The sequence below is a fragment of the Halorussus litoreus genome, from assembly GCF_003382685.1.
GTDB lineage: Archaea > Halobacteriota > Halobacteria > Halobacteriales > Haladaptataceae > Halorussus > Halorussus litoreus.
Genome location: NZ_QLVG01000031.1, coordinates 1 through 97080, shown reverse-complemented (window position 1 = coordinate 97080; position 97080 = coordinate 1). Strand labels below are relative to the sequence as shown.

General features: G+C 65.8%; 99 protein-coding genes and 2 pseudogenes. 64 read left to right on the top strand and 37 right to left on the bottom strand.

From position 1 onward, the window contains the following. Together DPQ64_RS11485 and DPQ64_RS11480 are read left to right on the top strand one after the other, a co-directional pair. The coding region (locus DPQ64_RS11485; RefSeq protein ID WP_368276074.1) for a S8 family serine peptidase at window positions 1–1243 on the top strand (1243 nt) is incomplete at its 5' end. Window positions 1244–1320: 77 nt separating this feature from the next. Then, the gene (locus tag DPQ64_RS11480) at window positions 1321–1935 is read left to right on the top strand and encodes an ArsR/SmtB family transcription factor (protein ID WP_115864487.1); all 615 of its coding nucleotides are present in this window, start codon (window positions 1321–1323) and stop codon (window positions 1933–1935) included. A gap of 36 nt (window positions 1936–1971) precedes the next feature. Here the strand turns inward: DPQ64_RS11480 and DPQ64_RS11475 are convergent, their stop codons facing one another. Further along, window positions 1972–3450: a DUF7827 domain-containing protein gene (locus tag DPQ64_RS11475; protein WP_115864486.1), complete on the bottom strand. Its 1479-nt coding sequence runs from the start codon at window positions 3448–3450 to the stop codon at window positions 1972–1974. A 290-nt stretch (window positions 3451–3740) separates the two neighbouring features. On the opposite strand from DPQ64_RS11475, the gene DPQ64_RS11470 reads away from it, so the two are divergent. Beyond that, window positions 3741–4583: a polyprenyl synthetase family protein gene (locus DPQ64_RS11470; protein WP_115864485.1), complete on the top strand. Its 843-nt coding sequence runs from the start codon at window positions 3741–3743 to the stop codon at window positions 4581–4583. Window positions 4584–4618: 35 nt separating this feature from the next. Here DPQ64_RS11470 and DPQ64_RS11465 read toward each other — a convergent pair whose 3' ends face one another. Next, a complete protein-coding gene (locus tag DPQ64_RS11465; protein ID WP_115864484.1) occupies window positions 4619–5728 on the bottom strand; it encodes a DUF373 family protein in 1110 nt (369 codons plus the stop codon). Between the two features lie 479 nt (window positions 5729–6207). Here DPQ64_RS11465 and DPQ64_RS11460 point away from each other — a divergent pair, with 479 nt between their 5' ends. Continuing rightward, window positions 6208–7200, top strand: coding sequence for a radical SAM protein (locus DPQ64_RS11460; RefSeq protein WP_115864483.1), 993 nt, complete (start codon window positions 6208–6210; stop codon window positions 7198–7200). A gap of 503 nt (window positions 7201–7703) precedes the next feature. Then, a complete protein-coding gene (locus DPQ64_RS18805; protein ID WP_157971679.1) occupies window positions 7704–8426 on the top strand; it encodes a hypothetical protein in 723 nt (240 codons plus the stop codon). Between the two features lie 85 nt (window positions 8427–8511). On the opposite strand, the gene prf1 is transcribed toward DPQ64_RS18805, so the two are convergent. From prf1 to DPQ64_RS11445, 3 genes are all read right to left on the bottom strand, one after another. Beyond that, entirely contained in the window at window positions 8512–9753 is a 1242-nt protein-coding gene (prf1, locus tag DPQ64_RS11455) for a peptide chain release factor aRF-1 (protein WP_115864482.1), read from the bottom strand. 149 nt (window positions 9754–9902) lie between these two features. Then, a complete protein-coding gene (locus tag DPQ64_RS11450; protein WP_157971678.1) occupies window positions 9903–10367 on the bottom strand; it encodes a pyridoxamine 5'-phosphate oxidase family protein in 465 nt (154 codons plus the stop codon). A gap of 195 nt (window positions 10368–10562) precedes the next feature. Next, complete coding sequence (locus tag DPQ64_RS11445; protein ID WP_157971677.1) at window positions 10563–12290, bottom strand: methyl-accepting chemotaxis protein; 1728 nt, start codon at window positions 12288–12290, stop codon at window positions 10563–10565. 323 nt (window positions 12291–12613) lie between these two features. Between DPQ64_RS11445 and minD the strand changes: the two genes are divergently transcribed. Further along, window positions 12614–14227: a cell division ATPase MinD gene (gene minD / locus DPQ64_RS11440; RefSeq protein WP_198662102.1), complete on the top strand. Its 1614-nt coding sequence runs from the start codon at window positions 12614–12616 to the stop codon at window positions 14225–14227. Between the two features lie 56 nt (window positions 14228–14283). Beyond that, window positions 14284–14418: a hypothetical protein gene (locus tag DPQ64_RS19805; protein ID WP_269814483.1), complete on the top strand. Its 135-nt coding sequence runs from the start codon at window positions 14284–14286 to the stop codon at window positions 14416–14418. 29 nt (window positions 14419–14447) lie between these two features. Here the strand turns inward: DPQ64_RS19805 and argS are convergent, their stop codons facing one another. Further along, a complete protein-coding gene (argS, locus tag DPQ64_RS11435; protein WP_115864478.1) occupies window positions 14448–16268 on the bottom strand; it encodes an arginine--tRNA ligase in 1821 nt (606 codons plus the stop codon). A gap of 220 nt (window positions 16269–16488) precedes the next feature. After that, window positions 16489–17763, bottom strand: coding sequence for an outer membrane protein assembly factor BamB family protein (locus DPQ64_RS11430; protein ID WP_115864477.1), 1275 nt, complete (start codon window positions 17761–17763; stop codon window positions 16489–16491). Between the two features lie 474 nt (window positions 17764–18237). Between DPQ64_RS11430 and DPQ64_RS18800 the strand changes: the two genes are divergently transcribed. From DPQ64_RS18800 to twy1, 4 genes are all read left to right on the top strand, one after another. Then, window positions 18238–18393, top strand: coding sequence for a hypothetical protein (locus DPQ64_RS18800; RefSeq protein ID WP_157971676.1), 156 nt, complete (start codon window positions 18238–18240; stop codon window positions 18391–18393). Between the two features lie 226 nt (window positions 18394–18619). Then, on the top strand, window positions 18620–18775 hold the full coding sequence (locus DPQ64_RS18795) for a hypothetical protein (protein ID WP_157971675.1): 156 nt from the start codon (window positions 18620–18622) through the stop codon (window positions 18773–18775). Window positions 18776–18908: 133 nt separating this feature from the next. Beyond that, entirely contained in the window at window positions 18909–22211 is a 3303-nt protein-coding gene (gene lanM / locus DPQ64_RS11425; protein ID WP_115864476.1) for a type 2 lanthipeptide synthetase LanM, read from the top strand. A 92-nt stretch (window positions 22212–22303) separates the two neighbouring features. After that, the gene (twy1, locus tag DPQ64_RS11420) at window positions 22304–23281 is read left to right on the top strand and encodes a 4-demethylwyosine synthase TYW1 (protein ID WP_115864475.1); all 978 of its coding nucleotides are present in this window, start codon (window positions 22304–22306) and stop codon (window positions 23279–23281) included. Window positions 23282–23320: 39 nt separating this feature from the next. On the opposite strand, the gene DPQ64_RS11415 is transcribed toward twy1, so the two are convergent. After that, window positions 23321–23767, bottom strand: a complete 447-nt coding sequence (locus DPQ64_RS11415; RefSeq protein WP_115864474.1) for a helix-turn-helix domain-containing protein — start codon at window positions 23765–23767, stop codon at window positions 23321–23323. A gap of 258 nt (window positions 23768–24025) precedes the next feature. Here DPQ64_RS11415 and DPQ64_RS11410 point away from each other — a divergent pair, with 258 nt between their 5' ends. From DPQ64_RS11410 to DPQ64_RS11395, 4 genes are all read left to right on the top strand, one after another. Next, window positions 24026–24649 carry a hypothetical protein gene (locus DPQ64_RS11410; RefSeq protein ID WP_115864473.1) on the top strand — a complete coding sequence of 208 codons (624 nt, stop codon included), beginning with the start codon at window positions 24026–24028 and terminating at the stop codon, window positions 24647–24649. Window positions 24650–24726: 77 nt separating this feature from the next. Then, entirely contained in the window at window positions 24727–25434 is a 708-nt protein-coding gene (locus DPQ64_RS11405; RefSeq protein ID WP_115864472.1) for a DUF120 domain-containing protein, read from the top strand. Further along, on the top strand, window positions 25431–26087 hold the full coding sequence (ribB, locus tag DPQ64_RS11400; RefSeq protein ID WP_115864471.1) for a 3,4-dihydroxy-2-butanone-4-phosphate synthase: 657 nt from the start codon (window positions 25431–25433) through the stop codon (window positions 26085–26087). The genes DPQ64_RS11405 and ribB overlap by 4 nt, the downstream gene beginning before the upstream one ends. Before the next feature lie 80 nt (window positions 26088–26167). Next, on the top strand, window positions 26168–27100 hold the full coding sequence (locus tag DPQ64_RS11395; protein WP_115864470.1) for a branched-chain amino acid transaminase: 933 nt from the start codon (window positions 26168–26170) through the stop codon (window positions 27098–27100). 100 nt (window positions 27101–27200) lie between these two features. On the opposite strand, the gene DPQ64_RS11390 is transcribed toward DPQ64_RS11395, so the two are convergent. From DPQ64_RS11390 to DPQ64_RS11380, 3 genes are all read right to left on the bottom strand, one after another. Beyond that, window positions 27201–27431, bottom strand: coding sequence for a hypothetical protein (locus tag DPQ64_RS11390; RefSeq protein WP_115864469.1), 231 nt, complete (start codon window positions 27429–27431; stop codon window positions 27201–27203). Window positions 27432–27503: 72 nt separating this feature from the next. Further along, complete coding sequence (locus DPQ64_RS11385; RefSeq protein WP_115864468.1) at window positions 27504–28115, bottom strand: DUF502 domain-containing protein; 612 nt, start codon at window positions 28113–28115, stop codon at window positions 27504–27506. Window positions 28116–28513: 398 nt separating this feature from the next. Continuing rightward, on the bottom strand, window positions 28514–29350 hold the full coding sequence (locus tag DPQ64_RS11380; RefSeq protein ID WP_115864467.1) for a proline dehydrogenase family protein: 837 nt from the start codon (window positions 29348–29350) through the stop codon (window positions 28514–28516). A 131-nt stretch (window positions 29351–29481) separates the two neighbouring features. Here DPQ64_RS11380 and DPQ64_RS11375 point away from each other — a divergent pair, with 131 nt between their 5' ends. Then, entirely contained in the window at window positions 29482–30027 is a 546-nt protein-coding gene (locus DPQ64_RS11375) for a CDP-2,3-bis-(O-geranylgeranyl)-sn-glycerol synthase (protein WP_115864466.1), read from the top strand. Window positions 30028–30317: 290 nt separating this feature from the next. Here DPQ64_RS11375 and DPQ64_RS11370 read toward each other — a convergent pair whose 3' ends face one another. Next, the gene (locus tag DPQ64_RS11370; protein WP_115864465.1) at window positions 30318–30722 is read right to left on the bottom strand and encodes a DoxX family protein; all 405 of its coding nucleotides are present in this window, start codon (window positions 30720–30722) and stop codon (window positions 30318–30320) included. 154 nt (window positions 30723–30876) lie between these two features. Between DPQ64_RS11370 and DPQ64_RS11365 the strand changes: the two genes are divergently transcribed. The 3 genes from DPQ64_RS11365 to DPQ64_RS11355 all read left to right on the top strand — a co-directional run bounded on the left by DPQ64_RS11365 (window position 30877) and on the right by DPQ64_RS11355 (window position 32853). Further along, the gene (locus tag DPQ64_RS11365) at window positions 30877–31275 is read left to right on the top strand and encodes a winged helix-turn-helix transcriptional regulator (protein ID WP_115864464.1); all 399 of its coding nucleotides are present in this window, start codon (window positions 30877–30879) and stop codon (window positions 31273–31275) included. Window positions 31276–31350: 75 nt separating this feature from the next. Beyond that, on the top strand, window positions 31351–31914 hold the full coding sequence (pyrE, locus tag DPQ64_RS11360) for an orotate phosphoribosyltransferase (RefSeq protein WP_115864463.1): 564 nt from the start codon (window positions 31351–31353) through the stop codon (window positions 31912–31914). Between the two features lie 222 nt (window positions 31915–32136). Further along, complete coding sequence (locus DPQ64_RS11355) at window positions 32137–32853, top strand: phosphoribosyltransferase family protein (RefSeq protein ID WP_115864462.1); 717 nt, start codon at window positions 32137–32139, stop codon at window positions 32851–32853. 40 nt (window positions 32854–32893) lie between these two features. Here the strand turns inward: DPQ64_RS11355 and DPQ64_RS11350 are convergent, their stop codons facing one another. Further along, window positions 32894–33154 (bottom strand): hypothetical protein, encoded by a 261-nt coding sequence (locus tag DPQ64_RS11350; RefSeq protein ID WP_115864461.1) that lies wholly within the window; start codon window positions 33152–33154, stop codon window positions 32894–32896. Between the two features lie 261 nt (window positions 33155–33415). Between DPQ64_RS11350 and DPQ64_RS11345 the strand changes: the two genes are divergently transcribed. The 4 genes from DPQ64_RS11345 (at window position 33416) to DPQ64_RS11330 (ending at window position 37286) form a co-directional block, all read left to right on the top strand. Beyond that, on the top strand, window positions 33416–34888 hold the full coding sequence (locus tag DPQ64_RS11345; RefSeq protein WP_115864460.1) for an NCS2 family permease: 1473 nt from the start codon (window positions 33416–33418) through the stop codon (window positions 34886–34888). A 119-nt stretch (window positions 34889–35007) separates the two neighbouring features. Next, a complete protein-coding gene (locus DPQ64_RS11340; protein ID WP_115864459.1) occupies window positions 35008–35301 on the top strand; it encodes a hypothetical protein in 294 nt (97 codons plus the stop codon). 74 nt (window positions 35302–35375) lie between these two features. Beyond that, window positions 35376–36776 (top strand): arylsulfotransferase family protein, encoded by a 1401-nt coding sequence (locus DPQ64_RS11335; protein WP_368276072.1) that lies wholly within the window; start codon window positions 35376–35378, stop codon window positions 36774–36776. Window positions 36777–37028: 252 nt separating this feature from the next. Then, the gene (locus tag DPQ64_RS11330) at window positions 37029–37286 is read left to right on the top strand and encodes a glutathione S-transferase N-terminal domain-containing protein (protein WP_115864458.1); all 258 of its coding nucleotides are present in this window, start codon (window positions 37029–37031) and stop codon (window positions 37284–37286) included. Window positions 37287–37308: 22 nt separating this feature from the next. Here the strand turns inward: DPQ64_RS11330 and DPQ64_RS11325 are convergent, their stop codons facing one another. Next, window positions 37309–37497, bottom strand: a complete 189-nt coding sequence (locus DPQ64_RS11325) for a hypothetical protein (RefSeq protein ID WP_115864457.1) — start codon at window positions 37495–37497, stop codon at window positions 37309–37311. Window positions 37498–37818: 321 nt separating this feature from the next. Here DPQ64_RS11325 and DPQ64_RS11320 point away from each other — a divergent pair, with 321 nt between their 5' ends. Beyond that, window positions 37819–38703, top strand: a complete 885-nt coding sequence (locus DPQ64_RS11320; RefSeq protein WP_157971674.1) for a cupredoxin domain-containing protein — start codon at window positions 37819–37821, stop codon at window positions 38701–38703. 115 nt (window positions 38704–38818) lie between these two features. Here the strand turns inward: DPQ64_RS11320 and DPQ64_RS11315 are convergent, their stop codons facing one another. The 3 genes from DPQ64_RS11315 to DPQ64_RS11305 form a co-directional block, all read right to left on the bottom strand. Further along, window positions 38819–40546: an outer membrane protein assembly factor BamB family protein gene (locus tag DPQ64_RS11315; RefSeq protein ID WP_115864455.1), complete on the bottom strand. Its 1728-nt coding sequence runs from the start codon at window positions 40544–40546 to the stop codon at window positions 38819–38821. 4 nt (window positions 40547–40550) lie between these two features. Next, window positions 40551–41486 carry a twin-arginine translocation signal domain-containing protein gene (locus DPQ64_RS11310; protein WP_115864454.1) on the bottom strand — a complete coding sequence of 312 codons (936 nt, stop codon included), beginning with the start codon at window positions 41484–41486 and terminating at the stop codon, window positions 40551–40553. A 214-nt stretch (window positions 41487–41700) separates the two neighbouring features. Further along, window positions 41701–42660, bottom strand: coding sequence for a transcriptional regulator (locus tag DPQ64_RS11305; protein WP_115864453.1), 960 nt, complete (start codon window positions 42658–42660; stop codon window positions 41701–41703). A gap of 150 nt (window positions 42661–42810) precedes the next feature. Between DPQ64_RS11305 and DPQ64_RS11300 the strand changes: the two genes are divergently transcribed. After that, window positions 42811–44136 (top strand): tRNA(Ile)(2)-agmatinylcytidine synthase, encoded by a 1326-nt coding sequence (locus tag DPQ64_RS11300; protein ID WP_115864452.1) that lies wholly within the window; start codon window positions 42811–42813, stop codon window positions 44134–44136. Window positions 44137–44359: 223 nt separating this feature from the next. Here the strand turns inward: DPQ64_RS11300 and DPQ64_RS11295 are convergent, their stop codons facing one another. The 5 genes from DPQ64_RS11295 to DPQ64_RS11275 all read right to left on the bottom strand — a co-directional run bounded on the left by DPQ64_RS11295 (window position 44360) and on the right by DPQ64_RS11275 (window position 50337). Then, window positions 44360–44890 (bottom strand): NUDIX hydrolase, encoded by a 531-nt coding sequence (locus DPQ64_RS11295; RefSeq protein ID WP_115864451.1) that lies wholly within the window; start codon window positions 44888–44890, stop codon window positions 44360–44362. Between the two features lie 19 nt (window positions 44891–44909). Further along, complete coding sequence (locus DPQ64_RS11290; RefSeq protein ID WP_115864450.1) at window positions 44910–46055, bottom strand: pyridoxal-phosphate dependent enzyme; 1146 nt, start codon at window positions 46053–46055, stop codon at window positions 44910–44912. Between the two features lie 3 nt (window positions 46056–46058). After that, complete coding sequence (locus DPQ64_RS11285) at window positions 46059–47015, bottom strand: succinylglutamate desuccinylase/aspartoacylase family protein (RefSeq protein WP_115864449.1); 957 nt, start codon at window positions 47013–47015, stop codon at window positions 46059–46061. A gap of 163 nt (window positions 47016–47178) precedes the next feature. Next, entirely contained in the window at window positions 47179–47850 is a 672-nt protein-coding gene (locus DPQ64_RS11280; protein ID WP_115864448.1) for a DUF7504 family protein, read from the bottom strand. Window positions 47851–48303: 453 nt separating this feature from the next. Continuing rightward, window positions 48304–50337, bottom strand: coding sequence for a hypothetical protein (locus tag DPQ64_RS11275; RefSeq protein ID WP_115864447.1), 2034 nt, complete (start codon window positions 50335–50337; stop codon window positions 48304–48306). A 128-nt stretch (window positions 50338–50465) separates the two neighbouring features. Here DPQ64_RS11275 and DPQ64_RS11270 point away from each other — a divergent pair, with 128 nt between their 5' ends. The 3 genes from DPQ64_RS11270 (at window position 50466) to DPQ64_RS18790 (ending at window position 53063) form a co-directional block, all read left to right on the top strand. Further along, the gene (locus tag DPQ64_RS11270) at window positions 50466–51797 is read left to right on the top strand and encodes an MFS transporter (protein ID WP_115864446.1); all 1332 of its coding nucleotides are present in this window, start codon (window positions 50466–50468) and stop codon (window positions 51795–51797) included. Between the two features lie 172 nt (window positions 51798–51969). Continuing rightward, window positions 51970–52548 carry a hypothetical protein gene (locus DPQ64_RS11265; protein WP_157971673.1) on the top strand — a complete coding sequence of 193 codons (579 nt, stop codon included), beginning with the start codon at window positions 51970–51972 and terminating at the stop codon, window positions 52546–52548. A gap of 119 nt (window positions 52549–52667) precedes the next feature. Beyond that, on the top strand, window positions 52668–53063 hold the full coding sequence (locus DPQ64_RS18790; RefSeq protein WP_157971672.1) for a hypothetical protein: 396 nt from the start codon (window positions 52668–52670) through the stop codon (window positions 53061–53063). A 583-nt stretch (window positions 53064–53646) separates the two neighbouring features. Here the strand turns inward: DPQ64_RS18790 and DPQ64_RS11255 are convergent. Beyond that, window positions 53647–53868 (bottom strand): DUF7569 family protein, encoded by a 222-nt coding sequence (locus tag DPQ64_RS11255; RefSeq protein ID WP_115864443.1) that lies wholly within the window; start codon window positions 53866–53868, stop codon window positions 53647–53649. Window positions 53869–54209: 341 nt separating this feature from the next. Here DPQ64_RS11255 and DPQ64_RS11250 point away from each other — a divergent pair, with 341 nt between their 5' ends. Continuing rightward, window positions 54210–54896 (top strand): DUF7504 family protein, encoded by a 687-nt coding sequence (locus DPQ64_RS11250; RefSeq protein ID WP_115864442.1) that lies wholly within the window; start codon window positions 54210–54212, stop codon window positions 54894–54896. A 184-nt stretch (window positions 54897–55080) separates the two neighbouring features. After that, window positions 55081–55944 carry a universal stress protein gene (locus tag DPQ64_RS11245; protein WP_115864441.1) on the top strand — a complete coding sequence of 288 codons (864 nt, stop codon included), beginning with the start codon at window positions 55081–55083 and terminating at the stop codon, window positions 55942–55944. A gap of 71 nt (window positions 55945–56015) precedes the next feature. On the opposite strand, the gene upp is transcribed toward DPQ64_RS11245, so the two are convergent. Together upp and DPQ64_RS11235 are read right to left on the bottom strand one after the other, a co-directional pair. Continuing rightward, window positions 56016–56693 (bottom strand): uracil phosphoribosyltransferase, encoded by a 678-nt coding sequence (upp, locus tag DPQ64_RS11240; protein WP_115864440.1) that lies wholly within the window; start codon window positions 56691–56693, stop codon window positions 56016–56018. Between the two features lie 30 nt (window positions 56694–56723). Beyond that, window positions 56724–57266: a hypothetical protein gene (locus DPQ64_RS11235; protein WP_115864439.1), complete on the bottom strand. Its 543-nt coding sequence runs from the start codon at window positions 57264–57266 to the stop codon at window positions 56724–56726. A gap of 204 nt (window positions 57267–57470) precedes the next feature. Here DPQ64_RS11235 and DPQ64_RS11230 point away from each other — a divergent pair, with 204 nt between their 5' ends. Then, window positions 57471–58157: a DUF5828 family protein gene (locus DPQ64_RS11230; protein WP_115864438.1), complete on the top strand. Its 687-nt coding sequence runs from the start codon at window positions 57471–57473 to the stop codon at window positions 58155–58157. Window positions 58158–58251: 94 nt separating this feature from the next. Beyond that, window positions 58252–59439 carry an inorganic phosphate transporter gene (locus DPQ64_RS11225; RefSeq protein ID WP_115864437.1) on the top strand — a complete coding sequence of 396 codons (1188 nt, stop codon included), beginning with the start codon at window positions 58252–58254 and terminating at the stop codon, window positions 59437–59439. A 253-nt stretch (window positions 59440–59692) separates the two neighbouring features. Here DPQ64_RS11225 and DPQ64_RS11220 read toward each other — a convergent pair whose 3' ends face one another. After that, entirely contained in the window at window positions 59693–61096 is a 1404-nt protein-coding gene (locus tag DPQ64_RS11220) for a hemolysin family protein (protein ID WP_115864436.1), read from the bottom strand. 131 nt (window positions 61097–61227) lie between these two features. On the opposite strand from DPQ64_RS11220, the gene DPQ64_RS11215 reads away from it, so the two are divergent. The 4 genes from DPQ64_RS11215 (at window position 61228) to DPQ64_RS11200 (ending at window position 63165) form a co-directional block, all read left to right on the top strand. After that, complete coding sequence (locus tag DPQ64_RS11215) at window positions 61228–61545, top strand: glutathione S-transferase N-terminal domain-containing protein (RefSeq protein WP_115864435.1); 318 nt, start codon at window positions 61228–61230, stop codon at window positions 61543–61545. Next, window positions 61545–62066, top strand: a complete 522-nt coding sequence (locus DPQ64_RS11210; protein WP_115864434.1) for a redoxin domain-containing protein — start codon at window positions 61545–61547, stop codon at window positions 62064–62066. The genes DPQ64_RS11215 and DPQ64_RS11210 overlap by 1 nt, the downstream gene beginning before the upstream one ends. After that, window positions 62063–62662, top strand: a complete 600-nt coding sequence (locus DPQ64_RS11205) for an L-threonylcarbamoyladenylate synthase (RefSeq protein ID WP_115864433.1) — start codon at window positions 62063–62065, stop codon at window positions 62660–62662. Before DPQ64_RS11210 ends, DPQ64_RS11205 begins: the two co-directional genes overlap by 4 nt. A 188-nt stretch (window positions 62663–62850) precedes the next feature. Next, window positions 62851–63165 (top strand): HalOD1 output domain-containing protein, encoded by a 315-nt coding sequence (locus tag DPQ64_RS11200; RefSeq protein WP_115864432.1) that lies wholly within the window; start codon window positions 62851–62853, stop codon window positions 63163–63165. Between the two features lie 85 nt (window positions 63166–63250). Here DPQ64_RS11200 and DPQ64_RS11195 read toward each other — a convergent pair whose 3' ends face one another. Both DPQ64_RS11195 and DPQ64_RS11190 read right to left on the bottom strand, forming a co-directional pair. Beyond that, window positions 63251–63919 carry a CRISPR-associated protein Cas4 gene (locus tag DPQ64_RS11195; RefSeq protein ID WP_115864431.1) on the bottom strand — a complete coding sequence of 223 codons (669 nt, stop codon included), beginning with the start codon at window positions 63917–63919 and terminating at the stop codon, window positions 63251–63253. Window positions 63920–64158: 239 nt separating this feature from the next. Next, window positions 64159–64761 carry a conditioned medium-induced protein 4 gene (locus tag DPQ64_RS11190; protein WP_115864430.1) on the bottom strand — a complete coding sequence of 201 codons (603 nt, stop codon included), beginning with the start codon at window positions 64759–64761 and terminating at the stop codon, window positions 64159–64161. A 120-nt stretch (window positions 64762–64881) separates the two neighbouring features. Here DPQ64_RS11190 and DPQ64_RS11185 point away from each other — a divergent pair, with 120 nt between their 5' ends. From DPQ64_RS11185 to DPQ64_RS18785, 5 genes are all read left to right on the top strand, one after another. After that, window positions 64882–65463: a biotin transporter BioY gene (locus tag DPQ64_RS11185; protein WP_115864429.1), complete on the top strand. Its 582-nt coding sequence runs from the start codon at window positions 64882–64884 to the stop codon at window positions 65461–65463. Window positions 65464–65500: 37 nt separating this feature from the next. Beyond that, window positions 65501–66205: an energy-coupling factor ABC transporter ATP-binding protein gene (locus DPQ64_RS11180; RefSeq protein WP_115864428.1), complete on the top strand. Its 705-nt coding sequence runs from the start codon at window positions 65501–65503 to the stop codon at window positions 66203–66205. A gap of 22 nt (window positions 66206–66227) precedes the next feature. Continuing rightward, window positions 66228–66935 (top strand): energy-coupling factor transporter transmembrane component T family protein, encoded by a 708-nt coding sequence (locus DPQ64_RS11175; protein ID WP_115864427.1) that lies wholly within the window; start codon window positions 66228–66230, stop codon window positions 66933–66935. Window positions 66936–67048: 113 nt separating this feature from the next. Further along, a complete protein-coding gene (locus DPQ64_RS11170; protein WP_115864426.1) occupies window positions 67049–69175 on the top strand; it encodes a (Fe-S)-binding protein in 2127 nt (708 codons plus the stop codon). 34 nt (window positions 69176–69209) lie between these two features. Next, a complete protein-coding gene (locus tag DPQ64_RS18785) occupies window positions 69210–69368 on the top strand; it encodes a hypothetical protein (protein WP_157971671.1) in 159 nt (52 codons plus the stop codon). A 229-nt stretch (window positions 69369–69597) separates the two neighbouring features. Here DPQ64_RS18785 and DPQ64_RS11165 read toward each other — a convergent pair whose 3' ends face one another. Next, on the bottom strand, window positions 69598–70329 hold the full coding sequence (locus DPQ64_RS11165) for a DedA family protein (RefSeq protein WP_115864425.1): 732 nt from the start codon (window positions 70327–70329) through the stop codon (window positions 69598–69600). A gap of 202 nt (window positions 70330–70531) precedes the next feature. On the opposite strand from DPQ64_RS11165, the gene hemB reads away from it, so the two are divergent. The 11 genes and pseudogenes from hemB to DPQ64_RS11115 all read left to right on the top strand — a co-directional run bounded on the left by hemB (window position 70532) and on the right by DPQ64_RS11115 (window position 79702). After that, window positions 70532–71524 (top strand): porphobilinogen synthase, encoded by a 993-nt coding sequence (gene hemB, locus DPQ64_RS11160; protein ID WP_115864424.1) that lies wholly within the window; start codon window positions 70532–70534, stop codon window positions 71522–71524. A gap of 52 nt (window positions 71525–71576) precedes the next feature. Beyond that, a pseudogene (locus DPQ64_RS11155) lies at window positions 71577–71953 on the top strand (hypothetical protein); the annotation flags it as partial. Beyond that, the gene (locus tag DPQ64_RS19255) at window positions 71930–72073 is read left to right on the top strand and encodes a P-II family nitrogen regulator (RefSeq protein ID WP_368276075.1); all 144 of its coding nucleotides are present in this window, start codon (window positions 71930–71932) and stop codon (window positions 72071–72073) included. The pseudogene DPQ64_RS11155 and the gene DPQ64_RS19255, both read left to right, overlap by 24 nt. Window positions 72074–72136: 63 nt before the next feature. Further along, the gene (locus tag DPQ64_RS11150; RefSeq protein WP_115864423.1) at window positions 72137–72556 is read left to right on the top strand and encodes a DUF5518 domain-containing protein; all 420 of its coding nucleotides are present in this window, start codon (window positions 72137–72139) and stop codon (window positions 72554–72556) included. 249 nt (window positions 72557–72805) lie between these two features. After that, window positions 72806–74146, top strand: a complete 1341-nt coding sequence (gene hemL / locus DPQ64_RS11145) for a glutamate-1-semialdehyde 2,1-aminomutase (RefSeq protein ID WP_115864422.1) — start codon at window positions 72806–72808, stop codon at window positions 74144–74146. 141 nt (window positions 74147–74287) lie between these two features. Beyond that, entirely contained in the window at window positions 74288–74710 is a 423-nt protein-coding gene (locus tag DPQ64_RS11140) for a hypothetical protein (protein WP_198662100.1), read from the top strand. Next, on the top strand, window positions 74711–75271 hold the full coding sequence (locus DPQ64_RS11135) for a hypothetical protein (protein ID WP_115864421.1): 561 nt from the start codon (window positions 74711–74713) through the stop codon (window positions 75269–75271). Window positions 75272–75368: 97 nt separating this feature from the next. Further along, window positions 75369–75827, top strand: coding sequence for a hypothetical protein (locus tag DPQ64_RS11130; protein WP_115864420.1), 459 nt, complete (start codon window positions 75369–75371; stop codon window positions 75825–75827). Between the two features lie 98 nt (window positions 75828–75925). Then, complete coding sequence (gene hemC, locus DPQ64_RS11125; RefSeq protein ID WP_115864419.1) at window positions 75926–77086, top strand: hydroxymethylbilane synthase; 1161 nt, start codon at window positions 75926–75928, stop codon at window positions 77084–77086. Then, window positions 77079–77837: a uroporphyrinogen-III synthase gene (locus DPQ64_RS11120; RefSeq protein WP_115864418.1), complete on the top strand. Its 759-nt coding sequence runs from the start codon at window positions 77079–77081 to the stop codon at window positions 77835–77837. The genes hemC and DPQ64_RS11120 overlap by 8 nt, the downstream gene beginning before the upstream one ends. A gap of 353 nt (window positions 77838–78190) precedes the next feature. Further along, window positions 78191–79702, top strand: coding sequence for a single-stranded-DNA-specific exonuclease RecJ (locus DPQ64_RS11115; protein ID WP_115864417.1), 1512 nt, complete (start codon window positions 78191–78193; stop codon window positions 79700–79702). Window positions 79703–80007: 305 nt separating this feature from the next. Here DPQ64_RS11115 and DPQ64_RS11110 read toward each other — a convergent pair whose 3' ends face one another. The 4 genes from DPQ64_RS11110 to DPQ64_RS11095 all read right to left on the bottom strand — a co-directional run bounded on the left by DPQ64_RS11110 (window position 80008) and on the right by DPQ64_RS11095 (window position 83278). Beyond that, on the bottom strand, window positions 80008–81474 hold the full coding sequence (locus tag DPQ64_RS11110; RefSeq protein WP_115864416.1) for an amidohydrolase family protein: 1467 nt from the start codon (window positions 81472–81474) through the stop codon (window positions 80008–80010). Between the two features lie 6 nt (window positions 81475–81480). Next, entirely contained in the window at window positions 81481–81894 is a 414-nt protein-coding gene (locus tag DPQ64_RS11105) for a SpoIIAA family protein (RefSeq protein ID WP_115864415.1), read from the bottom strand. A gap of 65 nt (window positions 81895–81959) precedes the next feature. After that, entirely contained in the window at window positions 81960–82334 is a 375-nt protein-coding gene (locus DPQ64_RS11100) for a SpoIIAA family protein (RefSeq protein ID WP_115864414.1), read from the bottom strand. 2 nt (window positions 82335–82336) lie between these two features. After that, entirely contained in the window at window positions 82337–83278 is a 942-nt protein-coding gene (locus DPQ64_RS11095; protein WP_115864413.1) for a cation diffusion facilitator family transporter, read from the bottom strand. A 603-nt stretch (window positions 83279–83881) separates the two neighbouring features. Between DPQ64_RS11095 and DPQ64_RS11090 the strand changes: the two genes are divergently transcribed. Together DPQ64_RS11090 and DPQ64_RS11085 are read left to right on the top strand one after the other, a co-directional pair. Further along, the gene (locus DPQ64_RS11090; RefSeq protein WP_115864412.1) at window positions 83882–84337 is read left to right on the top strand and encodes a pyridoxamine 5'-phosphate oxidase family protein; all 456 of its coding nucleotides are present in this window, start codon (window positions 83882–83884) and stop codon (window positions 84335–84337) included. Between the two features lie 123 nt (window positions 84338–84460). After that, a complete protein-coding gene (locus DPQ64_RS11085) occupies window positions 84461–84781 on the top strand; it encodes a DUF5783 family protein (RefSeq protein ID WP_115864411.1) in 321 nt (106 codons plus the stop codon). A gap of 418 nt (window positions 84782–85199) precedes the next feature. Here DPQ64_RS11085 and DPQ64_RS19930 read toward each other — a convergent pair whose 3' ends face one another. Beyond that, a complete protein-coding gene (locus DPQ64_RS19930) occupies window positions 85200–85526 on the bottom strand; it encodes a HalOD1 output domain-containing protein (protein WP_115864410.1) in 327 nt (108 codons plus the stop codon). A gap of 260 nt (window positions 85527–85786) precedes the next feature. On the opposite strand from DPQ64_RS19930, the gene DPQ64_RS11075 reads away from it, so the two are divergent. The 5 genes from DPQ64_RS11075 (at window position 85787) to DPQ64_RS11050 (ending at window position 90380) form a co-directional block, all read left to right on the top strand. Beyond that, on the top strand, window positions 85787–86245 hold the full coding sequence (locus tag DPQ64_RS11075) for a DUF7575 domain-containing protein (protein ID WP_115864409.1): 459 nt from the start codon (window positions 85787–85789) through the stop codon (window positions 86243–86245). Continuing rightward, entirely contained in the window at window positions 86242–86850 is a 609-nt protein-coding gene (locus DPQ64_RS11070; RefSeq protein ID WP_115864408.1) for a TetR/AcrR family transcriptional regulator, read from the top strand. Before DPQ64_RS11075 ends, DPQ64_RS11070 begins: the two co-directional genes overlap by 4 nt. A 267-nt stretch (window positions 86851–87117) precedes the next feature. Continuing rightward, on the top strand, window positions 87118–88617 hold the full coding sequence (locus tag DPQ64_RS11060) for an MATE family efflux transporter (RefSeq protein WP_115864407.1): 1500 nt from the start codon (window positions 87118–87120) through the stop codon (window positions 88615–88617). A 5-nt stretch (window positions 88618–88622) separates the two neighbouring features. Further along, window positions 88623–89456: an isoprenoid biosynthesis enzyme family protein gene (locus tag DPQ64_RS11055; RefSeq protein WP_115864406.1), complete on the top strand. Its 834-nt coding sequence runs from the start codon at window positions 88623–88625 to the stop codon at window positions 89454–89456. Window positions 89457–89645: 189 nt separating this feature from the next. After that, on the top strand, window positions 89646–90380 hold the full coding sequence (locus DPQ64_RS11050) for a CBS domain-containing protein (protein WP_115864405.1): 735 nt from the start codon (window positions 89646–89648) through the stop codon (window positions 90378–90380). A gap of 105 nt (window positions 90381–90485) precedes the next feature. Here the strand turns inward: DPQ64_RS11050 and DPQ64_RS11045 are convergent, their stop codons facing one another. After that, on the bottom strand, window positions 90486–90869 hold the full coding sequence (locus DPQ64_RS11045; RefSeq protein ID WP_115864404.1) for a hypothetical protein: 384 nt from the start codon (window positions 90867–90869) through the stop codon (window positions 90486–90488). A gap of 102 nt (window positions 90870–90971) precedes the next feature. Here DPQ64_RS11045 and DPQ64_RS11040 point away from each other — a divergent pair, with 102 nt between their 5' ends. From DPQ64_RS11040 to DPQ64_RS11025, 4 genes and pseudogenes are all read left to right on the top strand, one after another. Beyond that, window positions 90972–91316: an ArsR/SmtB family transcription factor gene (locus DPQ64_RS11040; protein WP_115864403.1), complete on the top strand. Its 345-nt coding sequence runs from the start codon at window positions 90972–90974 to the stop codon at window positions 91314–91316. A gap of 1 nt (window position 91317) precedes the next feature. Next, window positions 91318–91641, top strand: coding sequence for a DUF7521 family protein (locus tag DPQ64_RS11035; RefSeq protein ID WP_115864402.1), 324 nt, complete (start codon window positions 91318–91320; stop codon window positions 91639–91641). A 105-nt stretch (window positions 91642–91746) separates the two neighbouring features. Then, window positions 91747–92103, top strand: a complete 357-nt coding sequence (locus DPQ64_RS11030) for a NifU family protein (protein WP_115864401.1) — start codon at window positions 91747–91749, stop codon at window positions 92101–92103. Between the two features lie 138 nt (window positions 92104–92241). Further along, window positions 92242–93763 (top strand): annotated as a pseudogene (locus DPQ64_RS11025) (sulfatase). 192 nt (window positions 93764–93955) lie between these two features. Here the strand turns inward: DPQ64_RS11025 and DPQ64_RS11020 are convergent. Further along, a complete protein-coding gene (locus tag DPQ64_RS11020; protein ID WP_115864400.1) occupies window positions 93956–94981 on the bottom strand; it encodes a lysylphosphatidylglycerol synthase transmembrane domain-containing protein in 1026 nt (341 codons plus the stop codon). A gap of 163 nt (window positions 94982–95144) precedes the next feature. Here DPQ64_RS11020 and DPQ64_RS11015 point away from each other — a divergent pair, with 163 nt between their 5' ends. Continuing rightward, window positions 95145–96605, top strand: a complete 1461-nt coding sequence (locus DPQ64_RS11015) for a hypothetical protein (protein WP_115864399.1) — start codon at window positions 95145–95147, stop codon at window positions 96603–96605. Window positions 96606–96666: 61 nt separating this feature from the next. Here the strand turns inward: DPQ64_RS11015 and DPQ64_RS11010 are convergent, their stop codons facing one another. Then, window positions 96667–97005, bottom strand: a complete 339-nt coding sequence (locus DPQ64_RS11010; protein WP_115864398.1) for a DUF7130 family rubredoxin-like protein — start codon at window positions 97003–97005, stop codon at window positions 96667–96669. Window positions 97006–97080 lie beyond the last annotated feature (75 nt).

The window sequence follows — 97080 nt, the reverse complement described above, 5'->3', positions numbered from 1 at the left end:
CCGGTCGGCGTCCGCCGACAGCCCCGCCGCCTCGGGGGACTCGAACGTCTCGGCGCTCCACGCTGCGGGCGTGACCGGCGAAAACGTGACCGTCGGCGTGGTGGACGTGACCGGGTTCGACACCACAGCGAGCGCGCTCGACGAGCGGGTCGTGTCCGCGCGGTCGTTCGGGACCGGGGAGTCGGTTCGCAACGACGGCAACGACGCCCACGGCACCGCGGCGGCCGAGACCGTGGCGCGCGTCGCGCCCGGCGCCGACCTTCGTCTGGCGACGTTCGACTCCCCGGAAGGCTACCGCGAGGCGGTCGAGTGGCTCGTCGCCGAGGACGTGGACGTGATCGTCGCGCCGGTGTCGTTCTACGGGATGGCCGGCGACGGCTCGGCACCGGTCGCCGAGGTCGCGGCGAACGCGACCGATCAGGGAGTCGTCTTCGTCGCGCCGACGGGGAACCTTGCCCGCGGCCACTGGTCGGGCCGCTACCGACCGGCCGGGAACGGGACGCTCTCGTTCGGCGACAGTGCGAGCGGCGACCGTGCCAGCCACTCCCGGACGCGCAACTACCTTCGGGGAGACGACCGCGACGTGACGGTCTGGCTGTCGTGGGACGACGCCCACCGCGACGAGGGCTACACCGCGGAGCTGTACTGGACGAACGGCCAAGACACCCGGCTGGTCGCCCGGTCGCGCACCTACCCCGGCGACGGCGTGGCGAACGAGCGCATCGTGGCCCGCGTCCAGTCCGGAGCCTACTTCGTCACCGTGCGCGGGCCGGCGAACGCGACCGGCGCGCGGGTCGAACTCTCCTCGCCGACCCACGGCTTCCAGTATCTCAGGCCAGCTGGCAGCGTCGTCGCTCCGGCGACCGCTTCGGAGGTACTCTCGGTGGGTGCCTACGACGCGCGGGACGACCGGGTCGAGCCGTTCAGCTCCCGCGGGCCGACGCCCGACGGCCGGACCGGGGTCGACGTGGTCGCCCCGAGCGACCCCGACGTCGCCGACGCGGAGGGGTTCGTCGGCTCCTCGGCTGCGGCCGCGTACGCCGGGGGCGTGGCCGCGCTGGTCGTCGACGCCAACCCCGACCTCGCGCCCGAGCAGGTCGAGCGGCGACTCGAACGCACCGCGGTCGACGCGGGTCGGCCCGGCGTCGACCCCGTGGCGGGCCACGGACGCGTCGTTCTGAGTCGGGCCGTCGGCGTGGCGGACAACGCGACCGACCCAGCAAACAGGGGAGAGCGCGACTAAACGAGTTAAATCCGGATTTAAGCTATGGACAGGTCTTAGTGGCCGGGTTACCCAGCCGACGACAACAGAGGTCGCACATGTCGGGACTCATCGAACGGTTGCAGGACCGGACCGCCAGCGGCGACGAGCAGCTACGCGTCCTCGACGTCGAGGGCGAGGAGACCGACGACGTGCTCGACGCGCTCGGCCCCGACACCCGCCGGGAGGTGTACCGCACGCTGTTCGAGGCCCCCGGAACGCCCTCGGAGATCGCCGACCGCGTCGACACCTCGGTCCAGAACCTCCATTACCACCTCTCGACGCTGGAGGAGGCCGGGCTGATCGCGCCGGTCGACACCCGCTACTCCGAGAAGGGCAACGAGATGACCGTCTACGCTCCCGCCACCGACCCCCTCGTGCTGGTGGGCGACCACGACATCCGACCGCAGGTCCAGCGCTCGCTCGCCGACGTGGTCGGCGGGCTGGGTATCCTTGGGGCGGCGAGCTTGCTCGTCCAGTTGGGCACCGAGCGGCTCGCCAGCCCGGCCATCGGACGCGGGAACGTGGTCGGACCGGCCAGCCCGAACGCCGACGCGACCACGGCCCGCGAGACTATCGCGTGGGTCGTGTTCGACCTCGCGGAACCCGGAGTCGTCTTCTTCGTAGGCTGTCTGGTGGTGGCCGCGGTCGCCGTGACCGTGACGGAGCGGTAGGTCCGTAAAAGCAGGAACGTAGTCGGACGGCGAGCGTCAGCGACGGAACAGTCCGAGCAGGACGCCGATGCCGACGACCGCCAGCACGCCACCGACCGCGATCATGCCGAATCCGCCGAGCAGCCGACCTCTGTCGTCGACGTCGCTCGGCGTGCTTCGGTCGACGCTTCCGACTGTCGTTCGGGTGGGGGTGGACGGATCCTCGGTCGTCTCTAGCGTCTCGGTTGCCTCTAGCGTCTCGGTCGTTTCGGTCGAGGGCGACGTGCCCGCCTCGTACACCACGAGACGACCCACCGTCGCCGGTTCACCCGTCGCGTTCTGACCGCCGTACAGCTTTACGGGATAGCTTCCGGCAGCTAGTGTCGCCGACAGCGACGACTCGTCGTTCTGCCGGAGGTCGTCCGAGCTGCTGAGTGTCGGCGCGTCGAACCCGGCGGTGTCGGTGTGGAAGCGCACGACTGCCCGACCGTCACCGTCGCTGTCCCGGACCGTCCCTGTGACGACGTAGTTGACCGCGGGGCCGCCGATGGACACGGTGAGTGCCTCGGCGTCGCCGAACGTCACCGGGATGCGTGCGGTCTTCGCTCGCGTGACCTCGACGACGGACTGGGCGGCAATCTCGTCGGCTGGCAGAGTCGTCGTGGCGTCACCGTTTTCGTCGGTCGTGGTGGCCTGCTCGCAGCCTTCCGAGCAGTCGACGACCCGGCCGTCAGCGGACGCGAGGATCGTCCCGTCCTGATGGACGTGAGCCCCGAACGTCGCGTCCGGGTCTACGCCGCCCATGTCGAACGTGGCGGCGAACGCCCCGGATTCCGAGACCGTCACCTCCTTGGCTCGCAGGAAGTTGTGTTCAGGGGACCGCAGTCTCACGGTGACTTCGGTCCCTGCGTCGAGTGTCGTCTCCCCACGGACGGTCTGCCCCAGTCCAGCTCGAAGCGTGATGGCCTCACCCTCGTAGACGAAGTTCGTCCCGGTGTCGCGGACCGTCGTGGTCTCCCGACCATCGGCCTCGCTCGTCTCCGGCGTCTCGGTCTCGGACACGTAGGGGCCGCTGACGACCAGCGTCCCTATCGTGACCAGTTCGCCACCGGTCGTGAGGTTTAGATCGTACGTCCCGGCCGGGAGTGGCCGACTCGGATCGTTCTCCGGCGTCACTTGAGTGGCGTTTCGGAGGGCGTCACCGTCTGAAACGTCGAGAGACGCGCCGGGGTCGCCCTCGCCCGCTGTCCGGGTGTCGACGTCGACGGTGATCGAGCCGTCACCGTCGGCATCGCGGACCGTCGCGCGGACGAGGAGCTCGTCGTCCCGCGAACCGAGTGCCAGCCGGTAGGAGTCGTTCGCAGTCTCGGGAATGCTAATCCCGATAGAGCCGGTTTCACCCTGTCTTACGCTAACAATAGTCGGGTCGAACTCGGCGGTGTCCGCCGCCGCGAGCGCCGGACCGACGGGAGCCGCCACGCTGGCGAGGAGGACGCCCACGACGACGATGAGACTACCGGCTCGCCTCGACGTCATCCAACCACCTCCGCACGCGGGTTGGCGGCGTGCGACGCATCGCCGGCACGTGACGGTCTGTCGGTATGTAGGCCGATTCTACGTAGGGAGGGCCGTGGCGCTCGCCCCGTCGAAGGCGAGTCGCCCGTCGATCGAGTCGGGGACATGCGTACGCACAGAGACGCCCACACCAAAAAGCTGTCACGTTACCTTAACCCGCGATTTAAGCTTCGCGCGGGGCGGTCGCCGGCGACGCCGAACCCGCCATGGTATCGTCACCTACTTTTCCGACCGGTCCTGAGTGGCGGGCGATGGAGTATCCAGAGTCCCGGCGGGCGCTGGTCGAGGAGCGCCTCGAGACGGTCCTCAACCGGGTCGAACCCGCGGAGCTCGCCGCGGAGGTCCGCCACGTCGCGCTGTCGGGGGGCAAGCGCGTCCGGCCGACCGTCACGGTGCTGTCCTGCGAGGCCGCAGGGGGCGAACCCGGCGACGCCGTGGACTTCGCCGTGGGGGTCGAGCTGGTCCACGACGCCTCGCTGGTCGTCGACGACATCATCGACCGGTCGGACACTCGACGCGGGAGCGCGAGCGCGTGGGCCGAGTTCGGCTACTCGCCGGCCATCGTCGCCAGCGACGGTCTCATCGGCGAGGCGTTCGAGCTGTTCTCGCCGGACCCGCGCGCGATGGAGGCGGTCGCGGACGCGATGGTGGAACTCGGCGAGGGCGAGGCCACCGAACTGGTCGCGCGGCCGACCGACCGCGAGGGGTACATGGAACTCGCTCGACGGAAGACCGGCGCGCTGTTCCGCGCGGCGGCCGAGTTGGGCGCGATAGCTGCCGACGCCGACCCAGCGACCGTGGAGGCATTCGGCGAGTACGCACAGAAGGTCGGCGTCGCGTTCCAGATTCGCGACGACGTGCTCGACGCCACGGCGGACGCCGACGACCTCGGCAAGCCCACGGGTCACGACGCCGAGATGGGTCGGCCCTCTATCGTTCAGGTGACGAATATGGACGCCGAGGCGGCCGACGCGCTCGCCCGTGAGGAGTCGGAAGCCGCGCTCGCCGCGCTCGACCGCGCGGAGACGCTCGACCCGACCGCGACCGACTACCTCCGCGATCTCGCGGCGTTCGTGGTAAGGCGCGAACATTAGGATCGGGGCCCGCGATCACGAATCGGAGCGACCGTCTAGCTGACCTGCTTTTCCGCGCGCTTGGATCGGCGGGACTCCGCGATGGCGAACGCGAGCGTGCTGGTCAGCCCCAGCAGGGTCCCGACCGTGAGCATCACCGCGAGGTAGGTCAGCCGCGGGAGGTCGAGCGGGACCCGATGAAGGAAGTAGGCGCTGATGGCGTGGAGGACGACCGCGATGGAGAGGACGTAGAAGGGCGCGTTGAGGTAGCGCCACCGGAAGCGGTCGGCCAGGTACTCGTCGGTGATCTGGCCGAGGCTGGTGGTGATTCCCGCAGCGGTGAACCACGTCACCGCACCGTACACCAGCGCGGCGAGCACCCGGAGCGGACCCGCGGTGTCGCCGGTCTCGCCCTGCACGGCTTCGAGCGTCTCGACGCCCCGGACGCCGCCGATGACCAGCAGCGCGGCCGCGACGACGTAGGTGATGAGCGTCACTCGGCCTGCGTAGAGGCTGTTTCTAGCCTGCTCGGCCGCGCGGTCGAGGAGTCGCTCGACGCCGAGGCCTCTGCCGAGGACGTAGAGGCCGAGCAGGCCGGAGGTGACGCCGAACACCGCCGCGCCGGGCAGGCCGAGCGCGTCCGAGATGATGGCGAGCGGGTAGATGAGCAGCAGGATGCCCAGCGGGACGAGGATGGTGCCGCGAGTCTCGGGGTCGTCGAGCACCTGCTTGATGGTGTAGTACATCGATTCGAGATCCTGCGCCTGTCGGACCACCACCCGGCGCACGCCGTCGATCTGGACCCGTGAGCGGATGACCGGGATGACGCTCTCGTCTTGCGCGCCGTCGGTGACGACGACCGACCGGACCTCCTCGCTGGTCGAGAGGCCAGCCAGCACCTCGTCGACCTCCTCGCCGACCGCCCGGTTCGCCGCGACGTCGCCCGAGTCGGTGCCGGTCACCACCGCGACCTCGACGGTCTCGTCCTCGATGCGGTCCGCGAGGTGGATGCCCTCGAACAGGACGTTCACGTCGCTGTCCTCGGGGTCCACGGTGGCGAGCGACACCGCGGCGGCTTCGACCTCGTCGCGGCCGACGACCGGCGTGTCGAACTCGGTCTTCCGGCCGAGGTCGTCGTCGAGGTCCACGCAGAGGACCAGCAGCATTGTCGGGGGCTATGCGTCCGGGGTTTAACTCTTTTCGGGACGGTTCCCAGAGGACGGAACGGAAGCCGTGAGTGACGCGGGGGTTAGTTCCCCCTCGCACGACAACTCTGAAATCCCACCCAGCGAAATGTTTACCCACTCTTCACGCCAGCACGAACCCCACGCTGGCGCGCGTCCGGGCGCGGCGCTCGTGCGCCGCGCCCAACCGCACGAGGAAGCTGGGGAGGCGTGAGGCTGTCGCGGTGCTGTGCGGGGCTGGGCGGAGGGACGCGTGAGGCTGTCTCGGTGCTGGGCGGGGCTGGGCGGTGCCGTGCGGTATCGCCGAGGCTCAAGCAGTAGCTAGTTCCGCGATGACTATCGACACCAGTCCGGAGATTCGAACGAATCGGGGCGGTCCACACGTCACCGAGCCTCCTCATAGCCCCTACGTCGTAATGCGCACAGTTTTTCAGCGTCGGCCCAGTATACGTGGACAGTAAATGATCTCGAAGGGCTGCGAACAGTGCGCCGAAGGCGGGAAGATGGTGCTGTTCGTCTACGGCTACTGCGACCAGCGCGACTGCTTCTACTGTCCGCTCGGCGAGAACCGGAAGAACGTCACCGACGTGTACGCCAACGAGCGGCAGGTCGAGTCCGACGAGGACGTGATCGCGGAGGCCAAGCGCATGGACGCGCTCGGCACCTCCATCACCGGCGGGGAACCGCAGGAGGCGATGGCCAAGACCTGCCGATATCTCTCGCTGCTGAAAGAGGAGTTCGGCGAGGACCACCACACCCACCTCTACACCGGCATCACCGGCGGGCGCGAGAATATGCGCCGGCTCTCCGAAGCGGGGCTCGACGAGATCAGGTTCCACCCGCCGCTCGACCTCTGGGGCGACATGCACGGCACCGAGTGGGAGGAGATCCTCTATATCGCCCGCGAGGAGGGACTGACTCCCGCGTTCGAGATTCCGGGCATCCGCGCCGAGCAGGAGTTCCTCGACTTCCTCGACGAGGGCGCGGCGGATTTCTGCAACGTCAACGAGTTCGAGATGAGCGACGGGAACTTCCGCCGGATGCAGGAGAAGGGCTACGAACTACAGGACGGCCACATGAGCGCGGTCGAGGGGTCGAAAGAGATTCTCGACCAGATGGGCGACCACGAGCGCGTCTACTTCTGCACCTCCGTGTTCAAGGACGCGGCCCAGCACCGCAATCGGATGAAGCGCATGGCGCGGAACGTTCGCCGGGCGTTCGACGACGTGACCGACGACGGCACGCTGGTGTACGGCAAGACGTGGGCGGCCGAACAGCGCTTCGAGGAACTGGGCGTCCCCGACGAGTTCTACACCGTCAAGTCCGACCACGTCGAGTTGGCGTGGTGGCTGCTGGAGGAGATGGTCGAGGACGGCGACGTCGACGAGGGCGAGATCGTCGAGCAGTACCCCAGCTACGACGGACAGGTCGTCGAGCGGACGCCGCTAGCGTAGGGTTCCACCAGCAAGTTTTTGACCTCAACTTCCACTGGTCATTTCTTGCTAAACTATTTCGGTGAACGGGATGGTTAAGTAGAAATGAGATCCGCGGATAGCACGAGTACCAGCAGTCGGATTCCGGCGAAGATTATCAGTTCGTCAGGTCGCTCGTCGATGGTCTCTCGACCGAGCCGAGCGAGACTCACGAAAGCGTGATCCAATAGCGCTCTGAATTCCCCAGATCATCCGGATAGTGAAACGTGCTGATGCTCCGGTATTCAGAGACTCATGAGAAGTGCAGAACCGAGACTGCCGAAGAACACGGTGACCAACAACAACAAGAGAACAACCAAATCATTGCACCATTGTGGGCGGACGTGTTTCGAAGAGAAGTACGGTGCCAGCGAATCACTAGGCCTCGCCCCGTTTCTACAGACACTTTCTACACACAGGAGAAAGATATTACATTTATTAAATAGACTCGAAAAATATATTGCAGAGAAGGATGTAGTAATGGTATGGGAGATAAACGAAGAGACTCAGAAGAGATCTCAAGTAGAGCTGTCCTGAATAGTCTAAGTACGAATGCAGAATCCGAGCAGAGTCGACGAACGGTATTAGGTAAAATAAGTACTCAGATCATTGCCGTGGTTGCGTTCCTGATCAGCTTCCCAACGGGAACTGCGGACGAAGGAGAGCCCAGCACGAACGAGGTGAGGGAAATGATGGAAAACAGACGGGAGATCCTCTCATTGCTAGTTGATGAGGGTGTAATCGAATTGGACGGATCGGCACCACTCTCAGACCAGAATGTCAAACAGTTGGTTAGTGAAAACGCAAACAGTATTCAGTTAGTCAAGCGAAAGGTTGATGCGAAGTCCTTACAGTACGTTACCATCCGCATCCCAACGGGTGACGGAGGATTGACGATTGGATTCAGCCGAAAAACGGACAGCGTGTTCGTTGACACACCGGATAAAGTCAACGACGAGTCTCTCCAAGCAACATACATGGACGAGTATACAGATGAAATGGCTACGGCGGACTCAGACTGTCCAGAACCGGTCGGTGGGTGCAGATTGAGCGACTGTGATGGATGCAATAACGTCTGGTGTACGACCTGCAGCTGCGTCACCGTGTTCCATCAGTGTGGCAAAGCAATGTACATCTGCGACTGCTGTAAGGCCCATCCGTGGTGTGGTGGTGCAGGGTGTTCAAATCCGTACCCAGGTAACTGCTAACCACGATGCAGGGCAGTTCGCCCGCGGGGCACTGAATTTAATATTACTTCCGCACTCGGGCGACTCGCGTAAAGAACTAATCTCTCTACACGCCCGTCGAGTACCGCAGAATGCCCGCGACGCCGCCGAATGCCGACTGCAGCTGTTCGCCCTTCTCGAAGTCCGTGGAGATGAACTTCGTCTCGGTGCCGCGCTGTTCGGCGATGTTCATCAGATGTTCGATGGCGTCCTCGCGCTCGGCCACCTCGGCCTCCGAGCCGTCGTCGCAGGTGTGTTCGGGCGTGTCCGCGCGCTGATCGACGAACTCGAACTCCTCGGCATCGCCGCAGTCGTACACCACCACGTCCTTGCGGAGGTCCTCGCTGAGCAGGAGGCGGTCGACCGAGCCCATGATGAGGTTCCGGCGAGTGGGCTCGAACCCGTAGGTGGCGAGTTCGCCGCCGTTGAGTTCCTTGAAGAACTCCTTCATCTCCCGCTTGTCCTTCATCACCTCGGCGTCGGCCAGCGCGTCCTCGGCGCTGTCGACGAGGTCGTAGAGGCCCGACTCGTCGGTGTAGGCCACGTCGAACTTGCCGAGGACCTTGTCCTGGATCTCGTGGTGGAGGTAGTCGCCGTCGAGGAACTCGTCTTTCGTCGGCGAGGGGCCGCCCACGAGCACGCCATCGAGGTCGCCGCGCTCGGGGACGAACAGGTCGTTGGCCATCTCGGCGACCTCCTGATAGAAATTGTCGATGGCTTCGAGCCGGAGACGGGCGAACCGCTGGGCGGACTGGCCACCTTTGCGCTGTTTGCCCGGCACGAGCGAGGAGGCGGACTTGACCGGTACGACGCGCTTGCCCTTCAGCCACCCGACGTTGGCCTCCCGGCGGTCGAGGACGACGAGGCCGTACAGCCCCTTGTCGGCCAGCATGTGCTCGAGCGGGTCGGTCAGGAACGCCGAGTCGCAGTGGTACCGGAACGACTGGATGGGTTCCGGCGGACTGTCCAACACCTTCGTCACCATGTCGGTTCGGCCGCCGCCGGTGTCGATGGCCCCGCTGAACATGACGATGCCGTTCTCCGGGGGGAACGTGTCGTAGTAGCGCAGCCGGTCCTTGATGGACGTGAGCGCGTCCTGAACGTTCGTCCGGGTCTGTTTCGACTTGATGTTGCTCGCCTCGCTGTGCTCCTGCGTGACGTGTGCGACCACGTCGCTGACCTGTTTGTCCTCGGGAATGTAGATGGTGACGAGCTGGGTCCCGGAGCCCTCGTACTCCTTCAGGTCCTCGATGACCCTCCGGAACTCGTAGTTCTTCCTGTCGGACTGCTCGCCCTCCTGCTCGCTCATTGATAGCGTCTAGGCGCTCCAGCGGGTAAGTAACCTACGACCTGCTGGAGGACGGAGCAGACGTCACGGCGGCCACGACAGGCCGAGGCTACCGCGGTCCGCTACACCTCCGAGCCGGGGACTCACTACACCTCCGCGTCGGGGACTCACTACACCTCCGCGTCGGGAGCTTTTCGACCGTCGAGGGATTCGATAGACAGTTCGAACAGTTCGAACTCCGTCTCGGTCACGGACCGGTCGAACACGGTGAGATCGGGGAACCACGCGGATTCGGCGATCGCGGCGTAGGCGTCCGTCGTGCGCTCGTCCGGAACCGGCGAAATGGGACCCTCCGCAACGACGCTGAACCAATCCTCGTCGTCAGTCCGGCTCACGGTGAACGACGCGGTTTCGGTCTGTTCGAGGAACGCACCTTTTCGACTGCCGGCGTGGAGTACGAACTGGAACACGAGCGCGTTGGCGTCGGCGTCGAACCCGTACGACATCGGTATGGAGTAGGCAGTGTCGGCGTCCGCGAGCGAGAGGACGCCGTGGTTCGCACGTCCGAGTACGGTCTCGATCTCCGAGTCCGACATCGAGGAGTCGAACTCGACGCTGTTCTTCCTCTCCGACAATACCGTTTGGATATCCATCTCGACCGAACGTATTCGGCCTCACGTATTAACTAAATTCCCCGTTCCCAGGAAGTGAAAGCTCAGCTACACGGAGAAACGACTCATCGACCGGACAGCATCCCACTGACCGGATAGTATCTTACTGACGAGACAGCACCTTACCAGTCGGATAGTAGCCCACGTGCGGATAGCACCTCATCGAGCGGATAGCTGTTGTGGACGCCCCTCCGGCTCGTCTTTTGCAGTGGGCGACTCGAACTCCCAGGACCGGTCGGTGTCGTCGAACTCGAACGTGCGAAGCATCTCGTCGAGCCGCTCGGCGCGGTCCGAGAGCGTCCCGACGCTCTCGCGGACCTCCGAGACCGACGCAGTCTGCTGTTCGGCCGCCGCCGCGACCGTGTCGGCCTCGCTGGCGGTCTGCTCGCTGACCGCCGCCACCTCGTCGACCGCTGCCGCCACCTGCTCGGTCGACGTGGCCTGCTGGTCGGTCGCGTCGCTTATCTCCTGGATGCCGGCGCTGGCCTCCTCGATGACCGAGACGATGGTCTCGAAGTCCGACATCGCCTCCTCGGCCTCCGATCGCGTGCCGGCAACCGCGTCGTTCATCGCCCGGATGTCGGCGACGGTCTCCTCGGCCTGCGCCTGAATGTCCTCGATCCGGTCGGAGATCTCGCCCGCGGAGGACTTGGTGTCCTCGGCGAGCGACTTCACCTCGTCGGCGACGACCGCGAACCCGTCGCCGTCACCGTCCGCGCGCGCCGCCTCGATGGACGCGTTGAGCGCGAGCACGTCGGTCTCGTCGGCCACCTCGTCGATGAACGACGCGATCTCGTCGACGTACTGGATCTCCTCGACGAGCGCCTCCACGCTCGCGGCGGTCGCGGTGCTCCGCTCTTCGAGGTCCCGGAGTTCGGCGATGGTCTCGTCCATCGCCTCCCGTCCCGACCGGCCGCGAGCGGTCGCTCGCTCGGCGGTTTCTGCGACCTCGCCCGAGGAACTCGCGATCTCCTCGACGGTCGCCGAGAGGTCTGTCGTCTCCGAGGCCACGTCCTCGAGCTGTGACGTCTGGTTGGCCGCGCCGTCGGCGATCTCCGCGACGGACTCGCTGACCATCCGACTGGCGTCGTCCACCTCGTCGACCCCGTCGAGCACCTGCTGGCTCACCGCGACGACCTCGTCGGAGAACGACGCGATCTCGCCGATAGTCCGCGAGAGCGTCCCCACGAGTTCGTTGTAGTTCTCGATCACGTCGTCGAAGCCCTGCTCGCCGTCGAAGTCGTCGCGGTCGATGGTCGCGGTCAGGTCGCCCTCCCGCGCGCGCTCGGCCGCCTCGCCGAACGACTCGACGAGCCGCGTCAGATCCGCCGACCGGCGCTCCAGTTCGTCGGTCATCTCCTCCAGTTCGGTCGTGTACTCCCGGAGACTGGTCGCCATCCGGTCGAGCGAGTCCCCGAACTCACCGGGCACGTCCTCGTCGAGGACGGCCGCGTCGAACTCCTGGCGGGCGAGCGCTCGCGACTGGGCGGTCACGACCGATAGGTACGACTCCATCTCCGACACCGCGTCGACGAGGTCGCCGATCTCGTCGCGCTGGTCGATCTCGGGGGCCGACGCGTCCGAGATCTCCCCCCGGCCGATGGTCGCGGCGGTTCGCCGAACCTCGGTTATCGGCTCCACGATGTCGCGTCTGGCGATCAGGACGGTGTTGAGGAACGCGATTCCCGCGCCGACGAACGTCGCCGCGACCAGCGCGTACCGGAGTCGGCCGGAGAACGCCAGCGGAATCGCGGCCTGTAACGCGGAGAACCCGAACTGGATTCCCACCGCAGCCAGTATCTTCCGTTCGACCGATTCGTTCACGCCCAGGCGGTCCATCGACCACCAGAGGCCCCGTTCGTAGGTGGAGAACGCCTCACGAATCATCGTGTTCTCGACTTGTCCGGTATCGTCGATAAATAGCCGGGGGGAGTCCCAGCAACTGAGAACCGGTAAATCCACCGTCGAACGCGTTCGATTTCGGTCCGTTCGGCGACCGGACACTCGCCCTTCCCAACCGACGCTCTTCGCTCCCCATCGATACTCTACCCACCCACTGATGCTCCACCCACCCATCGATACTCCACCCTCCGCGTCCGTCAGACGCGCGACCGACGCACGAGGCGTCAACCCCCGGAATTCGGCGGAAGTGTCGCCCGCGACGGACTAACTTTATGTGCGTGTCGTGGGTGGTTGCAGACAACGAACACATGTCAGAACGAAGCGTGTACGCGATAGCGAGCGGGAAGGGCGGCGTCGGCAAGACGACGACCGCCATCAACCTCGGAGCGATGCTGGCCGACCGGGGCCACGAGGTCGTGGTCGTCGACACCGACCTCGGGATGGCGAACCTCGCGGACTTTCTGGAGTTCGAGATCGGGTCGCCGACCCTCCAGGAGGTGCTGGCCGGCGACGCCGACGCGGCGGACGCCATCTACCGCGCGCCGGGCGACATCGACGTGCTGCCGAGCGCGACCGCCATCGAGGCGTTCGCGCGCTCGAACCCCGGAAACCTCGACGGGGTCGTCGCCGACCTCCGCGAGGAGTACGACTACGTGCTGCTCGACACCGGCGCGGGCGTGAGCTACGACGTGCTGGTCCCGCTCGCGCTCGCGGACGGCGTCCTCCTCGTGGCGACGCCCGACGTGGCCTCGGTCCGGGACACCGCCAAGACCGGCGAACTCGCCGCGCGCGTGGAGACCGACGTGTACGGCGCGGTCCTGACCCAGCGCAGCAGCGACATCCTGAGTGCCGACGACGTCGAGGAGACCCTCGGAACGGACGTGATCGCGGTCGTGCCCGAAGACGAGGCGGTCCCGATGGGCATCGACGCCGGGCGACCCCTCGCGGCGTTCGCCCCGAACGCGCCCGCCGGACAGGCCTACCGGGACCTCGCCGGCGTGCTGACCGGCGAGGCGGACCCCGACCTCGAACTCGACCTCGGCGGCGCGAACGTCGACGCCGCGTTCGACGCCGACCCGCCGCAGAACGCCTCCGACTCCGGGTCGGCAGGGGACCGACCGACTGGCGAGGCGGCCGCCGGGAGCACCGATGCCATCGGCAGCGACTCGGACGGCCTGCTCGGCGGCGAACTCGCGAAGGCGGCCGAGGAGATCCGCAAGCAGGCCGAGCGACCCGCGGGCGATCCGCTGTCGTCGGGAGCAACGGCGGAGTCCCGCGAGGAAGCCGAGAGCGCAGCAGTCGACTCGCCAGCGGACGCCTCGGTCGACCCCTCGGAAGACGGGGGTGTCGACTCCACTGAGGAAACCGCTGGTGTCCCGAGCGAAGGGACAGTCGCCGATTCGGACGAGGAGGATTCCACCGGTGCGGACGAGGACGGCGAGGCCCGGAGCGTGGACGACCTCATCGACGAGCACCTGAGCGACGAGCGACTCGGCGGCGACGACGAGAGTGCGCACGAGCGCGACGCCGGTGACGACGACCGCCGCGGCGGCGAGTCGGACCCGTTCGATGACGATTCCGACCCGCTCGACGGTGGCTCCGACCCGCTGGCCGAGGCGGGCGACGCGTCGTCAGCCAGCGAGGAGTCGAGCGCGGGTGAGACACCGGCGGTCGCGGCCGAGCGCGAGCGCCCGCCGGCAGGCGACGGAAGCGAAAGCCACGGGAGGGATGACGGTCCCGGTTCGGACTCCGGAGACGGTGAGTCGAGCGAGACCGAATCGAGCGATCCCAAGTCGAGAGATACGAAAACGGAGACCGTCGAGTCCGGAGGCGTGGACGCCGACGGGGTGAAGACCGGGACGCTCGACGATGACGAGGATAGCTCGGGCATCCTGGGTCGGCTCGGGTCGCTGTTCAAGTGACGCTTGCGACTGCGAACGCCTCAACATCTAAGCAGTTCGCGCTCGAATCCGACGGTATGGCGGACGACACCTCGATCTCGTTCTGGTGGATCGTGCTGTTCGTGCTACTGGCGCTCGGGGCCGGAGCCGGCGCGGTGCTGTTCGTCGGCAGCGACCTCGTGAGCGCGGCAGGACTCGTAATTCCCGGGTAGTCGGAGGGAGTCGAATCGAGTCTACGCGATCACATCGACCGCGGCGCGGCGACGCCCAGTACCTGCAGCGAATTCCCCACGGCGTGCTTCGCGGCCGCCACGAGCGCGAGGCGGGCGTCCCGCAGGTCGTCGTCCACGTCGTCCGCGAGGACGGGACACTCCCGGTAGAACGTGTTGAACGTCTCGGCGATCTCGCGAGTATAGGTGGCGACGATATGGGGCTGGAGCTCCTCGGCGGCCTCCTCGACGACGGCGGGGAACCGGCCGATCACTTCCACGAGGTCGCGCTCGGCCTCGGTTTCGAGCAGACTGGCGTCGAACCCCTCGGCGACCGCTGCCGAGGCGGTGCTCGCGGTTTCACCGCTCGCATCCGAGGCACGTTGCGCCTCGCGCGGGTCGACGCCGGCCTCCTCCAGGATTCCGCAGCAGCGCGCGTGGACGTACTGGACGTACGGCGCGCTCTGGGCCTCGAAGTCCAGCGCGCGATCCCACTCGAAGGTGATGGCCTTCGTGGGCTGCTTGGCGACGATGTCGTACCGGACCGCGCCGATGCCGACCTGCTCGGCGATGCGCGACACGTCCTCGTCGGTCAGGTCGTCGTCGCGGATGCGGTCGTCGAGCCGCGTCTCGACCTCCTCGCGGGCGCGAGCGACCGCCTCGTCGAGCAGGTCGTCCAGGTCGATGCCGGTTCCCGCGCGCGTGGACATCTTCCCTTCCGGGAGGTTGACGTACGAGTAGACGACCTGCCGGAGCCGGTCGACGTCGTGGCCCAACAGGTCGAGCGTGGCGTTCATCTGGCTGGCCTGTAGCTCGTGGTCCTCGCCGAGGACGGTGACCGCGCGGTCGTAGTTCTCGAACTTCCACTCGTGATGGGCCAGATCGCGGGTCGCGTACAGCGTGGTGCCGTCCGAGCGCAGGAAGACGAGGTTCTTGTCGATGCCGTACTCGTCGAGTTCGAGCTGCCACGCCTCCTCCTCGTAGACGGCCGCGTCGAGTTCCTTCATGCGCGAGACCACGTCGTCGGCAGAGCCGTCGCGCAGGAACCGCGTCTCCTTGACGAACTCGTCGAACTCCGCGGGCAGGCGGTCGAGGCTCTCGCGCATCCCGCCGAGGACCGTATCCACGACCTCCTGGACGCGCTCGTACGTCTCCTCGTCGCCCGCTTCGAGGCCCTGCATGATGGCCTGGATCTCGTCTTCGGCTGCCTCGACCTCGTCGGGGTCGCCCGATTCGAGGACCGCGTTGCCCTTCCGGTAGTAGCGCACGAGGTCGTAGTCGGGCTTGTCGCGCTCGGGCGGCGAGTCGAGGTCGTCCTCGTCGAACGTCTCGTAGGCCCACGTGAACACGGCCATCTGCCTGCCGGCGTCGTTGACGTAGTAGTGCCGGTCCACGTCGTGGCCCGCGAAGGAGAGGACTCGCGCCACGGCGTCGCCGACGATGGGGTTGCGCGCCCGCCCGACGTGGACCGGACCGGTCGGGTTCGCGCTGGTGTGCTCGACGACGACCTCCTCGCCCGTGGGTTCGAGGTGGCCGAAGTCGGCCTGCTGGGCCGCCTCGACGGTGCCCTCGTAGTACGCGTCGCTCGGCAGGAAGTTGACGTACGGACCCTGTGCTGTGGCGGCCGCAAGCAGATCGTGCTCGTCGGCGTCGATCTCGTCGGCAATCTGGCCCGCGACCTCCGGCGGCGGCGCGCCGACCTCCCCGGCGAGCCGGAACGCCGCGCTGGAGGCCAGCACCGCGTCCACGCCCTCGGGCGGGTCCTCGACACCGAGGTCGTCGGTCGGGAGGTCGAGCGCGTCGAGCGCGGCGGTCAGCGCCGCCTCCACGTCGTCCCTGAACTGGAGATACATGTTGTCCGTTGGTTTTCGACCGGCGGATAAAGGGGTTTCTGAAGCGCATGGGAGCTGTCGACGAAGTTCCGCGGCGATTCGCGCCGGATAGTAGGCCCACTGGGTCCGACGGGGAACGTAGAAGAATGCCGAACGAACAGATTATCCGACCCCCAGCAATGAGACCTGCCGGAGGTCGCGTCATCGACTACAGTCGAATCCGTGACGACGGACGTTCGTTCTACCGAACGGCACGTCGAATGGTCGCAGCCAGTGAGTTCGGCCCAGCGACCGAGGACACCGTTCCGGTAGTAGTGCCGAGATACACGTCGTCAGTTCCAACGAGAGCAGATTCGAACTGCTCGGGGGCATCGAGCGTCCACCGGACCGACCCCGACTGCGAGTCGAGCGCGACCACGGAAGTGACGGGGTCGTCACCACGCATTCGACGGACGCCGGCGTCCGGAACGACGGGGGCCTGCGAACTATCGAGTTCGAACCGCCACCGTCGAGTCCCGTCACTCGTCTCTATCGCGTGAAGTTCGCTGTCGGTGTGAACGTACGCCGTCCCGTCTTCGACCGAGGAGAACCACTTCAGACTCTCGTCGGCGTCGAACGTCCACTCGACGGACCCATCGACAGGAGACAGGGCGAGATACTCGGATCCATCGACGAGGTAGACGCGTTCCGTCGTGGCGACGCCGGGAAAAACGACGTGGCCGCTGTCCGACGTGAACTGCCATCGTTCAGTTCCGTCGCTCCGTGAGATACTGTAGAGCCGGTTGTCGCCCCTCGCCCACGCGTAAATCGATTCGAACTGGTCGCCACCTGTAGAATCGTCCGGGGACGAAACGTCGATTGACGTGAGCGCCGCGTACGAGCGACCCAAAGGACCAGAAGCTGTAAACCGCCACTGTTCGTCTCCCGTGTCGACTGAAAGCGCGGACACCGTTCCCTCGTTCGTACCTACGTACACAGACTCGTCGGTCGGCAACGTCTCCGAAATCGGGGTCGGCGGAGCGAACGTCCACTCGACCGTCCCGGTTTCAGCCGAGAGAACGTGCAATGCATCGTCAGCGACGTATGCTCGTCCGTCGAATAGCCACGGTTGGACGCGCGTGTCACTTTTTGTGAGCTCGAACTGCCATTGCTGGGACCCAGTCGTGGTGTCGACGCAGCAGATCCGCTTTTCTCCGGGAACGAGCAGACTATCGTCACCGACGTGTCGTGGAGCAACGAAAGGATAGTCTCCGATCTCCGTGAATCGCCACTTCTCGGAACCGTCTTCCGAGGACTTCGCCACCAGCGCGTTCTCGGTAGCGAGATAGAGCGTCTGGTCATCCTTCATCCGAAGCACGACGGGACGGCGTGAACCCTCGTCTGTGGTCCAGTTCGTCTCGGCTTTCGGGGCGGGGACGTTATCGACGGTAACACCGAGACCGACCAACGATAGTCCGGATGCGGCTGCAACGAATCGGCGTCTCGTCACTAGCTTCGAGTCGTCACTACCAATCATGCCTTTGTCACTTTTAAGTAGGATTAACTACACATAAAAGTTCCGCAACATGAGTAGTCGACGAGAGTCTATCCGACACAATCCGGGCCAATACACGAGGTTCTCACGTCGTATTTTACGCATCCGCAACCCCCCCGAAGTGGGGTCGGATCCAAGCCGGGTCGTCCGGGAGAGCCCCCCACACCCGCGATGCCGAGGAACTCACGCCTGCTCGGGGGCCGTCTACCTATCGTTCGACCACGTCGTCCGTTACACAGTTATCCGCTTTACATCGAAGCGGCTCGGCCTTCGAGGGGCGGCGAAGACCGGCGACCCGCACTCCGACCGGCGTTCGACCACGCCGGGACACTGCGCCGGGCGACTGCCCGAGTCCGCGACAGGGACATCGGATGGAGAGTATTTTTCCCTATTTATATAGTAATAACTACAAGAGGGAAAATACTTAATTTACTGGGCGTGATGGGTGGTAACGCAATGTCAGTTGCACTCCAGACCGACAGCGAATCCGTGCGCGAAGAAGTCGAGACCGAGTACCGCCACGACGACCACGAGGTTCCGGACAAGCTGGAAGCGGGCCTCCCGTCCGCGTCGATGTACGCCTCGGAGTTCTGCTGCGGCTACAGCGGCTAAGCCTCGCCGAATAACCAAGAATTCATTTCTTTCGGTCGGCGTCAAACGTCGATTAGAGGCGGTTATACGCCGACTGGCGTTCGACCACGCCGGGACACTGCGCCGGGCGGGTGCCCGAGTCCGTGGTAGATACGTCGGCAGGAGCGCTCTTTGACCCCCAATTTCCATAATGATAGCTACAAAAATGAAAATGCTTAATTTATTGGCTTCAGTTGCTGGAGACGCGATGTCAGTTGCACTCCAGACCGACAGCGAATCCGTGCGCGAAGAAGTCGAGACCGAGTACTGCCACGACGACCACGAGGTTCCGGACGAGTTGGACGCGGCCCGACCCTCCGCGTCGATGTTCGCCACAGAGTTATGCTGCGGGCTCAGCGGATAAGATCCGCGCGAAAAAGTAGAGAATTGATCTCTTTCGTTCAGTCGGTGTCAGATGTCGATAGGCGACGGCCGCACAGCCGACGAAGGCGGCGAGGAATCGCACTCGAACGGCGACGGCCGGTGGAGGCGTCGCCGTGAGCGACGCGAGCATCGCCGACGACCGGAAGCGACGGATCGCCGGCCGCGCGCGAACGCTTCGCGAGCGCCTCGACGACCCTGCCAACAGCGGGCCGGCCGTCGAGGAGCCTGGCGAGTGGCTGGCGGAGTGGCGCGACCGGGTCGCGGACGGCGACCCGGCGGCGTTCCGGCGTCGCCTCGACCACCTCGGCGTCTCCGAGGACGAGGCGCGGGCTGCAGTGTCCACCCACGGCTGGCCGGCCGACGAACCGCTCCCGGAATGGGTCGACGAGTTGGAGTCGGTGGGAGCGGCCGTGGTCGCCGCCGACCGCGGGGCGTCGTCACCCGACGCGCTGGACGTGGTCCCGTTCGTGGACCTGCTGGCCCCCGTCGTGGACCATGCGCGCGAGCGGGTCGACCCGTCGGTCGCTCCGGCCGAGATGCCGGCGGTCGTCGACGCGGCGGAACCGTGGCTCTACCGCCGGCTCTCGGAGCTGACGGCCCACCCGCTGTTCGTGGAGTTCAAGTCCTACGTCGCCCACCACGACCACGAGCTGGCGTTCGCCGACGACCCCGACCCGCCCGAGGACGACCGTCGCTACTACCGCGAGTTCGCGGACGCGATGCTGGGCGAGGGCTTCGTCCGATTCGTCGAGGAGTACGCGCTGCTGGCGCGCTTGCTGGTGGCGACGATCCGCCAGTGGGTCGCCGCGGTCGAGGAGTTCGCGGGCCGGCTGGCGGCCGACCGGGTGGCCCTGCGCGACTGGTCGGGCGACGGCGACCTCGGCGCGGTCGAGGCGATCGACGCCGCGGGCGACCGCCACGACGACGGGCGGGCCGTGCTCGCGGTCACTTTCGAGTCGGGAGTCCGGGTCGCCTACAAGCCGCGACCGCTCGACGTCGAGGCCGGGTTCTACGACCTGCTCGACTGGCTCGCCGAGCGAACGGAGCTGCCCGCTGTCGACCGGCCCGCGGTGCTGAATCGCGGGGAGTACGGCTGGCTGGAGTGGGTCGAGTCCGAGCCGTGTGCGGACCGCGACGCCGCGGATCGGTACTACCACCGGGCGGGCGTCCTGCTCGGCGTGCTGTACGCGCTCCGGTTCATCGACGGCCACCTCGAGAACCTGATCGCGGCGGGCGAACACCCGGTCGTCGTGGACCTCGAGACCCTCGCCTACCCGGGGTTCCCCGACGACAGGCTCCCCCGGAGCGATTCGCCGGCCGTCATGGAGTCGGTGCTGCGGACCGGGCTGTTACCGACCCACGAGCCCGACTCCGACTGGGCGGACCTCAGCGGCTTCGGCGCCGAGGAACTGCCCGGCGAGGGCGAGCGCCGGACGTTCACCGCGGTCGGCACCGACCTGATGGAGATGGAGTCCGTCGAGCGCGACCCCGAGACGTTCGAGAACCTCCCGCGGGTGGACGGCGAGACGATTCCCGCCGAAGAGTGCTTCGAGGCGCTCCGCGATGGGCTCCAGTCGGCCCACGACGCCGTGGCCGGGACCCGCGAGGCGCTGCTCGCCGAGGACGGCCCGCTGGCCGCGTTCGGTGACTCCGAGGTTCGGGTGCTCTACCGGGCGACCCGGACCTACAGCACGATCCTCTCGTCGCTGACCACCCCCGAGTACCTCCGGACGGGCCTGAAGGTCGGCTGCAAGTTCGAGGCGCTCGCCCGCCCGCAGACGACGGGGGACGTCGACGCCCCGGGGAGCGTCCACGACCACGAGACGGCGGCGCTGAAGCGACTCGACGTTCCCCGTCTCTCGATGTCGACGACCGGGACCGCGCTCGGCGGTCCCGCGGATTCGATCCCCGAGTTCGCGGCGTTGTCGCCGCGCGAGTCGGTCGAGAAGCAGCTCCGCGCGCTCGACGCGAGCGACCGCCGCGAGCAGTGTCGGTACGCGGAACTGGCGTTCGGCGAGAGCGGGAGCGGCGACGAGCACGGCGACGACGAGCACGGCGACCACGAAGACCGCGCCAACCCCGAGGACCGCGCTGACCCCGAAGACCGCAGCGACCACGCCGACGCGACGGCCGGCCGAACCGTCGGGGACCCCGAACCGCTGTCGGACGACGCCGCCGAGCGCGCCGCGCTGGACGCGTTCGACCGCGTCACGGCCGCCGCCGAGTTCGACCACGGCTCGGCCGCTGCCGACGATGGCGACGACGGCCCGCCCGCGTGGTACGTGCCGTCCTCGCGCGGTGAGGGCGGCATCCTGCTCCAGTGGATCGACGAGAGCCTGTACAGCGGCCGCCTCGGTGTCGCCGTGTTCGCGGCCGGAATCGCCGCCACGGCCGACGGGATGGTCGCCGACGACGCAGCCGCGCTGGCAGCCGACGCGGCGGCGGGGGTCCGGGAGTCCGTGATGGACGGCGACGCGTCCAATGGAGCCGGTGGCGCGCACGACGGGATCGGTGTCACTGGCGCGGGCGGGCTCGTCTACGGGTTCACCGTGCTCGACGACCTGCTTGGCGCTGACCGCCTCGCCGACACCGACCACTGTCCGGACGCCGACTACCTCGCCGACGCCCGCCGGCTGGCCGCGACGATCACCGACGAGCGCGTCGCCGCCGACGACAACTACGCCGTTTTAGACGGTGCGGCGGGCGCGGTGCTCGGTCTCGTGGCGCTCCACGAGCGGACGGGCGACGCGGACGTGCTCGACCGCGCGGTGGCCTGCGGCGAGCACCTGCTGGACGGCCGGTCGGGCGGCCGCTGGCCACTGGGCTTCGAGGACCAGCCCCTGACCGGAGTCGCGCACGGCGCTGCGGGCATCGGCTACGCGCTCGCGCGGCTCGCCGCGGCGACCGGCGAGGGCCGCTTCCGGGAGGCCGCCCACGACGCCGTCGCGTTCGAGGACGACCACTACGACCCCGCTGCCGGCGAGTGGGCCGACCTTCGGGCGCGCGCCGACGGGACGGTCGACGGCTGGTGCAACGGTCGGACCGGAATCGGGCTGGCGCGACTGGGAACGCTGACGGCCCTCCCGGACGACGCCGTCCACCGGGACGTCGAGCGCGCGCTGTCCGAAGCCCCGGTGGACTGGCTGCCGCCCCACGACCACGCCTGCTGCGGTGGTGCCTCGTGGATCGAGCTGTTCCTGCAGGCGGGGCGACAGCTCGACGCGCCGGAGTACGAGCAGCGAGCCAGACGCATCGCCGGGAGAGTCGTCGCCGGAACCGACGAAGGCTGGTGGGCGCTGAAGGCGGGAACGCCGACCCGGCCGGACCCGACGCTGTTCCGGGGGCTCGGTGGCGTCGGGTACGCGCTCCTGCGCGTCGCGAATCCAGAGCTTCCGTCGCTGCTGCTGTTCGAGTAAGCCGGGCACAGACGCGGCGCGACTCGCGGAGGACGGAACGCGCGGGTCACAGAGGAAAGAAGGTTTCACCCTCGGCCTCCATCCACCCAGTAATGAGCGAATCGGACGGCCCCAAGCAGGTGGACTCGCCGGACTACCACCACGAGAACCACACCGCCGCCCAGACCTGCGGGTGGACGGCCAACGCGCTGCGCGGCGAGGGCAAGTGCTACAAAAATATCTTCTACGGCATCGAGTCCCACCGGTGCATCCAGATGACGCCCGTGGTCAAGTGCAACGAGCGCTGCGTGTTCTGCTGGCGCGATCACGCGGGCCACGCCTACGAACTCGACGGCGTCGAGTGGGACGACCCGGAGGCGGTCGTGGACGCCAGCATCGACCTCCAGCGCAAGCTCCTGTCGGGCTTCGGCGGTAACGACGAGGTGCCCCGCGAGGTGTTCGAGCAGAGCATGGAGCCCCGCCACGTCGCTATCAGCCTCGACGGCGAACCCACTCTCTACCCCTATCTCCCCGAACTTATCGACGCCTTCCACGACCGAGACATCACCACCTTCCTCGTGAGCAACGGGACCCGGCCCGATGTCCTCCGCGAGTGCGACCCGACCCAGCTGTACGTCAGCGTGGACGCCGCCGAGCGAGCCACGTTCGACGAGGTCGTCAAAGCGATGGAGGACGACGCGTGGGAGAAGCTGGTCGAGACGATGGACGTGCTCGCGGAAAAAGACGAGACGCGGACGGTGCTGCGGACCACGCTGGTCGGCGGCGAAAACGTCCACCATCCCGACTGGTACGCGGGGTTCTACCGGCGCGCCGACCCCGACTTCGTGGAGCTCAAGTCGTACATGCACGTCGGCGAATCGCGCGACCGGGTCGCGAGGGAGTCGATGCTCGACCACGAGGACGTGATGGCGTTCGCCGAGGACGTTCAGGAGCACATGCCCGACCACGAGTATCTCAAGGAGGTGCCCGTCTCGCGGGTCGCCCTGCTGTCGAAGACCGACGACACGTGGGTCCCGAAGCTGCAGAAAGACAGCGAGTTCTGGAGTCGGGACCCGGTTACCGGGGACTAATTCAGTTTTCGGCGAGTTCGATAGAGAACGGTCCGGTCGTCAGTTCGGGCGTGGAACCGCTTCGGCGGCCCGCACGTCCTCGGGTTTCTCGACGCGAGCGTACACGGGTCGCCACACGTCGGAGTCGAACATACCCACCTCGTCGAACAGGTTGCGGGCGCGCTCGGTGAACTGATAGAACGTTCGGACGGTCGAGTCGGCGTCGTCGGGTTGCTCGCCGGGGTCGTAGATCAGTTTTTCGAGGACCCCCACCTCCACGAGTTCGCGTAGTCGTCGGCCGATTGTCCGGCGCGAAACGTCGGGGTTCGTCCAGTTCAGTTCCTTCTCGCTCGGCGCACCTTCAGGATGGCCCGCAACGTCGATGAGTAACTGGTGGGCCACGTCCTCGGTGGCGACGTGGAGAAGCTGACGGCGCATCTCCGTCACGTCGCGGGCGTCGGCGTCCGCGGTGTCGGCCCCGCCCGCGGTGGTGGTGAGGTCGGCCATCTGTCTTCTTAGTGTGGCTTAGTAGGTCCTACTACAAGAACCTTGTGCAAAATATGCACATGGTCTGGGGCAGGATGGACGGAGTCGGGACTCGGAGGCGGTAGTGTTTAGATGCGGATTCGCTGCGCGCACCGGTCCATTCGGGTCTGCAATGTTTACACCGGCGGCGCGAAGCGCTCGCGAGTCTTTGGTCCTTTCTGGGCAGTGTTCCAGAAGCGACCCCTAGCTATTTACACGAGGTGTGGCTCGAAATCGAGTATGACTGACGGAAAGCCGGACGACGGATCGGCCTCCGACACCGCCAAACAGCTCGGCGCGCTGCTTGACGAGTACGAGTGTTTCACTGACCAGTCCATCGACCGCAACGAGTATGCTACGCTCAAGCGCGCGGTCGAGACAGACGTAGTTCCCATCACCGAGGCCGACCGGTCGTTCTTCGTTCTCGGGAACTACGACGACGAAGACAGGCTTCGGCTCGTCGCCAACCGACTAAAATCAGTTGGTGAGCCGTTCTTGTTGAAGGACTTAGAGACGTTCGATGACTCGGTGTTGGGCTGGACAACGCAGTTCAAGATCATGGCGAAGCGCGCAACACATATCGTCGCACTATACGAGAACTCCGAAGGCGGCCACGAGTGGGAAGCTGGATGGCTCGACCACCGTCCATACCGCGAGAAACTCACCGTTTTCAAGCGTGATTATCCGAATCTCGACCGGGAGGAGAAACCCTTCGACGGGATGTTCGCGCACTTCGTGGAGACTCTCAAAGCGTGCGGACAGGTGTATCAGTTCGAGGCTCCGGAAGATGCTCCCCCACAAGAGGTCGAGCGTGGTGTAGAGACCTGTATCAACGATTATAAGATGGCACTACTAGACGAATAGCTCGTCATCTCGTTTCCAATTTTGAGTGCCGTACCGGTTCCGTTATGCTTAAACCGCGAGCGACCGGAGTGGCAGGTATGTCAGCGACACGGCCGCGCGCGGTCGGCTACGACGAACTCGCCGCGCTCAAACTCCTCGCGCTCGACGGCGGACTCGAGGGCGAGGTCAAGGTCTCCTGCTCCGCGCTCGCGGAGCGACTCGACGCCTCGAACCAGACCGCCTCGCGACGGCTCCAGGGGCTCGACGACGCCGGACTCGTCGAGCGCGAGATGGTCAGCGACGGCCAGTGGATCTCCATCACCGAGGACGGCGAGTGGGCGCTCAAGCGCGAGTACGAGGACTACCGGCGCGTCTTCGAGACCGCCGCGGGAGTCGATCTCACGGGGACCGTCACCAGCGGGATGGGCGAGGGCCGCCACTACATCTCGCTGCCGGGGTACATGGCGCAGTTCGAGGACCGACTGGGCTACGAGCCGTTCCTCGGCACGCTCAACGTCGAGTTGACCGACGAGAGCATCCGCGCCCGGTCGGCGATGGAGGCGCTGGACCCGGTGCCCATCGACGGCTGGGAAGACGACGAGCGAACGTACGGCCCGGCGGTCTGCTACCCCGCCGTGATCGAAACGCAGGACGGCGAGGTGTACGAGCAGGCTCACACCATCGCGCCAGAGCGCACTCACCACGACGAGGACCAGCTGGAGGTCATCGCTCCGGTGAAGCTCCGCGAGGAACTGGGGCTGGCGGACGGCGACCACGTCACCGTCCACGTCGAGGAGGAGTCATGAGCCAGACCGCCGGGAGCGTCGACGCCGCAATCGAGGCGTTCCGCGAGGGGTCGCCGGTGCTGGTCCACGACGCCGCCGACCGCGAGGGCGAGACGGATCTCATCTACCCCGCCGGTTCGGTCACCCCCGCGGACGTCTCGCGGATGCGCAACGACGCTGGCGGACTCGTCTGCGTCGCGCTCGCCGACGAGGTGGCCGACGCGTTCGGCCTGCCGTTCCTCGACGAGGCGCTCGACCACCCCGCGGCCGGCGACCACGAACTGGGGTACGACGAGCGTTCGTCGTTCTCGCTCCCGGTGAACCACCGCGACACCTACACTGGCGTCACCGACGAGGACCGCGCGGCGACGATTACGGCGCTCGCGGAGGCAGCAGCCGACCCCGAATCGGTCGACTTCGCCGACGAGTTCCGCGCACCGGGCCACATCCACCTGCTTCGCGCCGCCCCGAACCTGCTGGTCGACCGCGAGGGGCACACGGAGTTAGGGATCGCGCTCGCCGCGGCCGCCGGCCGGGAGCCCGCCGTCGTCGTCTGCGAGATGCTCGACGACGAGACCGGCGAGGCGCTCGCGCCCGCAGACGCGAGGGCGTACGCCGAGCGCAACGGGCTGGCGTACCTGGAGGGCTCGGAGATCGTCGAGCGACTCGGATAGCTGCGACGTTCTCGTTTTCCGCGTTCGTCCGCCACCGAACCGTCAACACTCATTACGGAGGCCTCCGAACGTCCGTCTGTATGAGCTTCGACGAGATGGACGTGGACACGATCTGGATGGACGGGGAGTTCGTCGACTGGGACGACGCACAGGTCCACGTCCTCACGCACGGCCTGCACTACGGGAGCGGCGTGTTCGAGGGCGTCCGGTGTTACGACACCGAGGAGGGACCGGCCATCTTCCGGTGGGACGCGCACCTCGACCGGCTGTACGAGTCCGCGAAACCCTACGATCTGGACATCGACCACGAGCCCGAGGAACTGACCGACGCGACGATGGAACTGATCCGGCGGCAGGATCTCGCGTCGTGTTACGTCCGGCCGGTCGCCTTCTACGGCTACGACAGCCTCGGCGTGAGCCCGGGAGACTGTCCGACCCGAACCGCCGTCGCGGCGTGGCCGTGGGGCGCGTACCTCGGCGACGACGCGCTGGAGAACGGCGTCGAAGTGATGGTGTCGTCGTGGCGCAAGCACTCCTCCAGCCAGATCCCCACCAACGCCAAGACCACCGGGCTGTACGTCAACAGCATGCTCGCGGGCGAGGAGGCCCGCCGGAACGGCTTCGCCGAGGCCATCGTGCTCAACAAGGAGGGCAACGTCGCCGAGGGACCGGGCGAGAACCTGTTCCTCGTGCGCGACGACGAGATCTACACGCCCGGCCTCGCCGAGAGCATCCTCGACGGCATCACCCGCAAGTCGGTCATCACGCTCGCCGAGGAGCTGGGCTACGAGGTCCACGATCAGGCCACCATCTCGCGAGGCGAACTCAACACCGCAGACGAACTGTTCTTCACCGGCTCGGCCGCGGAGGTTACGCCCATCCGGCAGGTCGACAACGTCGAGATCGGCAACGGCGGCCGCGGCCCCGTCACCGAGGAGATCCAGTCGCGGTTCTTCGACGTGGTGAACCGCCGGACCGACGACCACGAGGACTGGTTCACGTACGTCGAGTAGCGGGAGTCGGTCGCGTGGTTGCTTCGTTTGTTCTCGGAATTCTTCGTTCGCTCTCGAAATCGACGCGGAGTTGGCCGTTCCGATAAGTCCGAGTGCGAATCTATTGTCTCCCCTCTGGGGGCATACTCCATTCTCCCCCGTATCGTGCATAGACGTACGCTCCGAAGACGAAGTAATAGAGGAGGACGACGGTACCCCACCACGCAACCCCTGACGGCGCGTCAGAGAGGGTGACGAGTACGAAGACAGCGACCGGTATCCCGACGAGGACGAGAACGCCGACGAGGAGTGTCTTCCGGGACATCTGCGTCAGTCGGAATCCGCTACCCATCGACAAATCGTACAATACGTGGCGTGATAAAGGCACACTCAGCATAAAACGCCCCCGAGTAACGCGACCAGACTACTTCGCGGGTGGCGACTCGACCTCCTTCTCGTCCCGAACGTCGATGGGAATCCCCGACTCGCTGGTCTCGCCGAACCCGGCGCTCAGTACGCGGGTCAGCGCGTCCTCGACGCTCTCGTCGGTCTCCTCGAACCGGCTCGGTTCCACCTCGACGACGAAACCGGTGGTGATGTTGGGCGCGGTGGGTAGAAAGAGGAGTTCGCGGCCGTCCTCGGCGGTTTTGCCGGTCTTGAACGCGGTCATTCGCATCCCGTTCCACGTCTCCAGTTTCACCGGCGCTTGCAGGTCGGTCGTGTCCGAGAAGGCGGTCTCGGCCGCCATCTTCGAGGCGTTGTAGACGATGCGGAGGCCCGGAAGGCGGTTCATCACGTTGTCGATAGCACCCTCGACCAGCGACCCGACCGCGGTGCGCATCATGTAGCCGACGCTGAGGACCAGCAGGCTGAACACCGCGAGGACCGTCAGGACTCGGAGGATCTCGGGGGACATGTCCTCCAGGAACGGGAGGCCGGCGATCTTGAGGTAGAGCCACGCGACGATGTACGCCGTCACCATGAGCGGCGCGAGGACCACGAGACCGCTCGCGATGTCACGTTTCCAGGAGGCCATTTATCGGGTATATCCGACTGGAGGATTATAAACTAGATGCTACGTGTCTGAACGCGTGGCCGGGAATCCGCGACTGGTTGCGGTGAGGCGACTGATTGCGATGGGGGGTTCGTCGCGGGCGTCGTCCGCGACGTGTTTGAGAAGCGATACGTGCTGGGCTCACGTCAGCCCAGACAGATCACGCCGACGCCGTAGTGGTAGCCACAGCCCCAGGCGAAGAAGTCTAGCATGTGTTCACCTCCATTATGCATGTTATTCACTTACCTACTAATATATTATGTATAGATATATAAAATGAATATCTCAGGTGTACTATTTAGACGGTGTCTCTAGATCAGGGTGTTGGTGAAACGTCGGGTGGGGCGCGGTACCCCGGTAAAACGTGGAACAGTTCGGTACTACCGACCGAGCACTGCCCGGAGCGCGAACAGCAGGTTCTCCTTGCGCTCGGCCACCCGGCGGTAGAAGTACGACAGCCACTTGTCGCCGTACGGGATGTACTGGTACACCTCGTACTCGTCGGCGAGGTCGAACTGAGCGTCCCCGCGAACGCCCATCAGCATCTGTACCTCGAAGTCGGTGCCGTGCTCGTCGTGGAGTTCCCGGGCGCGGTCGATCATCGCAGGGTCGTGGCTCCCGACTGCGATTCCCCCGTCGAACTCCTCGAACATGTATTCGAGCTGGTCGCGGTACGCTTCGTCGACCGCCGACTTCTCCGTGAGCGCGACTTCCTCGGGCGGGGAGTACGCGCCCTTCACGAGCCGGACCTTGCCGGGCAGGTCCGCGAGACGTTCGAGGTCCTCGGGCGTGCGCTTGAGATTGGCCTGCAGGCAGACGCCGACCCCGCCGCCGTGCTCGACCGTGAGTTCCTCGAAAGCACGGAGCGTCGCGTCGGTCGTGGTGTGATCCTCCATGTCGATCCAGACGAACACGTCGCGGTCGGCGGCGTACTCGACGATTCGCTCGACGTTCTCGCGGAACACCTCCACGCCCGCATCGAGGCCGATCTGGGAGGGCTTGACCGAGATGCAGGCGTCGACGTCCGCGGCCCCGATGTCCTCGGCCAGCCGAAGATACGCCTCGGCGTCCTCGTCGGCGGGGCGGCGCTCGTCGTAGTGCTCGCCGAGCAGGTTGAGTATCGCCGCGACGTTCCGGTCGTTTAGCTCGCGGGCGTGGTCGAGCGCCTCCGCCGGCGTCTCGCCCGCGACGAACTTACTGGCGATGGGCGGTATCATGGTCGGGGCTTCGAACGCTCCACTCTTATACCGTTGGTTTCCCGAGCGCCGGGAACGGACGAATCGCTGCGCCGAGACGCCGGGGGTTCGAACCTCCGGTTCTTAAGGCCCCGGCGTTCGCCTATTCGGACATGAGCGTCTTCGAGACCGTCGCGGTCGCGCTGTGGGCGATGCTGCCAGCCTACGTGCCGAACAACGCCGCGGTGCTGGCCGGCGGCGGCAGCCCCATCGACGCCGGGCGGACGTGGAACGGGCGGCGACTCCTCGGCGACGGCAAGACGTGGCGCGGGACCGCAATCGGAACCCTCGCGGGCGCGGCGCTGGCGCTCGGACTGAACGCGGTCGCACCCGAGGTCTCGGCAGCAGTGGGCGTCGACCTGCCGACGTTCCCCCTCGCCGCGGCGCTCGCGCTCGCGGCGGGTGCGATGCTGGGCGACATCGCGGCGTCGTTCCTGAAGCGTCGGACCGGCCGCGAGCGCGGGGCGTCGTTCCCGGGGCTCGACCAGCTCGACTTCGTGGTGTTCGCACTCCTGCTCGCGTTTCTGGCCGCGCCAAGTTGGTTCGGCGAGGTGTTCACTGTGCCGGTGCTGGTGGTCGTGTTCGTGGCGACGCCGGTCCTGCATCTGGTGACGAACGGCATCGCGTACGCGCTGGGGCTGAAGAACGAGCCCTGGTAAACGACCTTTTGCTGCGGTCGCGGGGCGCGCGACGAGACGCGCGCCCGGCTGCCTGGCAAAAGCTCGACCAAAACCACGGCGTCACCCCCTCAGGCTCGCGCCGTCGGCGCGAGCCTTCGAGGGCTCCTTGGGCCGCTCACTTACGTTCGTTCGCTCGCGGTACAACTGCTGGCGCGCGCGCCGGAGGCGCGCTGGCGGTGCTAGTGGAGTTGGTGCTGGTGGAGTCGATGCTGGTGAAGTAGCGCGATTACCGGGCGGCGGATCGTGAGAATCAGAGTGACAGATGTCCCCTACAACGCCAGCGGCCACGACCCGCCGCCGACCGCCAGCAGGACGAGCGCGCCACCGACGAGCGCGGCGTTTTTCAGGAAGTCGTTCATCTCGGACTGACGCTGCTCGGGGTCCTCGACCGACCAGAAGTCGTGCATCGTCGGCGTGCTGACCACGAAGAACGCCACGAGAGCGATTGCTCCAGCGATGGGAGCGACGCCGAGGACGATGGACGCGCCGCCGACTACGAGGAGCGCGCCGGAGAGGTACACCGATAGTTTGGGAGCCGGGACGCCCTTCATCTCGGCATAGCCTGCCAGCCCGTCGGCCTGCATGAAGTGGTTGAGGCCCATGAACGCGAGCACGCCGCCGAACAGCACTCTGCCGACGAGGAACGCCGCGGGGCTGACGGTCTCGATAGCCATCAGTACCTCACCTCCGCGGACGAGGCAGTCGTCTCGCGAGCGGTCGGTTCGCGGTTCTGGACTGTAACTCGAACACTTGGTTGCATTACGTTACCTACTTCACACCGGAACCTATTTGTACTCTTGGCGACAATATTGTCAGTAGCTATCACCGATGTCGTCGACAACTTCACGAGCTGACACCGCCGAGGAGAAGAACGCCGACGCCTGTCCGGTGGTCGAGGCCATCGAGCAGATCGGCTCCGAGTGGCGGCTCGTCGTGCTCAACGACCTGCAGGAGGGCGAGAAGCGGTTCAACGAACTCCAGCGCTCGACCGGCGCGAGTTCCCGGACGCTGTCGCGGGTGCTCGACGACCTCGAAGCGTCGGGGCTGGTCAACCGCCGGGTCGAGGACCGGCCCATCGCCACCTACTACAGCCTCACCGAGAAGAGCCGCCAGCTCTGCCCGGTGTTCGAGGAACTCGAGTCGTGGGCCGACGACTGGGTCGACGCGTCCGGCGAGGGCGAGAGCGGAACCGCCGAAACCGAGACCGCCGAAGCGGCGGACGACTGAGCGAGTGCAGGTAGGAAGACGACCGGCCGAGCCGAACGGAACCGCTTTTGACTCGGGGCGTCCCCACTCCGGACGATGAGTGACGACGAAGCCAGCGACACGAACGAGGAACTCGTCGCGGCGCTCCGGGCCGCGGACGCGGTGCAGTACGGCGAGTTCGAACTCTCGCACGGCGGCACCAGCGACTACTACGTGGACAAGTACCTGTTCGAGACAGACCCGGACTGCCTCGAACTGATCGCCGAGGCGTTCGCCGAGCGAGTGGACGGCCTCGACGCCGTCGCGGGCGATACCAAGCTCGCGGGCGTCGCGCTCGGCGCGGTGCCCCTCGTCGCGGTCACCAGCGTCGAGACGGGCAGACCCTACGTCGTCGTCCGCAAGCAGCAGAAGGAGTACGGCACCGCGAACCTCGTCGAAGGAAATCTGGCCGAGGGTGAGGAGGTGGTCGTGCTCGAGGACATCGCCACGACCGGCCAGAGCGCGGTCGACGCCGTCGAGTCGCTGCGCGATGCGGGCGCGACCGTCGAGCGCGTGCTCGTCGTGGTCGACCGCGAGGAGGGCGCGGCCGAGAATCTGGCCGACCACGGCGTCGAACTGGAGTCGCTGCTGACCGCGACCGAACTCCTCGACGCGGAGTGACCCCGACCAAACTGCCCGATGTGGCGTGAGCGCGACTCGGCGAGTCGCGCTCACGCCGCATCGAGTTCGCATCCCATCCTCAGTCCCCGTCGAGTTCGCATCCCGTCCTCAGTCCCGGCGAACTCGCGCTCCGTCGAGAATCCACAGTGTTACGCATCTCTGCGCTAAATCTCGCTGCAAGCTTTCGGGGTATTCAAGTTCGTGGACTGTTTCGAGGATGGCATGAACCGCGCAGAGAAGGCGACCCTCCAGCTACAGGCGGTCGCCGTCCTCCGGATGCTCAAGGAAACCCGGACCTACGACGAACTCGCCGAGGTGACGGGCCTCCCGGCGGGCGACCTGAACCGCTACGTCAACGGCCACGTGCTGCCGAGCGTAGATCGAGCCCGCGACGTAGTCGAGGGCGTCGGCCGCGACGAACTCGCCGCAGAACTGGAATCGCGGGTCAGCCGGGACGACGAGGGGTACGTCGACAACTCCGCGGTCGTGTTCGACCAGTCGTTCCTCGACCTCGTGGCCCCGGTCGCGGCCGAGTCGCTGGACTTCGAGCGCCCGGACGTGGTGTTGACCGCGGCGACCGACGGCATCACCCTCGGCGCGGCGATGGCGAGCTACTTCGACGCGCGGGTCGCGTACGCCAAGAAGTCCAAGGAGACCGCGGTCGAGGAGTTCATCGAGTCCCGCCAGCGGTTGGCTTCGGGCATCGAACTCACCTACTACCTGCCCGCCTCGTCCATCGGTGCCGGCGAGACCGTGCTGGTCGTCGACGACCTCATCCGGTCGGGCGAGACGCAGGAACTGCTGCTCGACATCGCCGAGCGCGCGGACGCCGACGTTGTGGGCGTGTTCGCGCTCATCGCCGCTGGCGAGACGGGGTTAGAGCGTGCGGAGGGCCTGACCGACGCGCCGGTCGGCGCGCTCACGACGTTCGAGGAGTAGCCGTCGATCCGTAGCTGCTCGCAGTCGAAAAAGGGGCGTTTCAGACTGGCTGCGGTGCGTCGACCGAGAACCGGTCGAAGTTCTCGTTCAGATCGACCGGACAGAGACAGCCGCCGCCGCCACCGCCGCCGCCGTCATCGTCGTCGCCGCCACAGTCCGGGGAGAATGCGTCGTTTACGCTCATGCACTCGGCTGCGTTCGCGTTCCCGGCGGTCGCCGCCACCGAGAGCGACAGTATCGATACCACGACCGTCACCGCGAGTAGGATTCTGATCGAGTTGCGCACGTTGTTGTCACGCACCGTTAGAGGCGCGGCAGATATTTTTATTTGAATAAAGTTAAAATTTTCTTCTAGAATCTTTGGTTAGTATCTGCGGGAGTTTCGAGAAGGGATTGCGCGCAGACGCCCGGATGGCAATCGACCGGAAGCTAGACACGACTATGCAGAAAATGCGTCTAATTTTCGGCCATATCCGGCGTAGGTACGCACTTTTGTGCATATCTGCTCGAATTCGATGAGAACCATTAAGTACGGTTTGGTGAGTATGCCCGTTCGTGTATCATGGGAACTGAGGACCCCAGCGGCGGAGACTCCGCGGGCGGACTCGCGGGGTACTTCGGCTTCGACGAGCACGGCACAGACTTACGGACGGAGATTCTCGCGGGCGTGACCACGTTCCTGACGATGAGCTACATCGTCGTGGTCAACCCGGAGATCCTCTCGGCGGCCATCCAGTTGGACGGCGTCAGCCCCGAGCGAACCTTCCAGATGATCGCGGTCGTCACTCTCATCTCGGCCGCTACCGCGACGCTGGTGATGGCGCTGTACGCCAACAGACCGTTCGCGCAAGCGCCCGGACTCGGGCTCAACGCTTTCTTCGCGTTCACCGTGGTCCTCGGCCTCGGCATCGAGTGGCAGGTCGCGCTCGCCGCGGTCGTCGTGGAGGGCATCGTCTTCATGGCGCTCACCGCCATCGGCGCGCGAAAGTACATCATCCGGCTGTTCCCCGAACCGGTCAAACTCGCGGTCGGCGCGGGCATCGGCCTGTTCCTCGCCATCATCGGACTGGAGGAGATGCGGGTCGTCGCGGGCGACGGTGCGACGTTCGTCACGTTCAACCCGGTGTTCGCGTCCGACCCCGTGGCCGTCGTCTCGGTCCTCGGCCTGTTCCTGACGCTCGCACTCTACGCCCGCGGCGTCCGCGGCTCCATCATCGCTGGCATCGTCCTCACCTCGCTGCTGGGCTACGCCGCGTCCGCACTGGGCTACTCGGCGTACCCCGCCGACTCACCCGCGCTGGAGGAGATGGGGGTCAACCTCCTCGACGTGGCGCTCGCGCCGAATGCGCCGATCACCTACGACGCCGCGAGCTACAACATCGCGCCGCTGGCTGGCGCGTTCCTCGACGGACTGGCGAACATCGAGGCGTTCTCGTTCGCGCTCGTCGTGTTCACGTTCTTCTTCGTCGACTTCTTCGACACTGCCGGGTCGCTCACCGGCGTCTCGCAGGCCGCCGGGTTCCTCGACGAGGAGGGCAACCTCCCCGAGATCGAGAAGCCACTGATGGCCGACGCGATTGGTACCACCATCGGCGGGATACTCGGTACCTCGACCGTGACGACCTTCGTGGAGTCCGCGACGGGCGTCGACGAGGGCGGCCGGACGGGCATGACCGCGCTGGTGGTCGCGCTGCTCTTTCTGGCCTCGCTCGCGCTCGTCCCGCTGGCGGTCGCGGTCCCATCCTACGCCTCCCACCTCGCGCTCGTCGTGGTCGGCATCATCATGCTGTCGAACGTCGCCGAGATCGCGTGGAACGACCTCACCTACGCCATCCCAGCTGGCCTCACCATCTTCGTGATGCCCTTCACCTTCTCAATCGCGTACGGCATCGCCGCGGGAATCGTCTCGTACCCCGTCGTCAAGCTCGCCGCGGGCGAACTCGACGACACGCGCCTCGGCCACTGGGTGCTCGCGGCGCTGTTCGTCCTCTACTTCTTCGTCCGCACGGGCGGCATCCTTCAGGGAGCCGTCTAATCGGGCCGTCTTCCGGTTTTGGAAGCGAGGCGCAGCTCGTGTCGCTCTTTCGCTACGTGCGTGTCTCTGTCTCGCTTCGGAAACAGTTATTACGTCACTTGTCGATAGTCTGTTCGACAATGAGCGATACAGAGAGCTACCCGAGCGACGCCGACCCCATCGCGAAGATCTACTACGCCGACGAGGAGGCGACGCAGGTCGACGCCGCGTTCGTCATCGAGGACTGGGACTGGGTGGTCGGCTTCGACCAGGTGGCGACCGACGAGTACGACTACGTCTCCATCCCCGTCTCGAAGGTCGTCGGCGTGATGTCGCCCGAGTACACCTCCTTTACCCGCAACGGGCGACGCGTGACCGGCTACGGCGTGACCGAGGCGGAAGCCGAGTCGTTCGCGGACCGGCTGCCGGTCTGATTCGGAGCCATCTACCGGTCTGAGCACGAACTGTCCCACCAATTTTAATCCCCCTCCCCCGCGTGGAACCGAACGTGACTCCGATTCGTTCGCTCCCCCGCAGGTGGTTCGTCCGCGGCGTCGTCGCCCTCCTCTGTCTGGCGCTGGTCGCGCCCGCGACCATCTCCGGTGTGGGGTACGTCACCACGACTGAGGACCCGACCAACCTCCGGGCGTCGGTCGACGAGCCCGCGGACGGGACGACCATCATCTCCATCCAAGGGTTCCACTTCCAGGGGATGGCCAACGAGAACAAGCCCGCTCGCCTCGTCGCTGTCGGCCCGCGCGGAGAGGTCGAGTGGGTCCACAACGGCTCCGGATTCGACGCGACGTGGTTCTACGACGTGGACCCGCTGGAGAACGGGCACCTGCTCGTGACCGCGACCGCGGAGGGCGAGACGCTGGTGTACGAACTCGACCCCGACACCCAAGAGCGGGTGTGGACCGAGCGCCTCGACATCCACGACACTCACGACGTGGACCTCGTCAACGGCGACCAGCTGCTGGTCGCTAACATGCGCGAGTCGAACAAGGGCGACCGCATCTTCGTCTACGACAGGGGCGAGAGCGAGATCGTCTGGGAGTGGCACTTCGAGAACCACTACCCCCGAAGCGTGGGCGGGCCCGAGAACGACTGGACCCACGTCAACGACATCGACAAAATCGGCGACGGCGAGTATCTGGTGTCGCCGCGCAACTTCGATCAGGTCGTCGTCGTGAACCGCTCGACGAACGAGATCGACATGCAACTGGGCTCGGACGGCGACTACGACACCCTCTACGAGCAGCACAATCCGATGTACATGGAGAGTGACGAGGGCAACCCGACCGTGCTCGTCGCCGACAGCGAGAACGACCGCATCGTGGAGTACGAGCGTGAGGGCGGCGAGGACGGCGAGTGGAACAGGACGTGGAACCTCGGCTCGGCGGGAATGAGCTGGCCCCGCGACGCCGACCGGCTGCCGAACGGCAACACCCTGGTCGTGGACACGATGAACCAGCGCGTGTTCGAGACCACGCCGGAGGGCGAGATCGTCTGGGAGTTCCACGCGCCGTGGGCCCCCTACGACGTCGAGCGCGTCCAGCTCGGCGACGAACCCGGCGGGCCGACCATCGCGGACGTGAACGCGTCCGGAAACTACGACCTGAGCGGCAGCGGCCTCTCGGTCTCGGACAGCGAGGGCGTCTCGTTCTGGCTGGTCGAGACGTTCGAGGGGACGCCGGTCGCCGGACAGGCCGAGTCGTTCGCCCGCACGTGGGCCCACGTCACCCCGTGGATCCGCCCGGTGTGGATGACCGGCTGGGAGTTCCTGAGCGCCATCTTCGGCGGCATCCTGTTGGTCGCGTGGGGACTCGGCGAGGCGGTGTACCAGCGCGAGCGGATTCGGAACGGCGTGTCGCGCGCCGTGAGTCGGGTGCGGAAGGTCGGCGAGTGAGAATCGCAGGCCGAAGGCCGAGAAGCGCAGGAGGCTGGGGAGGTCTGCGGCCCGCGGTCGCGGTGCGGTTGCGGTGCGGTCACGCCGAGGCCAAGCAGTAGCTAGCTTCGTGGTAGCGTCGATTTCCGCGGAGAAATTCTGACATTACTACTACCGACACAAAGGAGTAACCGCAACGGGACCAACGACGAAATCCCGTCAACCCCTTCCCCGACCACCACGTTCTTGCCGCAGAAACCACTACGCACGGACATGGCGAACCTCGAACTGTACGAACTCGACGGCTGCCCGTACTGCGCGAAGGTCGTGGACAAACTCGACGAACTCGACCTCGACTACGAATCTCACTCGGTCCCGTCCTCGCACGCCCAGCGCGACGAGGTCGAGGCGGTCAGCGGTCAGACCGGCGTCCCCGTGCTGGTCGACGAGGAGAACGGCGTCGAGGGAATGCCCGAGAGCGACGACATCCTGGAGTACCTCGAAGAGACGTACGGCGAGAGCGCGGCGTAACTAAGGCCAGCGATCAGGTCAACTATCGGGCCACCGCAGCGCTGATAGCCAGCATCAGAACGAGCGTGACCGCCCCGGTGGCGACCGCTATTTCCAAGCCGCCGTCGCCGACGAAGGACTTCGCGATCAGGAATCCGGCCCCACCGCTGATGCCACCGACGGCCGCTCGTTTCCAGCCTTGCTCAGGACCCTCGTGCCAACTGCGAGTCACGACGAGAGGTTCGGACGCGACTCGTAAAAATGTCGACCCCGGTCTACCGCGCTATCGGACGCGACCTCGCCGACGGAACGGAGACGTTCCGTCCGCCACGCCGATGAGTTCGTCCGACCGGCGACCGTTTCGGCGCGGAAATACGAGCTTTCGCTTGGCGTCCGTTCGTGCGAATCGATAATTCCACTATACGTCACCCACTCCCGCGTGAACGATTAAACGGTCACGCGTCTGCGAGTTCAATAGTCGACAACCGGGAAAACGATGGTGGCGGTTTATGGACGGCAGAGCCGTTACCACACACGGTTTTTGGGAGATAGCATGACACGGGACACCGACGCTCACGACGGCTCTACTCGTCGAACGTTCCTGCAAGCGACGGCCGGTGCCGTCGCGCTCGGCGGGGTGGCAGGGCTGGTCGGCGCACGGCAGGACGGGCCACAGCTGATCGTCCTCGGCGGGCGAACGCCGGGGTGGCGGGGTGTGGCACCGGAGTCGATAGCGGGCGAGACGAATCCGACGCTTCCGCTCGTCCCCGGACAGGACTACCGGGTCCGATGGACGAACGTCGACGGGCAGCCCCACAACTTCGTGGTACTCGATTCGGACGGCGAGGCCGTCGTCGCTTCGGACATCATCGGCACGCAGGACGCGACCCAGGTGGTGTCGTTCACCGCCAGCGAGAACATGGCCGAATACTACTGCGAGGTCCACCCCACGTCGATGCGAGGGAACGTCGAACTCGTCGAGGAACAGCAGCTCGAACCCGTCAACGAGACGCAGTTGACGAACCAGACCGAGATGGAACCGGAGGGCGGCCAGAACGCTACCGGAAACGTCACCGGGGAGATCGAGGTCTCGCGACCCGTCGGTCTCGGCGGGCAGGACTACCCCAACAACACGTCGCAGCTGCAGCAGTTCCAGCAGAGCCGCCAGCAGCGGTTCGACTCGACCGGGAACGGAACGGCTCGGGGCAATCTCACGTACGGGACCAACGGAACGCAGACCACCCAGCAGGTCGGCGGACAGGAGAACGGGGGAGTCGGAAACGAGACGCAAGGCAACGAAACGCAAGACAACCGGGCGGGCGATGTTTCGCCGAACGACGTTCGGCAGGTCGCGAGCGCCCCCGGCTTCGGCGTTCTCGCCACGCTCGGTGGCGTGTTCGGGGGACTGGCCGCGCTGTCGCGCCAGTCGGACGACTGACCGCCAGTCCTCGATTCTCACCGTTAGTTCCGAAAGAGCGACGAAGAACAGCAACGACGAACGGAACGCGAGCGACGACGAAGGGAACGCGGGCAGCCGCTTTCGCCGACGGTGGCTATCCGTCGCCGCTCACGTCGGCCGAGTACGTCACGATCTCGTCGTCCGACGCGACCGAAACGTACTGCTTGCCCACGTCGGGGTCGAGCCACGTGACGGGTGAGGCGGTGATGCGACCGCCGGTGTCGTCCCGCCACAGGCGGTCGCCCGACTCGTCGTCGAGCGCGATGAGGTCACCGCCTGAGGAACCGTGGAAGACTAGGCCGCCGGCCGTGGCCGTCGTGCCGCCGGTCCACATCCGCCACATGCCCCACTCGGGGTTGACGTCCGGGAGCTGGTGTTCCCACACGACCTTGCCGCTCGCGGGGTCGACCGCCCTGACGTACGCCTCGTGGAACACGTCCTCGCCGAGCCCCGGCGGGACGTCGGTGCCGCCGCCCGTGGTGGCTTCCACGCCGTACTCCCAGCCGAGTTCCATCCAGGCCTTGTGACCGGCGTCGTTCGCGCCGATGTACTCCAGCCCGGTCCGCGGGCTGTAGGTGTCGGGCGACCACTCGGCCCCGCCGGCGGTCCCGGGGAAGAAGACCCTCCCGTTCTCCTCGCCGATGGGGTGCATCCCGAGGAAGTTGCCGTCCTGCTTGGCGAACGGCTCGCTACGGGTGAGAAGCTGGCCGGTCTCGATGTCGTAGACGAACGCCCAGCCGGTCTTGTGCGGTGCGATGACGACCCGCGTCGCCTCGCCGTCGACCTCCATCTCGGCGATCTGCGGGGTGAACTGGCCGTCGTAGTCCCAGATGTCGTGAGCGACCATCTGGTCGTTCCACTTCACCTCGCCGGTGGTCGCGTCGATGGCGACGATGCCGGCGGTCATCTGGTTGGGTCCCGGACGCACCAGTCCGTTGAGCATCGGTCCGGGGTTGCCGGTGTTCCACAGGAGCGTGTCGGTCTCGGTGTCGTAGGCAGCAGTCATCCACGCCGACCCGTTGCCGTGACGCCACGTCTCGCCGATCCACTGGTCTTTCGGCACGAGGTTGGTCTCCCACATCACCTCGCCACTCTCGGCGTCGAACGCCAGCGCGTACGTCCACCCCGGCGGCGAGGAATCGCCGCCCGACTGACCCGCGAATATCTTGCCGTCGTACGCCAGCGGTGCCTGTGCGAAGCCGTAGCCGACCCACGGATACGGGTAGTTCCGGTACTGCTCTTCGGTCAGGCCGTCGGTCTCCCAGACGGGTTCGCCGGTGTACCGGTTCAGCGCGAGCATGCTCATCACGGCGGTGCCGAAGTACACGTTGTCGCCGTACACCACCGCGCCGCGGTCGCGGGGCAGCGGCTCGTAGTCGGGGTCCTCCGGCATCGGATACTCGTACCGCCAGAACGTGTCGCCCGTTCGGGCGTCGAGACACTGGACGACTTGGTTGTTCTGGGTGACGTACATCGCCGGCGGGTCGGTCGGGACGACGATGGGGTCGGTCTGGAGGCCCGAGCTATCCGTGCTCAGTACCCACTCCCGGCTCAACTGGTCGACGTTGTCCGTCGTGAGGCCGTTCGCGGGCGAGAAGCCCTGCTCTTCGAGTCCCTTGTTGTAGGTCAGCCACGAGTCGGGGTTGGTCGCGTCCTGCTCGATCATCTCGTCGGTGACCGCCAGTTCGGGCGGTCGCCGGTTCTGAACGATTCGCTCCTCGTAGCTAACCTCGCCGACACCGACGTAGTTCGGTCGTGCGCCCATGTCGATCGCGTCGACGTAGGGGTCGAGTTCCCGGTCGAAGTCGAATTCTTCGCTCATGGTTCTAGAACTCCGTTGTTACCATCTCGAGGTCGGTTCGCCGTTCGTCGCGCATCTCCTCGGTTATCCAGTACACGTCCTGCGGGAGCAGGCTCTGAGCGAGCGCCTGCATCGCGAACCCGGTCGAGAGTATCGCGCCGAGTTCGCCGTCCGACAAGGCAGCCGACTCGTCGGCGATGGCCTTCGCGCCCTCGTTCACCAGCTGGAAGCCCGCCGCCATCGACCGAGCGTGCCACTCGGCGTCAGCGAGCGCCCCGTCCGTGAGCATGGTCTGCCAGCGCCAGAGTTTGGCGTCGAGGTCCTCCAGCCAGAGCATCGCGCCACCCATCGCGCCCTTCGTCAGCGGCGGGAGCGCGGCGGCATCCTCCACGTCCTCCCGGGAGATGTCCGGGCTGACCACCCAGTGGTTGTGTCTGAGCTGGTCGGCGTCGGTGACGACGCTCGCCACGAGGTCGACCGCCTCCTGCTCGGTGAGGCCGACCTTCGAGAGCGGTTCGGCCGTCACCTCGGAGCCGACGAACGCCGACACGCTCTCAGTGAGGTAGTCGTACGTGAACGCCGGGAGGTTGTCGCTCGTGGCCTCGAAGAAGCCCACCTCCGCGAAGTGGTCGTACAGCGGTCGTCCCGCCGCGGCAATTCGCGCGAAATCGTCGCCCGGCTCCTCGCCGACGCCGGACTCCGCGAGCGCAGGAAGCGCTTCCAGCGCCCCGACGAGTTCGGTCTCCCGACTCCGGATTACCCCGGAATCGAGCTGTCCGCCGAGGTTGCTGCGTATCGCCTGTCCGACGGGCGCGAGTTCCTCGGTGGCCGACTCCCCCGATACCGCGTGGCGAACGTCCGCCAGTGTCGCGCCCGTGGCGACCGCTCCACCGACGCCGAGGGCCTTCAGGAAGTCCCGGCGTTGTTCGTCGGTTACGTGCTGTCTGTTCTCGTACGCCATGTCGCTGGGTGCGAGCTATCGAGCCAAAAACCGAGATTATCGTTTAGCGCCGTAAGACGACAATAGTGCAGTCCGACGGTTCGTAATCGAAGCGGTACCCGTCGGGCGTTCGTCCGTCGGTGGAAAATAACGGGATACGCTCGATAAATCGAGGATTAGAACGGGGTAATCCACGTTTCGCTCAAGAAGTCAGTAGACGGAGCGGGGAACGCCGTTACGCGGGCTCTTCGCCGCGCTCGCGGATCAGGTCCCGCAACTCGTCCGGGTCGTCGATGTTCTCCAGTTCCGCGCGCTCGACCAGTCCCGTCCCGTCGACGCTCTCGCGCTTGGCCTCGTCGACGAAGTACACCGAGCGGGTGTGGGCGACTTCGCCGATGGAGGACATGATGCGGGCGCGCTTCTCGGCGGTCTTGGTGAACGCCGAGTGGCCCGTCAGGACGCTCTTCTCGTTGTCGTCGTCCTCACTCACGGTCTTGAACGGCGCGCGGACGGTCGGGTGGACCTCGAAGCCGGCGCGGGTAAGCACCGTGACGATGCGCTCGTCGTCGTCCTCGGGGTCGGGGTCCTCGGGCGTGGGGTCGCCCTCGCGGACCTCCTCGGCACCGTCGAGCACCTCGACCGGGCTGGTGAGGTCGTCCTCGAACATGTCTTCGAGTTCGAGCGCGACCTCGACGCTGGCGTTCATGCCGTCCTCGTACTTCGAGACGGTGCGCCGGGAGACGCCGAGTTCGTTGGCGAGCTGGCCGAGGCTCCAGTCGCGCTTCTCGCGCTCGTCGCGGAGCACGTCGCCGTCGATGTTGACGTAGAGGCCGCCCGGCGCAGCGTACACCAGCGGCGACATACCCTCGACGAACAGTTCCATCGCGGTGTCGGGACTGAACACGGGGACGCCGTGCCGGAAGTAGACTACGCCCGGCTCCAGCTCCTCGTCACGGGTCCGGAGCCCGACGACCAGCGGGGTCGCGTCGAGGTACTCCCCGAGTCGGCGCATCTCCAAACCCGTCGCGTCGTCGAATGCATCCACGTTCGCCAGGACCTTCAGCAAGAGCAGGTCGCGACCGCGCCGCGCGGCCACGTCGAAGCTCTTGGGTCGGATCGCGCACCGGTCGCTTACGGTGAACCCCGCGTCCTCCAGCATGGCGGTCACGTTCCCGACCAGTGCAGACCGGGACATACCCGCATGTAAGTGAGTCCCCTATATATACGTTCCGCCAACCGTGACCCGATGGAGTCTTGCGATTCGCCACGAACCGAGCGATACATTGATACCAGAAGAGGGGGCGCTCCGAAAGTCGTTTAATCCGCCACGCGCGTACGCTCGGGCGTGACCGTCATCGGCGTCGACGACACCGACTCGCGCGAGCGGGGAATGTGTACGACCTACCTCGCGGCCCGCATCGCCGAGCGACTCCGCGAGGAGTCCGCGGCGGCCGTCGAGCGACTGCTCCTCGTCCGGCTCAATCCAGCCGTCGAGCACAAGACCCGCGGGAACGCCGCGCTCGCGATTCACACCGACGCCGACCCCGAGGACGCCTTCGAAATCGCTCGCGAGGAGATCGACGCAGTTGCGGAGACCGACGACCCAAGGACGAACCCGGGGCTGGTCGTAGCACCGGGTGACCCCGAGGTTGTCCCACCGGGCGATACCGAGGTCATCGCGCCGACCGATCCTGAGGCGGTGCCCGAATCCGTCGCCGACTTCGCCCGCGAAGCGGTCCGGGACCATCTCTCGGTGGCCGAGGCCGACGCGCGAATCGCCGATGCGGGCTATCTGAGCGCGGGATGGAAGCGAGGCCGCGGGAAGATCGGCGCGCCCGACTGGACCTACGAGTGCATCTCCTACCGCGAGTCGGAGCGCGTCGGCACCCCGCGTGAAGTCGACGCCGAATCCGTCTTCGCGGCCGCAAACGCGGCTTACCCCGAGGTGTGGGACACCGTCGACCGCGAGACGGGCGAACTCGTCTGCGTACCGCACACGCCCGGCCCCATCCTCCACGGCATCAGGGGCGACTCGGCGGACTGCGTCCGCCGCGTCGCCCGCATGATCGAGAGCGAACCGGTCGAGCGTCGAGCCGTCTTCGTGACGAACCAGGGCACCGACGCCCACCTCCAGGATGCCGACCGACAGGATCCGACGTTTCCCGGCGTCGAGGACGGCCGAAGCTATCGCGTCTCGGGCGCGGTCGCGACCGCGCCCGAGACGCGACGTGGTGGCCACGTGTTCGTCGGGCTCGCGGCCCGCACCGACGGCGAGGACGGAGCGCGCGACGAACTCCAGTGCGCCGCCTTCGAGCCCACCAAGCGCTTCCGCGACCGGGTGCGGGACCTCCGACCCGGCGACCGCATCACGGCCTGCGGCGAGGTGAGCGAGGGGACCCTGAAGCTGGAGAAGTTCGCGGTACGGGAGCTGAACCGGACCGAACTCGTCACGCCCGACTGTCCAGACTGCGACCGGTCGATGAAGAGCGCCGGGGCCGGGCAGGGCTACCGGTGTCGGGACTGCGGAACGACCGCCGACGGGAAGGTCGAGCGCGAAGTCGAGCGGGAGTTGGAGGTCGGGTGGTACGAGGTTCCCCCGGAAGCGCGGCGACACATCGCCAAGCCGCTGGTCCGGGGCGAGTTCGACGCGCCGATTCATCCGGAGAAGTAATTTGGGACGCGTAGAAGCGGTGCTGAACGGGGCGCGTGTGAGTGCAGTGCGTGCCGAACGGGGTCGGGTGCGGTGCTGTGCGGTTACGCCGAGGCTCAAGCAGCAGATAGCATCGTCTTGCTGTTCACTCGCACCTGCGGGAACTCCGGGTTAGCTACTCCAACGCTAACGGGATACCACACCGCATAGCGCCGCGAGAAAGCCAAGTGGAAGCGAACCGCGGTCACTCGGGCCCGAACTCATCCCACGCCTTCTCGAACCGCTCGCCGTGGGGCGGGTGGAACACCTCGCCGCTCTCACCGAACGACTCGGGCGTGAGCCACTCGACTGCGGCGACCTCCGGTCCCGCGTAGGGGTCGCCCTCGGTGTCCTCACGCCGGACCGCGAATCCCACGGAGACGATGCGCTTGCCGTCGGCCTGTTCGACCGCGAACGTGTCGAGCGGGGTCACGTCGTCCGGGTCGACCCGGACGCCGACCTCCTCGTGGAGTTCGCGGGCCGCGCCCTCCCGTAGCGACTCGTCGAATTCGAGGTGGCCGCCGGGCGCGGCCCACTCGCCGCGACCGGGGTCGACCGCGCGCTCGGTCAGCAGGACGCCCTCGTCCGACACGACCGCGACGCCGGCGCACGGGACCGGATTCCGCCAGACCACGCGCTCGCAGTCCGGACAGAACTGTCGCTCGCGGCCGTCGACCGCGCGGGTGACGAGCGCCGTACCGCACTGCGGACAGAAGTTCGCGGCGTAGGTGGTCATCGGTCGTCGGTCCTCCGGATCACGACTTGAGACCACTCCCGGTCAGCGGAACGACCACCTCGTCCTCGGCGTCCAGCACGCCGCGCTCGCGGTACGCTGCGAGCGCGGCGGGCGCGACCGCCGAGGTCGGCTCGACGTAGAATCCGCCGCGCCGGAGTCGGTCGAGCGCGTCCGCGACGGGATCGGCACCGAGCGCGATGGCGTCGCCGTCGGTCGCTTCGATGGCGTCGAGGATCTGGTCTTTCCGCACTGGCTCTCTGATCTGGATGCCGTCGGCGACCGCGTTGTCGCCCGCCGTTTCGTCGGGACCACCGAGTTCCGCAGCGATGGGCGCGTAGCCGGCGGCCTGCGCGCCCAGCAGTCGGGGCATCCGGTCGGTCCAGCCGGCGTCTTTCAGCGCGCGGAAGCCCCGATACGCTCCGAGGAACAGCGTTCCGTGCCCGAGCGGCGTGACCACCGCGTCCGGCACCTCCCAGTCGCCCTGGGCCGCCACCTCGAAGGCGAACGTCGCGGTGCCCGCGAAGAAGGCCGGGTTCCACGCGTGGCTGGCGTACCACGCGTCGGTGTCGGCTGATTCGACAGCAGTCACGCAGGCGTCGGTCACGTCCTGGCGCGAGCCTTCGACCTTCACCGGGGTCGCGCCCACGCGCTCGATGGCCGCGAGCTTCGACTGCTTGGCGTCGGCCGGCACGTAGATTTCGGCGTCGATGCCGGCCCGCGCCGCGTACTGGGCGATGGCCGCGCCCGCGTTGCCCGACGAGTCCTCGACCACCGTCTCGACGCCCAGCTCCGCGGCTCGCGAGAGCGTCGCGGTCGCGCCGCGGTCCTTGAAGCTCCCCGACGGGAAGACGTACTCCAGCTTGAGCTGGACGTTCGGTTCCCAGTCGGTCTCCTCGGCGTCTTGCAGGGGAGTGAACCCCTCGCCGAGCGTGACCTCCGGCGAGACTGGCAGGAAGTCCGCGAACGCCCACAGCCCCTCGCGAGTGTCGAGGTCCGCGAAGTCGGGCGCGGAACCGTCGGTGGCAGAGGAATCGGGGAGCGGGTGGTCCGCGAATTCGAGGGGATGGCCGCAGTCGCAGCGCCACGGCTCGTCGGGACCGGCGGCATAGGTGCGGCCGCAGTCGGGGCAGGAGAGATCGGACGGCGAGTCAGGATCAGCTGCCATCGGTCAGTACTCGTCGACGTCGGTGCCGACCGAACAGACGTACTCGCCGGTCGCCACCTGCGGGAGCCGCCGCGAACGCCAGAACACGCCGTCGTCGTCGGCGGTCACCTCGGCCTTGCGCTGGCCGAACGGGTCGGTCACCTCGAACAGCACGTCGCCGCTTTCGACCCGGTCGCCGAGGTCCCGCTGGAAGTCGACGAGGCCGCCGACCGGCGAGCCGTAGCGGTCGAACCCCTGCGCGCGGGTCTGGGGTTCGAGGTCCACCTCCCCGTCGAGGAAGTCGTAGTAGCGCAGGACGTTGAACAGCCCGTCGACGCCGTACTGGATGCTCTCCTCGTCCCAGCCGACGCAGCCGCCGAGTTCGGGGTCGACGGTCGGGACGCCCTCGTCGGGCCCGGCGCGGGCGAGTTGACCGTCGGGGCCCTTCTGGTCGAGGACGTTGCCGCAGCCGAACACCTTGGCGAGTTCGAGACACTCGTCGTGGAGCCGGTGACGCTGCCCGCAGCGGACTCGAACCTCGTTTATCATCCGGCTGGTCGAGCCCTGATGGAGGTCGAGCACGAGGTCGGCCCGCGAGGCCGCGTCGAAAGTGGCGGCCGCGATGCGCTCGCTGGCGGTGCCCGACTCGTCGCCGGGGTAGGTGCGATTCATCTTCGTGTCGTCGATGGGATTGCGGTGCTCGGCCACCTGGAACGCGTGATAGTTGACGATGCCCGTCACGAGGACGGTGCCCGACAGCTCTGCGGGTGGGATCTGTGGGATGGCCCGCTGGAGCACGCCGAGCCCGTTCAGTTCGTCGCCGTCGCTGACCGCCTGTACGTACAGCGTGGGTCCGTCCGCCGCCCCGTTGAGCACAGCGACGGGAAGCCCGAACTCGCTCCCGTCACGCGTTTCGCCGACCTGCAGCCGCCCGGTGTCGAACTCCCCGGGGGCCGCACTCGCCGTTCCGAGCGCCTTCATTACCCATAACCGACGCCCACACGCCCTTTAGCAGTTCGGTCTCGGCGAACTGGGTGGCGCGGCGCGCAGTTGAGAGGACAGAGACGAAGACTGGGGCAGCCGCGTCGAACCACGCCGTCGAGACTGCTCGGAGAACACGACGCGTATCGACGGTGCCCAGAAGTTACAGTCCGACCCACGAAGTCGAGACGTCGCGGTCGGGGAAGTGCCACCGTTGTTCGGGCAGGCCGTTCGTCTCACGGAGTTCGATGCGAACATCGAACAGCGGCGCGAGTCGGCGGACCGCCTCGGCGTCGTCGGCGACCGGGAGGTGGAAGTGTGCCATCCCCCGTGCACCGCGGACGTGGTCGCCCAGCGCGCTCACGAACTGCTCGATTGCCGCGGGATCGTACTGGTTCACGAGCGATGAGAGGGTGAACACCGAGACGCGGAGCTGCGCCGGCTCGAATCCGGACTGGGAGATCTTCGCGGTCGCGATGGCGTCACAGACCCTCTTCCGTAGCTCGTCGATGCCATCCCGATGCCACGCAGCCCCGGCCTCCGGCGGCGACGTGGCGGTCGCCGACCGAGTGCCACCGACGTCGACGACGGACACGCTCTCGTCGCTCGGTGCGACGCTGTCGGGCAGCAGATCCGGCGCGTCCTCGCGGTCCTGATCGGTGAGCGCGAGGATGCGGGCTCGCGGGTTCTCGGGTTCGCCGAGGAGCTTCCGGGTCATCCGCTGGGAGACCTCCTCGCTGACCGTGCCGGTCACAAGGATGTTACAGCCGCGCTGTTTCAGTGTCTGCAACCGGTCGGTGAACTCCGCAGGGGGAACGTCCGGTCCGTTGTTCATTCACCAGCACGGAGACGGACGAATGGTTTAAAATTTTGTATCTAATTCGGCAATCAAGCGCCAGAGGTAGTTGAGATACGTTTAAGCAGGCGTGGATTTCTCTGCGCGTGTTGGCCCGTCTTCCAGTCAGGGGCGCTCTTGCGCGTCAGAATTTGAACGTCCACGCTTCCCGGCCAGCAAGATGAGTAGAGGCCGTAACCGGCTGACAGAAAATACAAATCGCTAGTCGAGATGTGGATCGAAACCAGATATAAAACAGCTACAGAATTTTTAGTATATTTTCTAATGAAAGTATTTTTTGGTCAGGGGGATGAATGGGTATATGATGAAAGATTGGATTCTTGCACGATTGAGACGGCACCCAAAGTTAGTGGAAATGCTGTTCCTGATGGGTTTTTATCTGTCAGAAGCACCAACACCATCCGACTGCATCCAGTGCGGAACAGCTGGCCCCTAAATAGTATCAATAGAAATCTCGTCGCTCCAAAAGAGTTCGCCATCAACCTTAACTGGATTCTTCCCGCTGTTTAGGCACTCGCGGAGGCCATCACTATCGAACTGTTTCTGTAGAACGCTCGATCCCAGAGTCCGAACTGGTGAGTTGCCGAACTTATTACTCATGAGAGACCCCATCGAGTAGTTCGTGGTCGCATGAGCGTGGAATTCCGTCGAGTATCCACTGCCATTTCGCTCGATGTGTATTACAAGTGGTATCCCACACTTCGTCTTTACTAACTCAACCCCACCATCCCCTAATACAGTGTACTGTCTTTGCTTGTCCTCCATAATCACGGCAACCGCTCCTGCAAAGGTGAGCCCATAATTTAACAACCGCGCGAGTTCTGTTCCCACGTCCGTTGCGGGTTCGTTCCCGACCTTCGTTAGCGTGACCACGCCGACCTGACTCCCCTTCTCGACCAACTGCTCGCCTTGCTCGTACGACCGACAACCGTTCAGGATGAACGCACGAACGCCCGACTCCTCGATGGTCGACACGTCGAGCATGCCGTCGATGCAGCGAATGCCGTGGTCGTCGACGTGACCGATGTAGTGGAGGAAGTCGGTGTCGGATTTGAGCAGGTTCCGAAGCCCCGCAGTCGTCACGTCGTTGTGGACCGTGACGTTGAACTCGTAGAGGTCCCGCGTCCCGTAGATGTCGCCGACCACGTCCTCCTCGCGCATGCGGTCGTCGTTGCAGACCACGTCCACCGTGATCTGGTGCTTGGGCGTCACGTCGAGGCGGCGCTTCAGCGACTCCGGCGTCGCCTTGCTCGCGCCGATGGGCATCTCCTCACCGACCCAGACCTGCTCGATGGAGTTGGCCGGCTTGGGGTGGATTACGTCCGCCGACAGGGTGCTGTCGCCCGCGCCACGGTAGAACGTCTCGAACACCTCCGGCTCCGGTTCGACCTTCGAGGGGTCCGGGTCGTCCGGACAGCGGACCACCGCGAGTTCGTCCGCGGCGAACGGGAGCACCGCGACGTTCTCGTGGGTCGGCGACACGTCCATCGTCACCTTCCACCGCGGGAGGTGGGGTTCGACCACCTCGAACGGAACGTCGAGGTACCGGCGGAGCTGCTCGGCCAGCGGCGCACCGTAGAGAGTGGCGAAGTCGAGGTCCACGTGTGGTTCGAGGTCGGCCCGCTCCCGCAAGTCGACCTGATAGTAGCCCTCGGTGCGAGTCACGCAGTCGAGGAAGAACACCTGCTGGAGCACTTGATTGATGCCCTGCTGAAGGTCGCCCGGCGCATCGAGCGCGTACTCGAAGTCGTCGGTGATGAGCCGTGGCTCGCGCCCCGGCACCACGTCCGCGCCGAGGTAGAACGCCAGCGGCGCGACCTCGTAGACGGCCTCGCGCTTCTCCGGGACCTGAATCTTGACGCCCGTCTCCGGGCGAGTGATGTCACCCTCCACCGTGAATCTCTCGCCGGGTTCGACCAGCGGTGGGTGCCCCCGCAGCGAGGGGAACGACCGCTCGCACGTGGTCGTCTTCAGTGCGGAGCCGAGCAGCGAGACGGCGTCCATCGTCGCGCCGACGTCATCTGGAACAGTAATCGTTCCCGCCGGCTGCTCGTGCAGCGACCGCGCGCCGATCTCGACCCGCGTCTCTCCGCCGAACGAGATGTCGACCGCCGAAGGGTCGCCAGAGACGCTGATCTCACTCTCGACCGCGAGGTACACCTTCATCTGCGTGCTGGCGAGTTCGAGATTGTACGCGTCGGCCGGGAGGTCGAGGCGAGAGCCGCCGCTGGACTCGCCCACCATGTTCCCGTCAGTGTCTCGAGCGTACACGTCGAGTCCCTTCGTGGTCCGGAGCCACGGCGTCCGGACCGAGATCGCGGTGTCGACCGGGAAGTAGAACGCGTCGGTGTCCGTTCGCCCCGGCGAGACGGCCGCCGGCGCGTGGAGGTCGAACTGCGTCCGCTCGATGGGGTCGGTGATCCGGACCCCGTCGGAATCGACGAGCGCCGTAAACTCCGGGTTCATTGTCGAACGCGTAGTGACTGAAATTACTTATACCCCACTCGTCATTCCGGCAAAATCGCCCGGTGCTGTGGCCCGCCGGCCACCGCTCGACCCCACCGTTTTTGACACCTCCTTCCAATTACTCCCGCATGGCCCGAGAGCAGGCGGAGGCCGCGGGACCCATCGACGCGTTCCGGCAGTTCCTCGGCCTCCAGCGCGACGTGCTGGTGCTCTCGCTCGCGATGTTCGCCTTCAGCCTCGGCTTCCAGATGACCAGCCGGTTCCTCCCGGAGTACATGGTCGCACTGGGTGCCTCCGGATTCGTCGTCGGGCTGTTCGGGACCTTCGGGAACGTCGTCTCCGCGCTCTACCCCTACCCGGGCGGCGCGGTCTCGGACAGGATCGGCTCGCGGTACGCGCTGACGGTGTTCGGACTCCTCTCGACCGTCGGCTTCGCCGTCTGGCTCGTCGCGCCCGCGGTCGGCGCGTTCACCGTTGGCGGGGTGACGGTCGAGCCGTGGCTCTGGATCTTCGTCGGCCTGCTCCTCGCACAAGCGTGGAAGTCGTTCGGCCTCGGTGCCACCTTCGCGGTCGTCAAGCAGGCGACCGACCCTTCGCGGCTCGCGGCGGGCTTCGCCAGCACCGAGACGTTCCGCCGGACCGCGTTCCTCGTCGGCCCCGTCCTCGCGGCGGTCCTCATCGGCCTCCATCCCGAGTTCACGGTCAGCTTCCAGTACGTGCTCGCGGTCGGGGTCGTCTTCGGCGCGCTCGGGACGGTCGTCCAGCACGTCCGCTACGACGCCAGCGAGGACACCATCGGTGACTCGTTCGGGGGCGTCGACCAAATTCGGCGCGACCTCCGGGAGATGCCCGACGAACTCCGACCGCTGCTGGTCGGTGACACGCTGGTCCGGTTCGCCAACGGCATGGTGTACGTGTTCTTCGTGCTGGTGGTCACCCAGTTCCGCGAAGTGGGCCTGAACGCGACCGTCTCGCTGGCCGGGTTCTCCTACGCGCTCGACCTCTCGCCCCAGGCCCTGTTCGGCTACCTGCTCGGCGTGGAGATGCTGGTGGCGCTCTTGGTGATGGCACCCGCCGCGAAGGCCGCCGAGTACGTTGGCCTCAAGCCCGTGGTCGCGCTCGGGTTCGCGGTCTACGCCGTCTTCCCGGTCGTGCTCATCAACGCCCCGGCGAGCGCGACCGCGATGGTCCTCGTGTTCGCGTTCTCCGGACTCCGGTTCGCGGGTCTGCCCTCGCACAAGGCGCTCATCGTCGGTCCCGCCGAACGGGGCGCTGGCGGTCGCGTGACGGGCACGTACTACCTGCTCCGAAACACCGTGGTCATCCCTAGCGCCGCGCTCGGGGGCTACCTCTGGGAGTTCGTGAGCCCGGACGTCGCCTTTACGATCGCCGCTGCGGTCGGACTGGTCGGGACGGGATACTTCCTCCTGTTCGGCGAGGAGTTCGAGGCGTATCGGTAGGCCGATGGGTGGGCCGTTTCGTGCGAAGCGCCACCGTCGCTCTTTACGTAGTCATCGACGTAGGGCTGTGTGACTTCCATCAAAATTATCGTTTGAGGAGTACCGCAACCCCGATAGGGCCTTCACGATCTCGTACGATGATGACGCGATACTCGGCACGTTCGAACAACATATGCATGCCGAAAAATTGGAGAAAGAGCGAATCGCGAGCGAACGAGCGGAAGATCGGGACGCATCCGTCGCCAGTTCTCCATCGGCCTACAACGGGCCGCTCTACACGTACAGTAGCGGAGATCTGGACGAGAAGACCGGGCCGATCAACGTCACGTGGTACGACGGTGACTTTACTGCCCAAAACGTCAAACAGGACATGCTCGACGACGGATGGGGTAGTATCTACGTCCCGTCTTTCTCGTCGTACGTCGGATACGAGACGAGCAATGGCGACGTGGAAAAATCAGAGGACAAGCACATCAAAGAGGAAGCAGGGCTGGTTCCCGGAGAACAGTGGCACGGCAGACTGTACAACATCCCCGACGATTACTACGGTGGTCACGAAGTCGTCGGAGCCGCCCACCGCGATCCGGCGGACCACGGTATCGCCCCCGGTGACGAGCAGTGGCGGTTCGACGATGCCCGGGACAAGTTCGTCGACACGTGGGAAGGGCTTGGATACTCGTCGTCGAGCGAGAGCGTCGGAAACGGTGATGACTTCTCGTCGTCGGACGGCGACCTCGAGGTTATATACTGACGCCACGAAAAACAATCAGATGAGTAGACACATCGGAACAGTTGTATATTCGAGTGATGGGGCGGCGAGGAACGCCCCTGAGAGCGCACTGTCGGACTCCCGTATCGGAACTTCGAACGATGCTTGACTGGCTCTTCCCCACCTCGTCGAACCCTGGTGTGCTCGCGACGATAATCGGGTTACGAGTCGTTCTCAACGGCTATCTAACTGCCACGATAGCTAGAGCGGCCGGTCTTCGAACGCCGTTAACAGCAGCGGCAGGAGTAGTGACCCTCTCCTCGGCGGTTCTGACGGTGTTGATCTTTCGACCCGGGCGCCCCGGAATCTACGCCTCGTACGTAGAGATGGTCCTGCAGGTTGCGTTGATCGGTCTCGTCACGTCCGTCCTCGTTACGTCCAGATACAGTAGCCCTTCCAGAGTCGAACGGGCGACTACGGTTGCAGCACTCGTCGGTGCGTCTTTGCTGCTCCTGTACATGGTCCCGATCTACGGAGACGCACTCGTTGCGCCGTGAACGGGCGTGCGGACCAAGTAGACTAGGCGGGCAGCAATGGATCTGCGCGAGTGCCCTTGAAAAGCCAAAGGGCTATCAGGTCGACCCCGGTACAATACCACATGGCCGAGTAGCGACCCGTTCCGGTTCTCGAATCCATTTCTTCTATCCGTCGCTACCGGCCCATAGATGCCGTTCCGGGCCTCACTGTCCGATGTCCGCGAGTTCGACCGCGCTGTATTCGTGGTGGCCGCGGCGCGGTTCGTCAACGTCCTCGGGTCGGGCATCGTCCACCCAGTTCCGAGCGCCGAGCGACCAGTCAGGGTCACGAGTTCCGAAGCAGTTCGTCACCCACCCGTGTTGTTACTTCCCACACAGGGGTCGGTTTCGTAAGACCGCACGATTCCCACAAATCCGGTGCCGTACTGCGATCGTACACCCGAAACGAGGGGGTTCGACGACCGTCGAGGCCGACCGATAGGGGGCGTCTCCAGAGAGCTATATTCCGGTCGGTAGGTGCCTTTCGAGAGGAGACGTGTGGCGAGGAGTGGCCCGCAGTCGGGCGGTTTCCACTCGATACAGAGGGGTTCGGCAATCCGCTAGTTCAGTCCACGATGATGTCGGCGTCCGGGTCGTCGACGAGCGTGTGGTCCGGGTCGGGTTGCATCTCGGACTCGTAGCGGTCGATCCACTCGGCGAAGCACTCCGGGCAGAGCCGCTGGCTGTCGATCTGCGAGCGGTCGACGGTCAGCCGGACGGTCCGGGCCAGCGCATCAGAGACGGGCTCGCGACAGTCGTTGCACGGCTCGTCCTCGTCGTCGGTCATGCGTGTGGGTGTGTGGGGCTGACATATAGGTGTTGGCGATAGTTCGGAATCGCATTCAGATACGGTAGTGGAGTCAGTGAGACGTCTCCGAAAGCCCTCGGCGGGCTCGACACCCTCACGTCGCTTCGCTCGTGACGAGCACGTGCTCGTTTCACTCGCGCAGACACCAGAACTATCAGTTGATTCACCGAGCGAAGCAGGATCTGACCGCACGTAGCTGAACACCGCTGGTCCGAGCCGCTATCGTGACGGATGGCCAATGTATTTCAAACGACTGAACTCGTTGAATCGAATATAGATTACCAAATTTTAAATCCCTCACGATGGTATGCGCTATCAGCATGGGCAGCGACCGGGACACAGTCGACCCGCCGACGTTCCGGAAGCGGTTGGCGTCGCTGAAGCGGGACGGCTGTACCGTACTGGTGACCGGGAAAGTGCGCGAACGGGTGTCCGAGCACGTCACACGCAAGCTGATGGGGCGGACCGACCGCTCCCGGACGCGCCTCCTCGCACTCACCGACTACCCGTCTGCGGACGTGGACAACCTCCTGCCCGACGACGCCTCGGTGGACGACGGGAACGTCCATCTCCTCGACTACGACTGCGGGACCCGGTCCGCGACTGCCGCCGCCAGCACCGAGTCCTCGCACGGCACGGGCGACTGTGGCCGGCAGGACCTCGACGAATTCCGGACGGGCATCTGCGACGCCATCACGAGGCTGAAGCGCGCCGAGAACGGATTCGAGCCGGCGCAGCTCCGCGTCTCGGTGTTCACCCTCTCGTATCTCGTCCCCCAACACGATTCGGAGACTGTCGAGCAGTTCGTGAGCGCGCTGGGTGATCACGTCCGCGGTGCGCGGGGGATGGCACACTTCCACCTCCCGGTCGCCGACGACGCCGAGGCGGTCCGCCGACTCGCACCGCTGTTCGACGTTCGCATCGAACTCCGCGAGACGAACGGCCTGCCCGAACAACGGTGGCACTTCCCCGACCGCGACGTCTCGACTTCGTGGGTCGGACTGTAGGTGAAGGTAGGGTTGCCGGCGGAACTAGGGTTGGAAGTAGGACTGGGGATTGTCGGCAAGGTCGTGTTCGGACGAGCCAGTACAACTGCGAGATGTCCTCGACACTCGTTCTGACTGCATAGCTGAACGCTGCCGAGCAGGACGACGCGAACGCTTTTGCACGCCCACGGCGTGATTCCCGACGATGGGGGCGGACGACGCCATTGACCAGTACAGAGTCGCTGTCGCAGTGGGCAACCCCGACCACGCCGAGCAACTGGTCCGGACTGCGGTGGACGTGGCTCGCGACCGGGACGGCGAGGTGTTCGTGGTCGGCGTCCGCGTCACCCCGAGCGAGTCGCCGTTCACGATGTTCACCGACGAGGTCATCGCCCGGGAGTTCGCCGGCGAGCGACGGGCAGTGCTCGACCGCTCGATGTCCGTCGCCTCCGGAACGGGCGTGCCCGTTTCCGGCAAGCTGTTCGTCGCGCCGTCGGTCGCTCGCGGCGTCCTGCACGCTGTCCGCGAGCGCGACTCCGATTGCCTCGTCGTCGGCTGGCGCGAGCGCGACGGGGGGTCGCCGGTGCTCGGCAACGAGGTCGACCGCATCGTGCGCCGGGGCGACTGCGACGTGCTGGTCGAGAAGATCGGCGCAGTCGCGAACGGCGTCGATGCCGTGCTCCTCCCGGTCGCGGACAGCCCGCACGCAGAACTCGCGGCGCGAGTGACCCGCGCCATCGCGGCGAGCAACGACGCCCGCGTGGACCTCCTCCGGGTGGTCGACCCGCCCGACGACGAGTCTGCCGCGCGGGACCTGCTCGCGACGACCGCCGACTCGCTGTCCGGCGTCGCGGTCGAGTCCGAGGTTCGGGTCGGCGACCCCGCGGACGAGATCGTCGCGGCCTCGCGCGAGCGCGACGTGACGGTGCTCGGCGCGACCCGGACCGGTCCCATCCGACGGCGGGTCGTCGGGTCGGTTCCGCGGGCGGTCGGCCGGCGGGCTGAGGGGACGGTCATCATGGCGCGAGCGGGTGGCGGGTCGATGCTGTCGCGGGTGTTCAGGCTGTAATCCGGGTCGGTTGTAGAAATCGAGAAAATCGCCACCGAGACAAAATCGGTGCGTCGCTGCCTCGCGAGTAACTACGTCGTCCGGAACGCCCGGTCGCCGGCGTCGCCCAGCCCGGGCACGATGAACCCGTCGTCGTCGAGGTGGTCGTCGATGGCTACCGTCAGCAGGTCGGCCGTCTCGACCTGCTCGTCGACCCGGAGCAGGCCCTCGGGCGCGCTGACCGCCGAGAGGACGAACAGGTCCTCGGGGTCGGGCTGCTCGGTCAGCACCTCCTCGAGCACCGCGCACATGGTCGACCCGGTGGCGAGCATCGGATCGGCGACGATGACGGTGTCGTCCTCGGTGATCTCGGGGAGCTTCACGTAGTCGATGGTGATGGGGAAGGTGCCGTTGTCGTCGCGACCCGCCTCCTCGTCGCGGCCCGCGCTGATGACGCCCTGCTTGGCCCGCGGGAACGCCTTCAATAGCCCCTCCACGAACGGCGTGGCGGCCCGGAGCACGTTGATGATGACCACGTCGTCGAGACCCTTCACGCGCTCGCCGGTGGTCTGGGTCAGCGGCGTCTCGATCTCGACGAACTCCGTCTCCATCGCGCCGTCGATGATCTCGTAGCCGCAGATGCGGCCGAGCTTCACGAGTCCCTTCCGGAAACTGACCTGCTCGGTCTCCACGTCCCGGAGCCTCGAGAGGGTGTCCTGTGCCAGCGAGTGGGTGATGAGTTTGGCGTCCCCGCGGTCTTCGATGGTCATTGCTCGTCCGGAAGACGGGGGCGTAGGGGCTTATCTTTTGATATGACCGGCCAGCGTCAGCGCCAGTCCGACAGGCCAGCGCGCGAGTCTGACCCCGAGGACGCCGCCGAACAGCAGCCAGTGGGGCGCGTCGAAGAGGACGTGACCCAGGAAGTCCTCGGTCGGGTCGACCCTGTCCCAGTGGACCTCGTAGCGGTCCGCGAACGCCTTGACGTGGACGCCCGCGCCGTCGGGGAGCGGCCGCCGGTAGTCGGCGCGCTGGCCTCGCGGGTCGCCGGTGTGGGCGACGAAGCCCGCGCCGGGCGGACGGACCACCGCGTCCTTCGCGATCCGGAGGTCGACGTGATGGCGCTCCCGACGGACGCGCGAGACGATGCCCTCCCAGAGCGAGAGTCGGGCGTCGCAGTGCCGGCAACGCGTTTCGGTGTAGTCCGCATCACGACCGCAGGTCGAACAGGGTACGGTCCACTCCCAGGCGATGCGTCGTCCACAGCGGCGACAGCCTCGCTGGAGATGGTCGACCGGCGCGTCGTAGTAGGGGCAGTCCGCGGTGGTGACCTCCGACTTCGCCATCGGTGTGCCGTTTCAGCCGGCCGTTATCAACGTTCGGTGGGAGAGCTAGCCACCGACCGCCTTTCGGCGGTTTCGACCGACCCCCTGCCGGTATTCCGACCCACCACCTTCCGGTAGTGCCGACCTACCACCTTCCGGTAACTGCCAGTTCCGCCTCGCCCGACAAGCGTTTAACCCACCCGGACTAGGAGGCACACCACACCAATGGAAGAGAGCGTTTCGGGATTCAAGCTCCGCGGCGCGTGGGGCGACATCGTCGAACACGGTGAGCGCATCACCGAAGCCCTCCGCGAGGCCGACGCCAGCGGCGACGCCTACGAGGAGTGGGAGGAGTGGCGACCGAAGCACCACGAGCGGCTCGGCGAGGACGTCTCCGAGAAGACCGCCGAGCAGGCCTCCGTCGGCGAGGGCAAGGGCGAGAAGAAGGGGAAAGCGCCGGACGACGACCTCAAGACCGCCGGCGAGAAAATCAGCGAGTCCTACGAGAAGCTCGAAGACGAGAAGACCGACGAGGCGGTCGACAAGTGGCAGGACTCGGTGAGCTACGTGGCTCGCGCGGCCGATTCGGCCAGCCGAAAGGCGCTGCGGAAGGTCGAGGACACCGTCTACCGGAAGGTGATGACCCGCGTCGCGCCATACTACTTCGACAACGACCTCATCAGCGCCAACGTCCAGCGGGTCGGCCGCGGCGACGGCGAGCAGGAGTTCGTCTTCGAGGTCAACGTCAACGACGACGACCTCAAGCAGGAGGTCAGCCGCCGACTCGCCGAGTACGAGGACGAGGTCAGCCGGTGGCACGTCGACACCGAGAAGCACACCGACACCGCGGAGGCCGCCGAGGGCGTCGAAGCGCCAGAGGAAGTCGAGAAGCCCCATTCGAAGACCACCTGACCGGGCGAGATTCACGGGAAGAATCGACACGAGAGCCACGAAATCGGGAGCCCGAGCCGGTACACTATTCTATCGTCGGCCAAAGGTTCGGAGCATGGTCGGAAGTGGCGTCGTGACGCTGGTTATCGCTGGCATCGCCAGTCTCTTCATGGCGTGGGCAATCGGCGCGGGCTCGTCGGGCTCGACGCCGTTCGCTCCGGCGGTCGGCGCGAACGCCATCTCGGTGATGCGCGCAGGGTTCCTCGTCGGCCTGCTGGGCTTCGCCGGGGCCGTATTGCAGGGCGCGAACGTCTCGGAGGCGGTCGGGACCGAGCTCATCGGCGGAGTCGAACTTACCGCCATCGCGGCGACCACCGGGCTGCTCGTGGCGGCGGCTCTCGTCGCATTCGGCGTGTTTACCGGCTACCCCATCGCCACGGCGTTCACGGTCACGGGGGCCATCGTCGGCGTCGGGCTGGCGATGGGCGGCGACCCCGCGTGGGCGAAGTACCAGCAGATCGCTGCGCTGTGGATTCTGACGCCGTTCGTCGGCAGTTCCATCGCGTACACTACCGCTCGGCTCCTCCGCTCGGAACGCACCGCCGAGCAGGTGGTCATCCCGCTACTCGGCGGGCTGGTCGGGCTCATCGTCGCGAACGTGGAGTTCGTCGTGCTCGGACCGCCGGACGTCGGCCAGTCTATCGCCGAGACTGCCGGGAACTCACTGGGGCTCCCTCCGGTCGGCGGCTTCGAACTCGGCTCGCTGGTCGTCTCGCTCGCGGTCGCCGGGGGCGTCGTCGCGCTCCTCGCGTGGGACGTGCGACGGGACCTCGAAGCCGGGCAGCGACACTTCCTGCTCGCGCTCGGGAGCCTCGTCGCGTTCTCGGCCGGCGGCTCGCAGGTCGGGCTCGCAATCGGGCCGCTGGTCCCGCTGCTCGACCCGTTCGACATCCCGCTCGTGCCGGTGCTCGTCGGCGGCGGCCTCGGGCTGCTCGTCGGCTCGTGGACCGGCGCGCCCCGGATGATCAAGGCCATCGCGCAGGACTACTCGGCGCTCGGGCCGCGCCGCTCCATCGCGGCGCTCATCCCGTCGTTCGCCATCGCGCAGGCCGCCGTCCTGTTCGGCATCCCCGTGTCGTTCAACGAGATCATCGTGAGCGCCATCGTCGGGAGCGGCTACGCCGCGGAGGGCGGCGGCGTGAGCAGGGGGAAGATGGGCTACACGGTACTCGCGTGGCTGGGCTCGCTCGTGCTGGCCATCGGGGTCGCGTACGGCATCTTCACGGCCATCGAGATAGTGTGAGGACTCCGGACTGAATTTTTTGTACGATGACGACCGAGCGGTAGCGTCCGACGTGGAGGCCCTTCGCTCCGGCGGGAGGAAGCGTCTTCCGCAGTCGACGCCAGTCTTTAGTCCGGAAGCAGCAAACGACGAATATGGTTGCGTCATCTAAATCCGGGCACGGGCTCGAATGCCAGAAAGGAGACAGAGGACCGGAGTGACTCGCGACACTCGTTCGCAAACACGTCGCGAAGAAGCCCGATGACGGGGACGCCTACCCCTCCGTCTCGACGCCGTCTTCTAGCTCCGAGTCCTCGACCTCCTCGACCTCGGCACGCTCGGCCTCGTCAAGTTTCGTCACGCGGGCTTTCATAATGCGGGTGTTCTCGACCTGCTCGACGTCGAGACGAACGCCGTCGTAGGTGATGGCCTCGCCCTCCTCGACGAGGCGGCCCGCGCGATTGAAGATGAAGCCCGCGATGGTCTCGAACTCCTCGCCCTCGGGCAGGTCGATGTCGAGGGCCTCGTTCACCTCGTCGATGTTGAGTTCGCCCTGCACGATGGCTACGTCGTCGTCGACGAACTCGATGGGTTCCTCCTCCTCACCTTCGAGGATGTCGCCTACGATCTCCTCGACCATGTCCTCCATCGTGACGAGCCCCTCGGTGGTGCCGAACTCGTCGATGACGATGACCATCTGCATCCGGTTCTCGCGCATCTCGGTCAGGAGCTCGTCGACGTTCTTGCTCTCGGGCACGTGGAGCGTCGGCTGAATGACGTCGTCGAGTTCGAGGTTGTCGTGCTCGCCGTACGTCTGCTCGCGGACGAGGTCGCGGATGTGGATGACCCCGATGACGTTGTCGAGGCTCCCCTCGTAGACGGGCACGCGCTCGTGACCGCTCTGGACGAGCGTCTCGATGGCCTCCTCGACGTCGGCGGTCTTGGGGACCGCGGTCATGTCGAGGCGGGGGGTCATCACCTCCTTTGCGATGGTGTTGTTGAATCGGAAGATGCGCTGGAGCATCTCGCGCTCGTCCTCCTCCAGAACCCCCTCGCGCTCGCCCGTCTCAATCATGTCCTGGATCTCGTCGCGGGTCACGTACGAGGTCTCGATGGCCGACCGGCCGCCGGTCACCTTGTTGACCACGCGCGTGAGGTAGTCGAACGTGACCACCAGCGGGAGCAGCGCATACTCGGAGTACTTGAGGGGTCGGGCGATGCGGAGCGCCCACGACTCGGTGTTCTCGACCGCATAGGACTTGGGCGCGCTCTCGCCGAACAGCAACACGAGCGCCGTGATACCGAACGTCGCCACGGCGACGGCCTGACCCTGCGTGAGATGCATCGCCAGCACGCCAGTGGCGATGGAGGACATGGCGATGTTGACGATGTTGTTGCCGACGAGGATGGTGATGAGCAGTCGATGCGGGTCCGACTTGAGTTCGTCAACCGTGTCGGCCCCGGGGACGTTGTCTCCGACGAGCGCGTCGATACGGTGGGACGGCAGCGAGAACATGGCGATCTCCGACGAGGAGAAGAACGCCGAGAGCCCGATGAGGAGGACGATGACGGCCGCACCGGTCCAAGTGATGAGGGCGTCCGAGAGGTAGACGCCGAACACTTCCGCTGCGGGCGTCAGTCCTGCGGGCGTGACTGGGGAGGTCGGGGAGACTACCATTCGACGGTCCAACTTGAAGGTCGGCGGGATTAACTCTTTATTCTTTTCCCTCAGCTCAGTGGGAGGTAACTCGGTCGCGCGGCCCTGCCGCGAGCGAAGCCCTTACGGCGCTTTCAGGCCAATACTCGAACATGAGCGCGACAGACGACCCGCCGATCACGTTCTACCGCTTGCAGGCGTGTCCGTTCTGCGAGCGCGTCACCCGCAAGCTCCGGGAGTACGACCTCGACTACCGGTCGCGGTTCGTCGAACCGATGCACAGCGACCGGAACGTCGTCAAGCGCCTCTCGGGCAAGCGAACCGTACCGGCCATCGTGGACGAGAACACCGGTGTCACGATGAGCGAGAGCGCCAACATCGTCGACTATCTGGACAACACCTACGGCGACGGCGCTCGCACCGACGGCGGACAGCGAGCCGAAGCCGAGCGAGACGGAGGTGCGAACTGATGGTGGACTTCGAGGTCGTTTCGCTGCCCGACGCCGACCACGTCGCGGAGGGCGACACTGCACCGGATTTCACCCGACCGCTGGTCACCGACGAGTACTGGGAGGACGTCTCGCTGTCGGAGTTGACCGACGAGGGGCCGGTCCTGCTGGTGTTCCACCCCATGGACGGGGCCTTTCCCGCGACGTACGTCTGGAACGAGATTCGCGACCGAAACTGGGGAACGACCACGGAGGACGGCGACCTCACCGTCGTCGGCCTCTCCATCTCGGACCCGTACTCCCACAAGCGGCTCATCGAGGAGCGCGGGATGGACTACCGGCTGTTCTCGGACCCCCAGAACGGCGTCGCCGAGGAATACGGTGTCGTCCACGACCTCGACGGCATGGCCGGCGTGAGCGAGCCCCGACCGGCGGTGTTCCTCCTCGACGAGGACCGTACGGTCGAGTACGCGTGGGTCGCTGCCGAGTGGCCCGACTTCCCGGACTACGACGAGGTCGAGGCCGCCATCGCCGAACGATGAGCGACGGCGAGGTCGGGGACGCCGAGATCGAAGACGCCGCGGCCGCGATCCGGAACGGCGAGCTCGTGGTCTATCCGACCGAGACGGTGTACGGGCTCGGGGCGGACGCCCTGAGCGAGGCGGCTGTCGAGCGCGTCTTCGAGGCGAAGCGACGCCCCCGAGACGATCCGATATCGCTGGCGGTGCCGGACGTGGACGCCGCGCTCGAACTGGTCGAGGCGACCGACCGCGAGGAGCGGGTCATGCGCGAGTTCCTCCCTGGCCCGGTGACGGTCCTCTGTGAGAAGACCGCGGCAGTGCCCGACGCGCTGACGGGTGGGCGCGACCGGGTCGGGGTGCGCGTGCCCGACCACGAGGGTGCACTGGCGCTCCTGCGTGCGGTCGCGCCCGTCACCAGCACGAGCGCGAACGTCAGCGGTCGACCGAGCGCGACCAGGACGGAAGATCTCGACCACGAGATTCGTGACGCCGCCGCAGCAATCATCGACGGCGGCGAAACCGGCGGTACCGGAAGTACGGTCGCGAACGTCGCGACGGGGGAGATCCACCGGCGAGGGGCGAACGCCGACGCCGTGACGGCGTGGCTCCGCGACTGAGAAGTGGCTGTCGTTTCCACTCGAAAATAAACGAATTCAACAATTTTTGGAGCCGCTTGAACTCTCTTGACTACATTTTCGCCCCATTTCAGGCTCGGTATACTTCCAGTCGAAATGCACCCTGCCGCGGTACAGGTGGGCCATAACAAAGGAAGTCGATGGCTAACGTTCGCGTGGGTAGAACAAAAATGGCGGTCGCAACCACAGACGCGGAATCGGAGATACTGTACCGAGCGCGTCACGACAGAGACCGCGACGGGCCGATGAGCGAGACCATCGTGGAGGCCCTCGCGGCGGTCGAGAACGTCGAGGCGGACGAACTCGGCGCTCGGCTGTACGACAGCTTCGATCCGGAGGCACTCGACAGCCTCTACGAGACCGCAGCGGAGCGCGCCGAACGGCTCCGCCTCGCGTTCACTATCGGCGGCTACGAGGTCGTCGTCGCGGACGACGGGGACTTCTTCGTGCGCGAGCGAGGCGGGGCGAGCGCGGCCGTCAGATGATCGGAAGAAGGCGACTACGAGTCGCCTCCGAAACCGCGTGACTTTCGTTCGTTCCAGTAGCGGACAGTCGCTCTCGAACGTCGCATCAGAAGCCGAGTAGCGACCGCAGCGACCGCGTCTTCACGCCGCACTCGGTCCGGTAGTCGCAGGCGTCGCACTTCGCGTCGTTGCTGAGCCGCGGCGGGGGACCGTCGAGCGCCCGCGCAGCTTCGACCGCCGTGCGGTAGGCGGCCTTCCGGCGGACGGTCAGGTCGAGTTCCCGGACGACGCCGTGGGTGGGGTACTCCACGAACGCGCGCTCGACCGGCCGTTCGTACTCCCACGCCAGCGCCTTGGCCGCCGCGACGGCCCTGACCGACTGGGGCTCCCAGACGCCCTCTTCCGGCGGGTCGCCAGTGAACACCATCGACGGCGTCGGCGGGTCGAGCCCCAGTACCTTGTGGACGATGCCCCGACAGTCCTTCCCCTCCACGAGTCGCTCGCGGGCGTCGGGGTCCGCCAGCGCGGGCCACTCGTCGGCGTACCGCCGCCGCGCCCGGTCGAGGTTCGCGCGGAACTCGGCGGGACCGACCGCCAGCGGTAGCTCGGCGAGCCGCTCGTCCGACGCCGCCAGCAGTTCCTCGTACCGGAACGCGAGGTCCCGCCGCTCCGCGACCTCCGCCGGAACCTCCAGTTCGTCGTCCTGCCGGCGGTAGTAGAGCTTTCGGGGGCAGTACGCCGCGGTCGAGACCTCGCTGAACGGAACCGTGGACATGGCCGGGTTTCGTCCCGCCCTCGTATTTAAAATCGAGGGCGAGTCTGCCGAATCATTGCACTGCTTGCGCTACCTCCGCAAATCACCGGCAGGGAGCCGACGGCTCCCGCACCAGCAGTTGTACCGCGAGCGAATGCGAGCGGCTTTTTTGGCCGAGCTTTTTTCGAGAAGTGGTGCGCGCCGGTGAGCGGCGCAGAGCGCCGCTCACCGGCGCGCACCCGACGAGAAAAAAGGTCGTCTCAGAAGGAAACGTTCGTCTCCATCCCCTCGGTCGCGTCGTCGAGGCCGTCCTCGTGCATATCCTCGGTCATCCGCTCGGCGAGTTCCCGGTCCTGCAGTACGTTCTCGAACTCGTCGCGGTAGCGGTCGTTGACCGTGCGCCGTTCCTGCTGGGTCTCGACCACGCGGCGGTAGCGCCGGACCGTCGACTCGCTCACGTCGAGTTCGGCCGCACACGCCGACGTCGAGGCGTCCTCGTCGAGCAGGTCGCGGAGGGCGTCGATGTCGAACGGGGCGTCGGTGTCGCTGTCGCGCACGAGGTGGAGGTCGATGCGGGCGCGCGAGACGGTCTTGCCGAGCGAGTCGTCGCCGAGTTCGCGGGCGATCTCGGCGTCCGAGTCGCCGGCGTAGTAGCCCCGAACCACCGTGACGAGCTGTTCGTCCGAGAGCGTCGTCCCGAAGTCGTAGCGGTCGCGCATCTCCGCGATCACGTCCGCGAGGCGCTCCTCGACCTCCGCCTCGGACTGGAGCGAGCCGTGGGTCTCCTCCTGGCTCTCGGTGACGGTGGACTCGTCGGTGACGTCCATGAAGATGTCGCGCAGTTCCTCTGTCTTCTCGTCCATTCTCCTATGGTGTGGGGCGGACGCGACCCCGGTACAAAAACCTGTCGGCGAAGAGACGGGCGAGCGTCGGACGCGTCGTCAACCGAAGCGTTCTTTTCGGTTGACGGGGCAGTGGCGACCATGAGTACCGACGCCGCGTCAGTCGAGTTAGTCGGGGAAGAGACGGTCGAGAACGTCGCCCGGGCCGCGCTGCTGGCCGGCCTCACGGGCGCGTTCGCGTACGTGTCGTTCCCGAATCCGTTCTCGCCAGCACCTGTCAGCATGCAGGTACTCGGGGTGTTCCTCGCCGGCATCCTGCTCGGCCCGCTCTGGGGAGGTTTCTCGATGGTGCTGTACCTGCTCGCCGGCGCGGTCGGCGCGCCGGTGTTCTCCGGCGGATCGGCCGGACTCGGCGAGTTGGTCGGGGCGACCGGGGGCTACCTCTGGTCGTACCCCATCGCGGCGTTCCTCGTCGGAGCCATCGTCCACGGCGGCCTGCAGCTCCGTAATCCCGTTCCACGGGGGCTCGTCCGCCTCGTCGGCGCGATGGTCGCGGGCACGGTCGTCATCTACGCCTTCGGCGTGGTCGGGTTTGCCATCGTACTCGAGATGACCCTCCTGGAGGCGTTCCTCACTGCCGCGGTCGCGTTCGTCCCTGCCGAGGCGTTCAAGATCGCGGCTGCGGTCGGCGTGGTCCGGAGCGACCAGCTGGCCGCCGAGTGATGGCGCAACCAGATGGCCGCCGAGCGACGGAGCTCCGATGATAGAGACGAGAGATCTGGTCCACCGCTACGGCGACGACGGCCCCGCGGCGGTAGACGGCGTCTCGCTGTCGATTCCCGACGGCGAGTTCGTCGTGCTGGCGGGACCGAACGGCTCGGGCAAGTCCACGCTGGTCCGGCACTTCAACGGCCTGCTCGAACCCGACCGGGGCGACGTGCTGGTCGACGGGACGCCGGTCGCCGAGGACCTTGTTGGCGCGCGGACCCGCGTCGGCATGGTGTTTCAGGACCCCCGCGACGGGTTCGTCGCCGCGACGGTCGGCACGGACGTCGCCTTCGGTCCGGAGAATCTCGGCCTCTCCCACGAGGATATCGACCGCCGGGTCCGCGACGCGCTGGCCGCGGTGAACATGGCGGGGCGGCGCGACGAGCGCGTCGACGAACTCTCGGGCGGCGAGCGCGAGCGCGTCGCCATCGCGGGCGCGCTGGCGATGGACCCCGACCACCTCGTGCTCGACGAACCGTTCACCGGACTGGACGCGCCGGCGCGCGAGTCGGTCGTGGACCACCTGCGGGACCTCCACGAGTCTGGCACCGGCGTCGTCCTCGTGACCCACGACCTCCGGGACGCGTTCGACCTCGCAGACCGGATCGTCGCGCTGGCGGACGGTCGCGTCGCCGTGGACGCGACGCCCGGGGACGCTCGCGAGCGACTGCCGAAACTGGGGGTCCGAGCGCCGTGATTCGAGAAATCCGGAGCGGATCGTGACCCTCGGCTACCGACCGGGCGACTCGCTCGCTCACGGGCTCGACCCCCGGACGAAGCTGGCTTTTCAGGTCGCATTCGCGGCCGCGGCGTTCGCTCACACCACGCCGCGGGGACTGCTCGCGCTGACCGCCCTGTCGCTCGCGGTGCTTCGGGCGTCGGACCTGTCTGCGCGCACGGCGCTGGTCGAGTACCGGTTCGCGTTCCCGTTCCTGCTCGCGGGCCCGCTGGTCGCGGCCGCGACGCTCGGCCCGCCGTGGATCGACGCCGAGCGAGGGTTCGCCAGCCTGCTCGCGAGCTATCGGGTCGTTCTGGTCCTCCTGGTCAGTGCAGCGTACCTCCGGACGACCCCCGTCCGTGACTCGCGGGCGGCCATCCAGCGTCTCGTTCCCGGGAAGACCGGACAGCTTCTCGGAAGCGGCGTGGGGTTCGTCTTCCGGTTCCTACCGGTGCTCCAGTCGGACCTGCGCCGGATCCGGGACGCCTCGGCTGCCCGGCTGGGCGACCAGCGCTCGCTGGTCGCTCGAATCCGCCACGTCGGAATCGCGGGGGTCGCGCGGGCGCTCTCGCGGGCCGACCGGTTCGCGCTCGCGCTTCGCGCCCGGTGTTTCTCGTGGAACCCGACGCTGCCGCCGCTGTCGTTCTCGCGGGCGGACTTCCCGGCGTGGGCGGCGAGCTTCGCGCTGGTGGCGTGGGCGCTCGCGTGAGCTCGCGAACCGCGAACCACGGGAGAGTGAACTATAAACTCGTGTTCCGTTTTCTGGCAGTGGAGTCGCCAGAGTCGGTAAAACTTATGCGAATCCTGTCCCGCTTGTAAGACATGGACTCACTCGTGCTGGCACAGGCGGGCGGCGAGGTGACCCGGCCGACGCTCTGGCGCATCGGCCACCTCGGCGAAGCCATCTTCTACTACCTCTCGGCCGTGGCGATAGCCATCTTCCTGTACGGCGTGTACGACCGCTTTACGACCTACGCACAGGGGACCGAGTCGTGGTTCGACCGCCTCGACGGCCTTCCGGGCCGGGTGCTCGGCGGCGCGAAGATCGTCTTCTCGAACGAGAAGCAGTTCGACCGGGACCTCTACGCGGGCGTGATGCACGCCTTCATCCTGTGGGGCTTCCTGACGCTGCTCATCGGGACGACCATCCTCGCCATCGACATGGACATCTGGACGAAGCTCCTCAGTCAGGAGTCGTTCTTCGTCGACGACTTCTACCTCTCGTACTCGCTGGTGATGGACGCGATGGGCCTGCTGTTCGTGGTCGGAGTCGGCATGGCCATCTACCGGCGCTACTGGGTGCGCGAGGGGCGGCTCTGGGGCAAGCACACCTCGACCGAGGACGACCTGTTCGTCTGGGCGCTGTTCCTGCTGGGCGTCGGCGGCTACCTCACCGAGGGCGTCCGCATCCTCGGCACGAGCCAGTACCGCGACGTCTCGTTCGAGACGGTGAGCTTCGTCGGCTGGTTCGTCTACGACGTGCTCCAGGTCGGGGGCGTCACGCCCGGCATGGCCGAGGCCGCCTACCCCGCAGTCTGGTGGTCCCACTCGCTGCTCGCGCTGGCGTTCGTCGCCGCAGTTCCGTACGCCAAGCCGTTCCACATGATCTCGTCGTTCGCCAACGTCGTCACCCGCGACGAGAAGGCGGGCAAGCGCCTGCCCGGCGTCCCGGACGACGCCAGCCCGGAGGAGATCGGCCACGGCTCCATCGAGGACTTCTCGTGGAAGGAACTGCTCGACCACGACGCCTGCACCAAGTGCGGCCGGTGTTCGTCGGTCTGCCCCGCGAAGGCGTCCGGGCGACCGCTCGACCCCCGCGACGTCATCCTCGATCTGAAGCAGTACCGTGAGGACCTCGACGCGGGACGCACCGACGAGAAACCCATCATCGCCGACGGCGGGGCCTCCGTCATCAACAGCGAGACGATGGAGTCCTGCATGTCCTGCATGGCGTGCATGGACGCCTGCCCGGTCGAGATCGAGCACGTCGAGCAGTTCACGCAGATGAACCGCCGGCTCACCGAGTCGGGCCAGATGGACCCCAACGTCCAGGACACGATGATGAACGTGTTCCAGAACGGCAACACGTTCGGCGAACCCGAGCGCAAGCGCCCAGACTGGGTGGAAGACCTCGACTTCGAGGTGCCCGACGCCCGCGACGAACCCGTCGAGTACCTCTGGTACGTCGGCGACTACCCGAGCTTCGACGAGCGCAATCGGAAGGTCGCGCGGTCGCTCGCGACCATTCTGGAGGAATCGGGCGTCGACTACGGCATCCTCTACGAGGACGAGCAGACCGCGGGCAACGACGTGCGCCGGGTCGGCGAGGAGGGCCTCTACGAGATGCTGGTCGAGGACAACGCGACGGCGATCCAGGACTGCGAGTACGAGAAGATCGTCTGCACCGACCCGCACAGCTACAACACGTTCCAGAACGAGTACCCCGAGTTCGACGAGTGCGAGTGGACCGCAGACGACGTGTTCCACTACACGCAGGTCGTCGAGGAGTTGTTCCGCGACGGCGCGCTCGGCCTCTCGGGCACGGAACTCGACTACACCGTCACCTACCACGACCCCTGTCACCTCGGGCGGTACAACGGCGAGTTCGAGGCCCCGCGCGAGATCGTCGCGGGCACCGGCTGCGAACTCTCGGAGATGCCACGCAACCGCGAGGACTCGTTCTGTTGTGGCGGTGGCGGCGGCGGCCTCTGGATGGACTTCGACGAGGACCCCAAGCCGAGCGAGGAACGCCTGCGCGAAGCCCTCGAAGACACCGACGCGGGAAGCCGGGTCGAGAAGTTCGTCGTCGCCTGCCCGATGTGCATGACGATGTACGAGGACGGCCGGAAGACCGGCGACTACGAGGACGACATCGAGATCGTGGACGTGTCGGAGCTGCTGGTCAAGGCCATCGGGCGGAAGGAAAGTGTGGAGGTCGCGGCGGACTGATTCCTCGGTACGGTTAAGTTAATCCTCAGCTCAAATGATGACGACTGACGCCGATGCAGCCGTTCGCCGATTCGTCGGCAAGTACGACGACGTGGACATCGAAACTGGCGTCGAGAACGTGAAGGAACGGATTGACGAGGACTTTCGGGAAGCCGGGGAAAATCTGATACAGAGCGTCGACTATCGAAACTGATTTCTTCGAAAAACGACCGCCGCTCCCGGCGCGGCGGAAGTGCGTCCGCGCGAAGTTCATTGCATGGCACGCGATGAATTCGGCACGCGGACGCACCTAGTGCTACGGGGGCGAACGCGTTTAGGTCTAACGCCTGTAAGCGGCTCCCGAGAGCCCTCCGGCGGTTCGGACGCCTCGAAATCGGGGAGAGCAGGCGGCCCGGAAAGGTCGGTGATCCGAAAACCCAATCTCAGAGGAAGTCCAGCAGTCCGAGGTCGATGACGTACAGCGCCGCGGCCGCGAGCCACGCCTGGAATATCAGCGTGCCGACCGCCGACAGGACGACGAACTCCGCGTCGTCCATCTCCGCGAAGCCCGCGGGCACCGTGAGCATCCCGCGGGTGAACAGCAAGGCGTTGCTCACCGGGACGACGACGCGGCCCCATCGCTGGAACCAGCCGTCGAAGCGGTCGAGCTGGTCTCCGTCGATGCGGAACCAGCGCTTCTCGAGCAGGTACTCCCGGCCGCCGCGCTTGGCGAGCGCGAACAGCGCGTACTGCCCGATGGTCGCACCGACCACCGCGACGCCGATGACCGCCGCGATGGCGGGGTAGTCCCGCGGGCCGTCGGCGAGCAGCGAGACGCCGATGGGGACGAGGCTCTCGCTCGGCGCGAAGTACAGCAACATCGCGCCCTCCAGAATCAGGATGAGGAACAGCGCGAGCAGCCCGTACTGGTCGAGCCACGCCCGCGCCAGTTCCTGATTGCCGACGAAGAAGAGGCCGACGCCGACCACCGCGGCGAGGACCAGTCCCACGGCGAGCAGCAGGACGCCGTTGTCGGCGAGGAACTCCCGGACCGTGCCGATGCCCGCCGCGTTCGACAGCACGACGGCACCGACCAGCGAGGCGACGGCGGCGACCAGCGGGTCGACCCCGGAGACGAGCGACGCGTCCGTAACGAAGGCGAGCGAGGGCGGCATTCGTGAGTGGCGTATCGACAGGCCGGGGTAAATGCATTTTGACCTGCTCTCGCCCGTCAGCGCAATCGCCCGCTCGCTGCCGACCGCGACCCTTCTGACACTGCCGACCGCGACGGCTCGCGCGAGCGACGGTCGGCCGAACGACGGTCGCGTCCGTGAGCGTGAACGACGCGGTTTTGACTCCCGAACCGCAAGAGCCGACATGAACCTCTCTCACCGGCCCCGGCGACTCCGACGCGACGGAATCCGCGGGCTCGTCAGCGAGACGGACGTGAACGCCTCGGACCTGATCGCGCCCGTGTTCGTGGACGCGACGGCCGACGAGCGGATTCCCATCGAGTCGATGCCCGGCCACGAGCGCGTCCCGGTCGACGACGCCGTCGCTCGCGTCGAGGAGGTCCTCGACACCGGCGTCGAGGCCGTCATGCTGTTCGGCATCCCCGAGTCGAAGAACGCCCGGGGCACCCGCGCGTGGGCCGAGGACGGCGTCGTCCAGGAGGCGACCCGCCGAGTCGCGGCCGAGACCGACGCCTACGTGCTCACGGACGTCTGCCTCTGCGAGTACACCGACCACGGGCACTGTGGCGTGCTGGAGGAGGGAGCGGGGCCGAGCGAGGACGCGGACGCGAGACTGACGGTCCGAAACGACGAGACGCTCGACCTGCTCGGAAAGATCGCGACCTCCCACGCCGCGGCGGGCGCGGACATGGTGGCTCCCTCGAGCATGACCGACGGGATGGTCGGCGCGGTCCGCGAGTCGCTCGACGCGGCGGGCTTCTCGGACGTGCCCGTGATGAGCTACGCCGCCAAGTACGAGTCGGCGTTCTACGGCCCCTTCCGCGACGCCGCGGACGGCGCGCCCGCGTTCGGCGACCGGCGACACTACCAGATGGATCCCGCGAACGCGCGCGAGGCCGTCCGGGAGGTCCGCCGGGACGTCGAGCAGGGCGCGGACGTGCTGATGGTCAAGCCCGCGCTCCCGTACCTCGATATCGTGCGCGAGATTCGCGAGGAGTTCGACCACCCGGTCGCGGCGTACAACGTCTCCGGGGAGTACGCGATGCTCCACGCGGCCAGCGAGAAGGGCTGGCTGGATCTGGAGGAAGTTGCGCTGGAGTCGCTGCTGTCCATCAAGCGAGCGGGTGCGGACCTGATCCTGACGTACTTCGCCGAGGACGTGGCCGAATCGCTGTAGGAGTCCGTTCTTCTCGCGTACCTCCCTGTGGCGAGTCGAGAAGGAGCCGGGCGTCGTCGGCATGCTGACCTCCGGCGCGTCGTTCGACCTGCTGGCGGCGTTCTCGTACGTCGGCGAACCGGGATCGAACGGCTGGATTAACTGGGTGTTCGGCGCGGTGTTCGCGATGACGGCCGCGGCCATCGTCTCCGGCGCGGTCGCCGAGCGGATGAACTTCCGCGCATACGTCCTGTTCGCGAGACTGGTCGCGGTGACCAGCGCAGAGCCCCACGTCACGTGGTGGGACGGACTCGCCTCGGTGCCATCGGCGGCGCGCTGGTGCTGCCGACGTTCCGCTGGGTCGTCGACTCGCTGAAAATCGACGACGTCTGCGGCGTCTTCGCGGTCCACGGTGCGGCGGGCGCGGTGGGGACCGGCCTCATCCCGGTGGTCGAGGCGATCCGGGAGGCCGCCGACACCGGCGAACCCGGCGACGGCAAGATATTCGTCCTCCCGGTCGAGGACGCCGTGCAGGTCCGGACCGGCGAGCGCGGTCCCGAAGCGGTGTAGGTCCGCGAACTCGTTTTCCGGTCGTCTGCCAAAGTATATGCTTTCCCGTCGACAACGACCGATATGGAAGACGAACGAACGGTTTCGGACGACCGGGAGACGGTGTCCCTGAGCCGGGACGGTCGGTCCGCCGAGCCAGAGCACAGCATCCTCCTGCTCGCCTTCGTCGGCGCCGGAGTCACGGTGGTGACCGCCCCGCTGCTCCCGTTCGCCGCCATCGTCGGCGGCGGCGTGGCGGGCTACCTTCGGCGTAGCGACCTCGCGGAGGGCGCGAAGGTGGGCGCGCTCGCCGGCGTGGCCGCGTCGATTCCGGCGTTCATCGTCGTCTGGCTGTTCGTCGGCATCGTACTCCTCGGCGCGGACCCCCTCATGGCGCTTTCGAGCCTCTTCGCGCTGCTGATCTTCCTCGTCGTGACCGCCTACACCGTCGGTGCGAGCGCGCTCGGTGGCGCGGCCGGGGCGTACCTCCAGAAGGAACTGTGAACCGCCAGCAGTCGTGCACTGGCCAGCGGTCGTGAACTCGGCAGTAGCGAGGCCCCTCGGACTGGAAACCGGCGGGGGGGGGGGGGGGGGGGGGGGGGGGGGGCGGGGGGGGGGGGGGCGGGGCCGCCGCCCGCGGCCCCTGGCCTTGTAACCGGGGGGGGGGGTGGGTACCCCGCGGCCCCCCCGCCTCCGCCCCCCCGCGCCCACCAGACAGAAATCGACTTCACGCAGGAACCGAAACCCTCTGACATGCACGACGCGAACTCCCGAGAGCTCTACGACCGCGCGCTGTCGGTGCTGCCCGGCGGCGTCAACTCGCCGGTCCGGGCGGTCCGACCCTACCCGTTCTTCGTCGAGCGCGGCGACGGCGCGCACGTCGTCGACGCCGACGGCAACAAGTACCTCGACTACGCGATGGGGTATGGCCCGCTGCTGCTCGGTCACGACCTCCCCCAAGAGGTCGAGTCGCGCGTCCAGTCCCGGCTGGCCGACGGCCCGATGTACGGCGCGCCGACCGAGGTCGAGGTCGAACTCGCGGAGTTCATCGCGCGCCACGTCGCCAGCGTCGAGATGGTGCGGTTCGTCAACAGCGGCACCGAGGCGACAACGGCCGCAGTCAGATTGGCCCGCGGCTACACCGGCCGGGACAAGATCGTCGTGATGCAGGGCGGCTACCACGGCGCGCAGGAGTCGACGCTCGTGGAGGGCAAGTCCGGCGGCGTGGGCTCGCCCAGTTCGGACGGAATTCCGGAGGCGTTCGCCCGCGAGACCATCACCGTCCCGTTCAACGACGAGCAGGCCGTTCGCGAGGTGTTCGAGGAGCGCGGCGACGAGATCGCGGCCGTCATGACCGAGCCCATCCTCGGCAACTGCGCGTCGGTCGGGCCGGTGGAGGGCTACCTCGACGCGCTCCGGGAGATCACCGACGACCACGGCGCACTCCTGATATTCGACGAGGTGATGACCGGCTTCCGCGTCGGCGGCCTCCAGTGCGCCCAGGGCAAGTTCGGCGTCACGCCCGACCTCACCACCTTCGCGAAGGTCGTCGGCGGCGGCTTCCCGGTCGGTGCGGTCGGCGGCCCCGCGACGATCATGGAGTCGCTCACGCCCACGGGCGACGTGTTCGAGGCCGGCACCTACTCGGGCCACCCGCTGTCGCTGACCGCCGGGCTGGAGATGCTGCGCTACGCCGCCGAGAACGACGTGTACGATTACCTCGCCGACCTCGGCGATCAGTTGCGCTCGGGGCTCACCGACGTTCTCGAAGACCGCGCACCGGAGTACACGGTCACGGGCTACGACAGCATGTTCAAGGTCGTGTTCACGCGCGAGGGGCCGCGAGACCTCGACGGCCAGTGCGAGGCCGGTTGCCGGCAGAACCCCGACTGCCCGCGGTTCGACTACTGCCCGAAGAACAAGTCCGACGTGGATGCCGCCGAGACCGAGCGCTGGGAGCGGCTGTTCTGGCCCGCGATGCGCGACCGGGGCGTGTTCCTCACCGCGAACCAGTACGAGTCGCAGTTCCTGAGCTACGCCCACACCGAGGAGGACGTCGAAGAGACGCTGGAGGCGTACGAGGAGGCGCTGTGACGAACGGGAGCAGGTAGGGAACCCTCCCGTTTGGTTTGACGCACCGACTAATGCGTGAGTCTCACGCGACAGTTGTGACGGCCGACGCGCACGCCAGTGAGCGCCGGACTTATCTATGTGTAGATAGTACACATAGTTACGATGCCAGAAGAAAAGCGGCGGGTCAACTTCAACGCGCCCGAACCCCTGGTGCGGCAGGCCGATATCGTGACCGACCTGCTCGACGTGTCGCGGACGCGGTTACTCGTCGAGGCATTGCAGGACGAGATAGAGGAGTTTGTCGACGACGAGCAGTTCCAGAAGGAGCTGAGGGAGGCCTACTATGACCGCCGCGTAGAGTTCTCCTCGCTGAAGACGGTGCTCGGGACCGAGGAAGCGATGCGTGTGCGGATGCTCCGGGAGTCGTTAGATCGCGACGTCCCCGAACCGCGGGACGGGAGCGAACTCCCGACCCAGGAAGAGTTCTACGCCGAACCCGTCTCCGAGTGGACGCCCGACGGCCAGAAGTCCAGCACCGGGCGGGCCGACGACCGGGAGCCCGACGAAGAACGTTCCGGCTCATAGATGGCACGACAGGCAACGGCCGTCGTCGACGCCAACGTACTGTTAAATCTCGCGACCCCTGTGGTCGATGGACGCCCGAAAGCTCCCTCCGGCGGGGACCCGTTCCGGGCGTTCCTCTCGACGTACGACGTACATACACCGGAGTACGTGCTCGGCGAGGTGAGTGACGCGTTGGGAAGCGACGATCTGCTCTCGGCGGCGGCCGAGGCCGTCGTGAAAGCGTCGCATCATCTCACCGTCCACGAGGTCGAGAGCGGTCTCGACGAACCGCTCGAAGACGGGCTTGACGAGGGCGAATCCCGCGCGATTCGACTGACGAACGACCTCGACGCAGACCTGTTCGTCACCGACGAGTTCAACAACACGAACTACCTCTTCGTCGGAATCGCTCTCGACGACCGGAACGTCCAGTTCACCACGCCACACGTCCTGTGCGAACTCGCCGAGCACGACGTGCTGGACAGGAACTACATCGACGCCGCTCTGACCTACTACGTGGAGACGAAAGGGTGGGACGAGCAGTACGTCGAACTGCTTCGCAGGGAGTTCTTTGCACCGTGAGAGGAGATTCCCGATTGAAACCCATCCGACGGAATCGCGGTCGGATTCCACAGTGCGTGACGACACCGGTTTAGTTCTTCGCTCCTAACAGCGGACCATGAGCAGCGAACGAGCGAGCGGCGGGCGGACGAGACGCCGCCGCTCGCACCACTGGTACTGGGTGGCCGCCATCCCCGCCGCCTTTCTACTGTGGCTCGCCAGTCTCGCGTGGCTGGCACTGGCCGCCACGTGGGAGGCGTTCGGCTTCGGCGGGGCCACCGTCGAACTCTCGCTGGTCGCGCTCGGCGCGCCGTTCGTCTTCCTCACCGCGTATTTCCCGATAGCGGTGTACCGGGATTCGGACTACGTGAACCGGGTCAGCGGGAAGTGGGCACCGAACCCCCAGCAGTACGCGCTCGTCGCCGGACTCGGACTCGTGATGCTCCTCGTGGTCGGCGTCGCGGCAATCGTCCTCGGATTCAGCCCCGCGGTGCCGGTGATCGCCGGGTTCGTGGTCGACGTGCCGTTCGCGGTGTACTACCTGGGTCGGCGACACGAGACCGTGGGGACGCCGTAGTCGGGAGACGGCTTCGGGAGCGACCCGAGAAGCCACTCGGCCGCTGGCCTCCCGCGAGAACGAACAAGTGTTTCAACCTCGGCCGCCGACCGTCACGCATGAGCAAACGAGGCACGGAGATGCGGCTCGCCACCCGAGGTTCGGATCTGGCGCTCCGGCAGGCGGCCGAAGTGAAGGCCGCGCTGGAGGACCGGCGGTGCGCGGTCGAACTCGTGGAGGTCGAGACGACGGGCGACGAGATCCGGGACGAACTCATCCACCGGCTCGGCAAGACCGGGGCGTTCGTCCGGAGCCTCGACGAGAAGGTGCTGGACGGGGAGCTCGACGGCGCGGTCCACTCGATGAAGGACATGCCGACCGAAGGGCCGGACGAACTCGTCGTCGCGGCCATCCCCGAGCGCGCCAGCGCCAACGACGTGCTGGTGACCCCCGACGGCACAGAGTTCGACGACCTGCCGGAGGGCGCGACGGTGGGGACGGCCAGTCTGCGGCGGCAGGCCCAACTGCTCCACCACCGGCCGGACCTGACCGTCGAGCCCCTGCGGGGGAACGTCGACACTCGCGCCGAGAAGCTGCTCGCGCCCGCGCTCCAGCGCGAGCACGAGGAGCGCACCGAGGCCAAGAAGGAGAAGCAGTCCGACAAGGCGATGGCCCAAAAGGGCCACAAGAAGGAGTACGAAGGGAGGTTCGACCGGACCGTCGAGGAGTGGTTCAGCGACCTCGCGGAGGTCGAACGCCGCGCGCTCGAACGCGAGGTCGACACCGAGTTCGACGCCATCGTCCTCGCGCAGGCGGGGCTCGAACGTAGCGGACTGGCCCACCACCTCGACTACGCCGAACTGCCCGCCAGCGAGTTCGTGCCCGCGCCGGGACAGGGAGCGCTCGCGGTGACCGCGCTCGACGGCGGCACGGCCGAGGACCTCCACGCGGTGCTCGACCACCCCAGAACGCGGGTCGAGACCACGGTCGAGCGAACCATCCTCGCGGAACTGGGCGGCGGCTGCGTCGCGCCCATCGGCGCGCACGCGCTGATCCAAGGGGAGAACGTCCACGTCGACGTGCAGGTGTTCTCACAGGACGGCACAGAAATCGTCGAGGCCAGCCGGGATCTGCCGGTCGAGAACCACGCCGCAGCCGCGAAGTCGTTCGCCGCGGATCTGGCCGATCGCGGCGCGGCCGACCTCATCGCGGCCGCGACGGCCGACGAGCCGCCTACGGAGGGCAAACGGGAGGACGAGGAGGGCGACCGCGATGAGTAGGGACGTGCGCGTGGCCGTCTTCCGCCCGGACGACGAACGGCTCGCCGACGCAATCGAACTGCTCGCCTCGCTCGGTGCCGACCCTGTCGCGGACCCGATGCTCGAAGTCCGACCCACGGGCGAGACGCCCGGCGAGGGCGAGTACGTCGTGCTGACGAGCAAGACCGGCGTCGAGTTAGCCGCAGCGGCCGGCTGGGAGCCCACCGACGATTCCGGAGGCGAGGCGACGGTGTGCGCCATCGGGGAGAGTACGGCCGAGGTGCTCCGCGAGGCGGGCTACAGCGTGGACATCGTACCCGAGGAGTTCACCTCGACCGGGCTGGTCGAAGCGCTCGAAGGCGAGGTCGAGGGGAGGCGAGTCGAGGTCGCCCGGAGCGACCACGGGAGCGAGGTTCTCACCGAGGGGCTCGCGGCGGCGGGCGCGGACGTAAACGAAACAGTGCTATATCAATTGGCCCGGCCCGAGGGCTCGGGCGACTCCGCGGCGCTCGCGGCCGAAGGCGACCTCGACGCCGCGCTGTTTACATCCTCGCTGACGGTGTCTCACTTTCTCGACGCCGCCGAGGAGCGCGGGGTCCGCGAGGACGCCATCGCGGGGCTGAACGAGGCGGTCGTCGGGGCCATCGGCGAGCCGACCCGCGAGACGGCCGAGAGCGAGGGTATCTCGGTGGACGTGGTGCCAGCGGTTGCGGACTTCGAGAAGCTGGCGACTGCCGTGGTGGAGGACGCCGCGCCGACGTATCACGAGTGATTCAGAGGGTAGAGACGGTTTTCTCAAGGCTCGGGGGTGAGGTCCCGTTATCTACAGCACGAGCTATCTCTATTTTAGGCTCGGCGCGCGCGAGCAATGCGCGCGGCGCATGAATGCGCCGTGGGAGCACAGTTCCCACGAGCCTCGGCTCGCGACGCTCGCCGAGACGCCGCGCCAGCACGCGCCGGGTGGCAAGAAAGGCAAGCGTACGCAGGATAAACGGACAAACCAGCACGTGCTAGAGCAATATTCCACCACGCGACAGCAGTCGGCTGCTCGACGAACGACGACCACCTTGCGTCCAACCGCCGAGTACAGAGGTTTATAAACGATAACGACTAACCCCTGCCCGAATGGCTTCCGCTGGTCCGGTCCCCGACCTCGCAGAGCGCGCTGCGACGTGCGCCGACCGACTCCGCGAGGCCGAGGCGGTGCTGCTCGCCTCGCACATCGACGCCGACGGGTTGACGAGCGCGGGAATCGCCTCCCAGGCGCTCGAACGCGCGGGCATCCCCTTCGAGACGGTGTTCAGCAAGCAGCTCGACGCCGAGGAGGTCGCCGCCATCGCCGCCGGCGAGTACGACACGGTGCTGTTCACCGACTTCGGGAGCGGCCAGCTCGACATTATCAGCCGGCACGCGGCCGCGGGCGACTTCACGCCGGTCGTGGCCGACCACCACCAGCCGGCCGACCCCGAGGACTGCGACCCGGCCGTCGTCCGGGAAGTGGACGGCTACGCCGACACCCAGTTCCACCTCAACCCGCTGCTGGAGGGCATCGACGGCTCCTCGGAACTCTCGGGCGCGGGCGCGGCGTACGTCCTCGCGCGCGCACTCGAACCAGAAAAGGGAGACAACCGCGACCTCGCGGCGCTCGCGGTGGTCGGCGCGGTCGGCGACATGCAGACCACCGACGGGGAACTCGTCGGCGCGAACCAGTCCATCGTCGACGAGGGCGTCGCGGCGGGCGCGATCGAGGAGACGGTCGATCTCGCGCTGTACGGCACCCAGACTCGACCGCTCCACAAGCTGCTGGAGTACTCCAGCGACGTCGACATCCCCGGGATCACGAACGACGAGAACGGCGCGCTCCGGTTCCTCGACGGCCTCGACGTGGAGCTCAAGGACGAGGGCGAGTGGCGGTGCTGGGTCGACCTGACCGACGACGAGCGCCAGACGGTGTTCGAGGCACTCGCCCAGCGAGCCATCGAGAAGAAGGTCAGGGCCGACCGCATCGACAGCCTGTTCGGGACGACCTACGTGCTCGCCGACGAGATCGAGGGGACCGAGCTTCGGGACGTGAGCGAGTTCTCCACCCTGCTGAACGCCACCGCGCGCTACGAGCGCGCCGACGTCGGCCTCGCCGTCTGTCTCGGCGACCGCGGGGAGGCGCTCGACCGCGCCAGAGAACTGCTCCAGAACCACCGCCGAAATCTCTCGCAGGGCATCGAGATGGTCGAATCCGAGGGCGTCACGAAGGAAGAGCACGTCCAGTGGTTCCACGCCGGCGACCGCATCCGAGAGACCATCGTCGGCATCGTCGCCGGCATGGCGATGGGTGCGGACGGCGTCGACCGCGGGACGCCCATCCTCGCGTTCGCCGAGAAGACCGACGATAGCAACGGAGACGAGGACATCGACGGCGACGAGGGCGACGAAGCGGCGGAGGTGAAGGTCTCCTCGCGCGGGACGCCCTCGCTCACGCGACGCGGCCTCGACCTCTCGACGGTGATGCGGGAGGCCTCCCGCGCGGTCGGCGGCGACGGCGGCGGTCACGACGTTGCCGCGGGCGCGACGGTACCAGCAGGTACCGAGGAGGAATTCGTGGCTCTCGCCGATGAACTCGTGGGCGAGCAGTTGGCGTGACTTCTCGTAGTTCTTGGCCGCGTTCAGACTCTCGATTGGAGTCCAGCAATCGGGACGTACCGATCAGAGGCTCAGCAGTCAGGGACACAGCCAACAGCGGTGCGGCTCGACCAGTTCGGTGCCAGCGACGCGCTCGTCGGCGAGAACGGCCGTTTCCGCCGGAAAACTGCAGTTTTCCGGCGGAAACGGCCGCCAGACCGACGATGGCGAGGCGCCCGACGGAACCGAGAGGAAGACTGTAGTTGCGAATGTCAGAATCTGTGCATCGGTTGTGATTGTTTCCGGGGTGACCCCACCGACTTATCTTAGAACAGGTATTTGTCCTTGACCGACTGGAAGGCAAGCCGCCCGAGCAACTGGGCGGGGCCACGCTTTGGCAGGTCGCGAGCGACATCAATATTGCTCGGCGGCTCACTTCCACCGATTCCGACTTCCCAGTCGGTCTCCGACGCGAAGCGGTCGACCGCGGATTCGGCCCGCTCGCGCACATCGTCGGCATCCATCGTCTCGATCTCGCCATCCTCCATCAGCACGTCGCCGTCGACGATGACTGTCTCCACATCGCTCGGCGCCGCGTTGTTGGCGACATGCGCCGGGATATTGGTCAGGGGTGTGAACTTGGGCTTCTCGACGTCGAGCAAGATGACATCGGCCCGCTTGCCGGACTCGATGCTGCCGATCTCGTCGCCAACACCGAGGGCTTCTGCGCCCTCAATAGTGAGCATCCGCACCAACTCCATCGAGTCGTACTGACCGGTCGACCGCTTGAGATTGGCCGCGAGCCGTGCCTGTCGCGCCTCGCCGAACAGGTTGTAGGAGTCGTGCCAGTAGTGGTCGTCGATTCCGAGGCCGACGTCGACGCCTGCCTCTCGGAGTTCCGGTACGGGCGTCCACTGTACGTCGCCGTCCGTGTTCCAGTAGCAGAAGATGGACGGACAGTGCGCGACCGACGCGTCCGCGTCGGCAGTCCGCTGGATGTCCTCGTCGTCGGCGAGGCGGAAGTGGGCGGCCACCAACCGGTCGTCGAGGAGGCCGACGTCGTCGAGGAGGTCGAGCGAGTCCGCGGCGCCATTCGACCGCGCCATCGTGTTACTCGCTCCGAGTTCGAGCAGGTGCGTGTGGACGAGCATATCGGGGTACTCGGTGGCGAGGTCGGCGGTTCGCTCCCACATCTCGCGGGTACACGACCAGTCGTCGTGGGGGTTGATCGTCGCCCGGATGCGGCCGTCGTAGGTGTCGTGGTACTCGTCGATGAATCCACGGGCGCGTTCGAACTGCTCATCGACAGGCACGTCCCAGAAGAGGTCGGAGAGTGCCATCCCGAAGAACCCGCGGAGGCCCGCCTCGCCGAACGTCTCTGCGCCTGAGCTCGGGCGAACGTCCATCGAGTTGACGGTGGTGACGCCGCCGGCGAGGAAGTTGAGCGCGGCGAGTTCGTACCCCGCCTCGGTGAGGTAGCCGTATTCGCCCTCGGCGATGTGCCCGAAAATAGCGGTCATCCCGCTCATCATCTCCATCAGGTCGAGGTCGCTGAACGCGCCGATGAGCGGCGTCAGTTCGAGGTGGGTGTGAGCGTTGACCAGCCCCGGCATCACGAGCTTGCCCTCACCGTCGATAATGCGGTCGGCCGTGATGTCCGCATCGTCGTCCCGAGACGCTCGCACCTCGGTGATGCGACCATCCTCGATGAGTACCGTTCCTCGTTCGTAGAGTCGATTGCTGTCGTCGACCGTGAACACGTATGCGTCGTGAATCGCGATGTCAGCGTCCATTGTTGTTCAACTATTAGATGTTTTCTTATCAGGGTTGGCATTGCTCGCCGTCACCCAGTCGAGGGCACGGGTACGATTCGACAGCTCGTAGTAGCGCATCTCGTCCGGGGCGACCGGCCAGACGGGGGCGATGGCCCGCCACTGGTGATAGAGGAGCTTCGCCCAGCGGGAATCACCGACCGCGGCATACCGGCCGATGTCGAATTTCGGCCCGGTTCGCAAGTCGGGGACGATGCCGTGCAGGTGCGAGAGATACGTCGCCAGCGTCCACCCCGTCGTCTCCTCGTAGACGTGTACCGTCCCGTACTCGTCGGTCTTCTCGACGAGGAGGTCGTAGAACTCCCGATACCCGGCGGGCGTGCCGTGCCCCATCCGAACTGCGACGACGTCGTCGCGGGTCGCCTCAAGAATCTCGAACATGGAGGAACTCGTCCGTCCCGTAGCCGTGAACTCGGTGTCAGAATTGGTGGTCATGAGTATGTTTCCTACCCGTTAGACCTGATCCACTCCTCTGCTTCTTCCCTCTGTTCTGGTGGGAGGTGCCGAATCTCGTCGGGAGACAGCGGCCACACTGGAATCTTCCAGAGCGTCATGAAGAGCTTCATCCAGACCCCTCCTCCGACGGCGACGACTCGCCCCAGATCACCAACATCTCCGTGCTTGAGGTCGCCCGAAGCCTTCGTGTGCATCGAAAGGTAATCCGTACCGGAGAGTCGGACGCGTTCGTAGACGTGAACCGTGTCGTGTTCTTCAGCGACGTCCATCAACCGCTCGTAGGACTGTTCCAAGTCCGCGGCACTCGCATCGGTCGTGAGTTCGGTATAAACGATGTTCTCGTCGATCTCCCTGATTCGCATCATCGTTAGTGGGCGTGGTCGTTGAGGTGGGTGCTGCGGTCGTCGTACGCCGGACAGAGTTCGACGGTGGCGTGGTCGACGCCGTGGTGGGCAAGTTCCTCGTGGACGCGCCGCGTCACGTCCTCGGCCTCCGCCATCGTGTCCACGGCGGTCTCGACGTGCGTGGTGGCCACGGTGATCTGGCTGCAGATCTGCCACGCGTGCAGGTCGTCGACAGCCTCGACGCCCTCGATACCGAGGAGGTGCGTTCGGATTTCGTCGGTATCGAACGGCGTCCGGTGGAAGAAGATAGCGCCGCTCCCGCGCAGCACCTTCAGGGCCGACCACGTCACCACGACGGCAATGAGGGCAGCCGTGATGGGATCGACGATTCGGATGCCGGTCACTTCGATCACGACCGTCGAGACGATGACGGCGACCGAGCCGCCGGCGTCGCCGAGTAGGTGGTAGAACGCGCCCCGCTCGTTGAGGCTCATCTCCCCGCCCTGCAGGACGTACACCGACCCAACGTTGATGAGCAGCCCACCGAACGCGATTGCCAACGTCGGCCCCGTTCCGATCTCGATAGGGTTGAGGAATCGTTGGTAGGACTCCCAGAGGATGAACCCGACCATCGGCAACAACAGGACGCCGTTGAGAAACGCTGCCGTCGGCTCCAGTCGGTGGAGGCCGTACGACCACCTGTCGCCGTCGCCGTAGTGGTCGGCCACGTACGCGGCAGCGAACGCCATCACGTACGCGAGCGCGTCGAACAGCATGTGGAAGGCGTCGCTGAGCAGTGCGACCGATCCGAACAGCAGGCCGCCGGCGAGTTCGGCGACGAAGCCGAGGAGGTTGATGACGGAGACAGCGGCAAGCTTGCGACTGCTGGTGGACGAGCCACCATGTCCGTGGCTATGCCCGTCGTGCGAACCGTCGTGAGCGTGCGGCGACTCGTGTTCGCTCATCGTACCTCGATATGGGGCCGCCATATTTATTAAAATAACTGCTAATAATGCACATAAGTTAGAAAATGATTAACAATTAAATTGGTTTGAGTTATTAATTCGCCCCGGTAGTACACGCGGAGGGATGGATCGGTTCAGACGGCAGGAAGCGCCATTCAGAGAGAAGTTTCCTTCCGTGACCCTGCATAGCAGGTACTCGCGACCCTTCCCATACAGTCCTTCAGCGTACTGCTCCTGTAGATCAGAGTCGTTGCCCGACCTGGGATTGTCCGAGTCGGCGTCGACGGCGACTCGGGTGCGACAAATTCTAAGATATTTGTCGTAGGTGTGACCGACTCATCTTGTCCCCATCAGGTATCAGTTCAAGTATAATACGCGGCGAACAGTCACGAGAAGATAGGTTTGAGCCGTTAGAGGTGGAAATCAAGCGATTGGTAGCCTCCTACTTTCCGAAACTGTGCGCACGCCGAGAGGGAGAGAATTCCTATAGCAGAATGTGATTTATGGCGAGAGTTACGCCAAATACCGCTGTCTTCGAAGCGAGCGCTTGAGGGGGTGAGAGCACCCGACACGTTCATTTCCGGCGAGTCAGTCGGTTCGGGCATGAAACTCGTCGAAGACACCCTCGATACGGACCTGGACGACTTCCTCGCGCGACCACTGTTCTGCTTCCTCGCGACGACCGACGACGGCGAACCGCGCGTCTCGCCGCTGTGGTTCCTCTGGGAGAACGACGCGTTCTGGATCGTCGCGGACACCGAGAAGACGTACCCCGACCGAATCCGGCGGAATCCGAGCGTCGCGCTCGCCGTCGTCGACTTCGACGCGTCGACGGGGACAGTCCAACACGTCGGCGCGCGCGGGCGCGCGACCGTCGAACCCCACGACCCCGCCCGCGCGAAGCGGCTCCTCCACCGGTATCTCGGCCCCGACGAGGAGCAGTGGGACCAGAGCCGCTTCCCCGACCCGGCGACGTGGGACGACCGGATGGCGCTCGTCCGGGTCGACCCGGAGACAGTGGTCGCGCGCGACCAGTCGTACGTCCCAAGCGGGACGTGACCACCGGCGGGCCTACCCCAGTTGGCCGGAAGTCCCGGGCGGGGCAGGCGGGCAGGCGGGCAGGTACGAAGCAGGCCGTCGCGCACCGCCCGACTTTTGTCCGCGCTCGCCCAACGTCGGGGCATGGCCGACTTCGACCCCGAGAAGTTCGAGGACAAGTACGTTCACTACTTCAACGAGCTCCAACGCGCGTACAAGAACGCTTTCGAGCGCGTCAACGAGCAGTACGACTCGGAGCTCGTCCACGCCATCGACCAGCAGGTGCTGAACGAGAGCGAGCCGTTCTACGACGGTGATGGAGAGTTCCGCGTGGAGCTGCCGGAAGATCCGACCGACCGCTTGCAAGGCGTCGTCGCCGCCGACGAGAAGGTCGAGCAGTTGCTGGACATCTACGTCGAGGAGATCGAGACGGAACTGCGGCGGATCTTTGGATTCGACGGGTAGCGTCGCTGAAGCACCTGTTCTCGTCGCTTCGGAGGATTTTACGAAATCGTGCAGTCCGGCCGTCAATGACACGGTCACGGAGCCGCCCAGGTTGATAAATCAATTATCGCGATATCTAATCTGCATTCAGTCGTTGCGAAGGTGCATGAGAACCGCCCCAAATTCGGAGAAGAGCGAGCTTGGTCGAGGGCCAAACTCAGTTTTACCCAGTCAGAAAAGCTGGCTCCGCCGTTAGAGTCCGTTTCCAAGCGAAAATCGAAAGCAGAACCACTCTCAAGGTTCAGTAGGGACTTTCCGCTGGGCTAGCCCGACAGGGTTTGGGCTTAGCCGTACATCCTGAGCACCGGTTCTACCAACCGTAGCCGACAATTCTGTGCTGGATCTGACATTCTCGATGAACCCTTCGATACGCGTGTCGTTAGTCAATCGCGTTACGTCCACGATCAGCGGGACTGACCGAGAGTCGCCCATCACTGTGGACCGAAACAACGCACTCCGAGATTGGGAACTTGACAACTCCAGTCGAGGGCGTCGATGGTTCGTCGTCTCCGCCGAACAGCTGACTGAGCGCGAACGCATGCGCCCGGTCGTATCGAGAAGCAACTGCCGAGCGAGCATCGCCGGTGACGGTCGACACGGCGTCGGTGACAGCCTCGTAGAGAGGTGTCTCATCACCCCAGCGAGAGAGGTAACGGCCGTGCAACGGTGCTGTTGGTTCGTCAGCGGGTCGGGATTCATCGGTCATGGCTTGTTGGGGCGCTTCGATTTGCGCTGTATTGCTTACTGAACGTTCGGTTAGTATCAACCTTTCGCCTCAAATCGCCCTGGAGAGCGGAGTCGCTTCGTCCCGGGTGGCACTCCCAGTCATACCCGGCCAGATACCCAAATAGAACCCTAATGCCGTCGATTTGCCGGACTCCAAGTAATAGCCGATATTTCTCTCTCATTACAGGGCACCACGGGTCGGGCGAAGGATTTATGCCTACCGAACGTTCAGTTAGTGGTATGGTACGGGCCTCGCTCCGAAACAACCCACTGGTCGCTGCGCTCTTGGGCACGGCGGTCACCGGACTCGGCCACCTGTATCTCCGGCGCTGGCTTCGGGCACTGGGATGGCTGGGGGTTACGGTCGCTGCTTCGGTTTTGTTCGTCCCTGAATCAGCGATATCCGCGATTCGTTCGGGGACGCTCACCGACCCCCTCCCGATCCTGCTGATCGTCCTCATCAGTGCCGCCAGCGCTCTCGATGCGTACCTCATCGCGAAGAGTAAATTGCAGACCGACGGAGCCCGAGCTACCAGTACTGTCGGCGCAACAGAGGCTGATGAATCTCCAGCGTGTCCTGCCTGTGGAAAGCCATTCGATCCTGAGCTCGGATTCTGCCACTGGTGTACGACCGAGTTCGATGTCGTGGACGTCACCGAACTGGAGCAACTCGACGAGAACCACTCGAACCTACGATGACTACCGACTCACCCGAAACGACCTGGAGCACCGCCGAAGAAGAGATTATGGAGGCCACCTATCGAGCACTGCTCGAACACGGCTACGCCGACCTGTCGCTCTCCCGAATAGCTAACGAGCTCGACAAATCGAAGGCCGCCATCTACTATCACTACGACACAAAAGACGACCTTCTGGCTGCGTTTCTGGAGTTCGCTGTCGATAGATTCGAAGAGACGGTCGATACAGAGACGGGCGACGAACCATCAGAAGATCTCGAGCATGTCACCGAGAAGCTCCTCCCACTTCAGCCCGACGCGGAGCAACGGCAACTCCAAGCGGTACTAGTCGGCCTTCGGTCACAGGCCGTAACGAACGAGGTATTTCGCGAGCAATTCACGCAAATCGACGAGCGACTGGCAGCCACCATTCGAGGCATCATTGAACGCGGCATCGACGAGGGCGCGTTCCGTGACGTCGACCCCTCGCGGGTTGCGGAACATATCTTAGCGACAGTCAACGGCGCGATGTACGGTCGCACGACGACAGACCGCAAAAGCGCCGCAGCGGCAGCACGCGTCTCGCTTGCCTCGTACATCGACTCGGAACTGAGGAGGCGCTCGTGAGTCGGCGTGGTAACTCGGGGTCGCGCTTCGGCCGTGGTCCATCTTGGGTGTCGGCACGATACCCGGGCCAGCCAGGTTACTGTTTGCCGAATAGACGAAGACGATACGCCTCTGCGTCTCCGCCAGTTTCGTCGATATGGTCGTCGAAGTCACTGGCGTCTCGCCATCGCTCGCCAGCAACCAATCCTCTGATCGACTCTACGCCACAATGACAAGAGATATCGAACGACATCTGCTCGTCGACAAGCAACCGGAGGTCGGACGGTAATGGGCCTGTTCAGCCGTATTGGTTCGTTGTTCAAGGGCCCGGACGATTTCGACCTCACATCAGGTGGAATCGCGAAGCCATTGTTCTTCCTCTCGATGCCGATCGTGGTCACGAACCTCTTCCAGACCGCGTACAATCTGGCGGACACGTTCTGGCTGGGCCAGTACAGCACGGATGCGCTCGCAGCAATCAGCTTCGCGTTCCCGATGGTGTTCCTGCTCATCTCACTGGGGATGGGGATTTCAGTCGCAGGAAGCGTTCTCGTCGCCCAGTTCACCGGTGCCGACGAAGAGCGTGAAGCCGAGTACGCGGCGTCTCAAACCGTGACGTTCGCAGTCATCGCGTCGGTGGTCCTCGGCGTCATCGGATATTTCGCCATCGAGAATTTCCTCGCAGTGATGGGTGCGTCCGAGGCCGTGCTTCCGCTGGCGACGAGTTACATGGAGGTCATCTCGCTTGGCCTGCTGTTCATGTTCGGTTTTGCAGTGTTCATCGCGCTGATGCGGGGATACGGGGATACCATCACCCCGATGCTGGTGATGTTCGGGTCGGTCGTCGTGAACATCGTCATCGACCCCTTCCTTATCTTCGGGTTCGAGAACAACCCGGTTTTCGGGATGGTCGGCCTCGGTGGCCTCGAATCCACGCTTTTCGCCATAACCGGCTATACCGGCTCCGGTATTACTGGTGCAGCTCTCGCAACGGTCTTTTCCCGCGCGCTCGCGCTCGTCGTCGGCCTTGCAGTCATGTTCCGTGGGACGCGCGGTGTCCAGATCCACATCCGAGATATGGTTCCGGACCTCTCCTATCTGGGGCGCCTCGTTCGGATCGGATTCCCAGCGTCGATTGAAGGGATGGGCCGAGCGCTGTCGATGAACCTGCTGCTGTTCATCGTCGCGTTCTTCCCCGACGCGGTCGTCGCGGCGTACGGCATCGGTACGCGAGTGTTCTCTGTTATTTTCCTCCCCGCCATCGCAATCGCTCGTGGGGTAGAGACGATGACTGGCCAAAACATGGGTGCTGACAAGCCGGACCGTGTCGAACAAACGGCGGGACTGGCGGCAAAATTACTCTTCGGCATCCTCACAGTCGCGGGAATCCTCGTCTTCTTCGTCGCCGCACCGATCGCCGACGTGTTCACGACCGACCCCGAAGTGGTCGACATCACCGCGGAGTTCCTTCGCTACGTCGCGTTGACCTTCGGGTTCATCGGTATTATGCGGGCCTACACGGGCAGTTTCCGAGGCGCTGGGAAGACGATCACCGCGGCAGCTATCTCCGTGCTGATGCTCGGGATTATTCGGTTCCCTATCGCGTGGGTTGCCTCCGGACCGCTCGGTGAGCGTGGGATCTGGCTGTCGTTTGCCGTCTCGAACATCCTTGGGGCGTTCATTGCGTACGTGTGGTACCGACGCGGCACGTGGCGCGAGAGCAATCTCACGGAATCGAACGTCGACCGTGATGAGACGAGTGTTGAGAGAGCAACAGGTGACGACTGAAACCCATGAGTGAATTTGATCGTATCGGCTCTTCAGAGATAGAGCATCAAATAGAGGTAGAGCTCAGAGACACGGACAAGGTCGGTCCCCCGCTTGTCCGTAATGTACTGCAGGAACCCCGCGATAGATGGTACGGACAACTGGCGGTTCGCGTGTACGATTCACTGTCGGAGCACAAAGACTACGAGGACGTCCTTCCTGCCGCCGCAGCTATCGAACTACTCAGGGAGTCCGTTCGTCTCCGAAGTCGATTGCTCGTCACGCTCACCGACAAACACGCGCACTCGCTCACACTGGAGCCGACAGCAGCGCTGCTTGCCGGGGATTATTTCTACACAGCCGCATTCTCGTCACTTCGCTCAGTACCCGACTCTCGCTCGGGCGACTGTTTCGAGATACTGACGGCGGTTCTCGAAACGATCACAGGAACATTTGCCCGCGCCTACACGCCAGATAAGTCGGTCGAGTACGATAAAGCGGTGTTTCTCGACGAGACGGCAGGGAGTCTCGGTGAAGGTGCTGCCATTCTTGGAGGGACATTCGCTGGTCTCGATGAGCCGAATCACCGGCACTTCGAGCGACTCGGACGCGAACTCAGCGTCGTACGACAAATCCGTCTCATTCTCGATGCGGATCCGAGCGAAGCAACGGTCGTTCCACCCGCGATCGACCAAGAACAGCTCCGTGCGCTCGCCGAACGGCGGCAAGACCACGCGAACCGAGTTCTCGACACCCTGTCAGAGACCGTCGACGTGACGCGTCTGCGGGCGTTTGCCGAAGCTACAACAACGGTACAGGACGAGGTGGGCTCAGCCACCGATGGTGACGCACTCGATTGACATCTGGATGCCTGACAGCGTTATGTGCTCATGACAGCATTCGAGATTCCCTGGGTAACGGCTCTATAGACCACTTCCGATAGCAAGAGCGGCCCACACGAGAGGCTTCGCGGGAGTCTGCGTACTTACCAGTAGTTCTGATACACACGGAAACGCATAGTTGTCTACGCCTCAAATATCCAGACACTGATGTACACAATCGCAGATTTACCTATCGAAAACCAACTCCGGACCGTCGAATACGATCTCGAGCTTGAAACGGCGCTTCGTCGGATGTTTCAGGATAGCTACACGCAGATCGGCGTTGAGCGGGATGGCGAATTAGTCGGGATTGTCACCTACCGGTCAGTCATCCGGACACTCCTTGCGTTCCACCAGTTGGAGGTCGGGCACAAAACACTCGATAAGATATCGGTCGGGGCAGCAGTTGAAGATGCGCACACAATCAGCGAGGATGAGAACCTTCTCGCGATATTCGATTCACTCGCGGAGTACACGTACATCGTGGTCAATCGAGACGATGAGTGGCGTATTCTGACGGACTACGATCTTCTAACGCAGCTGAAACAGATGCTCGAGCCGTTTTTGTTGATTGAATCGATCGAGATGCAGTTGCGCGAGATTTTCACACGAGTGTTTGGTGATTCGTTGTCGGAGCAGTTGGCCGAGACGTTCGATGATGATCATCCACTGCCAACGCCGGCGTCGGTCGAACATTGTAGCTACGCACACTATGCTCAATTCATCTCTATCCACTGGGAGGAATTCGAATCGCTCTTCGACGACCAACAGGATGTGATTCGCGAGTTAGTGCGTGAAATCGGTGATATGCGAAATCGGCTCTTCCACTTTCGAATCAACGACCCAGACGAATTTGATCGGGACCTGCTCCGCTTCGGTCAGTCGTACTTCTCCTCAGTGTGACTCCTGAAAGATCGAGTCGGCGCACGAACTGGTCGAATTCGTGCGAGAGTTGGGCAAGCTCTGAGGGCGTCTCGGTCACAACCAAATCGGATCAAGACGGCCGCCTCAGAGGTTCAGAATGACGACCAGCAGTTGGGCGCCCACCACGAGAACGAGACCGAGCAAAACGAGGCCGTCGTAGACGGCGCGGAACTCGCCGTCGAACTCCTCGAACTCGCCCGTCCGGTCGAGGAAGGTCCGGAGCCAGCGCGCGCCGAGTGCCAGTGCGACGACGACCGCCGGAAACGCCGCGAGCACGAGCAGCGTCGGGGCGTGCTCGGGGCCGTACTGCGGGTAGGTGCCGACGGTCCAACGGATGCGAATCGTCTCCGGAAGTCGGGCGTACGCGGCTACGCTTGTCGCGACGCTGGCGAGAACGAGGACCCACTTGCCGAGCGAAGAGTAGGGGTTGGTGCGGTCGGTCGACGTCGAATCGGTGTGTGCTCCCATGTGAGAAGCGAGGAGAGGGAGTCCCATAACCGGTCGAGCACGACTTCAGACGCTGTAGTTTCACTAATCTCTTTAAATGGCCGGGGAGGAAACAAGCGTACTGTGAGTGAGGACGACGAAATCGAACGTCTGGCGGCCGTGCTGGAAGACCCGACAGCACGGACCATCCTCACCGAAGCGAGTCGAGAGCCCGTGTCGGCGACCACCCTGAGCGAGCGCTGTGGCGTTTCCGAACCGACGATCTATCGACGGCTGGACGACCTTCGAGAGTGCGACCTGCTCGTCGAGCGGACGAAACTCGACCCGGACGGCGGCCACCACAGAACCATGTATTCGACAAACCTCGAACATATAACGGTTGCGCTTCGAGAGGGCCAATTAGAGCTACAAGTGAAACGCCGCGAAGACCCGGCGGACCGGTTCACCCGGCTCGTGGAGGGGATGTGAGATGCGACCAGTCGTCCTCCAGCTGTCCCAGCCCGCGGCGTTCCCGGACTGGGTCGTCACGTTCCAGCAGGCGATGCAGATTCTGAGCGTGGTCATCGGCGTGTTCATCGCGTATCAGGCGTACCGGGGGTACAAGCGCAACGAGAGTCGGCCGATGCTGTTCATCGCAATCGGGTTCGTCCTGGTGCTCGCCATCCCGTTCTGTCTGTTCGTCCTCTACGGGGTCCTCTCGGTGCTCCCCGTGGCTGCGGTCGTCGTCGGGTCGCAGCTGAGTCAGGTGTCGGGACTGCTCGCGATACTGTACGCGCTCCGGATGCCGGCGTGACGGGCCGTCACTCGCGCCCCCGATGCCGGCGTGAGGACTGCGACCGATTCCGCCGAGGAGGTGTAAGGGGCAAGGCCTAAGACCGCACGCCACCAATCCGGAATCATGAGCACGGACACTCAGGACGGGGACGACCTGGAGGAGCGCGTCAGCAACTTCCTCCGCAGGAACTTCCCCCAGATCCAGATGCACGGCGGCAGCGCGGCCATCCAGAACATCGACCGCGAGACGGGCGAGGTCAGCATCCAGCTCGGCGGCGCGTGCAGCGGCTGTGGCATCTCGCCGATGACAATCCAGGCCATCAAGAGCCGGATGGTCAAGGAGATCCCCGAGATCGAGACGGTCCACGCCGACACCGGCATGGACGCCGGCGGTCACGGCGGCGGCGGCATGAGCCCGTCGTTCCCCGGCGAGACCAGCGACGACGGCGACGACGACGAAGGCCCGCAGGCACCCTTCTAATCCCGATTTTCGCTGCCGGCTAACTCCGGCTTTTCCGCCCGACTAACTCCGGCTTTCGCTGCCGAAAGGCTCCGATTCTTCCCGTAGAACCCGGCTAACATCACGGTATTTATCCCGACGCGGGTTGGACGAGCCTGTATGACCAACGACGACGCCGCGGGGAACGTCGTGTTCGTGGTCATGGACACGGTTCGCAAGAGCCACCTCTCGGTCTATGGCTACGACCGGCCGACGACGCCCGGACTGGAGCGGTTCGCCGAGGAGGCGGCCGTCTTCGAGCAGGCGGTCTCCCCCGCTCCGTGGACCCTCCCGGTGCACGCCTCACTGTTCACGGGGATGTACCCCAGCGAACACGGTGCGAGTCAGGAGAACCCGTACCTCGAAGGCGCGACCACGCTCGCCGAGACGCTTTCGGGAGCGGGCTACGACACCGCGTGCTACTCGTCGAACGCGTGGATCACGCCGTACACCCACCTCACCGACGGCTTCGACGATCAGGACAACTTCTTCGAGGTGATGCCCGGCGACTTCCTCTCGGGCCCGCTGGCCAAGGCGTGGAAGACGATGAACGACAGCGAGTCGCTCCGGAAGGTCGCCGACTACCTCGTAAGCGTCGGCAACAAGATCCACGAGTACACGGCCTCGGGCGAGGGCGCGGACTCGAAGACCCCGCAGGTGATCGACCGCACGATGGAGTTCATCGACGACGCCGACGACGGCTACTTCGCGTTCGTCAACCTGATGGACGCCCACCTGCCGTACCACCCGCCGGAGGAGTACAAGCAGGAGTTCGCGCCCGGCGTCGATTCCACGAAGGTCTGCCAGAACTCCAAGGAGTACAACTGCGGTGCCCGAGACATCGACGACGACGAGTGGGAGGCCATCGAGGGGCTGTACGACGCCGAGATCCGCCACATCGACGCCGAGCTCCAGCGGCTGTTCTCGTGGCTCAAGGACAACGGCGAGTGGGAGGACACGATGGTCGTCGTCTGCGCCGACCACGGCGAACTCCACGGCGAGCACGGCCTGTATGGCCACGAGTTCTGCATCTACGACCCCCTCGTGAACGTCCCGCTGCTGGTCAAACACCCCGAGATGGAGACCGGTCGTCGAGAGGACCAGCAGGTCGAACTCGTCGACCTCTATCACACGGTGCTCGACCACGCCGGCGTCGAGGCGCGCGAGTCGAGCGCGGTCGCTGCTCTCGGCGGACTATCGGGAGTTTGCGGAGAGCGAGGCGCGGAGCGCCTCGGAAAAGTCGCCCGGGAGTCACCCGGGCGACGGGGACTTCGCCTTCGTGGAATACTACCGACCGGTGGTCGAACTCAAGCAGCTCGAACAGAAGGCCGCGGACGCCGGCATCGAACTGGACGAGAACTCCCGGTTCTACTCCCGGATGCGGGCCGCACGCCGCCCCGACGCCAAGTACGTCCGCAACGAGCGCATCACCGACGAGTTCTACCACCTCGACGACGACCCGGACGAGACCGACGACTCGCGCGGCGAGGGCAGTGACGAGGAGATCGAACTCGAAGCCGCGCTCTCGGAGTTCGAGGAGAACGTCGGCGGCGAGTGGAAGGAGGTCGAGGACGACGACGTGCTCGGCGACATGAGCGACGACGCGAAGGACCGGCTGCAGGATCTGGGCTACATCGACTGAGGAACTGCTGTTTTAGCGGAGCTGTCGGATCCGCCAGTACCGCCCGGTGAATCAACCGCATCCTGGTGGACTGAAAGGGCGAGATGTGCTCGCAGGCCGCAGGCCCGCGAGCGCACCGAGGGCTTTCGAGGACGTATTCTCCAGTCTCGCTTCGCGTCAAAACGCTACAGTACGACCGCCGTTATCCACTTCTCACACCGAATCAACGCCGACCACGCTCATCACCCCGCCACCGATGACGATTGGGACCCAGTAGATCGCACCGCGGAAGATGGCGACCGCGGCAAAGGCGGTCGCCTTCTCGACGCCGGCACCCGGGAGGCTGATAAGTACCCCGACCAGCACCGCCTCGATGCCGCCCGCGCCGCCCGGCAGCGGGGTGACCCCGGCGATAGCGCCGACCGGGACCACGAACAGCAGGACCGCGAACGACACCGGCGAGCCGATGGCGAGGAAGGCGAGCCAGAGCGCGACCATCTGGAACATCCAGCCAGCCGTCGAGGCCGTGAGCGCGAGGGTCAGTCCCCGCCGGTCGGTCGCGACGCGTTCTATCGAGTCGAAGAACCCGGCGACTCGCGTCTCGATGGTCTCGCGGCTGAGTGCCACGTCTACGGGCGCGATCCGCGTGACGAAGCGCAAGACCGGTGCGAGCAGCTTCGAGATGGTCCGCCGAAGTCTCACGCGATTCCGCCACCCGACGAACGCCACGACGGGAACCGCGACCGAGAGGCCGACGATGACCGCGGTCGCGAATTGGAGCCGACGGCCGAACGAGGTCTGGGTCGCGTAGAACCCCGCGCCCGCCAGCGCGAGCGAGATGGAGGGCACGAAGTTGAGCGAGTCCACGCTCGCGATGGCGGCAAGCCCGCGCTCGTACTCGGTGTCGGCCACCTTCGAGATGAGCAGCGCGGTGACCGGCTCGCCGCCCGCCTGCCCGAAGGGCGTGATGTTGTTCGAGAACATCGCGCCGTTGAGGATGAAAAACGACTGGACGAACGAGACGTCGGCGCCGAGCACGTGGAGGACGGTCCGCAGGCCGTACCCCCACGCCGCGAGCCAGCCGAGCGTGACGACGAGCACGAGCGCGAGCGTGGCCGGGTCGGCCCGGCGGAGCTCCCGGACCAGGCCCTCGATGCCCACGAAGTACAGGAGCAGCCCGAGGATCGCGAACGTCCCGAGAAAACCGAGAATCGTCGTCCGCAACTGCGCGCCGTTCATACGCGGAGGTGGCCGTCTGTACTAATCAGTATGTCGGAATCGCGGGCCGAAACCGGCGTCTGGAGAGGTATAGACGCGACGACGAGGGCTCGGGGTCCCGGCGTCGCTCGCGGAGAACTGTCGAACGGTAACTTTTTGGGGAGATTGAGTAATATAGGCACAGATGAATCGGAGGAATGCGCTAAAGATTTTAACGACGGGAGCGGCGGTCTCGCTCGCTGGCTGTTCGGGCGACGGAGTGACGGGCGACACCACGACGTCGCCGGAGTCCACGCCAGCAACCGAGACGGAGACGCACACCGAAGCGACGACGCCCGCCGAGACGGAGCGGGAGGTCGACGGGACGACGTCCGAGACCGAAACGGAAACAGAAACCGAGACGGAGACTCCGAGCGACCCCGACCGAATCGCCCGGGAGAACGACGACGCGGAGGTCTTCCAGACCGCCACCGTCACCGACGCCCCGGACGAGATTCGCGCTGGCGAGACCATCTCTGTCACCGGCGAAATCACCGCGGAGATATCTGCGGCAGGAGGCAACATCGTCTACGGTGCAATTGGCGCTCCGTCCGGGGACCTGTACGGTCTGGCGGAGATGTCCGGCAGCGGGTCGGGCACCGTGACGGTGTCGGCGACGATTCCCGCCGACGCCGACGGCCCCGTCGTCTGGACGTTCATCCCCGCGACCAGCGAGAGCGCGGCCCGCAGCCAGTTCGCCAGCGAGGCCGACGCCGGACGCTACGAGTCCGGCGAACTCGCAGTCGCCCTCGGGAGCGTCGCCGGAGGCGAGACCGAAACCGAGACGGAGACTCCGAGCGACCCCGACCGAATCACCCGGGAGAACGACGACGGGAGGACCTTCCAAACCGCCACCGTCACCGACGCTCCGGACGAGGTCCGTGCCGGGACGACCGTCAACGTGACGGGAGAAGTGAGTGCGGAGATATCTGCGGCGGGAGGCAACATCGTCTACGGTGCGGTCGGGACCCCCACCGGAGATCTGTTCGGCCTCGCTCGAATGCCCGGCAGCGGGTCGGGCACGGTGACGGTGTCGGCGACGATTCCCGCCGACGCCGACGGCCCCGTCATCTGGACGTTCGTCCCCGCGACTAGCGAGAGCGCGGCCCGCAGCCAGTTCGCCAGCGAGGCCGATGCCGGACGCTACGAGTCCGGCGAACTGGCAATCGACCTCGGGAGCGTCGCCGGTACCGAGACGGAGACCGAAACGCCGAGCGGATCCGACCAGATCGCCCGGGAGAATGACGATGGAGATGTCTTTCAGACCGCCACCGTCACCGACGCCCCGGACGACGTTCGCGCTGGCGAGACCGTTTCGGTCACCGGCGAGATTACTGCGGAGATATCTGCGGCAGGAGGCAACATCGTCTACGGTGCGGTCGGGACCCCCTCCGGAGACCTGTACGGTCTAGCGGAGATGCCCGGGAGCGGGTCGGGCACGGTGACGGTGTCGGCGACCATTCCCGCCGACGCCGACGGTCCCGTCGTCTGGACGTTCATCCCCGCGACCAGCGAGAGCGCGGCCCGCAGCCAGTTCGCCAGCGAGGCCGACGCCGGACGCTACGAGTCCGGCGAACTGGCGATCACCCTCGGAACCGTCGAGTAGGGCCGCGGCTGGCGCTCGTGGACGCCGTCCCGGGCTTCCACCGAGCCCGGGAGTGGCCGTGCTAGTCCTCGGTCCAGTACATCAGCGCCTCTTTCGGTTCGCCGCAGTTCGGACACTCGTCGGGAATGCCGTCGTCGATCTCGCCCATCTCCCCGCAGTTGGTGCAGCGCCACATCAGTTCGGCCTCGCCGAAGTCGTGGCCCGACCGGGCGTGCTCGACACTCAGACTCTCGACGCCGTCGCGGGTCGTCACGAAGAAGCCGCCCTCCTCGAATCCCCGGATCTTGCCGAGTTCGTCGCCGTTCTCGTCGTACACTGTTTGCCCGAGGTCGAGTCGCGTGACCGCGTCCTCGGCCTGCTGGTCGCCCTCTTCGGCGGGTGTTTCGCCGTGCCCACTCATGGGACTCCCTACGTCGGCATTCCTGATAAGCTTCCCCGCCAATCGAGCGTTTGCTGCGCGCGGCCCGTGGACGCC

Coding starts and splice junctions, on each gene's coding strand:
- DPQ64_RS11480 (WP_115864487.1), top strand. CDS start 1,321: ATGTCGGGACTCATCGAACGGTTGCAGGACCGGACCGCCAGCGGCGAC.
- DPQ64_RS11475 (WP_115864486.1), bottom strand. CDS start 3,450: ATGACGTCGAGGCGAGCCGGTAGTCTCATCGTCGTCGTGGGCGTCCTC.
- DPQ64_RS11470 (WP_115864485.1), top strand. CDS start 3,741: ATGGAGTATCCAGAGTCCCGGCGGGCGCTGGTCGAGGAGCGCCTCGAG.
- DPQ64_RS11465 (WP_115864484.1), bottom strand. CDS start 5,728: ATGCTGCTGGTCCTCTGCGTGGACCTCGACGACGACCTCGGCCGGAAG.
- DPQ64_RS11460 (WP_115864483.1), top strand. CDS start 6,208: ATGATCTCGAAGGGCTGCGAACAGTGCGCCGAAGGCGGGAAGATGGTG.
- DPQ64_RS18805 (WP_157971679.1), top strand. CDS start 7,704: ATGGGAGATAAACGAAGAGACTCAGAAGAGATCTCAAGTAGAGCTGTC.
- prf1 (WP_115864482.1), bottom strand. CDS start 9,753: ATGAGCGAGCAGGAGGGCGAGCAGTCCGACAGGAAGAACTACGAGTTC.
- DPQ64_RS11445 (WP_157971677.1), bottom strand. CDS start 12,290: ATGATTCGTGAGGCGTTCTCCACCTACGAACGGGGCCTCTGGTGGTCG.
- minD (WP_198662102.1), top strand. CDS start 12,614: ATGTCAGAACGAAGCGTGTACGCGATAGCGAGCGGGAAGGGCGGCGTC.
- DPQ64_RS19805 (WP_269814483.1), top strand. CDS start 14,284: ATGGCGGACGACACCTCGATCTCGTTCTGGTGGATCGTGCTGTTCGTG.
- argS (WP_115864478.1), bottom strand. CDS start 16,268: ATGTATCTCCAGTTCAGGGACGACGTGGAGGCGGCGCTGACCGCCGCG.
- DPQ64_RS11430 (WP_115864477.1), bottom strand. CDS start 17,763: ATGATTGGTAGTGACGACTCGAAGCTAGTGACGAGACGCCGATTCGTT.
- DPQ64_RS18800 (WP_157971676.1), top strand. CDS start 18,238: ATGTCAGTTGCACTCCAGACCGACAGCGAATCCGTGCGCGAAGAAGTC.
- DPQ64_RS18795 (WP_157971675.1), top strand. CDS start 18,620: ATGTCAGTTGCACTCCAGACCGACAGCGAATCCGTGCGCGAAGAAGTC.
- twy1 (WP_115864475.1), top strand. CDS start 22,304: ATGAGCGAATCGGACGGCCCCAAGCAGGTGGACTCGCCGGACTACCAC.
- DPQ64_RS11415 (WP_115864474.1), bottom strand. CDS start 23,767: ATGGCCGACCTCACCACCACCGCGGGCGGGGCCGACACCGCGGACGCC.
- DPQ64_RS11410 (WP_115864473.1), top strand. CDS start 24,026: ATGACTGACGGAAAGCCGGACGACGGATCGGCCTCCGACACCGCCAAA.
- DPQ64_RS11405 (WP_115864472.1), top strand. CDS start 24,727: ATGTCAGCGACACGGCCGCGCGCGGTCGGCTACGACGAACTCGCCGCG.
- ribB (WP_115864471.1), top strand. CDS start 25,431: ATGAGCCAGACCGCCGGGAGCGTCGACGCCGCAATCGAGGCGTTCCGC.
- DPQ64_RS11395 (WP_115864470.1), top strand. CDS start 26,168: ATGAGCTTCGACGAGATGGACGTGGACACGATCTGGATGGACGGGGAG.
- DPQ64_RS11390 (WP_115864469.1), bottom strand. CDS start 27,431: ATGGGTAGCGGATTCCGACTGACGCAGATGTCCCGGAAGACACTCCTC.
- DPQ64_RS11385 (WP_115864468.1), bottom strand. CDS start 28,115: ATGGCCTCCTGGAAACGTGACATCGCGAGCGGTCTCGTGGTCCTCGCG.
- DPQ64_RS11380 (WP_115864467.1), bottom strand. CDS start 29,350: ATGATACCGCCCATCGCCAGTAAGTTCGTCGCGGGCGAGACGCCGGCG.
- DPQ64_RS11375 (WP_115864466.1), top strand. CDS start 29,482: ATGAGCGTCTTCGAGACCGTCGCGGTCGCGCTGTGGGCGATGCTGCCA.
- DPQ64_RS11370 (WP_115864465.1), bottom strand. CDS start 30,722: ATGGCTATCGAGACCGTCAGCCCCGCGGCGTTCCTCGTCGGCAGAGTG.
- DPQ64_RS11365 (WP_115864464.1), top strand. CDS start 30,877: ATGTCGTCGACAACTTCACGAGCTGACACCGCCGAGGAGAAGAACGCC.
- pyrE (WP_115864463.1), top strand. CDS start 31,351: ATGAGTGACGACGAAGCCAGCGACACGAACGAGGAACTCGTCGCGGCG.
- DPQ64_RS11355 (WP_115864462.1), top strand. CDS start 32,137: ATGAACCGCGCAGAGAAGGCGACCCTCCAGCTACAGGCGGTCGCCGTC.
- DPQ64_RS11345 (WP_115864460.1), top strand. CDS start 33,416: ATGGGAACTGAGGACCCCAGCGGCGGAGACTCCGCGGGCGGACTCGCG.
- DPQ64_RS11340 (WP_115864459.1), top strand. CDS start 35,008: ATGAGCGATACAGAGAGCTACCCGAGCGACGCCGACCCCATCGCGAAG.
- DPQ64_RS11330 (WP_115864458.1), top strand. CDS start 37,029: ATGGCGAACCTCGAACTGTACGAACTCGACGGCTGCCCGTACTGCGCG.
- DPQ64_RS11320 (WP_157971674.1), top strand. CDS start 37,819: ATGACACGGGACACCGACGCTCACGACGGCTCTACTCGTCGAACGTTC.
- DPQ64_RS11315 (WP_115864455.1), bottom strand. CDS start 40,546: ATGAGCGAAGAATTCGACTTCGACCGGGAACTCGACCCCTACGTCGAC.
- DPQ64_RS11310 (WP_115864454.1), bottom strand. CDS start 41,486: ATGGCGTACGAGAACAGACAGCACGTAACCGACGAACAACGCCGGGAC.
- DPQ64_RS11305 (WP_115864453.1), bottom strand. CDS start 42,660: ATGTCCCGGTCTGCACTGGTCGGGAACGTGACCGCCATGCTGGAGGAC.
- DPQ64_RS11295 (WP_115864451.1), bottom strand. CDS start 44,890: ATGACCACCTACGCCGCGAACTTCTGTCCGCAGTGCGGTACGGCGCTC.
- DPQ64_RS11290 (WP_115864450.1), bottom strand. CDS start 46,055: ATGGCAGCTGATCCTGACTCGCCGTCCGATCTCTCCTGCCCCGACTGC.
- DPQ64_RS11285 (WP_115864449.1), bottom strand. CDS start 47,015: ATGAAGGCGCTCGGAACGGCGAGTGCGGCCCCCGGGGAGTTCGACACC.
- DPQ64_RS11280 (WP_115864448.1), bottom strand. CDS start 47,850: ATGAACAACGGACCGGACGTTCCCCCTGCGGAGTTCACCGACCGGTTG.
- DPQ64_RS11275 (WP_115864447.1), bottom strand. CDS start 50,337: ATGAACCCGGAGTTTACGGCGCTCGTCGATTCCGACGGGGTCCGGATC.
- DPQ64_RS11270 (WP_115864446.1), top strand. CDS start 50,466: ATGGCCCGAGAGCAGGCGGAGGCCGCGGGACCCATCGACGCGTTCCGG.
- DPQ64_RS11265 (WP_157971673.1), top strand. CDS start 51,970: ATGCATGCCGAAAAATTGGAGAAAGAGCGAATCGCGAGCGAACGAGCG.
- DPQ64_RS18790 (WP_157971672.1), top strand. CDS start 52,668: ATGCTTGACTGGCTCTTCCCCACCTCGTCGAACCCTGGTGTGCTCGCG.
- DPQ64_RS11255 (WP_115864443.1), bottom strand. CDS start 53,868: ATGACCGACGACGAGGACGAGCCGTGCAACGACTGTCGCGAGCCCGTC.
- DPQ64_RS11250 (WP_115864442.1), top strand. CDS start 54,210: ATGGGCAGCGACCGGGACACAGTCGACCCGCCGACGTTCCGGAAGCGG.
- DPQ64_RS11245 (WP_115864441.1), top strand. CDS start 55,081: ATGGGGGCGGACGACGCCATTGACCAGTACAGAGTCGCTGTCGCAGTG.
- upp (WP_115864440.1), bottom strand. CDS start 56,693: ATGACCATCGAAGACCGCGGGGACGCCAAACTCATCACCCACTCGCTG.
- DPQ64_RS11235 (WP_115864439.1), bottom strand. CDS start 57,266: ATGGCGAAGTCGGAGGTCACCACCGCGGACTGCCCCTACTACGACGCG.
- DPQ64_RS11230 (WP_115864438.1), top strand. CDS start 57,471: ATGGAAGAGAGCGTTTCGGGATTCAAGCTCCGCGGCGCGTGGGGCGAC.
- DPQ64_RS11225 (WP_115864437.1), top strand. CDS start 58,252: ATGGTCGGAAGTGGCGTCGTGACGCTGGTTATCGCTGGCATCGCCAGT.
- DPQ64_RS11220 (WP_115864436.1), bottom strand. CDS start 61,096: ATGGTAGTCTCCCCGACCTCCCCAGTCACGCCCGCAGGACTGACGCCC.
- DPQ64_RS11215 (WP_115864435.1), top strand. CDS start 61,228: ATGAGCGCGACAGACGACCCGCCGATCACGTTCTACCGCTTGCAGGCG.
- DPQ64_RS11210 (WP_115864434.1), top strand. CDS start 61,545: ATGGTGGACTTCGAGGTCGTTTCGCTGCCCGACGCCGACCACGTCGCG.
- DPQ64_RS11205 (WP_115864433.1), top strand. CDS start 62,063: ATGAGCGACGGCGAGGTCGGGGACGCCGAGATCGAAGACGCCGCGGCC.
- DPQ64_RS11200 (WP_115864432.1), top strand. CDS start 62,851: ATGGCGGTCGCAACCACAGACGCGGAATCGGAGATACTGTACCGAGCG.
- DPQ64_RS11195 (WP_115864431.1), bottom strand. CDS start 63,919: ATGTCCACGGTTCCGTTCAGCGAGGTCTCGACCGCGGCGTACTGCCCC.
- DPQ64_RS11190 (WP_115864430.1), bottom strand. CDS start 64,761: ATGGACGAGAAGACAGAGGAACTGCGCGACATCTTCATGGACGTCACC.
- DPQ64_RS11185 (WP_115864429.1), top strand. CDS start 64,882: ATGAGTACCGACGCCGCGTCAGTCGAGTTAGTCGGGGAAGAGACGGTC.
- DPQ64_RS11180 (WP_115864428.1), top strand. CDS start 65,501: ATGATAGAGACGAGAGATCTGGTCCACCGCTACGGCGACGACGGCCCC.
- DPQ64_RS11170 (WP_115864426.1), top strand. CDS start 67,049: ATGGACTCACTCGTGCTGGCACAGGCGGGCGGCGAGGTGACCCGGCCG.
- DPQ64_RS18785 (WP_157971671.1), top strand. CDS start 69,210: ATGATGACGACTGACGCCGATGCAGCCGTTCGCCGATTCGTCGGCAAG.
- DPQ64_RS11165 (WP_115864425.1), bottom strand. CDS start 70,329: ATGCCGCCCTCGCTCGCCTTCGTTACGGACGCGTCGCTCGTCTCCGGG.
- hemB (WP_115864424.1), top strand. CDS start 70,532: ATGAACCTCTCTCACCGGCCCCGGCGACTCCGACGCGACGGAATCCGC.
- DPQ64_RS11150 (WP_115864423.1), top strand. CDS start 72,137: ATGGAAGACGAACGAACGGTTTCGGACGACCGGGAGACGGTGTCCCTG.
- hemL (WP_115864422.1), top strand. CDS start 72,806: ATGCACGACGCGAACTCCCGAGAGCTCTACGACCGCGCGCTGTCGGTG.
- DPQ64_RS11140 (WP_198662100.1), top strand. CDS start 74,288: ATGCCAGAAGAAAAGCGGCGGGTCAACTTCAACGCGCCCGAACCCCTG.
- DPQ64_RS11135 (WP_115864421.1), top strand. CDS start 74,711: ATGGCACGACAGGCAACGGCCGTCGTCGACGCCAACGTACTGTTAAAT.
- DPQ64_RS11130 (WP_115864420.1), top strand. CDS start 75,369: ATGAGCAGCGAACGAGCGAGCGGCGGGCGGACGAGACGCCGCCGCTCG.
- hemC (WP_115864419.1), top strand. CDS start 75,926: ATGAGCAAACGAGGCACGGAGATGCGGCTCGCCACCCGAGGTTCGGAT.
- DPQ64_RS11120 (WP_115864418.1), top strand. CDS start 77,079: ATGAGTAGGGACGTGCGCGTGGCCGTCTTCCGCCCGGACGACGAACGG.
- DPQ64_RS11115 (WP_115864417.1), top strand. CDS start 78,191: ATGGCTTCCGCTGGTCCGGTCCCCGACCTCGCAGAGCGCGCTGCGACG.
- DPQ64_RS11110 (WP_115864416.1), bottom strand. CDS start 81,474: ATGGACGCTGACATCGCGATTCACGACGCATACGTGTTCACGGTCGAC.
- DPQ64_RS11105 (WP_115864415.1), bottom strand. CDS start 81,894: ATGTTCGAGATTCTTGAGGCGACCCGCGACGACGTCGTCGCAGTTCGG.
- DPQ64_RS11100 (WP_115864414.1), bottom strand. CDS start 82,334: ATGATGCGAATCAGGGAGATCGACGAGAACATCGTTTATACCGAACTC.
- DPQ64_RS11095 (WP_115864413.1), bottom strand. CDS start 83,278: ATGAGCGAACACGAGTCGCCGCACGCTCACGACGGTTCGCACGACGGG.
- DPQ64_RS11090 (WP_115864412.1), top strand. CDS start 83,882: ATGAAACTCGTCGAAGACACCCTCGATACGGACCTGGACGACTTCCTC.
- DPQ64_RS11085 (WP_115864411.1), top strand. CDS start 84,461: ATGGCCGACTTCGACCCCGAGAAGTTCGAGGACAAGTACGTTCACTAC.
- DPQ64_RS19930 (WP_115864410.1), bottom strand. CDS start 85,526: ATGACCGATGAATCCCGACCCGCTGACGAACCAACAGCACCGTTGCAC.
- DPQ64_RS11075 (WP_115864409.1), top strand. CDS start 85,787: ATGGTACGGGCCTCGCTCCGAAACAACCCACTGGTCGCTGCGCTCTTG.
- DPQ64_RS11070 (WP_115864408.1), top strand. CDS start 86,242: ATGACTACCGACTCACCCGAAACGACCTGGAGCACCGCCGAAGAAGAG.
- DPQ64_RS11060 (WP_115864407.1), top strand. CDS start 87,118: ATGGGCCTGTTCAGCCGTATTGGTTCGTTGTTCAAGGGCCCGGACGAT.
- DPQ64_RS11055 (WP_115864406.1), top strand. CDS start 88,623: ATGAGTGAATTTGATCGTATCGGCTCTTCAGAGATAGAGCATCAAATA.
- DPQ64_RS11050 (WP_115864405.1), top strand. CDS start 89,646: ATGTACACAATCGCAGATTTACCTATCGAAAACCAACTCCGGACCGTC.
- DPQ64_RS11045 (WP_115864404.1), bottom strand. CDS start 90,869: ATGGGAGCACACACCGATTCGACGTCGACCGACCGCACCAACCCCTAC.
- DPQ64_RS11035 (WP_115864402.1), top strand. CDS start 91,318: ATGCGACCAGTCGTCCTCCAGCTGTCCCAGCCCGCGGCGTTCCCGGAC.
- DPQ64_RS11030 (WP_115864401.1), top strand. CDS start 91,747: ATGAGCACGGACACTCAGGACGGGGACGACCTGGAGGAGCGCGTCAGC.
- DPQ64_RS11020 (WP_115864400.1), bottom strand. CDS start 94,981: ATGAACGGCGCGCAGTTGCGGACGACGATTCTCGGTTTTCTCGGGACG.
- DPQ64_RS11015 (WP_115864399.1), top strand. CDS start 95,145: ATGAATCGGAGGAATGCGCTAAAGATTTTAACGACGGGAGCGGCGGTC.
- DPQ64_RS11010 (WP_115864398.1), bottom strand. CDS start 97,005: ATGAGTGGGCACGGCGAAACACCCGCCGAAGAGGGCGACCAGCAGGCC.